This window comes from Streptomyces sedi, from assembly GCF_006335015.1.
GTDB classification, from domain to species: domain Bacteria; phylum Actinomycetota; class Actinomycetes; order Streptomycetales; family Streptomycetaceae; genus Streptomyces; species Streptomyces sedi.
Genome location: NZ_VDGT01000010.1, coordinates 54873 through 168138, shown reverse-complemented (window position 1 = coordinate 168138; position 113266 = coordinate 54873). Strand labels below are relative to the sequence as shown.

General features: G+C 72.8%; 105 protein-coding genes (1 of these 105 running past the window's edge). 67 read left to right on the top strand and 38 right to left on the bottom strand.

What is annotated here, in order from left to right:
• The 4 genes from FH715_RS15355 to FH715_RS15340 all read right to left on the bottom strand — a co-directional run.
• Window positions 1-227 carry the beginning of a hypothetical protein gene (locus FH715_RS15355; RefSeq protein ID WP_139645551.1) on the bottom strand. The gene continues 400 nt to the left of window position 1, outside the view, so the window shows 227 of its 627 coding nt (coding positions 1-227); the start codon lies at window positions 225-227; its stop codon lies beyond the left edge, outside the window.
• 94 nt (window positions 228-321) lie between these two features.
• Window positions 322-1509: an NAD(P)/FAD-dependent oxidoreductase gene (locus tag FH715_RS15350; RefSeq protein ID WP_139645549.1), complete on the bottom strand. Its 1188-nt coding sequence runs from the start codon at window positions 1507-1509 to the stop codon at window positions 322-324.
• Between the two features lie 177 nt (window positions 1510-1686).
• Entirely contained in the window at window positions 1687-2232 is a 546-nt protein-coding gene (locus FH715_RS15345) for a methylated-DNA--[protein]-cysteine S-methyltransferase (protein ID WP_246108758.1), read from the bottom strand.
• 104 nt (window positions 2233-2336) lie between these two features.
• A complete protein-coding gene (locus FH715_RS15340; RefSeq protein WP_139645545.1) occupies window positions 2337-3269 on the bottom strand; it encodes a glycerophosphodiester phosphodiesterase in 933 nt (310 codons plus the stop codon).
• 162 nt (window positions 3270-3431) lie between these two features.
• Between FH715_RS15340 and uvrB the strand changes: the two genes are divergently transcribed.
• On the top strand, window positions 3432-5558 hold the full coding sequence (gene uvrB, locus FH715_RS15335; protein WP_139645543.1) for an excinuclease ABC subunit UvrB: 2127 nt from the start codon (window positions 3432-3434) through the stop codon (window positions 5556-5558).
• A 64-nt stretch (window positions 5559-5622) separates the two neighbouring features.
• On the opposite strand, the gene FH715_RS15330 is transcribed toward uvrB, so the two are convergent.
• Window positions 5623-9060 (bottom strand): phosphodiester glycosidase family protein, encoded by a 3438-nt coding sequence (locus FH715_RS15330; RefSeq protein ID WP_246108757.1) that lies wholly within the window; start codon window positions 9058-9060, stop codon window positions 5623-5625.
• 119 nt (window positions 9061-9179) lie between these two features.
• Entirely contained in the window at window positions 9180-12131 is a 2952-nt protein-coding gene (gene uvrA / locus FH715_RS15325; protein WP_139645541.1) for an excinuclease ABC subunit UvrA, read from the bottom strand.
• A gap of 220 nt (window positions 12132-12351) precedes the next feature.
• Here uvrA and FH715_RS15320 point away from each other — a divergent pair, with 220 nt between their 5' ends.
• The 12 genes from FH715_RS15320 to pgi all read left to right on the top strand — a co-directional run bounded on the left by FH715_RS15320 (window position 12352) and on the right by pgi (window position 24893).
• Complete coding sequence (locus tag FH715_RS15320; RefSeq protein ID WP_139645539.1) at window positions 12352-13041, top strand: maleylpyruvate isomerase family mycothiol-dependent enzyme; 690 nt, start codon at window positions 12352-12354, stop codon at window positions 13039-13041.
• Between the two features lie 35 nt (window positions 13042-13076).
• On the top strand, window positions 13077-13733 hold the full coding sequence (locus tag FH715_RS15315) for an MBL fold metallo-hydrolase (RefSeq protein ID WP_139645536.1): 657 nt from the start codon (window positions 13077-13079) through the stop codon (window positions 13731-13733).
• A 72-nt stretch (window positions 13734-13805) separates the two neighbouring features.
• Window positions 13806-15788: an excinuclease ABC subunit UvrC gene (gene uvrC / locus FH715_RS15310; protein ID WP_139645535.1), complete on the top strand. Its 1983-nt coding sequence runs from the start codon at window positions 13806-13808 to the stop codon at window positions 15786-15788.
• Between the two features lie 70 nt (window positions 15789-15858).
• Window positions 15859-16779: an RNase adapter RapZ gene (gene rapZ, locus FH715_RS15305; RefSeq protein ID WP_246108756.1), complete on the top strand. Its 921-nt coding sequence runs from the start codon at window positions 15859-15861 to the stop codon at window positions 16777-16779.
• Window positions 16780-16782: 3 nt separating this feature from the next.
• On the top strand, window positions 16783-17853 hold the full coding sequence (locus tag FH715_RS15300) for a gluconeogenesis factor YvcK family protein (protein WP_139645533.1): 1071 nt from the start codon (window positions 16783-16785) through the stop codon (window positions 17851-17853).
• On the top strand, window positions 17844-18821 hold the full coding sequence (gene whiA / locus FH715_RS15295) for a DNA-binding protein WhiA (RefSeq protein ID WP_139645531.1): 978 nt from the start codon (window positions 17844-17846) through the stop codon (window positions 18819-18821). Before FH715_RS15300 ends, whiA begins: the two co-directional genes overlap by 10 nt.
• A 164-nt stretch (window positions 18822-18985) precedes the next feature.
• Window positions 18986-19990: a type I glyceraldehyde-3-phosphate dehydrogenase gene (gene gap, locus FH715_RS15290; protein ID WP_139645527.1), complete on the top strand. Its 1005-nt coding sequence runs from the start codon at window positions 18986-18988 to the stop codon at window positions 19988-19990.
• Window positions 19991-20155: 165 nt separating this feature from the next.
• Window positions 20156-21358, top strand: coding sequence for a phosphoglycerate kinase (locus FH715_RS15285; RefSeq protein WP_139645525.1), 1203 nt, complete (start codon window positions 20156-20158; stop codon window positions 21356-21358).
• A gap of 106 nt (window positions 21359-21464) precedes the next feature.
• The gene (gene tpiA, locus FH715_RS15280) at window positions 21465-22241 is read left to right on the top strand and encodes a triose-phosphate isomerase (RefSeq protein ID WP_139645523.1); all 777 of its coding nucleotides are present in this window, start codon (window positions 21465-21467) and stop codon (window positions 22239-22241) included.
• 193 nt (window positions 22242-22434) lie between these two features.
• Window positions 22435-22665, top strand: coding sequence for a preprotein translocase subunit SecG (gene secG, locus FH715_RS15275; protein WP_139645521.1), 231 nt, complete (start codon window positions 22435-22437; stop codon window positions 22663-22665).
• A gap of 83 nt (window positions 22666-22748) precedes the next feature.
• Window positions 22749-23084, top strand: coding sequence for an RNA polymerase-binding protein RbpA (locus FH715_RS15270; protein WP_097228922.1), 336 nt, complete (start codon window positions 22749-22751; stop codon window positions 23082-23084).
• Between the two features lie 156 nt (window positions 23085-23240).
• Window positions 23241-24893, top strand: a complete 1653-nt coding sequence (pgi, locus tag FH715_RS15265) for a glucose-6-phosphate isomerase (RefSeq protein ID WP_139645519.1) — start codon at window positions 23241-23243, stop codon at window positions 24891-24893.
• 28 nt (window positions 24894-24921) lie between these two features.
• Here pgi and pgl read toward each other — a convergent pair whose 3' ends face one another.
• Genes pgl through tkt form a run of 5 tightly spaced genes read right to left on the bottom strand, consistent with a single transcriptional unit; the run spans window position 24922 to window position 31400 of the window.
• Window positions 24922-25629 (bottom strand): 6-phosphogluconolactonase, encoded by a 708-nt coding sequence (gene pgl / locus FH715_RS15260; RefSeq protein WP_425472720.1) that lies wholly within the window; start codon window positions 25627-25629, stop codon window positions 24922-24924.
• 38 nt (window positions 25630-25667) lie between these two features.
• Complete coding sequence (gene opcA, locus FH715_RS15255; RefSeq protein ID WP_139645515.1) at window positions 25668-26627, bottom strand: glucose-6-phosphate dehydrogenase assembly protein OpcA; 960 nt, start codon at window positions 26625-26627, stop codon at window positions 25668-25670.
• A complete protein-coding gene (zwf, locus tag FH715_RS15250) occupies window positions 26624-28150 on the bottom strand; it encodes a glucose-6-phosphate dehydrogenase (RefSeq protein WP_139645667.1) in 1527 nt (508 codons plus the stop codon). Before zwf ends, opcA begins: the two co-directional genes overlap by 4 nt.
• Window positions 28151-28166: 16 nt before the next feature.
• Window positions 28167-29285, bottom strand: a complete 1119-nt coding sequence (gene tal / locus FH715_RS15245) for a transaldolase (RefSeq protein ID WP_139645513.1) — start codon at window positions 29283-29285, stop codon at window positions 28167-28169.
• A 36-nt stretch (window positions 29286-29321) separates the two neighbouring features.
• On the bottom strand, window positions 29322-31400 hold the full coding sequence (tkt, locus tag FH715_RS15240) for a transketolase (protein WP_139645511.1): 2079 nt from the start codon (window positions 31398-31400) through the stop codon (window positions 29322-29324).
• A gap of 400 nt (window positions 31401-31800) precedes the next feature.
• On the opposite strand from tkt, the gene FH715_RS15235 reads away from it, so the two are divergent.
• The 3 genes from FH715_RS15235 (at window position 31801) to FH715_RS15225 (ending at window position 33621) form a co-directional block, all read left to right on the top strand.
• Window positions 31801-32742, top strand: coding sequence for a heme o synthase (locus FH715_RS15235; RefSeq protein WP_139645509.1), 942 nt, complete (start codon window positions 31801-31803; stop codon window positions 32740-32742).
• Between the two features lie 62 nt (window positions 32743-32804).
• Window positions 32805-33224: a hypothetical protein gene (locus FH715_RS15230; RefSeq protein WP_246108754.1), complete on the top strand. Its 420-nt coding sequence runs from the start codon at window positions 32805-32807 to the stop codon at window positions 33222-33224.
• A gap of 46 nt (window positions 33225-33270) precedes the next feature.
• The gene (locus FH715_RS15225) at window positions 33271-33621 is read left to right on the top strand and encodes a glyoxalase superfamily protein (RefSeq protein ID WP_139645507.1); all 351 of its coding nucleotides are present in this window, start codon (window positions 33271-33273) and stop codon (window positions 33619-33621) included.
• Between the two features lie 39 nt (window positions 33622-33660).
• Here the strand turns inward: FH715_RS15225 and FH715_RS15220 are convergent, their stop codons facing one another.
• The 4 genes from FH715_RS15220 to FH715_RS15205 form a co-directional block, all read right to left on the bottom strand.
• The gene (locus tag FH715_RS15220) at window positions 33661-34647 is read right to left on the bottom strand and encodes a COX15/CtaA family protein (protein ID WP_246108753.1); all 987 of its coding nucleotides are present in this window, start codon (window positions 34645-34647) and stop codon (window positions 33661-33663) included.
• A gap of 95 nt (window positions 34648-34742) precedes the next feature.
• Complete coding sequence (locus FH715_RS15215) at window positions 34743-35516, bottom strand: ABC transporter permease (protein ID WP_139645505.1); 774 nt, start codon at window positions 35514-35516, stop codon at window positions 34743-34745.
• Window positions 35516-36448, bottom strand: coding sequence for an ABC transporter ATP-binding protein (locus FH715_RS15210; protein ID WP_139645503.1), 933 nt, complete (start codon window positions 36446-36448; stop codon window positions 35516-35518). Before FH715_RS15210 ends, FH715_RS15215 begins: the two co-directional genes overlap by 1 nt.
• Before the next feature lie 79 nt (window positions 36449-36527).
• Complete coding sequence (locus FH715_RS15205; protein WP_139645501.1) at window positions 36528-37829, bottom strand: Gfo/Idh/MocA family oxidoreductase; 1302 nt, start codon at window positions 37827-37829, stop codon at window positions 36528-36530.
• A 234-nt stretch (window positions 37830-38063) separates the two neighbouring features.
• On the opposite strand from FH715_RS15205, the gene FH715_RS15200 reads away from it, so the two are divergent.
• The 8 genes from FH715_RS15200 to FH715_RS15165 all read left to right on the top strand — a co-directional run bounded on the left by FH715_RS15200 (window position 38064) and on the right by FH715_RS15165 (window position 44870).
• Complete coding sequence (locus tag FH715_RS15200) at window positions 38064-38939, top strand: helix-turn-helix transcriptional regulator (protein WP_139645499.1); 876 nt, start codon at window positions 38064-38066, stop codon at window positions 38937-38939.
• Window positions 38936-40357 carry a Fe-S cluster assembly protein SufB gene (sufB, locus tag FH715_RS15195; RefSeq protein WP_139645497.1) on the top strand — a complete coding sequence of 474 codons (1422 nt, stop codon included), beginning with the start codon at window positions 38936-38938 and terminating at the stop codon, window positions 40355-40357. Before FH715_RS15200 ends, sufB begins: the two co-directional genes overlap by 4 nt.
• 93 nt (window positions 40358-40450) lie before the next feature.
• Window positions 40451-41632 (top strand): Fe-S cluster assembly protein SufD, encoded by a 1182-nt coding sequence (sufD, locus tag FH715_RS15190; RefSeq protein WP_139645495.1) that lies wholly within the window; start codon window positions 40451-40453, stop codon window positions 41630-41632.
• Window positions 41629-41967, top strand: coding sequence for a non-heme iron oxygenase ferredoxin subunit (locus FH715_RS15185; RefSeq protein WP_139645494.1), 339 nt, complete (start codon window positions 41629-41631; stop codon window positions 41965-41967). The genes sufD and FH715_RS15185 overlap by 4 nt, the downstream gene beginning before the upstream one ends.
• Before the next feature lie 9 nt (window positions 41968-41976).
• The gene (gene sufC, locus FH715_RS15180) at window positions 41977-42738 is read left to right on the top strand and encodes a Fe-S cluster assembly ATPase SufC (protein ID WP_139645492.1); all 762 of its coding nucleotides are present in this window, start codon (window positions 41977-41979) and stop codon (window positions 42736-42738) included.
• 14 nt (window positions 42739-42752) lie between these two features.
• Complete coding sequence (locus FH715_RS15175; protein WP_139645490.1) at window positions 42753-44009, top strand: cysteine desulfurase; 1257 nt, start codon at window positions 42753-42755, stop codon at window positions 44007-44009.
• Window positions 44010-44035: 26 nt separating this feature from the next.
• A complete protein-coding gene (sufU, locus tag FH715_RS15170) occupies window positions 44036-44503 on the top strand; it encodes a Fe-S cluster assembly sulfur transfer protein SufU (RefSeq protein ID WP_139645489.1) in 468 nt (155 codons plus the stop codon).
• A 31-nt stretch (window positions 44504-44534) separates the two neighbouring features.
• Window positions 44535-44870: a metal-sulfur cluster assembly factor gene (locus tag FH715_RS15165; RefSeq protein WP_139645486.1), complete on the top strand. Its 336-nt coding sequence runs from the start codon at window positions 44535-44537 to the stop codon at window positions 44868-44870.
• A gap of 92 nt (window positions 44871-44962) precedes the next feature.
• On the opposite strand, the gene FH715_RS15160 is transcribed toward FH715_RS15165, so the two are convergent.
• Window positions 44963-45199 (bottom strand): hypothetical protein, encoded by a 237-nt coding sequence (locus tag FH715_RS15160; protein WP_097228901.1) that lies wholly within the window; start codon window positions 45197-45199, stop codon window positions 44963-44965.
• Window positions 45200-45363: 164 nt separating this feature from the next.
• On the opposite strand from FH715_RS15160, the gene FH715_RS15155 reads away from it, so the two are divergent.
• The 4 genes from FH715_RS15155 to FH715_RS15140 all read left to right on the top strand — a co-directional run bounded on the left by FH715_RS15155 (window position 45364) and on the right by FH715_RS15140 (window position 48553).
• Window positions 45364-45684 carry a DMT family transporter gene (locus tag FH715_RS15155; RefSeq protein ID WP_139645484.1) on the top strand — a complete coding sequence of 107 codons (321 nt, stop codon included), beginning with the start codon at window positions 45364-45366 and terminating at the stop codon, window positions 45682-45684.
• Window positions 45684-46256, top strand: coding sequence for a TetR/AcrR family transcriptional regulator (locus tag FH715_RS15150; RefSeq protein ID WP_139645481.1), 573 nt, complete (start codon window positions 45684-45686; stop codon window positions 46254-46256). The genes FH715_RS15155 and FH715_RS15150 overlap by 1 nt, the downstream gene beginning before the upstream one ends.
• A 10-nt stretch (window positions 46257-46266) precedes the next feature.
• Entirely contained in the window at window positions 46267-47256 is a 990-nt protein-coding gene (gene dapD / locus FH715_RS15145; protein ID WP_139645479.1) for a 2,3,4,5-tetrahydropyridine-2,6-dicarboxylate N-succinyltransferase, read from the top strand.
• Between the two features lie 82 nt (window positions 47257-47338).
• A complete protein-coding gene (locus FH715_RS15140) occupies window positions 47339-48553 on the top strand; it encodes a DNA polymerase III subunit beta family protein (RefSeq protein ID WP_139645477.1) in 1215 nt (404 codons plus the stop codon).
• A gap of 87 nt (window positions 48554-48640) precedes the next feature.
• Here the strand turns inward: FH715_RS15140 and dapA are convergent, their stop codons facing one another.
• Window positions 48641-49537, bottom strand: a complete 897-nt coding sequence (gene dapA / locus FH715_RS15135) for a 4-hydroxy-tetrahydrodipicolinate synthase (protein WP_139645475.1) — start codon at window positions 49535-49537, stop codon at window positions 48641-48643.
• Window positions 49538-49650: 113 nt separating this feature from the next.
• Window positions 49651-51531 carry an endonuclease/exonuclease/phosphatase family protein gene (locus tag FH715_RS15130; RefSeq protein WP_170184734.1) on the bottom strand — a complete coding sequence of 627 codons (1881 nt, stop codon included), beginning with the start codon at window positions 51529-51531 and terminating at the stop codon, window positions 49651-49653.
• 383 nt (window positions 51532-51914) lie between these two features.
• On the opposite strand from FH715_RS15130, the gene FH715_RS15125 reads away from it, so the two are divergent.
• Window positions 51915-53480, top strand: a complete 1566-nt coding sequence (locus tag FH715_RS15125) for a hypothetical protein (RefSeq protein WP_139645473.1) — start codon at window positions 51915-51917, stop codon at window positions 53478-53480.
• Window positions 53481-53868: 388 nt separating this feature from the next.
• Here FH715_RS15125 and FH715_RS15120 read toward each other — a convergent pair whose 3' ends face one another.
• Complete coding sequence (locus FH715_RS15120) at window positions 53869-54468, bottom strand: TetR/AcrR family transcriptional regulator (protein WP_246108752.1); 600 nt, start codon at window positions 54466-54468, stop codon at window positions 53869-53871.
• Between the two features lie 82 nt (window positions 54469-54550).
• Here FH715_RS15120 and FH715_RS15115 point away from each other — a divergent pair, with 82 nt between their 5' ends.
• The 12 genes from FH715_RS15115 (at window position 54551) to FH715_RS15060 (ending at window position 65875) form a co-directional block, all read left to right on the top strand.
• Window positions 54551-54754, top strand: a complete 204-nt coding sequence (locus FH715_RS15115; RefSeq protein WP_139645470.1) for a hypothetical protein — start codon at window positions 54551-54553, stop codon at window positions 54752-54754.
• A 137-nt stretch (window positions 54755-54891) separates the two neighbouring features.
• Window positions 54892-55245 carry an ArsR/SmtB family transcription factor gene (locus FH715_RS15110; RefSeq protein WP_139645468.1) on the top strand — a complete coding sequence of 118 codons (354 nt, stop codon included), beginning with the start codon at window positions 54892-54894 and terminating at the stop codon, window positions 55243-55245.
• Window positions 55229-55867, top strand: coding sequence for an SRPBCC family protein (locus FH715_RS15105; protein ID WP_139645466.1), 639 nt, complete (start codon window positions 55229-55231; stop codon window positions 55865-55867). The genes FH715_RS15110 and FH715_RS15105 overlap by 17 nt, the downstream gene beginning before the upstream one ends.
• A gap of 437 nt (window positions 55868-56304) precedes the next feature.
• Window positions 56305-57027: a GntR family transcriptional regulator gene (locus FH715_RS15100; protein ID WP_139645465.1), complete on the top strand. Its 723-nt coding sequence runs from the start codon at window positions 56305-56307 to the stop codon at window positions 57025-57027.
• A complete protein-coding gene (locus tag FH715_RS15095) occupies window positions 57024-57941 on the top strand; it encodes a dihydrodipicolinate synthase family protein (RefSeq protein ID WP_139645463.1) in 918 nt (305 codons plus the stop codon). The genes FH715_RS15100 and FH715_RS15095 overlap by 4 nt, the downstream gene beginning before the upstream one ends.
• A 116-nt stretch (window positions 57942-58057) precedes the next feature.
• Window positions 58058-59776: an L-arabinonate dehydratase gene (araD, locus tag FH715_RS15090; RefSeq protein WP_139645657.1), complete on the top strand. Its 1719-nt coding sequence runs from the start codon at window positions 58058-58060 to the stop codon at window positions 59774-59776.
• Window positions 59777-59970: 194 nt separating this feature from the next.
• Window positions 59971-60897, top strand: coding sequence for a carbohydrate ABC transporter permease (locus FH715_RS15085; protein ID WP_139645461.1), 927 nt, complete (start codon window positions 59971-59973; stop codon window positions 60895-60897).
• A complete protein-coding gene (locus FH715_RS15080) occupies window positions 60894-61787 on the top strand; it encodes a carbohydrate ABC transporter permease (RefSeq protein ID WP_139645459.1) in 894 nt (297 codons plus the stop codon). Before FH715_RS15085 ends, FH715_RS15080 begins: the two co-directional genes overlap by 4 nt.
• Window positions 61784-62938 carry a Gfo/Idh/MocA family protein gene (locus FH715_RS15075; protein ID WP_139645456.1) on the top strand — a complete coding sequence of 385 codons (1155 nt, stop codon included), beginning with the start codon at window positions 61784-61786 and terminating at the stop codon, window positions 62936-62938. Before FH715_RS15080 ends, FH715_RS15075 begins: the two co-directional genes overlap by 4 nt.
• Window positions 62935-63120 (top strand): hypothetical protein, encoded by a 186-nt coding sequence (locus FH715_RS15070; RefSeq protein WP_139645454.1) that lies wholly within the window; start codon window positions 62935-62937, stop codon window positions 63118-63120. Before FH715_RS15075 ends, FH715_RS15070 begins: the two co-directional genes overlap by 4 nt.
• On the top strand, window positions 63117-64445 hold the full coding sequence (locus tag FH715_RS15065) for an ABC transporter substrate-binding protein (protein WP_139645452.1): 1329 nt from the start codon (window positions 63117-63119) through the stop codon (window positions 64443-64445). The genes FH715_RS15070 and FH715_RS15065 overlap by 4 nt, the downstream gene beginning before the upstream one ends.
• A gap of 101 nt (window positions 64446-64546) precedes the next feature.
• Window positions 64547-65875, top strand: coding sequence for a pectate lyase family protein (locus tag FH715_RS15060; RefSeq protein ID WP_139645450.1), 1329 nt, complete (start codon window positions 64547-64549; stop codon window positions 65873-65875).
• A gap of 9 nt (window positions 65876-65884) precedes the next feature.
• Here the strand turns inward: FH715_RS15060 and FH715_RS15055 are convergent, their stop codons facing one another.
• The gene (locus FH715_RS15055) at window positions 65885-66637 is read right to left on the bottom strand and encodes a class I SAM-dependent methyltransferase (RefSeq protein WP_139645448.1); all 753 of its coding nucleotides are present in this window, start codon (window positions 66635-66637) and stop codon (window positions 65885-65887) included.
• A 159-nt stretch (window positions 66638-66796) separates the two neighbouring features.
• Here FH715_RS15055 and FH715_RS15050 point away from each other — a divergent pair, with 159 nt between their 5' ends.
• Both FH715_RS15050 and FH715_RS15045 read left to right on the top strand, forming a co-directional pair.
• A complete protein-coding gene (locus FH715_RS15050; protein WP_139645445.1) occupies window positions 66797-67963 on the top strand; it encodes a sensor histidine kinase in 1167 nt (388 codons plus the stop codon).
• Window positions 67960-68610: a response regulator gene (locus FH715_RS15045; protein ID WP_139645444.1), complete on the top strand. Its 651-nt coding sequence runs from the start codon at window positions 67960-67962 to the stop codon at window positions 68608-68610. Before FH715_RS15050 ends, FH715_RS15045 begins: the two co-directional genes overlap by 4 nt.
• 391 nt (window positions 68611-69001) lie before the next feature.
• Here FH715_RS15045 and FH715_RS15040 read toward each other — a convergent pair whose 3' ends face one another.
• Complete coding sequence (locus FH715_RS15040) at window positions 69002-69889, bottom strand: NAD-dependent epimerase/dehydratase family protein (protein WP_139645442.1); 888 nt, start codon at window positions 69887-69889, stop codon at window positions 69002-69004.
• 181 nt (window positions 69890-70070) lie between these two features.
• Here FH715_RS15040 and FH715_RS15035 point away from each other — a divergent pair, with 181 nt between their 5' ends.
• From FH715_RS15035 to FH715_RS15020, 4 genes are all read left to right on the top strand, one after another.
• On the top strand, window positions 70071-71009 hold the full coding sequence (locus tag FH715_RS15035; RefSeq protein WP_139645440.1) for a 5-dehydro-4-deoxyglucarate dehydratase: 939 nt from the start codon (window positions 70071-70073) through the stop codon (window positions 71007-71009).
• Between the two features lies 1 nt (window position 71010).
• Window positions 71011-72222, top strand: a complete 1212-nt coding sequence (locus tag FH715_RS15030; RefSeq protein ID WP_139645438.1) for a hypothetical protein — start codon at window positions 71011-71013, stop codon at window positions 72220-72222.
• A 147-nt stretch (window positions 72223-72369) separates the two neighbouring features.
• On the top strand, window positions 72370-73818 hold the full coding sequence (locus tag FH715_RS15025) for an NCS2 family permease (protein WP_139645436.1): 1449 nt from the start codon (window positions 72370-72372) through the stop codon (window positions 73816-73818).
• A gap of 170 nt (window positions 73819-73988) precedes the next feature.
• Complete coding sequence (locus FH715_RS15020) at window positions 73989-74471, top strand: NUDIX hydrolase (RefSeq protein ID WP_211367652.1); 483 nt, start codon at window positions 73989-73991, stop codon at window positions 74469-74471.
• A 15-nt stretch (window positions 74472-74486) separates the two neighbouring features.
• Here FH715_RS15020 and FH715_RS15015 read toward each other — a convergent pair whose 3' ends face one another.
• Window positions 74487-75062 carry a TetR/AcrR family transcriptional regulator gene (locus tag FH715_RS15015; RefSeq protein WP_139645435.1) on the bottom strand — a complete coding sequence of 192 codons (576 nt, stop codon included), beginning with the start codon at window positions 75060-75062 and terminating at the stop codon, window positions 74487-74489.
• 118 nt (window positions 75063-75180) lie between these two features.
• Here FH715_RS15015 and FH715_RS15010 point away from each other — a divergent pair, with 118 nt between their 5' ends.
• Window positions 75181-76101, top strand: a complete 921-nt coding sequence (locus FH715_RS15010; RefSeq protein WP_139645433.1) for an NmrA family NAD(P)-binding protein — start codon at window positions 75181-75183, stop codon at window positions 76099-76101.
• A 21-nt stretch (window positions 76102-76122) separates the two neighbouring features.
• Here FH715_RS15010 and FH715_RS15005 read toward each other — a convergent pair whose 3' ends face one another.
• Complete coding sequence (locus FH715_RS15005) at window positions 76123-76893, bottom strand: IclR family transcriptional regulator (protein WP_139645431.1); 771 nt, start codon at window positions 76891-76893, stop codon at window positions 76123-76125.
• A gap of 137 nt (window positions 76894-77030) precedes the next feature.
• Between FH715_RS15005 and FH715_RS15000 the strand changes: the two genes are divergently transcribed.
• A complete protein-coding gene (locus FH715_RS15000) occupies window positions 77031-78563 on the top strand; it encodes an aldehyde dehydrogenase (NADP(+)) (RefSeq protein WP_139645429.1) in 1533 nt (510 codons plus the stop codon).
• Between the two features lie 222 nt (window positions 78564-78785).
• Complete coding sequence (locus FH715_RS14995; protein ID WP_139645427.1) at window positions 78786-80744, top strand: PhoX family protein; 1959 nt, start codon at window positions 78786-78788, stop codon at window positions 80742-80744.
• 127 nt (window positions 80745-80871) lie between these two features.
• Here FH715_RS14995 and FH715_RS14990 read toward each other — a convergent pair whose 3' ends face one another.
• Window positions 80872-81270, bottom strand: coding sequence for a MerR family transcriptional regulator (locus FH715_RS14990; RefSeq protein ID WP_139645425.1), 399 nt, complete (start codon window positions 81268-81270; stop codon window positions 80872-80874).
• 70 nt (window positions 81271-81340) lie between these two features.
• Here FH715_RS14990 and FH715_RS14985 point away from each other — a divergent pair, with 70 nt between their 5' ends.
• Window positions 81341-82282 carry an alpha/beta hydrolase family protein gene (locus FH715_RS14985; RefSeq protein WP_139645423.1) on the top strand — a complete coding sequence of 314 codons (942 nt, stop codon included), beginning with the start codon at window positions 81341-81343 and terminating at the stop codon, window positions 82280-82282.
• A gap of 79 nt (window positions 82283-82361) precedes the next feature.
• Here FH715_RS14985 and FH715_RS14980 read toward each other — a convergent pair whose 3' ends face one another.
• Window positions 82362-82859 carry a GNAT family N-acetyltransferase gene (locus FH715_RS14980; RefSeq protein ID WP_139645421.1) on the bottom strand — a complete coding sequence of 166 codons (498 nt, stop codon included), beginning with the start codon at window positions 82857-82859 and terminating at the stop codon, window positions 82362-82364.
• 243 nt (window positions 82860-83102) lie between these two features.
• Between FH715_RS14980 and FH715_RS29320 the strand changes: the two genes are divergently transcribed.
• Together FH715_RS29320 and FH715_RS14975 are read left to right on the top strand one after the other, a co-directional pair.
• On the top strand, window positions 83103-83234 hold the full coding sequence (locus FH715_RS29320) for a hypothetical protein (RefSeq protein ID WP_281290754.1): 132 nt from the start codon (window positions 83103-83105) through the stop codon (window positions 83232-83234).
• Entirely contained in the window at window positions 83231-84439 is a 1209-nt protein-coding gene (locus FH715_RS14975; RefSeq protein WP_139645418.1) for a methyltransferase domain-containing protein, read from the top strand. Before FH715_RS29320 ends, FH715_RS14975 begins: the two co-directional genes overlap by 4 nt.
• A gap of 25 nt (window positions 84440-84464) precedes the next feature.
• On the opposite strand, the gene FH715_RS14970 is transcribed toward FH715_RS14975, so the two are convergent.
• The 3 genes from FH715_RS14970 to FH715_RS14960 form a co-directional block, all read right to left on the bottom strand.
• Entirely contained in the window at window positions 84465-85709 is a 1245-nt protein-coding gene (locus FH715_RS14970; protein WP_139645416.1) for a hypothetical protein, read from the bottom strand.
• Between the two features lie 238 nt (window positions 85710-85947).
• Window positions 85948-86127: a DUF397 domain-containing protein gene (locus FH715_RS14965; protein ID WP_139645415.1), complete on the bottom strand. Its 180-nt coding sequence runs from the start codon at window positions 86125-86127 to the stop codon at window positions 85948-85950.
• Complete coding sequence (locus tag FH715_RS14960) at window positions 86120-86914, bottom strand: helix-turn-helix domain-containing protein (protein ID WP_139645412.1); 795 nt, start codon at window positions 86912-86914, stop codon at window positions 86120-86122. The genes FH715_RS14965 and FH715_RS14960 overlap by 8 nt, the downstream gene beginning before the upstream one ends.
• Window positions 86915-87079: 165 nt before the next feature.
• Here FH715_RS14960 and FH715_RS14955 point away from each other — a divergent pair, with 165 nt between their 5' ends.
• The 3 genes from FH715_RS14955 (at window position 87080) to FH715_RS14945 (ending at window position 89046) form a co-directional block, all read left to right on the top strand.
• Window positions 87080-87421 (top strand): hypothetical protein, encoded by a 342-nt coding sequence (locus tag FH715_RS14955; RefSeq protein WP_139645410.1) that lies wholly within the window; start codon window positions 87080-87082, stop codon window positions 87419-87421.
• 263 nt (window positions 87422-87684) lie between these two features.
• Window positions 87685-88092, top strand: coding sequence for a DUF4259 domain-containing protein (locus FH715_RS14950; RefSeq protein WP_139645407.1), 408 nt, complete (start codon window positions 87685-87687; stop codon window positions 88090-88092).
• 66 nt (window positions 88093-88158) lie between these two features.
• Window positions 88159-89046 (top strand): YwqG family protein, encoded by an 888-nt coding sequence (locus tag FH715_RS14945; RefSeq protein ID WP_139645404.1) that lies wholly within the window; start codon window positions 88159-88161, stop codon window positions 89044-89046.
• A 92-nt stretch (window positions 89047-89138) separates the two neighbouring features.
• Here the strand turns inward: FH715_RS14945 and FH715_RS14940 are convergent, their stop codons facing one another.
• The 3 genes from FH715_RS14940 to FH715_RS14930 all read right to left on the bottom strand — a co-directional run bounded on the left by FH715_RS14940 (window position 89139) and on the right by FH715_RS14930 (window position 92241).
• Window positions 89139-89996, bottom strand: a complete 858-nt coding sequence (locus tag FH715_RS14940; RefSeq protein ID WP_139645402.1) for an SDR family oxidoreductase — start codon at window positions 89994-89996, stop codon at window positions 89139-89141.
• Window positions 89993-91129 carry an MBL fold metallo-hydrolase gene (locus FH715_RS14935; RefSeq protein WP_139645400.1) on the bottom strand — a complete coding sequence of 379 codons (1137 nt, stop codon included), beginning with the start codon at window positions 91127-91129 and terminating at the stop codon, window positions 89993-89995. The genes FH715_RS14940 and FH715_RS14935 overlap by 4 nt, the downstream gene beginning before the upstream one ends.
• A gap of 65 nt (window positions 91130-91194) precedes the next feature.
• Complete coding sequence (locus FH715_RS14930) at window positions 91195-92241, bottom strand: AraC family transcriptional regulator (RefSeq protein ID WP_139645398.1); 1047 nt, start codon at window positions 92239-92241, stop codon at window positions 91195-91197.
• Window positions 92242-92416: 175 nt separating this feature from the next.
• Between FH715_RS14930 and FH715_RS14925 the strand changes: the two genes are divergently transcribed.
• Window positions 92417-94801, top strand: coding sequence for an NACHT domain-containing protein (locus FH715_RS14925; RefSeq protein WP_139645396.1), 2385 nt, complete (start codon window positions 92417-92419; stop codon window positions 94799-94801).
• Here the strand turns inward: FH715_RS14925 and FH715_RS14920 are convergent.
• From FH715_RS14920 to FH715_RS14900, 5 genes are all read right to left on the bottom strand, one after another.
• Window positions 94758-95267, bottom strand: a complete 510-nt coding sequence (locus tag FH715_RS14920; protein ID WP_139645394.1) for an AAA family ATPase — start codon at window positions 95265-95267, stop codon at window positions 94758-94760. The two genes, FH715_RS14925 and FH715_RS14920, sit on opposite strands and share 44 nt — an antisense overlap.
• Window positions 95268-95491: 224 nt before the next feature.
• On the bottom strand, window positions 95492-96523 hold the full coding sequence (locus tag FH715_RS14915) for a LacI family DNA-binding transcriptional regulator (RefSeq protein ID WP_139645391.1): 1032 nt from the start codon (window positions 96521-96523) through the stop codon (window positions 95492-95494).
• A complete protein-coding gene (locus tag FH715_RS14910) occupies window positions 96520-97407 on the bottom strand; it encodes a carbohydrate ABC transporter permease (protein ID WP_139645389.1) in 888 nt (295 codons plus the stop codon). Before FH715_RS14910 ends, FH715_RS14915 begins: the two co-directional genes overlap by 4 nt.
• Window positions 97404-98342: a carbohydrate ABC transporter permease gene (locus tag FH715_RS14905; protein WP_139645387.1), complete on the bottom strand. Its 939-nt coding sequence runs from the start codon at window positions 98340-98342 to the stop codon at window positions 97404-97406. The genes FH715_RS14910 and FH715_RS14905 overlap by 4 nt, the downstream gene beginning before the upstream one ends.
• Window positions 98339-99619: an extracellular solute-binding protein gene (locus FH715_RS14900; RefSeq protein ID WP_139645385.1), complete on the bottom strand. Its 1281-nt coding sequence runs from the start codon at window positions 99617-99619 to the stop codon at window positions 98339-98341. The genes FH715_RS14905 and FH715_RS14900 overlap by 4 nt, the downstream gene beginning before the upstream one ends.
• Window positions 99620-99772: 153 nt before the next feature.
• On the opposite strand from FH715_RS14900, the gene FH715_RS14895 reads away from it, so the two are divergent.
• Entirely contained in the window at window positions 99773-101827 is a 2055-nt protein-coding gene (locus FH715_RS14895) for a beta-galactosidase (protein WP_139645383.1), read from the top strand.
• Window positions 101828-101944: 117 nt separating this feature from the next.
• Complete coding sequence (locus FH715_RS14890) at window positions 101945-103060, top strand: glycoside hydrolase family 53 protein (RefSeq protein WP_139645381.1); 1116 nt, start codon at window positions 101945-101947, stop codon at window positions 103058-103060.
• Between the two features lie 40 nt (window positions 103061-103100).
• Here the strand turns inward: FH715_RS14890 and FH715_RS14885 are convergent, their stop codons facing one another.
• Window positions 103101-104111 carry a DUF6745 domain-containing protein gene (locus tag FH715_RS14885; protein WP_139645380.1) on the bottom strand — a complete coding sequence of 337 codons (1011 nt, stop codon included), beginning with the start codon at window positions 104109-104111 and terminating at the stop codon, window positions 103101-103103.
• A 66-nt stretch (window positions 104112-104177) separates the two neighbouring features.
• On the bottom strand, window positions 104178-104504 hold the full coding sequence (locus FH715_RS14880) for a hypothetical protein (protein WP_139645378.1): 327 nt from the start codon (window positions 104502-104504) through the stop codon (window positions 104178-104180).
• A 210-nt stretch (window positions 104505-104714) separates the two neighbouring features.
• Here FH715_RS14880 and FH715_RS14875 point away from each other — a divergent pair, with 210 nt between their 5' ends.
• The 8 genes from FH715_RS14875 (at window position 104715) to FH715_RS14840 (ending at window position 113232) form a co-directional block, all read left to right on the top strand.
• Complete coding sequence (locus tag FH715_RS14875) at window positions 104715-105710, top strand: STM4015 family protein (RefSeq protein WP_139645375.1); 996 nt, start codon at window positions 104715-104717, stop codon at window positions 105708-105710.
• 90 nt (window positions 105711-105800) lie between these two features.
• Window positions 105801-106769 (top strand): STM4015 family protein, encoded by a 969-nt coding sequence (locus FH715_RS14870; RefSeq protein ID WP_139645373.1) that lies wholly within the window; start codon window positions 105801-105803, stop codon window positions 106767-106769.
• 93 nt (window positions 106770-106862) lie between these two features.
• Window positions 106863-107816 carry an STM4015 family protein gene (locus tag FH715_RS14865; RefSeq protein ID WP_139645653.1) on the top strand — a complete coding sequence of 318 codons (954 nt, stop codon included), beginning with the start codon at window positions 106863-106865 and terminating at the stop codon, window positions 107814-107816.
• 33 nt (window positions 107817-107849) lie between these two features.
• Window positions 107850-108812, top strand: a complete 963-nt coding sequence (locus tag FH715_RS14860) for an STM4015 family protein (protein ID WP_139645372.1) — start codon at window positions 107850-107852, stop codon at window positions 108810-108812.
• A 93-nt stretch (window positions 108813-108905) separates the two neighbouring features.
• Window positions 108906-110081 carry an STM4014 family protein gene (locus FH715_RS14855; protein ID WP_139645370.1) on the top strand — a complete coding sequence of 392 codons (1176 nt, stop codon included), beginning with the start codon at window positions 108906-108908 and terminating at the stop codon, window positions 110079-110081.
• Between the two features lie 55 nt (window positions 110082-110136).
• A complete protein-coding gene (locus FH715_RS14850) occupies window positions 110137-110943 on the top strand; it encodes an STM4013/SEN3800 family hydrolase (protein ID WP_139645651.1) in 807 nt (268 codons plus the stop codon).
• Entirely contained in the window at window positions 110940-112301 is a 1362-nt protein-coding gene (locus FH715_RS14845) for an STM4012 family radical SAM protein (protein ID WP_139645368.1), read from the top strand. Before FH715_RS14850 ends, FH715_RS14845 begins: the two co-directional genes overlap by 4 nt.
• A 4-nt stretch (window positions 112302-112305) precedes the next feature.
• Window positions 112306-113232, top strand: coding sequence for an STM4011 family radical SAM protein (locus FH715_RS14840; RefSeq protein WP_139645366.1), 927 nt, complete (start codon window positions 112306-112308; stop codon window positions 113230-113232).
• The last annotated feature ends 34 nt before the right edge of the window (window positions 113233-113266 follow it).

The following is a 113266-nucleotide window of genomic DNA, read 5'->3' as shown; positions in this document are numbered from 1 at the left end:
TGCGCGTCGCGCTGCGCGCTGGCCCGCCGCCTGCGCAGCTCGCGCGCCGCGAGGAACTCCGGCAGCTCCTCCGTCCGCCTGACCCGGTCGCTCAGATACAGCTCCACCGGGCTGCGGCGATCCGGCTCGCCGAGGAACGAACGCACCAGCAGCGGTGTCCAGCCCCGCGCACGCAGCGCCTCCAGCGAGCAGTAGGTGATCGCCGGCCGGTCCTGGGACAGCGTCATCGTCGCCCTCCTCGCGTTCGGGACGCCAGTATCGGGTCATACCCGCACTGATCGCCTCCCGGGGGCGGCTCCGCAACCGCCACGCGCTCCCTCCCTAGCCGCGCGCCACCTCGCCCCGGCGGGCCGCCGCCAGGGCTTCCTCCCGGCCGCCGTCCTTCAGCCACAGGTCCCGGGCGCCCGGCTTGCGCGCCTCGCGCGTCAGCTGCCGCACGGTGCCGCGGCAGACCGCCTCCTTGAGCCTGGCTCCCAGGCGCCCGCCGATCCGCAGGTCGACGACGGCGTCGTTCCTGCGGGCGAACTGCACCACGCCGGTGCCGCGCCCCAGGCTCAGGCACTGCCCGACGAAGCCCACCGCGGCGGGCTGGGGCGGCTCGCCCGCGATCCGGCTGAGCACCGTCTCGGCGGCCTGCGGGCCCAGCTGGACCGCCGCCTGGCAGCTCATCCGGTACGGCAGCCCGGAGGGGGCCGCCGCGTCCCCGGCCGCGACGACACGTTCGCTGTCGACGCTGGTCAGCGTCTCGTCGGTGAGCAGGCGCCCCAGCGCGTCCGTGCTCAGCCCGCTGCGCGCCGCCAGGTCCGGCACGCCGAAACCGGTGGTCCACACGGTCACCTCGCTCGGCACCTCGCGCCCGTCACCGAGGCGCACGGCCTCCGGCGTCACGCCGGTGACCCGGGCGCCGGGGCCCCGGAGCACCTCGACCCCGAGGCCGGCCAGCCGCCGGGCTACCGCGCGTCGGCCGCGGGCGCTCAGACCGGGACCCAGCTCCCCGCCGCAGACCAGGGTGACCCGCCGTCCCTCCTCGGCCAGCTCCGCCGCGGTCTCGATGCCGGCGGAGCCGGCACCCACGACCGCCACGGCGGTCCGCGCCGGCGCGGCGGCGAGCACGGAGCGCAGCGCCTCGGCCTCCTCCAGGCTGCCGACCGGGTGAGCGAACTCGGCGGCCCCGGGCACCGTGGGCTCGGCGGTGCCGCTGCCCACCGCGTAGACCAGGTAGTCGTAACCGAGGGCACCGCCGCTGCCCAGCGCCACCGTCCGGGCGGTGCCGTCGATGAGGGACACGGAGTCGACGAGCAGCCGCACCCCCTCGGCCAGCACGTCCCGGTACGCGGTGAGCGCGTCATGGCTGCCGCCGGCGACCTGGTGCAGGCGGATGCGCTCCACGAACGCGGGCCGCGGGTTGACCAGCGTCACGGCCACGTCGTCGCGCCGGGTCAGCCGGTTGGCCGCCATCACGCCCGCGTAGCCGCCGCCGACGACGAGGACCTCGGTCTTCTCGGCCATGGTGTCTCTCCTCACTCAAGGGCTCCCGCTCAGGGCTCACCCTCAAGACACCGCGGGGGCCGGCGATGTGACACCACGCGTCCCGTTGTGGCGCGCGTCACCGCGCGGGTGCCGTCCTCGGAAGGACCCCGGCCGTCCTCGGCACACCCCTCGGCACACCGCCTCGGCAGACCGTCCTCAGAAGAGCGGGCTGGGAAGCACCCCCTCCAGCGCCAGCAGCTGGCGCTTGGTCTCCAGGCCGCCGCCGAAGCCGCCTATGCCCCCGTCGGAGGCCACCACCCGATGGCAGGGCACCACCACCGGCAGGGGATTGGCCCCCATCGCCGCACCCACCGCCTGCGCCGCGCCCGGCTCGCCGGCCCGCCGCGCCAGATCCCGGTAGGAGACGACGCTGCCCAGCGGGACGCCCACGGCCAGTTCCCGCAGCACCCGCTCGGTGAACCCCGAGGCCAGCGACCAGTCCAGAGCCAGGTCGAAGACCCGCAGCCGCCCGGCGAAGTAGGCCGCCAACTGCTCGGCAGCCTCCGTCAGCACCGGGTGGCCGCCGGGGGCGGGGGCCGGCCGCGCCCCGAGCCCCTTGGCCAAACCCGACAGGGCCGCCGGCACCCTGTCCCGCTCCGCGTGGAAGACCACCGACACCAGCCCCAGGTCCGTCGCGGCCAGCAGCAGCGGACCGATCGGTGTGCCCTCCACCGACCAGGCACACCCCTTCTCCTCACTCATGACGGGGAGCATAGAGGGCGGCACTGACAACCCCGGGGGAGTCCCGCGAGCGCCGTCCGTACCGCCCTCACCGCCGGCCGACGTGAGCCGGCACCCGCCGCTCCTCAGTCGCGCAGCGCGGACCGCACCACGTCCGGCACGTCGGAGATGATGCCGTCCACGCCGAGGCCCGCGACCCGGGTCGCCAGCTCGCCGTCGTTGACGGTCCAGGTGTAGACCTTCAGCGGGCGGCCGTGCGGGCCGCGCAGGGACTGCACGCTCTCCACGTACTCCGCGCTCAGGTCGGCGTGCCGGGGGTTGATCTGGTCGGCGAACTCCGCGTACTCGGCGATCTCGTCCACCGGCGGGGTGCCGAGGAAGCCGGTCTCCACCCGGGGCGCCAGCTCGTGCACCGTGCGCACCGAGTCCGCCTCGAAGCTCTGGAGCACCAGTCGCTGGCCCGGGTACCACTCACGCAGCCAGCCCTGCTCGTCGAGCTCCTCCAGGATGTCGGCCTCGATGCCCGGGTAGAGCGAGGGGGACTTCAGTTCGAGCAGCAGCCGCTGCCGGTTGCCGTCGAGCTCGTCGAGGAACTCCTCCAGCGTCGGCACCGGCTCGCCCGCGAACTCCTCGCCGAACCAGCTGCCCGCGTCCAGCCGCGAGATCTCCTCCGCGGTGAAGTCCTCCACCCGCCACGGAGCCCGGTCGGGGAAGACCTCCTCCACGTCGGTCGTCCGGTTGAGCGTCTCGTCGTGCATCAGCACCAGCTCGCCGTCGCTGGTGCGCTGCACGTCGGTCTCCACCCAGGTGGTGTGGGCCTGGGCCGCGGCCTCGGCGGCGGCCAGGGTGTTCTCCGGGGCGTAGCCCGAGGCGCCCCGGTGGGCCACCACCAGCGGGTCGTCGAAACCGAGGCCGGTGGTCGCCGCCGGACGCACACCGTCCGACGACGCGGCCCCGGCGCTCTGAGGGGAGAGACCGGGCAGCGAGGCGACCGGCAGGACGGTGAGGGCCACCGCGCCGAGGGCCCAACCGATCAAGCCGGAGGTGGTGTCGCTCATGGGGAACTCCTCGAAATCCGTGTGGGAACGCGGGGAGCCTGCCCGGCCTGGGGAAACCGCCGGGTACGCGGCTGGTGACTGTCAGTTGAACAGCGTGAGTCCTCGGGGGGCCGTTCGCCGGCATCGACACGGTTGTCAGTGGGGGGTCGTACGGTGGGGTCCATGCGGCCCGTATCGGATATCCCACGCACGTCGACCCCCATCGAGGTGGTCAGCCCTTACCAGCCCAGCGGCGACCAGCCGGCAGCCATCGCCGAGCTGGAGAAGCGCGTTTCGGGAGGTGAGAAGGACGTCGTCCTGCTCGGCGCCACCGGCACCGGGAAGTCGGCGACGACGGCGTGGATGATCGAGCGCCTGCAGCGGCCGACGCTGGTGATCGCGCCGAACAAGACGCTGGCGGCCCAGCTGGCCAACGAGTTCCGCGAGCTCCTGCCGAACAACGCGGTCGAGTACTTCGTCTCGTACTACGACTACTACCAGCCCGAGGCGTACGTCCCGCAGACGGACACCTACATCGAGAAGGACTCCTCGATCAACGAGGAGGTCGAGCGGCTGCGCCACAGCGCGACCAACTCGCTGCTCACCCGGCGCGACGTGGTCGTGGTCGCCTCGGTCTCCTGCATCTACGGCCTGGGCACGCCGCAGGAGTACGTGGACCGCATGGTGCCGCTGCGGGTCGGTGAGGAGATGGACAGGGACGCCCTGCTGCGCCGCTTTGTCGACATCCAGTACGCGCGCAACGACATGGCGTTCACCCGGGGCACCTTCCGGGTGCGCGGCGACACCATCGAGATCTTCCCGGTCTACGAGGAGCTGGCCGTCCGGATCGAGATGTTCGGCGACGAGATCGAGGCGCTCTCCACCCTCCACCCCCTCACCGGCGAGGTCATCTCGACCGAGGACCACCTCTACGTCTTCCCCGCCTCCCACTACGTCGCCGGGCCCGAGCGCATGGAGCGGGCGATCGACGGGATAGAGAGCGAGCTGACGGGCCGGCTGGAGACGCTGGAGCGGCAGGGCAAGCTGCTGGAGGCCCAGCGGCTGCGGATGCGCACCACCTACGACATCGAGATGATGCGGCAGATCGGCACCTGCTCCGGCATCGAGAACTACTCGCTCCACATCGACGGCCGCGAGACCGGCAGCCCGCCCTACACGCTGCTCGACTACTTCCCCGACGACTTCCTGCTGGTCATCGACGAGTCGCACAACACGGTGCCGCAGATCGGCGCGATGTACGAGGGCGACGCCTCGCGGAAGCGCACCCTGATCGACCACGGCTTCCGGCTCCCCTCGGCGCTGGACAACCGGCCGCTGCGCTGGGAGGAGTTCCTGGGGCGGATCGGGCAGACGGTCTACCTCTCGGCCACCCCCGGCTCCTACGAGCTGTCCCGCGGCGACGGAGTCGTGGAGCAGATCATCCGCCCGACCGGTCTCGTCGACCCGGAGGTCGTGGTCAAGCCCACCGAGGGGCAGATCGACGACCTGGTGCACGAGATCAGGCTCCGCGCGGAGCGCGACGAGCGCGTGCTGGTCACCACACTCACCAAGAAGATGGCCGAGGACCTCACCGACTACTTCCTGGAGCTCGGCATCCGCGTCCGCTATCTGCACAGCGACGTCGACACCCTGCGCCGGGTCGAGCTGCTGCGGGAGCTGCGCGCCGGCGAGTTCGACGTGCTGGTCGGGATCAACCTCCTCCGCGAGGGGCTGGACCTGCCCGAGGTGTCGCTGGTCGCCATCCTCGACGCCGACAAGGAGGGCTTCCTGCGCTCCGGCACCTCGCTGATCCAGACCATCGGCCGCGCCGCGAGGAACGTCTCGGGCCAGGTCCACATGTACGCGGACCGCATGACCCCGGCGATGGAGAAGGCCATCGACGAGACCAACCGCCGCCGGGCCAAGCAGCTGGCGTACAACGAGGAGCGCGGCATCGACCCGCAGCCCCTCCGGAAGAAGATCAACGACATCGTCGCCGCGATCGCCAGGGAGGACGTGGACACCCAGCAGCTGCTGGGCACGGGCTTCCGCCAGCCGGTGGAGTCCGCCAAGGGCAAGGCCCCGGTTCCCAGCGTCCCCTCCGGCGGGGGCAGGGCCGGCGGGAAGAAGGAGCCCGGGGAGCTGACCGACCGCCCGGCCGCGGAGCTGGCCGAGTCGATCGAGCAGCTCACCGAGCGGATGCGGGCAGCCGCCGCCGAGCTCCAGTTCGAGATCGCCGCCCGGCTGCGGGACGAGGTCTCCGAGATGAAGCGGGAGCTGCGGCAGATGAAGGAGGTCGGGCTGAGCTGACGCGCCGGCCGTACCCTCCCGGGCGCGGGGCCGGAGCCCCGTGCCCGGGAGGGAGGGACACAGTTCAGCGTCGGGGCACCTCGATCGTCGCGCGGCGCCGCTCCCCGTTCACCGCCACCTCCAGGACGACCTCGCCCGGGCGCAGCCCGGTCAGCTCGCCGGTCGCCGGGTCGAACGCGGCGACCGCCCGGCGCCCCGCCTCGTCGGCGGGGCCCACGTGCAGCCCGCGCGAGCCCGACCAGTCCGCGCTGACCAGCGGACCCACCGGCACCTCACGCCGTTCGCCCGCGCCGTCCTGCACCACGACGGCCCCCGCGACGGCCGTCTCGTCCACCGGCACCGCGTCGGGAGCGTCGAGCGACAGCCCGTCGACCCGCGCCATGGTGCGCACCGAGAGCCAGTCGGGACCGGGCCGCTCGGGCGCGCGCCGTGTCCGCTCCTGCTCGGAGCGGGACACCGGATCGACGCCGACCAGGGTCCAGCCGTTGAAGCCGCCCTCGTCGGGGACGGTCGCCGGCTCCTTGCCCGCGTTGCCGTTGATCACATACGGCACGCCGTCCACCCGATAGGTGTCGAAGATGCCGACATGCCCGCCGACATGGAGCACCCCCTTGCCGGTGCGCCGACGGAAGTCGGCCAGCCAACGCTCCACGAGCGCGGCCTCCCAACGGTCCGTGAGCTGACTCGCCGGCTGGGCCATGGTGTCCCTGGGCGGCACATGGCCGACGACCACCACCGAGTGGACGGACCTGTCGTCCGCCGCGGCGTCCAACTGCGCCCGCACCTCCCTGACCTGGGCGAAGCCGCCGCCGCGCAGCGTCAGCGCGGACGTGTCCAGGGTGAGGAAGCGTGTGCCCCGGTGATCGAACGTCAGCTGGGTCTCGCCGAACTCCGACCGGAAGTTGTCGATCGAGCCGCCCATCACCTCGTGGTTGCCCGGCACGTAGTACCAGGGAAGGTCCCCACCCAGCTCCTCCTCAAGCACCGCACGGGCGAACGCCAGGTCCTCGGGCGAACCCTCGTCCACCAGATCCCCGTTGACCAGCACGAAGTCCGGGTCGGCGGCCTTCGCCTCGCGCAGGACGCGCCGCGCGGAGGCGACCAGCTCGCTCTCCGGATCGCGCGCGACGAACTGGGCGTCCGAGACCACCGCGAACCGCCACTCCCGCCCGTCGGTCCCCGCGGCGGTGTCGATCAACGGCTTCGCGCCGCGCGGCTCCTCGGGCAGCTCCACCTCGGGAGGCGTCAGCGCCCGCAGTTCGTCGATCACCAGTTCGCTGGCGTAGCTCTGGTCCCCCCGGGTCTCCGCCAGGTAGAAGCGCTGCACCGAGACCGGGTAGGCCGTGCCCTCCGGCACCTCGAACGTCAGCTGCCTCCACTCCTCGAACTCGATGTGCTCGGCGCGCAGCACCAGGTCGGTCCCCCGTGCGTCTTTCAGCTGGAGCGAGGGCCACGCGCCCCGGCCGTCGCCCCGCACCCAGAGGGTGAACCGCGAGGGCTGGCCCGGCACCCGGATCTCCTCCGGCGGATACACATAGGCCGCACGGGTCGCGGTACTCAGCGAGAAGTCGTAGGCCAGCCGCAGCCCGGCGCCCTCCCGCCCCTCCGGCTCGGGCGTCACCGAGCCGTCGGCCCTGGCGTGGTCGAAGGTCCACCCGTCGCCGTCGGAGAAGTCCGCCACCGACGACTCGTGCAGCCCGACGGTCACCGCCATCCGCGCGGTGGCCTCACCGACCGTCACCGTCACGATCCCGGAGGCCGACTCCCGTTCGCCCGCGGTCACGGTGAACCCGCCGCGCGCCGGGTCCTGTTCGACCGTGAAGAGCGAGGAGTCGTAGTCGAGCCGCACGTCCGCCGGCTCGATCGGCGCCGAGTCGCCCGCCGCGTCCACGCCCAGCACCCCGAAGGTGGAGACGGCCCCGGGCTCGGCCAGCCCGAGCCGCCGGGTGGTGGTGGAGACCTCGGTCAACGGGCCGAGGACGGTCAGCTCCGTCGTGCCGCGCGCCCGCCGCTGTCTCGCGTCGACCTCGACCGTTCCCGGCCGGTTGGCGCGGAAGACGCCGTCGCGCACCGTGCCGACGCCCGGGGGCGAGGAGTGCCACTGCGGGTTCGCCTCCGCGGGCCCGTAGGTGTCGTCGTGGCCGACGGCCGTCAGCTCACGGGTCAGCCCGGGGAAGACACGGTCCGGATGTCCGCCGGCGACCGGGTCGGCGGTGGGAGCCGTGGCGGGGTCGGCCGTCGGGGCGACGCGCAGCCCGGACAGCTCGCCGTCACCCGCCGGGGCGGTGATCGCCAGGCCGTTGGGCACCGGGCGCTCCTCGCCGTCCGAGGGGCTGTTGACCAACTCCGGCGCGGCGCGGCCCGGCAGCCTGGCGAGCAGCGTGCTGGAGCCGCCGCCGTCCAGGTTGAGCGCGCTGTACGCCCCGAGGTCGGCCATCATCGAGGCCAGCTCGGTGAGCGTGGTGCCGCCCGAGTGCGCCTGCCGCCCCTCCACGCTCAGCACGAACATCCGCTGCCCGTCGCGGGAGAAGCCGACGGCGGTGCGGGGCGCGGTGTCGTTGTTGGGCAGCCCCTCCCAGTCCTGCGGCTCGCCGTCCACCACCAGCAGGCCGCGCCCGCCGACCGCCGTGCGCGGCAGCTCGGAGCCGTCGTCGGTGACCGGGGCGTACTCCACGCTCACCGGGTCGCCGACCTCAAGCCCTTCGAGGGCCAGGGCGCCGCGCTCCCGGCCGAGCAGCACCGTCGCGTCCTCGGGAACGGGGCCGTCGCCCGGCTTGTCGGAGACGGAGGTGACCTCGCCGTCGTCGATCACCACCTCGGTGGTCTCCCCGGCCTCGGCGACCAGCAGCGCGCGGTCGGCCTCGCCCCACGCCGAGGTGTAGACGCCGACGCCACCCGGTGGCAGGTCGGGGGTGTTGAAGCCGGCGAGGTCCACCGCGCCCGCGGGCAGGGTGGCGGTGCCGTCGAAGTAGAGGTCGAGAACGCGGCCGGCGCCGTCGGGGGCGATCCCCACGGCCTCCGTGCTGCCGCCGTCCGAGCCGTGGAGCAGCTCACCCTCGGAGAGCCCGGGGCCGAGGGGGGCCTCGGTCGCGCCGATGTCGAAGAAGTCGGCGTTGAGCGCGGCGACCGTCGTCCTGCCCTCGCCCGGGTCGTGGTCGGCGACCAGCTCGCTCACCGGCGCCGCGTCGGCGACATGCGCGGGCGCGAGGTAGTCGATGCGCAGGTCGGAGGTGAGGTCCAGGCTCAGCGCGTGGGCGCTGAGCCACTTGTCGGACTCCATGCGGTGGTAGCTGGTCAGCTCGGCGCCCGGCGCCAACGGCTGCTCGTCGCGCGAGAGTTCGAACCCGTCGCCCTCGACGATCCCCGAGGGGGCGGAGGCGACGGTTCCCGTGTGCGCCGCGTGCGCCGGGGTGACCAGCGTGCCGCCGGTCAGCGCGAACGCGATGCCCGCCGCGATCAGTGAGGGGGCGCGCCGTGCGCGTCGCCCCGTGGTTCCTGGCAAGTCAACTCCCTGTGAAACACGTGCCTGGTGGCGCGGGTGCGCGCCGGCGGCTCAGCGTTCCAAGGGAGTTGACCTGGTGCCAGGGGCTCGTCGGGAACTTGGGGAGAACAAAACGCCCGTCAGCGTTTGGCGGCGGCTCGCTTTCTCGCCGGCTTGGCGGGGGCGTCGCCCGCCGTCGCCTTCCGGGAGGGGGACTTCCGACGGGAGGTGGCCGGGGCGGCGTCACTGACCGCGTCCCCCAGGATCTCCCGCAGGAACTTGCCCGTGTGGCTCGCCGGCACGGCGGCGACCTGCTCCGGGGTGCCCTCGGCGATCAGCTGGCCACCGCCGCCACCGCCCTCGGGGCCCATGTCCAGCACCCAGTCGGCGGTCTTGATCACATCGAGGTTGTGCTCGATGACCACCACCGTGTTGCCCTTGTCCACCAGGTCGGAGAGGACCGTGATCAGCTTGCGGATGTCCTCGAAGTGCAGGCCGGTGGTGGGCTCGTCCAGCACGTAGACCGTGCTCCCGGTGGAGCGCTTCTGGAGCTCGGAGGCGAGCTTGACCCGCTGCGCCTCGCCGCCGGAGAGCGTCGGCGCCGGCTGGCCGAGGCGGACGTAGCCGAGGCCCACGTCGTTGAGCGTGCGCAGGTGGCGCGCGATCGCCGGTACGGCGGCGAAGAACTCCAGCGCCTCCTCGATCGGCATGTCCAGCACCTCGGCGATGGACTTGCCCTTGTAGTGCACCTCCAGGGTCTCCCGGTTGTACCGGGCGCCGTGGCAGACCTCGCAGGGCACGTAGACGTCGGGCAGGAAGTTCATCTCGATCTTGATGGTGCCGTCACCCGAGCAGTTCTCGCAGCGACCGCCCTTGACGTTGAACGAGAAGCGGCCCGGCTGGTACCCGCGGACCTTGGCCTCCATCGTCTCGGCGAAGAGCCGCCGCACGTGGTCGAAGACACCGGTGTACGTTGCCGGGTTGGAACGGGGGGTCCGGCCGATGGGGGACTGGTCGACATGGACCACCTTGTCGACCAGGTCGTCCCCGGTGACCCGGGTGTGCCGCCCGGGGACCGCCTTGGCGCCGTTCAGCTCGCGGGCCAGGTGGGTGTAGAGGATGTCGTTGACCAGGGTGGACTTCCCCGAGCCCGAGACGCCGGTGACGGCCGTCAGCAGCCCGACGGGGAAGCTGACGTCGATGCCGCGCAGGTTGTGCTCCCGGGCGCCGTGGACCGTGAGCATCCGCTCCTGGTCCAGCGGGCGGCGCTGGGCGGGCAGCGGGATGGTGCGGGCGCCGGCCAGGTACTGACCGGTGAGGGAGTCCTCGTTGGTCAGCAGTCCCGACAGGGGTCCGCTGTGGACCACCTCGCCGCCGTGCTCGCCGGCGCCGGGGCCGATGTCGACCACCCAGTCAGCGGTCTTGATCGTGTCCTCGTCGTGCTCGACGACGATCAGCGTGTTCCCCAGGTCGCGGAGGCGGACCAGGGTCTCGATCAGCCGGTGGTTGTCCCGTTGGTGCAGGCCGATCGACGGCTCGTCGAGCACGTAGAGCACGCCGACGAGGCCGGAGCCGATCTGGGTGGCCAGCCGGATGCGCTGGGCCTCGCCGCCGGAGAGCGAGCCGGCGGCGCGGTTGAGCGAGAGGTAGTCGAGGCCGACGTCGACGAGGAACCGCAGCCGCTCGTTGACCTCCTTGAGCACCCGCTCGGCGATGGCACGCTCGCGCGCGGTCAGCTCCATCCGCCCCAGGAACTCGGCGCACTCGCTGATCGACATCCCCGCCACCTCGGCGATGGAACGCCCCTGCACCGTGACCGCCAGCACCAGCGGCTTCAGCCGGGTGCCCTGGCAGGCCGGGCAGGGCACCTCGCGCATGTACCCCTCGAAGCGCTCGCGCCCGGAGTCCGTCTCGGCCTCCGCGTGCCGCCTGCGGATGAACGGCAGCACACCCTCGAAGGCCGTGGTGTAGGCGCGCTCCTGCCCGTGGCGGTTCTCGTAGCGGACCTCGATCTTGGTCCTGTGCCCGTTGAGCAGGGCCTTCTTGGCGCGCTGGGGCAGCCCTTCCCAGGGCACGTCCGTGCGGAAGCTCAGCGCGTCCCCGAGGGCGCCGATCAGCAGGTTGAAATAGCCCTTGGTGTGCCCGTGGGACCAGGGGTGGATCGCCCCCTCCTCCAGCGTCTTCTCCGGGTCGGGGATGATCAGCTCCGGGTCGACCTCCATCCGGGTCCCGATCCCGGTGCACTCCGGGCAGGCGCCGAACGGCGAGTTGAACGAGAAGGAGCGGGGCTCCAGCTCCTCGAACGAGAGGTCGTCGTACGGGCAGTAGAGGTGCTCCGAGTACATCCGCTCCCGCTGCGGGTCGTCCTCGGGCAGGTCGACGAAGTCGAGGATGACCATCCCGCCGGAGAGGCCGAGGGCCGTCTCCACCGAGTCCGTCAGCCGGCGCTTGGCGCTCTCCTTGACCGTCAGCCGGTCCACCACCACCTCGATGGTGTGCTTCTCCTGCTTCTTCAGCTTGGGCGGGTCGGCCAGCTGGATCGTGGCCCCGTCCACCCGGGCGCGGCTGTAGCCCTTGGTCTGGAGGTCGGCGAAGAGGTCGACGAACTCGCCCTTGCGCTCGCGCACCAGCGGCGACAGCACCTGGAACCTGCTGCCCTCGGCCAGCCCGAGGACCTTGTCCACGATGGCCTGCGGCGACTGCCGGGCGATGGGCCGGCCGCACTCCGGGCAGTGCGGCTTGCCGATCCTGGCGAAGAGGAGTCGGAGGTAGTCGTAGACCTCGGTGATGGTGCCCACGGTGGAGCGCGGGTTGCGCGAGGTGGACTTCTGGTCGATGGAGACCGCGGGGGACAGGCCCTCGATGAAGTCCACGTCCGGCTTGTCCATCTGGCCCAGGAACTGCCGGGCGTACGCGGACAGCGACTCGACGTAACGCCGCTGGCCCTCGGCGAAGATCGTGTCGAAGGCGAGGGAGGACTTGCCAGAACCCGACAGCCCGGTGAAGACGATGAGCGAGTCGCGGGGCAGGTCGAGCGAGACGTTCCTGAGGTTGTGCTCGCGAGCGCCACGAACGATGAGTCGGTCGGCCACGCCGGATGGCACCTTTCGTTGGTAGATCGGGAACGCTCGCGCTCTCCGCGAGCGACCCGTTCCAGAGTATGGGGCCCCTCTGACAATCGTCGCCGAACGCCCGAGGACCGCCTCGCAGCCTATAGCACGTGCGTTCGATTGCCGGCCGTTTCACGGCGGAATCACGCCGGATTCACCCGATGGAGTGGCGCGAGCGCGGGGGCGGACTAGGGTGCGTGCCATGATCCGAGCCGTTGCCGACCTGGCCTCCGTCGAGGATGCCACCGACCGCCTCCTGCGCACCGCCGCCGGCCTCGACGAGGCCGCGCTCGCCGCGCCCTCCCGGCTCCCCGGCTGGACGCGCGGCCATGTGCTGGCCCATCTCGCCCGCAACGCCGACGCCCTCGACGACGTGCTCCACGACCGCCCCATGTACGCCAGCGACCAGGCCAGGGACGAGGCGATCGCGCGCGGCGCGGGACGCCCGCCCGCCGAGCACCTGGCCGACCTGCGCGACAGCTCCGCCCGTCTCCTGGCGACCGCGCGCGCCCTCGACGAGGCCGGCTGGGAGCGCCGCGTCACCCTGCGCAACGGGGTCACCGACCGCGCCGCCGGCCTCCCGTTCCGCCGCTGGGTCGAGGTCGAGCTGCACCGGATCGACCTGGACGCCGGGCCGACCGTCGCCGACCTCCCCGGCACCTTCCTGGACCGTGCCGTCGACTACCTGGCCAACCGCTACGCCGGCCACCCCGACCTGCCGGCCGTCGAGCTGCGCGCGGAGGACGGGCGCGGCTGGCGCACCGGCGCGACCGAGGGCGAGCCGCGCCGGGTGGTGGGCACGCCGGCCGCGCTGGTCGGCTGGCTCAGCGGGCGCACCGCCGGCAGCGGCCTGACCTCGGCCGAGCCGCTGCCGAGGCCGCCGGCGCTCTAGGCGTGTTGTCGGTGCCGTCTGAGAGACTGCCGGGCATGGCGTACACCGGAGACGTGACGGTCGGCGGACCCCCCGACGTGCACGAGTTGACCCACCTGGTGATCACCAAGATCGCCGTCGGCCCCATGGAGAACAACGCCTATCTGCTGCGCTGCCGCGCGACCGGCGAGCAACTGCTGGTCGACGCGGCGGCGGACGCGCCCGCGCTGGTGGAGCTGATCGGCCCGGACGGGCTGGTCGGCGTCGTGACCACCCACCGCCACGGCGACCACTGGAGCGCCCTCGCCGAGGTGGTCGCCGCCACCGGCGCCCCCACGTACGCCGGCCGCCACGACGCCGAGGGCATCCCGGTGCCCACCGAGGTGCCGGTCGACGACGGTGACCGGATCGCCGTCGGCCGCTGCCACCTCACGGCCCGTCACCTCGTCGGCCACACCCCCGGTTCCGTCGCGCTGGTCTACGACGACCCCGAGGGGCATCCCCATCTCCTCACCGGGGACAGCCTGTTCCCCGGCGGCGTGGGCAACACGTTCGGCGATCCCGCCGCCTTCACCAGTCTGTTGGCCGACGTGGAGAGCAAGCTCTTCGCGCGACTCCCGGACGAGACCTGGGTCTACCCGGGGCACGGCGCGGACACCACCCTCGGCGCCGAGCGACCGCACCTGGCCGAGTGGCGCGAGCGCGGCTGGTAGCCGCCGGCCGGGCCACCACGCTCACCCTGCGTGGTGCGCTCACTGTCAGTGGGCGGCAGTAGGGTTGGCGCCATGGCCGATCCTTCCAGCTACCGCCCGAGGCCGGGTGAGATTCCCGACTCGCCCGGTGTCTACCGGTTCCGCGACGAGCACCGCAGGGTGATCTACGTGGGGAAGGCCAAGAGCCTCCGGCAGCGCCTCTCCTCGTACTTCCAGGACCTCTCGGGCCTGCACCCCCGCACGGCCACGATGGTGACCACCGCCGCCTCCGTCGAGTGGACGGTGGTCTCCACCGAGGTCGAGGCGCTTCAGCTGGAGTACTCCTGGATCAAGGAGTACGACCCCCGATTCAACGTCAAGTACCGCGACGACAAGAGCTATCCCTCACTCGCGGTCACGATGAACGAGGAGTTCCCCCGCGTCCAGGTGCTGCGCGGCGCCAAGCGCAGGGGCGTGCGGTACTTCGGCCCCTACGCCCACGCCTGGGCCATCCGCGAGACGGTCGACCTGCTGCTGCGCGTCTTCCCCGTCCGCACCTGCTCCGCCGGGGTCTTCAAGCGCGCGCGGGCCATCGGCCGCCCCTGCCTCCTGGGGTACATCGACAAGTGCGCCGCCCCCTGCACCGGCCGGATCAGCCCCGAGGACCACCGGGCGCTGGCCGACGAGTTCTGCGACTTCATGGCCGGCCGCACGGGCACCTACCTGCGTCGGCTGGAGCAGGAGATGGGGGAGGCCGCGGAGGCCCTGGAGTACGAGCGGGCCGGCCGGCTGCGGGACGACATCGAGGCGCTGCGCCGCGCCATGGAGAAGAGCGCGGTGGTGCTCGCCGACGCCACGGACGCCGACCTGATCGCCCTCGCCGAGGACGAGCTGGAGGCGGCGGTGCAGATCTTCCACGTGCGTGGCGGCCGGGTCAGGGGCCAGCGCGGCTGGGTGACCGACCGCGTCGCCGACGTGACGGCAGGCGAGCTGGTGGAGAGCGCCCTCCAGCAGTTGTACGGCGAGGAGAGCGGCGAGAGCGTGCCGCGCGAGGTGCTGGTGCCGGCGCTGCCCGAGCCGCCGGAGCCGGTCGCCGAGTGGCTCACCGAGCGCCGCGGCTCCCGGGTCAGCCTGCGCGTGCCGCGGCGCGGCGACAAGCGCGACCTGATGACGACCGTGGCGCGCAACGCGCGCCAGGCGCTCACCCTGCACAAGACCAAGCGCGCCTCCGACCTCACCACCCGCTCCCGCGCCCTGGAGGAGATCGCCGAGCACCTGGGGCTCGACTCGGCGCCGCTGCGGGTGGAGTGCTTCGACATCTCCCATCTCCAGGGCGACGACGTCGTGGCCTCCATGGTCGTCTTCGAGGACGGGCTGGCGCGCAAGAGCGAGTACCGGCGCTTCCAGATCAAGAGCTTCGCCGGGCAGGACGACGTCCGGGCGATGCACGAGGTGGTCTCCCGGCGCTTCCGCCGCTATCTGCGGGAGCGCGAGCGCACCGGGGAGTGGGCCGTGGCGGAGGGCGGCGAGGAGACCGCCGACGAGCCCCTCGGCCCGACCGGGGAGGACGGCAGGCCCAAGCGCTTCGCCTACCCGCCGCAGCTGGTCGTGGTGGACGGCGGCCAGCCGCAGGTGGCGGCGGCCCGGCGGGCGATGGACGAGCTCGGCATCGGCGACGTGGCCGTCTGCGGGCTGGCCAAGCGCCTGGAGGAGGTCTGGCTCCCCGGCGAGGACGATCCGGTGATCCTGCCCCGCACCAGCGAGGGGCTCTACCTGCTTCAACGGGTGAGGGACGAGGCGCACCGCTTCGCGATCCGCTACCAGCGCGGAAAGCGGTCACAATCGATAAGGAAGGGTCCCCTCGACGCCATTCCCGGCCTCGGGGAGACCCGCAAGAAGGCGCTGCTCAAGCACTTCGGCTCGGTCAAGCGGCTCCGCGCCGCCACGGTCGAGGAGATCAGCGAGGTGCCCGGCATAGGCCGCAGGACCGCCGAGACGGTCGCGGCGGCCCTCGCCGGCCAGGCCCAGGCCGCACCCGCGGTCAACACGGCCACCGGTGAGATCGTCGAGGACTGAGCGAGCGCGGAAGAGGCCGGCGACCACGATCCACACACGTCATCGAAGGACAGGCGGGGGATTGAGCGACATGAGCGAACAGAGCAGAGCAGAGGAACCCACCACCCCGCCCGTGGGCGAGGAGGCGGCGAGCACCCCCGAGCTGGTGATCATCTCCGGGATGTCGGGCGCGGGGCGCTCCACGGCGGCCAAGTGCCTGGAGGACCTGGGCTGGTTCGTGGTGGACAACCTGCCACCGGCCCTGATCCCGACCATGGTCGACCTCGGCGCCCGTTCCCAGGGGAACGTCGCGCGGATCGCCGTGGTCGTGGACGTGCGGGGCCGGGGCTTCTTCGACAGCCTGCGGGAGTCGTTGAACGACCTGGAGACCAAGGGCGTCACCCGGCGCATCGTCTTCCTTGAGGCCTCGGACAACGCGCTGGTGCAGCGCTTCGAGTCGGTCCGCAGGCCGCACCCGCTCCAGGGCGACGGCCGGATCGTCGACGGCATCGCCGCCGAGCGCGACCTGCTGCGGGAGCTGCGCGGCGACGCGGACCTGGTGATCGACACCTCCAACCTCAACGTCCACGAGCTGCGCGCCAAGATGGACGCCCAGTTCGCCGGGGGAGACGAGCCCGAGCTGCGGGCCACCGTCATGTCCTTCGGCTACAAGTACGGCCTGCCGGTGGACGCCGACCACGTCGTGGACTGCCGGTTCCTGCCCAACCCGCACTGGGTCCCCGAGCTGCGCCCCTACACGGGGACCAGCGAGGAGGTGTCCGGCTACGTCTTCAACCAGCCGGGTGCCAAGGAGTTCCTCGACAGGTACGCCGAGCTGCTCCAGCTGGTGGCCGCCGGCTACCGGCGTGAGGGCAAGCGTTATGTGACCATCGCCGTCGGCTGCACCGGCGGCAAGCACCGCAGCGTGGCGATGTCCGAGCGGCTGGCGCGCCGGCTGGCCGCGGAGGGAGTGGAGACCGTGATCGTCCACCGGGACATGGGACGCGAGTAGTCGATGCCACGGAAGGGAGCAAGGCGCGCGGCGGGGGGCCCGTCCGTCGGCCGGCGCGCGGGGCGCACGCTGCGCGGCGTCCGCCGGGGGGCGCAGCCCAAGGTCGTGGCGCTGGGCGGCGGCATGGGGCTCTCCGCCTCGCTCACCGCGCTGCGGCGGATCACCGGCGACCTCACCGCCGTGGTCACGGTCGCCGACGACGGCGGGTCGAGCGGCCGGCTCCGCGACGAGTTGGGCGTGCTGCCGCCCGGCGACCTGCGCAAGGCGCTGGCCGCGCTCTGCGGGGACGACGAGTGGGGCCGCACCTGGTCGGAGGTGATCCAGCACCGCTTCCAGAGCGAGGGCGAGCTGCACGACCACGCCGTGGGCAATCTGCTGATCGTCGCGCTCTGGGAGCAGTTGGGCGACCATGTCGGCGCGCTCGACCTGGTGGGCAAGCTGTTGGGGGCGCACGGCCGGGTGCTGCCGATGTCCGCGGTGCCGCTGGCCCTGGAGGCGTCGGTGCTCGGTCACGACCCGGCGCTTCCCGAGGAGTTGTCGCGGGTGCGCGGGCAGGCGTCCGTCGCGTTGACGCCGGGTGAGGTCCGCGAGGTGATGCTGGTGCCCAGCGATCCGCCGGCCGTGCCCGAGGCCGTGGCGGCCGTGCTGGACGCCGACTGGGTGGTTCTCGGCCCCGGTTCGTGGTTCTCCTCCGTCATCCCCCACCTGCTGGTGCCCGAGTTGCTTGACGCGCTGGTCAGCACCAAGGCGCGGAGGGTTCTCTCGCTCAATCTGGCGCCCCAACCGGGCGAAACTGATGGCTTCTCACCGCAACGTCATGTGGAGGTTTTGGTACAACACGCCCCTAAACTCACCTTTGACGTGGTGCTGGCCGATCGGGCCGCCGTCCCCGACGGAGAGAGCCTGAGTCAGGCCGCCGCCGAGCGACTGGGGGCCGAGGTGGTGTTGGCCCCCGTGGCCGCGAACGCTGGTTCCGGTCCCGGGGCCGGCTCGGCCCGGCACGATCCCGAGCTTCTGGCAGCCGCGTATGACCGTGTTTTTCGGATGCATGGAAGGATCGGCCCATGGCGATGACGGCTGCGGTGAAGGACGAGATCTCGCGTCTTCCCGTCACCCGCACCTGCTGCCGCAAGTCCGAGGTGTCGTCGATCCTGCGCTTCGCGGGTGGCCTCCACCTTGTCAGCGGGCGGATCGTGATCGAGGCGGAGCTGGACACCGGCATCGCCGCCCGGCGGCTCCGCCGGGACATTCTCGAAATCTTCGGACACTCGTCGGACCTGGTGGTGATGGCTCCCGGCGGCCTGCGCAGAGGCAGCCGCTACGTGGTCAGGGTGGTCGCCGGCGGCGACCAACTGGCCCGGCAGACCGGCCTCGTCGACGGCAGGGGCCGTCCGATCCGCGGCCTGCCGCCCCAGGTGGTCTCGGGGGCCACCTGCGACGCGGAGGCCGCCTGGCGCGGCGCCTTCCTGGCGCACGGTTCGCTCACCGAGCCGGGACGTTCCTCCTCCCTGGAGGTCACCTGCCCCGGCCCCGAGGCCGCCCTCGCGCTGGTCGGCGCGGCGCGCCGGCTCCAGATCGGCGCCAAGGCGCGCGAGGTGCGCAGCGTTGACCGGGTCGTCGTCCGGGACGGTGATGCGATCGCCGCCCTGTTGACGCGGCTCGGCGCGCACGAGTCGGTGCTCGCCTGGGAGGAGCGCCGGATGCGGCGGGAGGTCAAGGCCACGGCCAACCGCCTGGCCAACTTCGACGACGCCAACCTCCGCCGTTCCGCCCGCGCCGCGGTGGCCGCCGGCGCCCGCGTGCAGCGCGCGCTGGAGATCCTCGCCGACGAGGTGCCGGAGCATCTGGCCGCCGCGGGGCGGCTGCGCATGGAGCACAAGCAGGCGTCGCTTGAGGAGTTGGGCGCGCTCGCCGATCCGCCGCTCACCAAGGACGCCGTCGCCGGGCGCATCCGCCGGCTGCTGGCGATGGCCGACAAGCGGGCGCAGGACCTGGGTGTTCCGGGCACCGAGTCCACCCTCACCGAGGAGATGGTCGGCTGAACGCCACCGCGCACCCCGGTGTGGCGCCGGTGTCCAGGGCCTGAACACGCCTGGCCGATGTCACCGGTGACACCCGGGCGCGGTAGGGTCGGAAGCGGTCGGGGACATCCCATACAGCATCGTCGGTGTCAGCCTCACCGGCGTACCAACGAGGAGATCGGTTCGTGACGATCCGCGTAGGAATCAACGGCTTTGGCCGTATCGGTCGCAACTACTTCCGCGCGCTCCTTGATCAGGGAGCGGATGTCCAGATCGTCGGTGTCAACGACCTGACCGACAATGCCACCCTGGTGCATCTGCTGAAGTACGACAGCGTCCTCGGCCGCCTCAAGCAGCCGGTCAGCCACACCGACGACAGCATCACGGTCGGCGACCAGACCTTCAGGACCTATGCCGAGCGCGACCCGGCGAACCTGCCCTGGGCCGAGCTGGGCGCCGACATCGTGATCGAGTCGACCGGCATCTTCACCAAGCGCGAGGACGCCGCCAAGCACCTCGCCGCCGGCGCCAAGAAGGTCCTCATCTCCGCCCCGGCGAAGAACGAGGACGTCACCGTCGTCGTCGGTGTCAACGAGGACAAGTACGACCCGGCGGCGCACGAGGTCATCTCCAACGCCTCCTGCACCACCAACTGTGTGGCCCCCATGGCCAAGGTCCTCGACGAGAGCTTCGGCATCGTCAAGGGCCTGATGACCACGGTCCACGCCTACACCAACGACCAGCGCATCCTGGACTTCCCGCACAAGGACCTGCGCCGGGCCCGGGCCGCCGCGGTCAACGTCATCCCGACCACCACCGGTGCCGCCAAGGCCACCGCCCTGGTGCTGCCGCAGCTCAAGGGCAAGTTGGACGGCATCTCGCTGCGCGTGCCGGTGCCGACCGGTTCGGTGACCGACCTGGTCGTCGACCTCGACCGCGAGGTCACCAAGGAGGAGGTCAACGCGGCGTTCAAGAGCGCCGCCGAGGGCCAGCTCAAGGGCATCGTGGACTACACCGAGGACCAGATCGTCTCCTCGGACATCGTCAACTGGCCGGCCTCCTGCATCTTCGACGCCTCGCTGACGATGGTCCAGGGCAACCAGGTCAAGATCGTCGGCTGGTACGACAACGAGTGGGGCTACTCCAACCGTCTGGTCGACCTCACCGTCTACGTGGGCGAGCGGCTCTGACCCGCGGGTGAGCGCAGCGCCGACCGAAGGCCGTGACTCCAGGTCAGGGCCAGGGGGCCCGCCGAGCGCGCACCGCGCTCGGCGGGCCCTCGCGCATGCCCGGCGCGCGCTCCGCCGCGCGGAGACGGAGCGGGTCAACCGAGAGCCTCAAGGAGACCAGACCACATGAAGACCATCGACGACCTCGCGGTCGCCGGACGGCGCGTGTTCGTCCGCGCCGACCTCAACGTCCCGCTCTCCGGCGGGGCCATCACCGACGACGGCCGTATCCGCGCCGCCGTGCCGACGATCCGCCGGCTGCTCGACGCGGGCGCCCGGGTCGTCGTCGCCTCGCACCTCGGCCGCCCCAAGGGCGCGCCGGACCCGGCGTTCTCGCTGGCCCCCGTCGCCCGCCGACTGGGCGAACTCCTCGGCCAGGACGTCGCGTTCGCCACTGACACGGTCGGCGACAGCGCCCGCGGGACCGTCGCCGGGCTGGCCGACGGGCAGCTCGCGCTGCTGGAGAACCTCCGGTTCAACGCGGGCGAGACCGCCAAGGACGACGCCGAGCGCGGCGCCTTCGCCGACCAGCTGGCCGCCCTGGCCGACGCCTACGTCGGCGACGGCTTCGGCGCCGTGCACCGCAAGCACGCCTCCGTCTTCGACCTGCCGGCCCGGCTGCCGCACGCCGCGGGCGGGCTGATCGCCACGGAGGTCGGCGTGCTGAAGCAGCTGACCGACGAGGTCAGCCGCCCGTACGCGGTGGTGCTCGGCGGCGCCAAGGTCTCCGACAAGCTGGGCGTCATCGACCATCTGCTGGAGCGCGCCGACCGCATCCTGATCGGCGGCGGCATGGCGTACACCTTCCTCGCCGCCCAGGGCCACGAGGTCGGCGCCTCCCTGCTCCAGGCCGACCAGATCCCGGCCGTCCAGGAGTACCTGCGCCGCGCCGAGGAGAAGGGCGTGGAGTTCGTCCTGCCCGTCGACGTGGTCGCGGCCAAGGAGTTCCCCGACCTGAGCGCCAAGACCCCGGCCGGGCCGGTCGAGCTGGCCGCCGACGCCATCCCCGCCGGCCTCCAGGGCCTCGACATCGGCCCGCGCACCCAGGAGCTGTTCGCCGCCAAGGTGGCGGACGCGGCGACCGTCTTCTGGAACGGGCCGATGGGCGTCTTCGAGCACCCCGACTTCGCCGAGGGCACCAGGGCCGTGGCCCAGGCGCTGATCGACAGCCCCGCCTTCACGGTGGTCGGCGGCGGCGACTCGGCCGCGGCCGTCCGGCTCCTCGGCCTGGACGAGAACGGCTTCGGTCACATCTCCACCGGCGGCGGCGCCAGCCTGGAGTACCTGGAGGGCAAGACCCTCCCGGGCCTGGCCGCGCTGGAGGACTGATGTCCCCGCGGGGCGGCACCACCCCCGGCCGCGCGGGCGCGCCGGGTCCATCCACCACGGCGGCGGCCTCCGCTGCCTCCACGGCAGACAGGAAAGGGGCGGGCGCGTGAGTCAGCGCACTCCGCTGATGGCGGGCAACTGGAAGATGAACCTCAACCACCTTGAGGCCATCGCCCACGTGCAGAAGCTCGCCTTCGGCCTCTCGGACAAGGACTTCGACGAGGTCGAGGTGGCCGTGCTGCCGCCGTTCACCGACCTGCGCTCGGTGCAGACCCTGGTCGACGGCGACAAGCTGAAGATCAGGTACGGCGCGCAGGACATCTCGCCCTTCGACTCCGGTGCCTACACCGGCGAGGTCTCGGGCGCGATGCTGGCCAAGCTCAACTGCTCCTACGCGGTCGTCGGCCACTCCGAGCGCCGGCAGTACCACGGGGAGAACGAGGAGGTCTGCAACGCCAAGGTCAAGGCGGCCTACCGGCACGGCATCACCCCCATCCTCTGCGTGGGCGAGCCGCTGGAGGTCCGCAAGGCCGGCACCCAGGTGCCGCACACCCTGGCCCAGCTCGACGGGGCGCTGAAGGACCTGCCGGCCGAGGACGCCGCCAGCATCGTCGTCGCCTACGAGCCGGTGTGGGCCATCGGCACGGGCGAGGTGGCCACCCCGGACGACGCGCAGGAGGTCTGCGCCGCGATCCGGGCCCGCCTCGCCGAGCTGTACGACGGCCAGCTGGCCGACGGGATCCGCATCCAGTACGGCGGCTCGGTCAAGTCGGGCAACGTCGCCGCGATCATGTCCCAGCCGGACGTGGACGGGGCCCTGGTCGGCGGTGCGGCGCTGGACACGGACGAGTTCGTCAAGATCGTCCGCTTCCGCGACCAGTAGTCGCCACCAGCGGGTCCCGACGGGAGAACGCCGCCCGTCGGCCCGGTTCCGTAGCCCCTGGGGCGGTACGCCGCCGTAGCGGTACCCTGTCCGGGAGCCGTAGCCCGACGCCCTCGCGCGCCGGGCCGCTCGGCTCCCGGACACACGCCCGGGTCATGCCAGTCGTCCGTCGTTGCAGAGAGTTGGTCCAGTCGTGGAAACGGCGTTCCAGATCGCCCTGATCGTCGTCAGCGCCCTGTTGGCGCTTCTCGTGTTGATGCACAAGGGCAAGGGCGGCGGCCTCTCCGACATGTTCGGCGGAGGGATGCAGTCCTCCGTCGGCGGCTCCTCGGTCGCCGAGCGGAACCTCGACCGGATCACCGTCGTCGTCGCCCTCGTCTGGGCCGCGATCGTGGTCGTTCTCGGTCTGCTCATGAAGTCATAAGTCAGTAACTCCCGGCACTGGACGTGCGTTGAGCCTTGCATAGACTGAGGACTTCGCAGAATGGCAGGCAGGGAGTAACGACCGTGGCAGGTGGCAACGCGATCCGGGGCAGCCGGGTCGGGGCGGGGCCCATGGGTGAGGCCGAGCGCGGCGAGACCGCGCCTCGGCTGAGGGTCTCCTTCTGGTGCGCGAACGGGCACGAGACACAGCCCAGCTTCGCCAGCGACGCGCAGATCCCGGACAGCTGGGACTGTCCTCGTTGTGGTTTCCCGGCAGGCACCGAGCGCGACGCTCCGCCGGACCCACCCCGGACCGAGCCCTACAAGACGCATCTGGCCTACGTCCGCGAGCGGCGCAGCGACGCGGACGGCGAGGCCATCCTCGCGGAGGCGCTCGCCAAGCTGCGCGGCGAGATCTGAGCACACGAGTCCTCGGCACCCGGGCCCGGACCCCGACCGACCAGGTCGGGATCCGGGCCCGCGCCGTGTCAGGGGAAACGGTCCTCCGCCCGGCGCCCGATCCCTGATCGACTAGGGTCGGTCCCGACGTTGGCACAAGGGATAGCCGAGGCGAAGATGACTGAAGGTGGCCTGGCCAGGCTCGATCAACTGCCCGAGTGGGAGGCGTTGGCCGCACACCGGCGCGCGCTGGGCGAGGTGGGTCTCCGAGAGCTGTTCGACCGGGACCCGGAGCGGGCCGAGCGGTTCGGGCTCGCGGTCGGCGGGCTCTACCTGGACTACTCCAAGCAGCTGGTGACGGACGAGACGCTGCGCCTGCTGCGGGAGTTGGCGAGGGCCACGGACGTGGCGGGGCTGCGCGAGGCGATGTTCCGCGGCGAGCGGATCAACGTCACCGAGGACCGGGCGGTGCTGCACACCGCGCTGCGCGCGCCCGCGGACGCGGTGGTCGAGGTGGACGGCGAGAACGTCGTTCCGGCCGTCCACGCGGTGCTGGCGCGGCTGTCGGACTTCGCCGAGCGGGTGCGCTCCGGTGCGTGGCGGGGGCACACCGGGCAGCGGATCGAGACGGTGGTCAACATCGGCATCGGCGGCTCCGACCTGGGCCCCGCGATGGCCTACGAGGCGCTGCTGCCGTTCACCGCACGGGAGTTGGACTTCCGCTTCGTCTCCAACGTGGACGGCTCCGACCTCCACGAGGCGGTCCGCGACCTGGACCCGGCGACGACGCTGTTCATCGTCGCCTCCAAGACCTTCACCACCATCGAGACCATCACCAACGCCACCTCCGCCCGCCAGTGGCTGCTCGACGGGCTCGCCGGCGACCAGGCGGCGGTGGCCAAGCACTTCGTCGCGGTGTCGACCAACGCGGAGAAGGTCGCCGCGTTCGGCATCGACACGGCCAACATGTTCGAGTTCTGGGACTGGGTCGGCGGACGTTACTCCTACGACTCGGCCATCGGCCTTTCGCTGCTGATCGCCATCGGCCCCGAGCGGTTCCGGGAAATGCTGGACGGCTTCCGGCTGATGGACGAGCACTTCCGCACGGCGCCCGCCGAGGAGAACGCGCCCCTGCTGCTCGGTCTGCTGGGCGTCTGGTACGGCGCCTTCTTCGACGCCCAGGCGCACGCCGTGCTGCCGTACAGCCACTACCTCTCGCGGTTCACCGCCTATCTCCAGCAGTTGGACATGGAGTCCAACGGCAAGCGCGTGGACCGGGCCGGACGGCCCGTCAGCTGGCAGACGGGGCCCGTCGTCTGGGGCACGCCGGGCACCAACGGGCAGCACGCGTACTACCAACTGCTGCACCAGGGCACCAAGCTGATCCCCGCCGACCTGATCGGGTTCGCCCGCCCGGTCGCCGAGCTGGCGCCGGCCCTCGCCGACCAGCACGACCTGCTGATGGCCAACCTCTTCGCGCAGGGGCAGGCGCTGGCGTTCGGCAAGACCCCGGACGAGGTGCGCGCCGAGGGGGTGGCCGAGGAACTGGTGCCGCACCGGACCTTCCCCGGCGACCGGCCGACGACCACGATCCTCGCCGACGAGCTGTCGCCCTCGGTGCTGGGGCAGTTGGTCGCGCTCTACGAGCACAAGGTCTTCGTGCAGGGCGCCGTCTGGGACATCGACTCGTTCGACCAGTGGGGTGTCGAGCTGGGCAAGGTGCTCGCCAAGCGGGTCGAGCCGGCGCTCACCGAGGGGGCCGAGGTTCCGGGGCTCGACGCGTCGACCGCCGGGTTGGTCACCCGCTACCGCGCGCTGCGCGGCAGGTGAGCGACGCCCCCGGCGGTCCTGGGTCGCGTCAGCCGGCCGCAGCCGCCGGGGGCAGCTCGGCCGCCGCCGCCTGGTCGACCAGCAGCAGCGTGCGGTCGGTGCCCCGGACCCCGGAGGCCGGTGTCGCCTCAGGGGCGCTGGGGGCCAGGGTGGCCGCCGCCGCCTTCGCCTTGTCCGCACCGGCGGCCAGCAGCCAGACCTGCCGGGCCGCGTTGATCGCCGGCAGGGTCAGGCTCAGCCGGGTCGGCGGCGGCTTCGGCGCCTCGCGTACCGCCACCACCGTCGCGTCCGCCTCCCGCACCCCGGGCAGCCCCGGGAAGAGGGAGGCCACATGGCCGTCGGGCCCGACGCCCAGCAGTACCACGTCGAACGGGTCGGTGGCCCCGGCCAGTTCGGCGGCGTACGCCTCGGCCGCCGCCTCGGCGTCCTCGCCGTAGGGGCCGTCCGAGGCCGGCATCACATGGACCCGCCCCGGCTCCACCGGCACGGCGTCCAGCAGGGCCCGGGCGGCCTGCGTGTGGTTGCGCTCGGGGTCACCGGACGGCAGGAACCGCTCGTCCCCCCACCACAGGTCGATCCGCGACCAGTCGACGGCGTCCCTGGCCGGGGCGGCGGCCAGCGCGGCCAGCAGGCCGTTGCCGTTCCGCCCCCCGGTCAGCACCACGGACGCCGAGCCGCGCGTGGCCTGCGCGTCCTGGACGACGGTGATCAGCCGCGCCGCCGCGGCCTCGGCCATCAGCCGCTGGTCGCGGTGGACCAGCAGCCGCGGCGCGGTCACGACGCGGCCTCGCCCGAGGCGCCCGCCGTGACCAGCGTGATCTCGCGGCCCGCCCGGATCGCCTCCTCGTACGCCTCGTCGGGGTCGAGCCGGCGCAGCTCCTCCGCCAGCAGCTCCGAGGTGTCCCTGCGGTTGAGTGCCACATGCCGGTTGGGCTGCCCCGGGACGGCCAGGGTCGCCATGGAGCCGTCGGGGCGGTCCAGGCAGATCTCGCCGTCCTCGACGGTCAGCCGCACGGCCGTGATCCCCGGGCCCTGGGCCGCCGTCCTGGTCACCGGCACGTCCAGTCGACGGCCGAGCCAGTACGCCAGCAGGTCGGTGCTCGGGTTGTGCTCCTCGCCCTCGACCTCGGCGGCCGTGACCGTGGAGTGCGTCTGGTCCAGCGCCGCCGCCAGCACGCTGCGCCACGGGGTGATCCGGGTCCAGGCCAGATCCGTGTCGCCCGGCGAGTAGACGTCGGCCCGTGTGGCCAGGTCGGCCGACGGGTCCTCGGCCGCCGCCGCGTCCGTGATCCGACGCTGGGCCAACGCGCCCAGCGGGTCGTTCGACGGATGCGTCGGCGCCTCGTCGGGCCACCACACCACCACCGGCGCGTCCGGCAGCAGCAGCGGCAGCACGGCGCTGTGCGCGTGCCCGGCCAACTCTCCGTGCAGCCGCAGCAGCACCGTCTCCCCGATGCCGGTGTCCCCGCCGACCCGCACCTCGGCGTCGAGCCGGGCGGAGGCCGCCCGTTCACGCGCGGAGCGGGCCGGTCGCCTGATGACGACGAGGGTCCGCGACGGGTGCTCCTTGGACGCCTCGTTGGCGGCCTTGAGCGCGTCGTAGTGGTTGCCCTCGTCGGTCACGATGACCATCGTCAGCACCATGCCGACGGCCGGTGAGCCCGTGGTCCTGCGGGCGCGCACCAGCGTGGCGTTGATCTGGCTCGACGTGGTGTCCGTGAGATCGATGTTCATGGCCGCCGCCAGCTCCGTCCGTCGCGCGCCAGCATGTCGTCCGCCGCCTTGGGGCCCCAGGTGCCGGCGGTGTACGGCTCGGGCTTGCCGTGGCTCGCCCAGAACTCCTCCACCGGGTCGAGGATCTCCCAGGACCGCTCGACCTCCTGGTGCCGGGGGAAGAGGTTGGCGTCCCCCAGCAGCAGGTCGAGCAGCAGCCGTTCGTACGCCTCGGGGCTGGACTCCGTGAAGGACTCGCCGTAGGCGAAGTCCATCGTGACGTCCCTGATCTCCATCTGGGTGCCGGGCACCTTCGAGCCGAAGCGGACCGTGATCCCCTCGTCCGGCTGCACCCGGATCACCAGGGCGTTGCGCCCCAGCTCCTGGGTGTCCGTCGTGTTGAACGGGGAGTACGGCGCGCGCTGGAAGACGACCGCGATCTCCGTCACCCGCCGGCCGAGCCGCTTGCCCGTCCGCAGGTAGAAGGGGACGCCCGCCCAGCGGCGGTTGTCGATCTCCAGCTTTATCGCCGCGTAGGTGTCCGTGACGGAGGCCGGGTCGATGCCGTCCTCCTCCAGATAGCCGGCGACCTTCTCGCCGCCCTGCCACCCGGCCGCGTACTGCCCGCGCACCGTGTGCAGGCCCAGGTCCTCCGGGAGGTTCACGGCGTTCAACACCTTGAGCTTCTCGGTGACCAGGGTGTCCGCGTCGAACGAGGAGGGCTCCTCCATCGCCGTCAGCGCCAGCAGCTGGAGCAGGTGGTTCTGGATGACGTCCCTGGCGGAGCCGATGCCGTCGTAGTACCCGGCCCGGCCGCCGATGCCGATGTCCTCGGCCATGGTGATCTGGACATGGTCCACGAACGAGCGGTTCCACAGCGGCTCGAACATGGTGTTGGCGAAGCGCAGGGCCAGGATGTTCTGGACCGTCTCCTTGCCCAGGTAGTGGTCGATCCGAAAGACCTCGTGCGCCGGGAAGACGTCGTGCACCACCCGGTTCAGCTCCTGGGCGGAGGCCAGGTCGTGGCCGAAGGGCTTCTCGATGACCGCCCGCCGCCAGCTGTCGCCCGGGGCCTCGGAGAGCCGGTGCTTCTTCAGCTGCCGGACCACCGTGGGGAAGTACTTCGGCGGGACGGAGAGGTAGAACGCGAAGTTCCCCCCGGTGCCGCGCGCCTTGTCCAGCTCCCCGATGGTGTCGCGCAGCCGGGTGAACGCCTCGTCGTCGTCGAACGTGCCCTGGACGAAGCGCATCCCCTCGGCCAGCTGGCGCCAGACCTCCTCGCGGAACGGGGTCCTGGCGTGCTGCTTGACCGAGTCGTGCACGACCCGGGCGAAGTCCTCGTCCGCCCAGTCCCTGCGGGCGAAACCGACCAGGGAGAAACCGGGCGGCAGCAGCCCGCGGTTGGACAGGTCGTAGACGGCCGGCATCAGCTTCTTGCGGGAGAGGTCACCGGTGACCCCGAAGATGACCAGGCCCGACGGCCCCGCGATGCGGGGCAGTCGGCGGTCCTGGGCGTCGCGTAGCGGGTTTGCGTGGTTCCCGATTCCGCTCACCGGCGGCTCAACCCTCCTCGCCCACCAGGCGCTCCAGCTCCGCCTTGGTGGACTCCAGCAGACCGATCCATGCCTTCTCGAACTTCTCCACGCCCTCGTCCTCCAGCACCCGCACCACGTCGTCGTAGTCGACGCCGACGCCGGCCAGCGCGTCCAGGTCGGCGCGCGCCTGCTCGTAGGTGCCGGCGACCGTGTTCCCGGTGATCTCACCGTGGTCCTCGGTCGCCTTGAGGGTGTCCTCCGGCATGGTGTTGACGGTGCCGGGGGCGACCAGCTCGGTGACGTAGAGGGTGTCCGGGTAGTCCGGGTCCTTCACGCCGGTGGAGGCCCACAGCGGGCGCTGCACGTTGGCCCCGGCGCGCTCCAGCGCCTGCCAGCGGTCGGCGGCGACGACCTCCTCGAACGCCTGGTAGGCGAGCCGGGCGTTGGCCACGGCCGCCTTGCCGCGCAGCGCGGTGGCCTCGGGGGTGCCGACGGCGCTCAGGCGCTTGTCGATCTCGGTGTCCACCCGGGAGACGAAGAACGACGCCACCGAGTAGATCTGGTCCAGCTCCAGGCCCTTGGCCCTCGCCTGCTCCAGACCCTTCTGGTAGGCGTCCATCACCTCGCGGTAGCGCTCCAGCGAGAAGATCAGCGTGACGTTGACGCTGATGCCGCGCGCGATGGTCTCGGTGATCGCGGGCAGCCCGGCCCTGGTCGCCGGGATCTTGATGAACGTGTTGGGCCGGTCGACCAGCCAGGCCAGCTGCTTGGCCTCGGCCACGGTCGCGCGGGTGTCGTGCGCCAGGCGCGGGTCGACCTCGATGGAGACCCGGCCGTCCTGGCCGTCGGTCGCCTCGTGCACCGGCCGCAGCACGTCGGCGGCGTCCCGCACGTCGGCGGTGGTGATCATGCGCACGGCCTCCTCAACCGTGACGCGGCGGGTCGCGAGGTCGGCCAGCTGCTCCTCGTAGCCGTCCCCGTGCGAGATGGCCTTCTGGAAGATCGTCGGGTTGGTCGTCACCCCCACCACGTGCTGCTGGTCGAGCAGCTCGGCGAGGTCGCCGGACGAGATCCGCCTGCGGGACAGGTCGTCCAGCCAGATCGCGACGCCCTCCTCGGAGAGGCGCTTCAGTGCGTCGGTCATGGAATTTCGCGTCTCCTGCTGTCGTGTGTGTCGATGTCAGCGCTCGGCCGCGGACAGGGATTCCCGCGCCGCCTGGGCGACGGCCTCCGGGGTGATGCCGAACTCCCGGTAGAGGGTCCGGTAGTCGGCCGAAGCGCCGAAGTGCTCCAGCGAGACCACCCGACCCGCCTGACCGACGTAACGGTGCCAGGAGAGACCGACGCCGGCCTCGACCGCGACCCTGGCGTGCACCTCGGGCAACAGCACATGATCCCGGTACGCCTGGTCCTGCTCCTCGAACCACTCGGCGCAGGGCATCGACACCACCCGAGTGGGCACCCCCTCGGCCTGGAGGGCCTCCCTGGCGGCGAGCGCCAGGTGCACCTCGGAGCCGGTGCCGATCAGGAGGACGCGGGCCGCGCCGCCCTCCGCCTCGGTGTGGACGTAGCCGCCCCTGGCGGTGTCCTCGTTGGCCGCGTAGACCGGGACGTTCTGCCGGGTCAGCGCCAGCCCGTGGGGGGCGGGGGCCGAGGAGTGCCGGCGCAGGATCTCCCGCCAGGCGATGCTGGTCTCGTTGGCGTCGGCGGGGCGGACCACGTTCAGCCCGGGGATGGCGCGCAGCGCCGCGAGGTGCTCGACCGGCTGGTGGGTCGGGCCGTCCTCGCCCAGGCCGATCGAGTCGTGCGTCCAGACGTAGGTGACCGGCAGCCGCATCAGGGCGGCCAGCCGCACCGCGGGGCGCATGTAGTCGGAGAAGACCAGGAAGGTGCCGCCGTAGATCCGGGTGTTCCCGTGCAGCGCCACGCCGTTCATCGCCGAGCCCATCGCGTGCTCGCGGATGCCGAAGTGCACCGTGCGGCCGTACGGGTCGGCCTCGCCGAGCGGGTTGCCCGCGGGGAGGAAGGAGGAGGAGGCGTCGATCGTGGTGTTGTTCGAGCCGGCGAGGTCGGCGGAGCCGCCCCACAGCTCGGGCAGCACCGCGCCCAGGGCCTTGAGGACCTGACCCGAGGCCTTGCGGGTGGCGACCTCGCCGCCGGCGTCGAACGCGGGCAGCGCCTTCTCCCAGCCGTCCGGCAGCTCGCCGGCGCGCACCCGGTCGAAGAGGGCGGCCCGCTCCGGGTTGGCCTCCCGCCATCCGACGAGGCGCTTCTCCCAGTCGGCGCGGGCCGTCTGGCCGCGCTCCACGGCCTCCCTGGAGTGCGCCAGCACCTCGGGCGCGACGGCGAAGTCGGCCTCCGGGTCGAAGCCCAGCACCCGCTTGGTGGCGGCGACCTCCTCGGCGCCGAGCGCGGAGCCGTGCGCGGCCTCCGTGTTCTGCGCGTGCGGCGCCGGCCAGGCGATGATCGAACGGGCCGCGATGATCGACGGCCTGTCCGTGACCGCCCGCGCGCCCTGGAACGCCTCGTGCAGCGCGGCCGGGTCCAGGTCGCCGCTCTCCCGCGGCGCGACCCTCCGCACGTCCCAGCCGTAGGACTCGAAGCGGGCCAGCACGTCCTCGGAGAACGCGGTCTGGGTGTCGCCCTCGATGGAGATGTGGTTGTCGTCGTAGAGCAGCACCAGGTTCCCCAGGCGCTGGTGCCCGGCGAGCGAGGCGGCCTCGGCGGCGACGCCCTCCTGGAGGTCCCCGTCGCCGGCGATGACCCAGATGGTGTGGTCGAACGGGGAGGTGCCCGGCTCGGCCTCCGGGTCGAAGAGGCCCCGCTCGTAACGGGCGGCCATCGCCATGCCCACCGCGTTGGCCACGCCCTGCCCGAGCGGGCCCGTCGTGGTCTCGACGCCGGCCGTGTGGCCGTACTCGGGGTGGCCGGGGGTGCGGGAGCCCCAGGTGCGGAAGGACTTGAGGTCGTCCAGCTCCAGGCCGTAGCCCGCCAGGTAGAGCTGGATGTAGAGGGTCAGGCTTGAGTGGCCGACGGACAGCACGAAGCGGTCCCTGCCGGCCCAGTCGGGGGAGGTCGGGTCGTGCCGCATCAGCTTCTGGAAGAGCAGATGGGCGGCGGGGGCCAGGCTCATGGCCGTGCCGGGATGGCCGTTGCCGACCTTCTGCACGGAGTCCATGGCCAGGACGCGGGCGGTGTCAACGGCCCGTTGGTCCAGTTCGGTCCAGTCGAGGTCTGAGGTCGTCGGCTTGCTGCTCACCCTGCGTCAGGGCTCCTCTCCGGCGGTGCGTGGCGGGTGATTCCGCGGTCCCCGCCGGCGGCGGCTGCGGTTCACCCGGCCGGGTCGAGCCTACCTCTGGCCAACGCGCCGTTCCCTGGGCGCTGGCGGTTGGTTCGGCGCCGGCGCCTCCGCTCCGGCCGGCCGTGCGCCCGGCCCCTCCCGCGGGTCCCGCTCCGGGCCCGATCGGCGGTCGGTGCGCCAACACGGCACCCCCGGGGCGGGCCGGCGGACCAGGGCGACTAAAGTGACGGCGTATGTGCGGACCTCGTCCACCGGCGGAACGTCGGCCGGGGCCCGCCCAACACGCCCCAGGCTCCCTCCGCCCCCACGGGTGGACGGACGCTCTTCGATCGCTGATGTCACACATCCAGAGGTGCCCGTGACGGCCGTTGATTCCCGCCCTGTGGCAGGGTCCGATTCGGGCTCCGACCATTGGTCCACGGGAGACCGGGTCAAGGCGTTCATCGCGCTGACGAAGCCGCGCATCATCGAGCTGCTGCTGATCACCACGGTGCCGGTGATGTTCCTCGCGGCGCAGGACGTGCCCGACCTGTGGCTGGTCCTGGCCACCTGCGTCGGCGGCTATCTGTCGGCGGGTGGCGCCAACGCGCTGAACATGTGGTTCGACCGGGACATCGACGCGCTGATGGAGCGGACCCGCAACCGCCCGCTGGTGACCGGGGTCGTCTCGCCCGCCGAGTGCCTGACCTTCGGCCTCGTGCTGGCCGTGGTCTCCACGGCCTGGCTCGGCTGGACGGTCAACTGGTTCTCCGCGTGGCTCGCGTTGGGCGCGCTCCTCTTCTACGTGCTGGTCTACACGATGCTGCTGAAGCGGCGGACCAAGCAGAACATCGTCTGGGGCGGCATCGCCGGCTGTATGCCGGTGCTCATCGGATGGTCCTCGGTGACCGGCGAGCTCTCCTGGGCGGCCGTGATCCTCTTCCTCGTGATGTTCTTCTGGACGCCGCCGCACTACTGGCCGCTGTCCATGAAGGTCAAGGAGGACTACGCCCGGGTCGGCGTGCCGATGCTGCCGGTCGTCGCGGGCAACCGCGCGGTGGCGCGGCAGATCGTCCTCTACAGCTGGGTGATGGTCGGCGTCTCGCTGCTGCTGTGGCCGATGGGGTACACCGGCTGGTTCTACCCCGTGGTCGCGGTGGTGGCCGGCGGCTGGTGGCTCTGGGAGGCGCACGCGCTGCACGCCCGCGCCCGGGCCGGCGTCACGGGCGCGAAGCTCAAGGAGATGCGGCTCTTCCACTGGTCCATCACCTACGTCTCGCTGCTCTTCCTCGCGGTCGCCATCGACCCGTTCCTGCGCTGAGCCGGCGCCGGATCGAAGGTCCCCACGGCCCCCGTGTGCTACTGGCGCGTAGCATACGGGCCATGACTGACACTGCGGAGAACGCCGAGAACGCTTCGGTCCCCGACGAGGTCGTCACCGACCGCGCGACCGAACGCCGCACGGCGCGGGTGACCCGCCGGCTGCGCGGCTTCGTCGCGCGCCACGGGGCCGGCACCGAGGGCCAGATCAGTTACCTCGGGGAGCGCGGCTACCGGCTGGTGCTGGTCGGCGAGGACGGGACTCTCGGCGACCAGGTGGCGCCCGGCAGGGACATCCTCGCCAGGGCCGCCGAGCGGGCCGGCGTCACGCTGCGGGACTCCTTCGACGGCGAGTTGGCCGCCCGGGTGCGCACCGGACCCTACGAGTGGTCGCGGATGGCGGGCCTGGGCATCGGCGGGGCCGCCGAGGGCGGCGGGGCGAACGGGCCGACCACCGCCGGAAGTTCGGCGAAGGCCGCCTGACCTGCGGCTCCGGCCGACTGTCAGTGGCATGGTGCACCATGCCCGCATGAAGAAGAACGTCGCCGCCGAGCAGGCCGTCCCCGTCCTGAGGGTCAGGGAGCTGGCCGCCGTGCTCGGGTGGTATCTCCGCCTCGGCTTCGGACTGTGCTGGGAGCACCGCTTCGAGCCGGGCTTCCCGGCCTTCGCCGAGGTGGGCAGGGGACCGTTGCGGCTCTTCCTCTCCGAGCACGAGGGGGACGCGCCGGCCGGCGGGCTGGTCTACCTGCGGCTGGCCGATCTGGACGCGGTGGCCGAGGAGTTCGGGGTCACCCCGCGGGTCCAGCCCTGGGGACGGGAGCTGGAGCTGACCGACCCGTCGGGGAACCGGCTGCGCATATCCGGCCCGGCGGCCGAGTAGCCGGCCGGCCGCCGGAGGGTCCGCCGGGCCCCGTTCGGGTCAGGAGGCCGTGGCCAGCGGGGCGGGCTCGGGCGCGGTGGGCTCCTCGTCGGACGGCTCGGTCTCGGCCCGCTCGCGGGTGGCCAGCAGCAGCCGCAGCACGCTGATCCACACCAGGGTCGCGCCCAGCAGGTGGAAGGCCACGAGGAGTTCGGGCTCGTCGAGGGCGTACTGCACATAGCCGATCGCGCCCTGCGCCAGCAGCACCAGCACCAGGTCGCGTGCCCTGCCCAGCACCGCCGGCGGGGCGTCCATCATGCGCAGCCCGAGCCAGATCGCGAGGGCGCCGAGCACCACGACCCACGCCAGGGCCGAGTGCACCCGCGTGATGGTCTCCCAGTCGAACGGCATCCGCTCGATGTCGCTCTCGTCGCCCGCGTGCTTGCCGGAGCCGGTGACCGCGGTGCCGACGACGACCAGCGCGGCCGACAGCACCGTCAGCGCGGCGACGGCGCGCCGCACGGGGGGCCCCACCAGCGGCCGGGGCGGCCCGTCGCCCTCGCGGGCCCGCACCCAGCTGAGCGTGGTGACGGTGACCAGCGCGGTGGCGGCGAGGAAGTGGCCCGCGACGATGAAGGGGTTCAGCTCGGTCAGCACGGTGATGCCGCCGATCACGCCGTTCGACGCCACCACCCAGAACTGCGCCCACCCCAGCCTGGTCAGCGAGCGGCGCCGGGGCTTCGCCGACCTGGCGGCGACGATGAACCAGCCGACGGCGGCGCAGACCACATAGGTCATCATCCGGTTGCCGAACTCTATGGCGCCGTGGAAGCCCATCTCGGAGGTCGCCACCAGGCTGTCGTCGCTGCACTTGGGCCAGGTGTCGCAGCCGAGGCCGGAGCCGGTCAGCCGGACCGCGCCCCCGCTCACCACGATGACGACGCTCATCACCAGGGCGGCCAGCGCCGCGCGGCGGACGGTCTCCGGCCGGGGCGTCCAGCGGGCGGCGACAAAGGCGAGGGGGTTTCGCACGACTTCCTTGAGCACCCGCTCATCGTAGGCCCCCGCTTGTGCGTGGATTCACGAGCCCCACCCCCGGTGCCACGGGGGCCCGGCTGACGGGCCACTGCCGACGGAGCGGGTCACTCCCAGCGGAAGAAGCGCGCCGCCAGGCCGAGCCCGGCGGCCGACCAGCCGGCCAGCACCGCCACGTCCCGGAGCGCCGGCCAGCCGCCCTCCCGCAGCACCTCGCGCAGCCCCTCGGCGAGCGCCGGCACCGGCAGCAGCTCCAGCACGGTGCGCAGCGCCCCCGGATACTCCTCCAGCGGCACCACCACCCCGCCGAAGAGCACCAGCAGCACGAAGAGCAGGTTGGCGGCGGCCAGCGTCGCCTCCGCCCGCAGCGTCCCCGCCATCAGCAGCCCGAGCCCCGACAGCGCCGCGGTGCCCAGCAGCATCAGCCCGACCACGGCCAGCGGGTTCCCCCGGGGCGACCAGCCGAGCGCCAGCGCCACCGCGACCAGCAGCACCGTCTGGAGCACCAGCGTGACCAGCACCGCGCCCGTCTTCCCCAACAGCAGTGCCCACCGCGGCAGCGGTGAGACGCCCAGCCGCTTGAGCACGCCGTAACGCCGCTCGTACCCGGTGGCGATGGCCTGCCCGGTGAACGCCGTCGACAGCACCGCCAGGGCCAGCACCCCGGGGGTGAGGAAGTCGACCCGCTCGCCGGGGCCGGTGTCGATCAGGTCGACGGTGCTGAAGAGCACCAGCAGCAGCGTCGGGATGATCACCGTGAGCAGCAGCTGCTCCCCGTGCCGCAGCAGCATCCGCGTCTCCAGCGCGGTCTGCGCCAGGATCATCCGCGGGTAGGGCGCGGCGCCGGGGGCGGGGGAGTGGTGTCCGGTCGTGGTGGCCATCAGCGGAGCTCCCTGCCCGTCAGTTCCAGGAAGACGTCCTCCAGCGTGTGACGCCTGGTGGTGATCCGGTCGGCCAGCACCCCGTGCTGGGCGCACCAGGCGGTGACCGTGGCCAGCAGCCTCGGCCCCACGTCGCCGGTGATCCGGTAGCTGCCCGGCGTCGGCTCGCTGACCTCGCTGTCCGCCGGCAGCGCCGCGCGGAGCGAGGCGAGGTCCAGCCCCGGGCGGCCGGCGAAGCGCAGCACGTCCCCCGCGCCGCCCCGGCACAGCTCGGCGGGGGTGCCGTCGGCGATCACCCGGCCGCCGTCCAGGATGGCCACCCGGTCCGCCAACTCCTCGGCCTCGTCCATCAGATGGGTGCTGAGCACCACGGTGACCCCGTCCGCCCGCAGCTCGCGCACCAGCTCCCAGGCCGCCTGCCGGGCCTGCGGGTCGAGCCCGGCCGTCGGCTCGTCCAGGAAGACCAGCTCTGGCCGGCCGACCACGGCCATCGCCAGCGCCAGCCGCTGCCGCTGGCCGCCGGAGAGGCGGCGGTAGGGGGTTCGGCCGCAGGAGCCGAGGCCCAGGCGCTCGCCGAGCGCGTCCACGTCGAGAGGGTGTGCGTAGAGGCTCGCCATGTGCCGGAGCATCTCCCCGGCGCGCGCGCCGGGATACACGCCCCCCTCCTGCAACATCACACCGATTCGTGAGCGCAGCTTCTCGCCGTCCACGGCCGGGTCGAGTCCCAGTACCCGCAGCCGGCCGGCGTCCACCCGGCGGTAGCCCTCGCACGCCTCGATGGTGGTGGTCTTGCCGGCGCCGTTGGGCCCCAGCACCGCCGTGACCGAGTGGGCGGGAACGGTGAGATCGAGGCCGTCGACGGCGATCCGTTCCCCGTACCGCTTGACCAGGCCGACCGCCTCGACCGCCGGTTGATCCCCCGCGCTGCGCATGGGCCGAGTCTAGGTCGGCCGGCGCCCCGGGCCCGCGCCCGGGTGCGCATGGGCCGACCCCGCGCGGCCCGGGAGGCGCTCAGTCGGCCAGCCGGGTGCCGCCGTCCGTGAGCCGCACCGGGAGCCCGGTCCGGGCCGACTCGTTGCCCGCGACCCCGGTCAGCACGGAGCGGATGCCGGCCAGATAGCCCGCCTGCCGGCGCAGCGGGTCCTCGCTCGCGCCCCGGAAGACGTCGTCCAGCAGCAGCCGGTCGCCGCCGCCGTGCCCGCCGGTGCCCTGCTCGATCGGCACGTCCCGCGGCGGCTGCCAGTGCTGGTGCAGCGTCAGCCGCTCCGTGTGGCCGTCGTCGTCGCCGTGGTCGGCGGCGCTGGGGTCGATCGCTGCCTCGCGCGAGGCCCAGGCGCGTTCCACCACCTCCAGCTCCAGCCGCCCACCGGTGCCGTTGAAGACCACCCGGTAGCCCTCCCAGGGGGCGTAGGCGTGCAGCGCGTAGGTCAGCTGCGCGCCGTTGTCGTACCTGACCAGCAGCGACATGGTGTCCGAGATGTCGATGCCGGGGCCGAAGACATCGCGGTCGCGGAGGTAGCCGTCCTCGTGCTCGGCGTCCAGGTAGAGCGCCTTCAGCGCCGGGTCGGCCGCCATGTCCCGCAGGAACGGGTCGCTGCCAAGGCCCGGCGCGCCGTGCGAGCGCTCGGGGCGGGGGCCCAGCTCGGCGGCCGGCGGGTTGGCGTCGCCGTAGAAGCGCAGCTGCTGCTGGGCGAAGACCAGCTCGGGGCCCGCGTCGAGCCACCAGTTGACCAGGTCGAAGTGGTGGGTCGACTTGTGGACCAGCAGCCCGCCGGAGTTCCGGAACTCCCGGTGCCAGCGGCGGAAGTAGTCGGCGCCGTGCAGGGTGTCCAGCGCCCACTCGAAGTGCACGCCGGTGACCTGCCCGATCGCCCCCTCGGCGAGCGCCCGGCGGACGGCGGAGTTCCGGGGCGAGTAGCGGTAGTTGAACGTCACGACCAGCCGGCCGGGGCCCCGCTCCGCGGCCTCGGCGATGGCGGCGCAGCCGGCGGCGTCGGTGGTCATCGGCTTCTCGACGACCACGTCCTTGCCGGCCTCCAGGGCGGCCACCACGTAGCGGGCGTGGGTGGCGTCCACGGTGGTCACCACGACGGCGTCGACGGCCGCCAGCACCTGGTCGAAGGCGTCCGGGTGAAAGGTGGGAACGGGGTCGAGGCCGGCGGCCCGGATGCGGTCGTTGTGGTGGTTCATCCGGGTCTGGTTGGTGTCGCAGAGGGCGGCGATCTCTCCTGCGTCCCGCCAGTCGCCGAGCAGCGCGTCCGCGTAGAGGCGGGCGCGGCTGCCGAGGCCGACCAGGGCGTAGCGACGTGTCATCGGAGGTTCTCCCGAGGGTGCGCGGCGGTTCGTGCGGCGCCAGGGACGGTCGCAGAAAGCGCTTACCCCGGCGCCGGCTCCACCCTTTCCCCTCGCCCCTGGCGCGTCAAGGGGTGGTCGGACGCGGGTGGGCGGCCCCGGCGTGAGGTTAGGTTCGCCTTACGTGATGTACTGCATCCCGGCTGGTCAGAACGCGGCTTGCTCGCCTCGCCGGAATTACGCAACAATGGCGTTGTGAAAAACGGGAGCGACCGGCGCGCGACCCCGACGACCCCCGCGGTCGCCGGCGGTTCCGCTCTGCCGCACGCCTCCGACGAGCAGTCGACGACGCGCCGTCGGGTGGCCCGTTCCGTTCTCGACCACGGCCCCTCCACCGCCGCGCAGCTGGCCGAGCGGCTCGGTCTCACGCAGGCCGCCGTCCGCCGCCATCTGGACGCGCTGGTGGCCGACGCCTTGGTGGAACCCAGGGAGAAGCGGGTCTACGGCTCGCGCGGCCGAGGGCGGCCCGCCAAGGTCTTCGCCCTCACCGACCAGGGCCGCGACGCCTTCGACCAGGCGTACGACCAGCTCGCCGTCGAGGCCCTGCGCTGGATCGAGCGGGCCGCGGGCGGCGGGGAGCGCGGCGCCGCCGCCGTTCTCGACTTCGCCAGGGCGTGGGCCGCGGCCCAGGCCGAGCGGTACCGTTCGCTGGTGGAGCGGGTGCCCCCCGAGGAGCGGGCCAGGGCGCTGGCCGACGCGCTCTCCCGCGACGGGTACGCCGCCGCGGCGCGGGGTGTCGCCTCGCCGTCGGGCGAGCAGCTCTGCCAGCACCACTGCCCGGTCGCGCACGCGGCGGCCTCCTACCCCCAGCTCTGCGACGCGGAGACCGAGGTCTTCTCCGAGCTGCTGGGCAGCCACGTGCAGCGGCTGGCGACCATCGCGCACGGCGATGGCGTCTGCACCACCTTCGTTCCGCACACCTCGGCCGCCGCCCCGGCGGACGGCGGGGCCGGGGGCGGGTCGCCGGCCGGCGACCCCCAGCCCCGGGGGAGGCCGGACGCGTCCGGCGCCACCGCCACACCCCCCAAGACCACCGCACAAGCACCCATCGCCGGGAGGAACCCCGCATGACTTCGCCTACGGAGACCGCCCACCCCGAGCTGGAGGGGCTGGGTACCTACGAGTACGGCTGGTCCGACTCCGACGCGGCGGGAGCGACCGCCAGGCGCGGCCTGTCCGAGGATGTCGTCCGCGACATCTCGGGCAAGAAGTCCGAGCCCGAGTGGATGCTCAGGATGCGGCTGAAGGCGCTGAGGCTCTTCGGCAAGAAGCCCATGCCGACCTGGGGCTCGGACCTCAGCGGCATCGACTTCGACAACATCAAGTACTTCGTGCGCTCCACCGAGAAGCAGGCCCAGAGCTGGGAGGACCTGCCGGAGGACATCAAGAACACCTACGACAAGCTCGGCATCCCCGAGGCGGAGAAGCAGCGCCTGGTCGCCGGCGTCGCCGCGCAGTACGAGTCCGAGGTCGTCTACCACCAGATCCGCGAGGACCTGGAGGCGCAGGGCGTGCTCTTCCTGGACACGGACACCGCGCTGCGCGAGCACCCGGAGCTGTTCCAGGAGCACTTCGGCACCGTGATCCCGTCGGGCGACAACAAGTTCGCCGCGCTCAACACGGCGGTCTGGTCCGGCGGCTCGTTCATCTACGTCCCGCCGGGCGTGCACGTCGACATCCCGCTCCAGGCCTACTTCCGGATCAACACGGAGAACATGGGCCAGTTCGAGCGGACGCTGATCATCGTCGACGAGAACGCCTACGTGCACTACGTCGAGGGCTGCACCGCGCCGATCTACCAGTCGGACTCGCTGCACTCGGCGGTCGTGGAGATCATCGTCAAGAAGGGCGGTCGCTGCCGCTACACGACCATCCAGAACTGGTCGAACAACGTGTACAACCTGGTGACCAAGCGCGCCGTCGCGCACGAGGGCGCCACCATGGAGTGGGTCGACGGCAACATCGGCTCCAAGGTCACCATGAAGTACCCGGCGATCTACCTGATGGGCGAGCACGCCAAGGGCGAGACGCTCTCCGTCGCCTTCGCCGGCGAGGGCCAGCACCAGGACGCCGGCGCCAAGATGGTGCACATGGCGCCCAGGACCTCGTCCAACATCGTCTCCAAGTCGGTGGCCAGGGGCGGCGGGCGCACCTCCTACCGGGGGCTGATCGAGATCGCCGAGGGCGCCGAGGGCTCGAAGTCCAACGTGCTCTGCGACGCGCTGCTGGTGGACACGGTCTCGCGCTCGGACACCTACCCGTACACGGACGTCCGCGAGGACGACGTGACCATGGGCCACGAGGCGACGGTCTCCAAGGTCAGCGACGACCAGCTGTTCTACCTGATGAGCCGGGGCCTGTCGGAGGACGAGGCGATGGCGATGATCGTGCGCGGCTTCGTCGAGCCCATCGCCAAGGAGCTGCCGATGGAGTACGCCCTGGAGCTGAACCGGCTGATCGAGCTGCAGATGGAGGGCGCGGTCGGCTGACCGCCCGCCCCGACCGAGCCACCCGAGGCGGCCCGGTGCCGCGCACGCGCGGCCCCGGGCCCAGAACCCAAGAGAGCGAGCACGACGAGACCCATGGCTGAGGCCCAGAGTATGCCCGGCGCCGACAGTGCGGGGGAGGCGGTCGCGGCGGCCGTCGAGTCCTCCGTGGTCACCCGGACGAGCGCCCCGCCGTCGTTCGACGTCGCGGACTTCCCGGTGCCGCACGGCCGCGAGGAGGAGTGGCGGTTCACCCCGCTTCAGCGGCTGCGCGGACTGCACGACGGGACGGCCGCGGCCGACGGCTCGATCAAGGTCGACCTGTCGGCGCCCGACGGCGTGACCGTCGAGACCGTCGGCCTGGACGACCCCCGGGTCGGCCGCGCCGGCACCCCGGTCGACCGGGTCACCGCGCAGGCGTTCAGCTCCGTGGAGAAGGCCACGGTCGTCTCCGTCCCCCGGGACGCGGTGCTGGCCGAGCCGGTGCGGCTCGGGCTGCACGGCGAGGGCGGCGTGACGTACGGGCACACGGTCTTCGACATCGGCGCCTTCGCCGAGGCGGTCCTCGTGCTGGACCACACCGGCGACACCGCCCGTGCGGCCAACGTCGAGTTCCTGGTGGGCGACGGCGCCAAGCTCACGGTGGTCTCGGTCCAGGACTGGGACGACACCGCCGTCCATGTCACCCAGCACAACGTGCTGGTCGGCAGGGACGCCTCGGTGAAGTCGATCGTGGTGACCTTCGGCGGCGACGTCGTCCGCGTCCACCCCCGGGTCAGCTACGCGGGCCCCGGCGGCGAGGCCGAGCTGTACGGCCTGTACTTCACCGACGAGGGCCAGCACCACGAGCACCGGCTGCTGGTGGACCACAACGCCCCCAACTGCCGGAGCAACGTGGCCTACAAGGGCGCGCTCCAGGGCGAGACGGCCCGCGCGGTGTGGATCGGCGACGTGGTGATCAGGGTCCAGGCCACCGGCACCGAGACCTACGAGCTGAACCGGAACCTGGTCCTCACCGACGGCGCCCAGGTCCACTCGGTGCCGAACCTGGAGATCGAGACCGGCGAGATCCAGGGCGCCGGCCACGCGTCGGCGACCGGCCGGTTCGAGGACGAGCAGCTGTTCTACCTGATGGCCAGGGGCATCCCGGCCGACGAGGCCCGCCGCCTGGTCGTGCGCGGCTTCTTCGCCGAGCTGGTGCAGCAGATCGGCGTCGCCGACGTCGAGGAGCGGCTGCTGGCGAAGCTGGAGGCCGAGCTGGCGGAGTCCATCGGATGAGCGCCGTCGACTTCCAGCCGGCCTGTGCGCTGGGCGACCTGGCCGAGGACACCCCGCACCGCGTCGAGATCGCGGGCACCCCGGTCGCCGTCGTCCGCACCGAGGGGGAGGTGTTCGCGGTCAACGACATCTGCTCGCACGCGAACGTCTCGCTCTCCGAGGGCGAGGTGGACAACTGCCAGATCGAGTGCTGGCTGCACGGCTCCAGCTTCGACCTGCGCACCGGCAAGCCCTCGGGCCCGCCGGCCACCCGCCCCATCCCCACCTACCCCGTCAAGATCGAAGGAGAGGGCCCGGCGGCGACCGTGCTCGTCTCTCTCACCCAGGAGTCCTGAGGCATCCCCATGGCAACGCTTGAGATCCACGACCTGCACGTCTCCGTCGAGTCCGAGTCCGGCTCCACCGAGATCCTGCGCGGTGTCGACCTGACAGTGAAGCAGGGCGAGACGCACGCCATCATGGGCCCCAACGGCTCCGGCAAGTCCACCCTGGCCTACTCGCTGGCCGGACACCCCAAGTACACCGTCACCGGCGGCACGGTGACGCTCGACGGCGAGGACGTCCTGGAGATGTCCGTCGACGAGCGCGCCAGGGCCGGTGTCTTCCTCGCCATGCAGTACCCGGTGGAGGTTCCCGGCGTCTCCGTCTCCAACTTCCTGCGTACCTCGGCCACCGCGGTCCGGGGCGAGGCCCCGCGCCTGCGCACCTGGGTCAAGGAGGTCAAGGAGGCGATGGAGCGCCTGGAGATGGACCCGGCCTTCGCCGAGCGCAACGTCAACGAGGGCTTCTCCGGCGGTGAGAAGAAGCGCCATGAGATCCTTCAGCTGGAGCTGCTGCGGCCGAAGGTCGCCATCCTCGACGAGACCGACTCCGGCCTGGACATCGACGCGCTGCGGATCGTCTCCTCCGGCGTCAACCGCGTCCGGGAGAGCGGCGACGTCGGCACCCTGCTGATCACGCACTACACGCGCATCCTGCGCTACATCAAGCCCGACCACGTGCACGTCTTCGCCGGCGGTCGCATCGTGGAGTCCGGCGGTGCCGAGCTGGCCGACAAGCTGGAGGCCGAGGGCTACGAGCAGTACACCAAGGGGGTTGCCTCATGACAGAGGGGCGCCCGGTGGCCGGACTGGAAGGCCTGCTGGACACCGAAGCCATCCGCAAGGACTTCCCGATCCTGCACCGCACCGTCCACGAGGGCCGCCCGCTGGTCTACCTGGACAACGCGGCCAGCTCGCACAAGCCCCGCCAGGTCCTGGACGCGCTCACCGAGTACTACGAGCGCCACCACTCCAACGTCCACCGCGGTGTGCACGTGCTGGCCGAGGAGGCCACCGCGCTCTACGAGGGCGCCAGGGACAAGGTCGCGGCGTTCGTCAACGCGCCGAGCAGGGACGAGGTGGTGTTCACGAAGAACGCCTCGGAGTCGCTGAACCTGGTGGCCAACATGCTGGGCCTGGCGGACGAGCCCTACCGGGTGGACTCGGGCACCGAGATCGTCATCACGGAGATGGAGCACCACTCCAACATCGTGCCCTGGCAGCTGCTGGCGCAGCGCACCGGCGCGAAGCTGAAGTGGTTCGGGCTGACCGACGACGGCCGGCTGGACCTCTCCCGGATCGACGAGGTGATCACCGAACGCACCAAGGTGGTCTCGTTCGTGCTGGTCTCCAACGTGCTCGGCACGCACAACCCGGTCGAGGCGATCGTCCGCCGCGCGCAGGAGGTCGGCGCGCTGGTGCTGATCGACGCCTCGCAGGCGGCGCCGCACATGCCGCTGGACGTGCAGTCGCTCCAGGCCGACTTCGTGGTCTTCACCGGGCACAAGATGTGCGGTCCTACCGGGATCGGCGTGCTCTGGGGGCGCCAGGAGCTGCTGGAGGACCTGCCGCCGTTCCTCGGGGGCGGCGAGATGATCGAGACCGTGACGATGAGCTCGTCCACCTACGCGCCGGCGCCGCACAAGTTCGAGGCGGGCACCCCGCCGATCGCGCAGGCGGTCGGTCTCGGGGCGGCCGTGGACTATCTCTCCGGCATCGGCATGGAGCGGATCGCGGCGCACGAGCGGGCGATCACCCGTTACGCGTTGGAGCGGCTGTCCGGCGTGGAGGGGCTGCGGATCGTGGGGCCCACCACGTCCGAGGAGCGCGGCGCGACCATCTCGTTCACGCTGGGCGACATACACCCGCACGACGTGGGCCAGGTGCTGGACGAGCAGGGCATCGCGGTGCGCGTGGGGCACCACTGCGCGCGGCCGGTCTGTCTGCGGTACGGAATTCCGGCGACCACGCGGGCGTCGTTCTACCTGTACTCCACGCCGGCGGAGGTGGACGCCCTCGTCGACGGGCTGGAGTACGTGCGTGGTTTCTTCGGATGAGCCCCCGATGAGAGCGGTATGAGGACGTGCAGCTGCAATCGATGTACCAGGAAGTGATCCTGGACCACTACAAGAACCCGCACGGGCAGGGCCTGCGCGAGGGTGACGCGGAGGTCCACCACGTCAACCCGACGTGCGGGGACGAGATCACCCTGCGGGTCAGGTACGAAGGCGAGCGGATCGCCGACGTCTCCTACGAGGGGCAGGGCTGCTCGATCAGCCAGGCCAGCGCCTCGGTGCTCAACGAGCTGCTGGTGGGCAGGGAGCTGCCCGAGGCCCTGGAGATCCAGGGGTCCTTTCTGGAGCTGATGCAGTCGCGCGGCCAGCTGACGCCGGACGACGCGATGGAGGAGCTGCTGGAGGACGCGGTCGCGTTCGCCGGCGTCTCCAAGTACCCGGCGCGGGTCAAGTGCGCCCTGCTGAGCTGGATGGCCTGGAAGGACGCCACGGCGCAGGCGCTGGGCGAGTCCTCCGTGCGGGGTGAGCAGTCGTGACAGGTGACGCGAACGAGAGAGGTGCTGTCGCATGACCGAGACCGAGACCGTCGCCAGCCCGGCGAGCGAGGAAGAGGTCCGGGAGGCCATGATGGACGTCGTCGACCCCGAGCTGGGGATCGACGTGGTCAATCTGGGCCTGATCTACGGGGTGCACGTCGACGAGGGCAACGTGGCGACCGTCGACATGACGCTGACCTCGGCGGCCTGCCCGCTGACGGACGTCATCGAGGACCAGGCGCGTTCGGCGACCGAGGGCCTGGTGCACGAGCTGAAGATCAACTGGGTCTGGATGCCGCCGTGGGGCCCGGACAAGATCACCGACGACGGCCGCGACCAGCTGCGCGCGCTGGGGTTCAACGTCTGAGGGCGTTCGCCCGCCGCGCGTTCTCGCGAAAGCCCGCGCCCCCCGCCGGGGCGCGGGCTTTCGCGCGTGCGCGGTGCCGGGGCCGGAGGGCTTCAGGCGTGGTCGACCAGCTGGGCGTGGCCCTGGACGCGCGCGCAGTGGGCGCAGCAGTAGAAGTGGCCGTCCTCGGTCTCCAGGCCGTGGCCGAGGATGCGGCACTCGCAGTTCTCGCAGACCGGGGCCATCCGCTGGGCCGCGCACTCCAGGCTGTCGAAGACATGGACCCGGCCGGCGGCCCGCACCTCGAAGGCCATGCGGTAGTCGTTGCCGCAGACCTCACACTGAGCCATCTCGTTGCTCCCTCTCGCTTGTCCGACAAGCTTTCCGGATCACCCTCGCCGCCCTGGTCTCCGTGTCGCCCGCGGCTCCCCGAGCGGGCCGATCGGTCCACCCGTCCGGAGGGCGGCACCGACGTTGTGTACGTGCGTCCACAGCGTTGTGTACGTTTGTCCGCATGGCCTATCTGACCCTTTCCGGGGCGATCCTGCTGGAGATCGCGGCGACCACCCTGATGAAGCAGAGCGACGGCTACAGCAGGCTCTGGCCCACGGTCGGCTCGATCGCCGGCTATCTGCTGGCGTTCGCGCTGCTCGCTCAGGCGTTGAAGACCCTGGACGTCGGCACCGCCTACGCGATCTGGGCCGGCGCGGGCACCGCGTTGATCGCGGTGATCGGGATGGCGTTCCTCGGCGAGTCGACGACCCCGCTCAAGATCGCCGGGGTGCTGCTGGTGATCGCCGGCGTCGTGGTGCTCAACCTCGGCGGCGCGCACTGATGCCCCGCCGCTACGACCCCGAACGGCGCGAACGGATCGTGGCCGCCGCGGTCCGGGTGCTGGAGCGCCGCGGGATCAAGGGGCTGACCCACCGCGCGGTGGCCGCCGAGGCCGACGTTCCGCTGGGCTCGACCACCTACCACTTCGACGGCGGCGAGGCGCTGTTGCTCGCCGCGCTGGAGCGGGTCAACGCGGACTGGCTTGAGTGGTTCGCGCGGTGGGTCGCCGACGCCGAGACCGCACCTTCGGTCGCCGACCGTGTGGTGAGCCTGCTGGACGACTGGACCGGGCCGCGCAGGGCCTCGGCCGAGCTGCTCTACGGGCTCTACTTCGCCGGCCTGGAACGCCCCGCGCTGCGCCCGCTGGCCGCCCGCTGCCTGGACGAGATGGTGCGGCTCGCACGGCCGTTGACCGGGGACGAGGCCGGCGCGCGGGCGTTCGTCGGACTGGTCGACGGGCTGCTGATCCAACTGCTGCTCACCGGCGGTCCGCACCGCCCCGAGGAGACCAGGGAGGCGCTGGCGCGGCTCCTTCACGAGGCGGGTTCGCGACCACGGCCCGGCACCGGCTAGCGTCGGGGCCATGACCGACGAGACCCCTCGCACCGTGACCGGTGCCGCCGCCGCCGGCCTCGCCACCCTGGCAGCCGACGGCACCGTGCTGGACACCTGGTTCCCCACCCCCGAGCTGACCGAGGAGCCCGGCCCCGCCGGCACCGAACGCCTCACCCCCGAGCGGGCCGCCGAACTGCTCGGCCCCGACGCCCCCGCCGCGCTGGGCCCCGACCCGCGCCGGGGCGTCGAGGTGGTCGCGGTGCGCACGGTCATCGCCTCGACCGACGACAAGCCGCTGGACGCCCACGACGTCTACCTCAGGCTGCACCTGCTCAGCCACCGGCTCGTCCGGCCGCACGGGCTCAACCTGGAGGGCATCTTCGCCCTGCTGGCCAACGTCGCCTGGACCACCATCGGCCCGGTGCCGGCCGCCGAGGTCGGCCGCGCCCAGCTGGCGGCGCGGGCGGCGGGGCAGACGTTCGCCGTGACCAGCGTCGACAAGTTCCCCCGGATGACCGACTACGTCGTGCCCTCCGGCGTGCGCGTCGGCGACGCCGACCGCGTCCGCCTCGGCGCCCACCTCGCCGCCGGCACCACCGTGATGCACGAGGGCTTCTGCAACTTCAACGCCGGCACCCTCGGCTCCTCCATGGTCGAGGGCCGGATCAGCGCGGGCGTCGTGGTCGGCGACGGCTCCGACGTCGGCGGCGGCGCCTCGATCATGGGCACCCTGTCGGGCGGCGGCAAGCAGACCATCTCCCTCGGGAAGCGCTGCCTGTTGGGCGCCCAGTCCGGGCTGGGGATCTCGCTGGGCGACGACTGCGTCGTGGAGGCCGGCCTCTACCTGACCGCCGGCACCCGGGTCACGCTGCCCGACGGGACGGTGGCCAAGGCGCTGGAGCTGTCCGGCGCCGACAACCTGCTCTACCGGCGCCACTCCACCACCGGCACGGTGCAGGCGCTGCCCCGCAGCGGCAGCTGGGGCGGGCTCAACGCGGCGCTGCACACCCACAACTGACGGGCGGGCGGGCGGCGGCGCCCGCCGGCGGTCCGGCGCCCGGCTTGACCCTCGACCAACTTCAGGCCCCAGGGTGAACGCCGTGGAGAGCGAACGACCTGACCACCGGCCGTCCGAGGCGGACGGCGGGGAGCTGGGCATCGGCGCACTCGCCAGGGCCAGCGGGCTTCCGGTGAGCGCGCTGCGGTTCTACGACGGCGCGGGCGTGCTGGTGCCGGCCGTCGTCGACCCGCGCACCGGTTACCGGCGTTACGACCCGGGGCAGCTCGGCGAGGCACGGCTGGTCGCCGCGCTGCGCCGGGTCGGGATGCCGTTGGCGGACATCCGGCTGGCGCTGGCCGGCCGGGCCGGCGGTGACCCGACGCTGCCGGCCCGGCTGCTGGCCGCGCACGTGCGGCGGCTGGAGCACGGGGTGGCCGAGGCCAGGCGTGAACTCTCCCGACTGCGCACCGGCGCCCGGCCACCCGGCCGGCGCGAGGACCGTCCGAGGGAGAACGCCATGAACGACGAGCTGCGACACGACGACCGGCGGCACGACGAGCCGCGAAAGGACGAGCGGCGAGACGAGGCGACACTGACCCTGCCCGGCGACCAGCTCGCGGACGCGCTCGACGCGGTCCGGTTCGCCGTCGGCGCCGACCCCGAACTCCCCTCGCTCGCCGGGGTGTTGTTCGACGTCGACGACGCGGGCGAACGGCTCCGGCTGGTGGCCACCGACCGCTACCGGCTGGCGCTCGCCGGGGTCGCGCTGTCCGAGCCCGGCGCCGGCGCGCGCGCCCTGGTCGCCGCGCCGGTGGTGGACGCGATGCGGGCGCTGCTGACGGACGCGGCCCCCGCCAGGTTGACGCTGCGGGACGGCGAGGCGGCGCTCGCGGTGGGGGGACGCCGGGTCGCCGGCCCGACGGTCGACCACGAGTACCCGGACTACCGCCGGCTGGTCGACCTGCCGGCCGGCCGCCGCGTCACCGTGGACACGGCGGCACTGCGCGCCGAGGTCGCGGCCGGGCCGGTCCGCGAGGAGCGGAGCGCGCCGGACGGCGGCGCGTGCGAGGTGAGCGTGCTCACCGTCACGGACGCCTCGCCGGCGCGGCTCACTCCGTACCCGGAGACGGCGGGCGCGGGGCAACGGGTCGCCGTCAACCGTGAGTTCCTCACCGAGGCGCTGGCGGCGCTGGGCGCCGCCCACGCGGAGATCGAGATCGGCGGCCCGGCGGCCCCCCTCGCCCTCCGCCCCCGTGGCGGCGCGTCCGACCGGCTGTCGCTCCTGATGCCGGTCCGCCTCGACGACGTGGCCTGACCGGCGGGGGAACGGGCCACCGTTCACTTCGGTGGGCCGGGAGGTCGCCGTCCGCCGGCCGGCGGACGGCGACCGCGCCCAGGGTGGTCAGCCCTCGGCGACGGCCGCGCGGAGCGTCCTCGCCAGGAGCGCGGTGAGTTCCGGGTCCGCCGGCAGCAGCGGTGGGCGGACCGGGCCGCCGGGCAGCCCCGCCGCGTGGAACAGCGCCTTGACCGCCACCGTGCCAGGCCCGTGCCCGGTCAGCGCCTCGACCAGCGGCAGCAGCGCCCCGTGCCGGCGGGCAGCGGTCTCCGTCTCGCCGGCGGCGAACGCGTCGACCACCGCGCGCACCTGGCTGCCGACGACGTTGGCCGCCGTGCTGACCACGCCGCTGCCGCCGAGCGACAGCAGCGGCAGATGGAGTTCGTCGCTGCCCGCGTAGTAGGCCAGGTCCGTCTCGGCCAGCGCGCGCCCGACCTTCAGCAGGTCGAAGGAGCAGTCCTTGACCGCCACGATCCGCGGGTGCTCGGCGAGCCGGCGCAGCGAGTCCAGGGTCAACGCGGTGCCCTCGCCGGTCCGCGCCGGGATGTCGTAGAGCATCACCGGCAGCTCGGTGGCGTCGGCGACGGTCAGCAGATGCCGGACCACGGCCTCGCTCGTCGGCCGCGAGTAGTAGGGCGTCACCACCAACAGGCCGTCGGCGCCCGCCTGTTGGGCCGAACGTGCCAGTTCGACCGAGTGCCGGGTGTCGGCCGTCCCCACGCCGGCGATCACCCTGGCCTCGCCGCCGACCGCGTTCCCGACGGCCCGCACCAGCGTCGCCTTCTCGGCGTCGCTCGTCGTCGGCGACTCGCCCGTGGTGCCGTTGACCACCAGGGCGTCGCAGCGGCCCCGGCGGACCAGGTGGGCGGCCAGCTTCTCGGCCCCCGTCGGGTCGAGCGCTCCGTCCTCGGTGAACGGGGTGATCATGGCGGCCGCACAGCGGCCCAGTGGTCCCAGACGCATGACCGAGAGTCTGGTCCCACCGGGCCGCCCCGGTCCACTTCGTACCGCTGCGCGACACTCTTCAGCGTCGCTTCACCATGCGTCCCCGCTGTTCGCCGCCGCCCCGCGGGGGCTCAGGGACGGAAACGCAGCACCTGCGGGTCGTGGTCGCTGGCCTGGTCGGCGAACTCGGCGTTGATGTGCACCACATCCAGCTCGTAGCGGCGGATCGCGGGGGAGACCAGCGTCTGGTCCAGCACCTGCGACTGCCCGTCGAAGACATAGGTGTAGCGCTCCCGCGCCGGCAGCGAGTCCAGCGCGTTCTCCAGCAGCCCCTCGCCGGTCAGCGCCTCGGCCGTCGCGGAGAACTCGAAGTCGTTGAGGTCGCCGAGCACCACCACGTTCGCCGGCCGGCGCACCCCGTCGGCCTCGCGCGTCTCCCGGACGAAGTCCCGCACCGCGCGCGCCTGCGCCAGCCGCTGCTCCTCCGAACTGCGGTTCGGCGGCTGAAAACGGCCGTGCGTCGGCTGATCGCCGCCCTTGGACGCGAAGTGGTTGGCCACCACCAGCACCGTCCGGCCCCGGAAGCGGAACTCCCCGACCAGCGGCTTGCGGCTGTCGTTCCACGCCTCGTCCGTCGGCGCGACCCTGCCGGGGGAGTGGCTCAGCGTGGCCTCCCCGCGCCGCCCCACCACCTCGGTCGCGCGCTCGGCGTCCCCGCCGGGACGGTCGACGAACGAGACCCGCTCGGGGTTGAAGAGCAGCACGTTGCGGATGTTGCCGCCCGGCTGCCCGCCGTCCGCGCCGTCCACCGGGTCGATCCCGCGCCACTCGTAGCGCGGGCCGCCGGCGGCGACCACGGCCTCGGTGAACAGCCGCAACGTCTCCCCGGCCGTCACCGTTCCGTCGTCCGCCGGGCCGCTGTCGTCCTGGATCTCCTCGACGGCCAGCACGTCGGGCGAGGCGAGGTTCTCCACCACGGCCCCGGCGAGCCGTTCGAACTTCTCCGGCGGGTCCTCCGGGTTCAGGTTCTCGACGTTGTACGCGGCGACGGCCAGCTCCCCGGGCCGCTGCGGCCTGGTCCGCTCGCGTGCGAGGCCACCGTCGGCGACCTCGCCCAACTCCCGTGCCGCCAACGTGTATCCGCCGAACGAGTCGTAGTCGAGCGGGCCGGTGGTGGTGCCGGTCAGCCGGTCGCCCACATTGGCCTCGGGAAACGGGCGCTCAGCGAAAGGGATCAGTGACTCGACCTTCAGCCGGCCCGGATTGTGGGCCGCGTAGGAGGAGTAACGGGTCCCGCCGCGCGGCGTGGGGTTCTCCCCGGGGCGCAGCGTCACCCACAGCTCGCCGTACTCGGTGCTGGGGCCGACCACCGGCGCGTCGGCGACCGACACCACCATGCCCTCAAGCGATTCATAGCGGTCGAGCGCGAACTCGTCCTCCCGCAGCGGCAGCCCCTCGACGCTGCCGCCGTTCTCCGGATCACCGGTCGGCGCGTACCGCCGGGGCAGCGTGTCACCGGTCAACTCCACGGGCTCCGGCAGCTCATGGCCCGAGGAGACGACGGTCACGCCCGGGTCGGTCAGCTGGGTGAGCGACTGCCCCCCGCCGTCGACGCCACCCGGGTAGTACTCCTCGACGGTGCCCTCGACCTCCACCGCGTCGCCGACCGCCACCTCGGGGACCGCGTCGCCGGTGTAGACGAAGATCCCCTCGCTGGTCGCCGGGTCGCCGTCGCCCACCGGGTCCTGGACCCAGAACCCGCGCGAGCCGAACGCCCGCACCCCGGTCACCACACCCGTGACCCCCGTCACCCGCTCGCCGACCAGCGGCGAGATCCTGGTGTCGCCCTGGATCCGCGCGATCCGCACCGCACCCGGCTCGGCGGCGGCGGCACCCGGCCAGCACACCAGCGGCAGACACAGCCCACCCGCGAGGGCGGCGGCCAAGGCGAGCGAGCCGCGCGGCGGTTGGCGGAACGAACGGGTGCGGTCGACGGGGCGGTGGGCGTTCACGTGACACTCTCCAGGGCGGGCGCTGCGGGCCGGGGGAAACGACGGGACGGGAAACGGCGACGGGGTACGGAACGGGAACGGGGTACGGGAACGGGGTCACGCTACGCGGGTAACGCCTTGCGGGGCAGGGGTCTTGCCTGGCGCCAACCAACTGTTAACCAGCGGGTGGTCGGGACGACGCCGCGTCCCGACCGCCCCCGGCGGGCGCGCGTCTCCCCGCGTCCGCCGGGGCGAAGCGGCGACCTCCGGGGGGCGACGTTCAGATGAAGCGGAGCGGAACCCGCCGGATGCGCCACGGGCCGGGCCCGATCACGTCTAGGCTGGGCCCTGCCCGACCGCACCAACCGCCTGCGGGAAGCCGACCCGCCCGAGGAGTTCACCCCATGTCGCTCGACCCGAAGGACGACCGTCCCGTGATGCCGCCCGTACGGCTGCCGTCCGTGGACGAGTTGGCCCGCCAGGCGCTCGCCGCCCCGCTGCTCTCCCGCGCGCTGCGGCTCGCCGCCTGGGCGGAGGACGGCGTGCCGGTGGGCGCGGGCGGGGAGTTGCTCGAACCCCGGCTCGCCACGGCCGTCGACGAGCTGGCGCTCGGCGACGACCCCGAGGGCGAGGCCGTGACCGTCGAGGCGTGGAACTTCGCGGTCGACTGCGGCCTGGTCACCGTCGTCGAGACGGCGGGCGAGGGCGGGGACCAGGACGAACGCGAGGCGGGGGCCGGCGAGGACCACGCCGTCGGCCTGGCCTCGCGCGACAAGGAGTTGGCCGACCTCGCGGACGGCGACGCCGAGGAGATCCTCGGCGTCTGGGCCGACGGGCTTGAGGTGGTCCTCTCCGACGTGGCGACCCCCAGCTTCGAGGAGCTGCTGGGCGAGGACCTCGCCGGCCTCTTCGACGAGGACGGCCAACTCGACCCGGACGCCATCGACCTGGACGCACTGGACTGGGACGCGGAGGCCGAGACCGGGCTGCTGGACAGCGTCCTGGGCCACCTCTACCTGCTGGGCGTCACCGACGAGGACGGCCAGGGCGTGACCCCGCTGCCGCTGCCGATGCTGGCCGCCTCCGTGCTTCTGCCGGACGACACCCACGAGTTGACCGACGAGACCATGGAGGACGTCTCCTCCCTGGTGGTCCGGCTCGACCAGTGGTTCCGGGTGCTGGCCGACACCGGCCTGCTGCTGTACCGGCCGATCGACGACGAGGTGCTGCGCGACGACGAGGACGACGACGCGCCCGAGGGCGTTCAGGACATCGGCGACGCCGACCTGGACGACCTCACCCGCTACGGACAGGTGCGGCTGACCCCGCTCGGCTTCCACGCGGTGCGCTCCCGGATGCGGGAGGCCGGCATCGAGGCGCCGCTCGTCGGCGAGTTGGCCGGGGAGCCGGCGTCGGCGCTCCTCGACGCGCTGACCGAGCGGGCGCCGTCGGACGCGACGGAGGAGGCGCAGCGTTGGCTCGCCGAGCGTGAACCGGCGCCCGCGGCGCGGGAGTTGCTGACCGCGGCGCGCGGCGACGACCCGGCGGGGCCGACCCGCCGGCTCGGCTGCCAGCTGGCCCTCGCGCTGCTGGGCACCGAGGCCGAGCCGGCGCTCCGCGAGGTGCTGGACGACCCCCAGCTGGGCGGTCTGGCGCGGGTCTGGCTGGTGGAACGGAGCGCGGCGGACGTGCCGCCGCCGCCCGAGGAGATGGTCTTCTGGCTGACCATCGACACGCTGGCGGCGCAGCTGGGTACGGAGAGCGAGGAAGAGGAGAGCGCGCCGGAGCTGCGGGAGCTGGTGACCGGCCTGGTCGACCAGAACACGGCCTTCCTCGACCGCGCCTGGCGGACCGAACACCCGGCCACGGCCGACGTGTTGGAGGCGGTGGGCCGGATGCACCCGGACCGCCAGCTGGCCAAGCAGGCTCGCAAGGCGGCCTTCAAGGCGCGCTCCCGCGCGGCGGTCTGAGGTCGCGCTCGACTACTGACCTGGCCGGTCGGGGTGGGTTGTCGGGTGCGCCCCGGTGGTGGGTTGCTCGCGCAGTTCCCCGCGCCCCTGGTGGGGGTTGGCGTTCGCCGTGAGGTGCGGGTTTCTTTGCCGGCGGCATCGGGCCGTGAGGGGCGCGGGGAACTGCGCGGTGCATTCGTGGCGGGCCGCGGTCGACCACTGACCTGGCCGGTCGGGGCGGGTTGTCGGGTGCGCCCCGGTGGTGGGTTGCTCGCGCAGTTCCCCGCGCCCCTTCTCGGCCGGTGGGCGGCTTGGGGGGCGCGGGGAACTGCGCGGTGCATGTGTGGCGGGCCGCGGTCGACCACGGTGCCGCACCGGCCAGGTGGGTTGTCGGGTGTGGCCCGGCCGGCTAGGCCAGCGCCGCGTCGACCAGGGCCGTCGCCGCCTCGGTGACGGCCCTCGCCGTGCCGGGGACCTCCGCGATCGCGTTGCTGACGATGGCGCCCTCGTGGAGCGCCAGCAGCTGGACCGCGAGCGTCGAGGCCGCCCGTTCCCCCGCGCCCGCCTCGACGGTCCGGTCGTGGAAGAAGCGCCGCAGCCACTCCTTCTCCGCCCTGATCACCCGGTTCCCCGGGTGGTCGCGCTCGGGCAGTTCGGCGAAGGCGTTCACGAAGCTGCATCCGCGGTCCGACTCGGTCAACCACTCCGGAAGCACCGTGAACGGCACCAGCACCCGCGCGCGCGGGTCCCCCTTCTCGCTGCTGAGGCGGTCGACGACGAGTTCACGCCATCGGCGGTCCTTGGTCTCCAGGTAGATGCGCAGCAGGTTGTCCTTGGAGCCGAAACGGTTGTACAGCGTGCGCTTGGTGACCCCCGACTCGGCCGCGATGGTGTCCACCCCGACGGCGTGGATTCCGCGCCGGTAGAAGAGCTCGGACGCGACCTCCAGGATGCGCTGCGCGCCGGGCGTGAGCTCTTCCGCTTCCATCTCGGTCGAGTCGGTTGGCATGGCGTGTAATCCCCTTGCGTATACAGATCTGTATACCTACTCTGGTCGTTACCTTTACAGATCAGTATAGGAGGAGGTTCCGATGCGTCGCGTCGTATGGCAACTGCCCAGCTCGTTCAAGGCCTTCGCCGAGGGGGTGCACGCCGGCCACGCCATCCGGCACGGTGTCGCCAGGCCGGTCGTCGGTGTCCCGGCGTCCGTCGTGGAGCCGGTCGTGGAGCCGGTCGTCCTGTCGTCTCCCCGGGTCGAGCGGAGTGGCGAGATCGCCGTTCCGGTTGACGCCTGAGGCCCGTGCGCGGTGGCCCGCGGGGTCGCCCCCGAAGTCCGGGGGCGACCCCGTTTCTCGTGCCCGCTCGCGGGCGCCCGTTCGACCTCTCGCTTAAGTTCTTGCTTATATAAGCCTCGCTTATTACGGTGGCGGCCATGCACGCACTGGATGTGCTGGGTGACCCGGTGCGCCGCCGGATACTGGAGCTGCTCGCCGACGGCGAGCGCCCCGCCGGCGCCGTGACCGAGAGCGTCAGGACCGAGTTCGGAATCTCCCAGCCCGCCGTCTCCCAGCACCTGCGTGTGCTGCGCGAGACCGGCTTCGCCACCGTTCGCCCCGAGGGGGCCCGCAGGCTGTACGCGGTCGCACCCGAGCGGTTTCGGGAGGTCGACGCCTGGCTGGAGCGCTTCGGCCGGTTCTGGGAGCAGCGGCTCGACGCGCTCGGCACCGAGTTGGCCCGAGGCAGGCGGGAAGCGAGAGGGAAGACCGACGATGACCGACCTCATTGACGACATCAACGCCGTCCACCGCGAGCTGGGCCGACGCGACATCCCCGCGGGCGCCGGCCGCACGGTGGTGCTCAGCCGCCGCTACGACGCCACCCCGGAGGAGGTCTGGGACGCCTGTACCGACCCCGGGCGCCTGGCGCGCTGGATGGTCCCGGTCACCGGCGAGCTGCGCGAGGGCGGCGCCTACCAGCTGGAGGGGAACGCCGGTGGCGAGATCCTGGCCTGCCAGCGCCCCGCCCTGCTGCGGGTGACCTGGGTCTACGGCGAGAACGTCACGGAGAGGGACGTCTCCGAGGTGACCCTGCGGCTGTCGCCCGAGGAGCACGGCGCCACCCTGCTGACCCTGGAGCACGCGGCCGTGGACGATCCGGAGTTCTTCGAGAAGTACGGACCCGGCGCCACCGGCGTCGGCTGGGACCTGGCGCTCTTCGGCCTGACTCGCCATCTCACCGGCGCCCCGATGCCCGACCCCGACCGCTTCCACACCACGCCGGAGGGGCGCGGCTTCATCCTGGAGGTCAGCCGCCGCTGGGGCGCCGCCCACGCCGCCGCCGGCGCCTCGGACGAGAGCGCCCGGCGGTGCGCGGCCGAGACGGCCGCCTTCTTCGCGCCGGCGGAGTGAGCACTTCCGCGCCGGCGGAGTGAGTACGGAACGCGGGGCGACTTGAGCGCGCGGGGGCGCCCGTTGTCACACGCGCGCCCCCGTACGAGGGCAAGCGCCCGCTGCTGAGCGCGACCGGCGCGGACGAGGCCGAGGACCTCGGCGGCTGGCTGACCACCGCAGTCGTCCGCGGCCCGCCACGGATACACCGCGCGGTTCCGCGCGCGAGCAACCCACCACCGGGCCGCAGACGACACCCCCACCCGTCCCCGCCGGACAGTAACCGCTTTCGTCCGAACCGTTGACGCGGCCCGCGCCGGGTCCTACCGTCGTCGCCACCGCGTCTCGTACGCCATATGTCATATACGAGACGCGATACGCGACCCGCGATCACCCCGACCGTGATCCTGACCAGCGAACCCGAGAACCGAGGGCACCCCACGCATGAGAGCACCCGCATGAAGGCACCCCTGTCCGGCGCCGGCGCCGGCGCCGGCGCCGTCCCCGTGCCCATACCGTCCCGGACGCAGTTCGTCCTCGAACACCTCACGCACGCGATCCTCACCGGCGGGCTCGCGCCGGGGACCGCGCTGGTGGAGACGGAGCTGGCCGGGCGGTTCGGGGTCTCGAAGACCCCGGTGCGGGAGGCGCTGAAGACGCTGGCCGGGCGCGGGCTCGTGGTGATGAGCGAGTACCGGGGCGCCTCGGTCCGCACGGTCGACGCGGGCATGGCGCGCGCGATCTACGACGTGCGGCTGCTGCTGGAGCCGGAGGCGCTGCGCCGCACCGTCCGGGACGGCGCCGCGCTGGCCGCCGCGCACACCGCGCTGACCGCCGCCGACTCGGCGGCCGACAGCGCCGAACGTTCCCTGGCCAACCGGGACTTCCACCGGGCGCTGTACCTGCCCTGCGGCAACCCGCTGCTGGTGGTGATGCTGGACGACCTGCGCGACCAGGCGGCCCTGGTGTCCTCGTTCGTCTGGCAGACCGTGCCCAGCTGGGAGCGCGAGGCCGAGGAGCACCGGCTGATCCTGGCGGCGGCCGAGGCCGGGGAGGCCGAGCGGGCGGGGGAGTTGCTGGCGGGGCACATCAGGGGCTTTGTCGAGCGGGCCTTCCCCGAGGGGGAAGAGCCAGGCGAGGAGACCGGCGGGGCCGCCGGCGAGAGGGAGGTGTCGGCATGACCGACTTCGCGCGACAGCGAGCGGCGTTGGCGGATGTGGTCGCGATCCCGGTCACTCCGTTCACCGAGAGTGGGCAGGTCGACCAGGAGCGTTATCGCGCCCTCGTGCGCCGCCTACTGACGTCCGGCGTGCAAGCGCTTACCCCGAACGGGAACACCAGCGAGTTCTACGCGCTCAGCCCCGAGGAGCGGCGCGCCGAGGTGGAGTGGACGCTGGCCGAGGTCGAGGCGGCGGGCGCGGAGGCGCAGGTGCTGGTCGGCGTCGGCCTCGACCTGTCGACGGCGGTCGCCTCCGCGCTGGAGGCGCGGGCGGCGGGCGCCGGGATGGTGATGGTCCACCAGCCGGTGCACCCCTATGTCTCGCGGGACGGCTGGGTTGACTACCACCGCGCCATCGCGGAGGCCGTCCCCGACATCGGCGTGGTGCCCTATCTGCGCAACCCCGCGATCGACGGCGCCTCGCTGGCCCGCCTCGGCGACGCCTGCCCGAACGTGATCGGCGTCAAGTACGCGGTCCCCGACGTGGTCCGCTTCGCCTCGGTGGCCAGGGACGCGGGGCTGGACCGCTTCGTCTGGGTGGCGGGGCTCGCCGAGTTGTGGGCGCCGAGCTACTTCGTCTCCGGCGCCACCGGCTTCACCTCGGGGCTGGTCAACGTCGCCCCCGAGGTGTCCCTGGCGTTGCGCGACGCGCTGCGCGCCGGCGACCACGCGGCGGCGATGCGGGTGTGGGAGCTGATCCGCCCGTTCGAGGAGCTGCGCGCGGCCAACCAGTCGGCCAACAACGTGACCGTGGTCAAGGAGGCCCTGGCCGCCCTCGGCCTCTGCCGCCGCGAGCTGCGTCCGCCCAGCACGGTGCTGCCGCCGGAGGAACGGGAACGCGTCGCGACGATGGTGAAGGGGTGGAAGCTGCCGTGAGCGAGGACCGCACCGGACCCGGCTCCGAGGACCGCACCGGACCGGACTCCGATGACCGCACCGGACCACCCGCCGACGACCGCACCGCCACCCGCTCCGCGTCCGGCCCGCGCCGGTTGACCAGCGAGGAGCTGCGCAGCCACAAGTGGTGGGGTACCGAGGGGCTGCGGTCGTTCAGCCACCGGGCGCGCACCCGGCAGCTCGGCTATCTGCCCGAGGAGCACCTCGGCAAGCCGGTGATCGCGATCGTCAACACCTGGTCTGACATCAACCCCTGCCATCAGCACCTGCGGGAACGGGCCGAGGCGGTCAAGCGGGGGGTGTGGCAGGCCGGCGGGTTCCCGTTGGAGTTCCCGGTCGCGACGCTCTCCGAGACGTTCCAGAAGCCGACCCCGATGCTCTACCGCAACCTGCTGTCGATGGAGACCGAGGAGCTGCTGCGGTCCTACCCGGTGGACGGCGCCGTGCTGTTGGGCGGCTGCGACAAGACGACGCCCGCGCTGCTGATGGGCGCGGCCAGCGTCGACCTGCCGACGGTCTTCGTGCCGGCGGGGCCGATGCTGCGCGGCCACTGGCGCGGCGAGACGCTCGGCTCGGGCACCGACATGTGGAAGTACTGGGACGAGCGGCGGGCCGGCCGGATCGGTGACGCGGAGCTGGCCGAGCTGGAGGGGGGCCTGGCGCGTTCCCCCGGCACCTGCATGACCATGGGCACCGCCTCCACCATGGCCTCGGTCGCCGAGGTGCTGGGCGTGACCATGCCGGGCGCGGCGGCGATCCCCGCGGTGGACTCCTCGCACAGCAGGATGGCGGCGGCGGCCGGCCGGCGGATCGTCGAACTGGTCTGGAACGACGAGAGGTTGTCGCGCTTCCTGACCGTGGACGCCTACCGGGACGCGGTGGCCACGGTGTTGGCGCTCGGCGGCTCGACCAACGCGGTGATCCATCTGGTCGCCATGGCCGGCCGCTCCCGGGTGCCGCTCTCGCTGGCCGACTTCGACCGGATCGCCCGCGAGGTGCCGGTGCTCGCCGACCTCAGGCCGGGCGGCCGGTTCCTGATGGAGGACTTCTACTACGCCGGCGGGCTGCCCGCGCTGCTGGCCAGGCTGGGGGAGGACCACCTCCATCTGGACCGGCCGACCGTCGGGCACGCGACGCTCCGCGAGCAGCTGGCCGGCGCCGCCACCCACGACACGGAGGTGATCCGCACTCCCGACCAACCCCTCGCCGACCAGGGCGGGTTGGCCGTGTTGCACGGCAACCTGGCGCCCGACGGCGCGGTGATCAAGCACATCTCGGCCGAGCCGAGGTTCCTCAAGCACACCGGGCCCGCCGTGGTCTTCGACGACTACAAGACCATGCAGGCCACCATCAACGAGCCGGCCCTGGAGATCACCCCCGACAGCGTGCTGGTGCTGCGGGGCGCCGGGCCGCTGGGCGGCCCCGGGATGCCCGAGTACGGGATGCTGCCGATCCCGGACTACCTGCTCAAGCAGGGCGTCACCGACATGCTCCGGCTCTCCGACGCCCGGATGAGCGGCACCAGTTACGGCGCGTGCGTGCTGCACATCGCGCCCGAGTCGCACGTCGGAGGCCCGCTGGCGCTGGTCCACGACGGCGACCTGATCACCCTCGACGTCGCCGCGCGCACCCTGCGGCTTGAGGTCGACGACGCGGAGCTGGAACGCCGCCGCGCCGCCTGGACGCCGCCGGAACCCCGTTACGGCCGGGGGTTCGGCGCGCTCTACCAGGAGCACATCACCCAGGCCGACACCGGCTGCGACTTCGCCTTCCTCTCCCGGGAGGGAGAGGTCCCCGAGCCCCACGCGGGCTGAGGCGACCGGCGCCGCCCCCGAAGGGCGGGTCGGCGCCGGTCCCACCAGAACTGTCCGAGGTTTCCCGGAGCTTCCGGGGCCGCGTTTTGGGAGCGCTCCAGTTCAGGCGCTTTCGGGGCCCGCGGATCCTTCGTACCACTTGCGGGAGCGCTTCCATGAGACGCGGCCCGCCCGTCGAGAACGGAGAAGCGGTCATGGCCGAAGCCGCGACGGAACGGACCCGGCCGAGGCGCCGCCGCCGCGGACGTACCCCACGTTCGCTGCCCTATGTGCTGCTCGCGCCCGCCGGGCTGCTGATGCTGGGATTCATCGCGTATCCCATGTTCAGCGTCCTCTACTACAGCCTTCAGGACTACAACGTCACCAAGCCCTGGCGGAACGGTTTCGCCGGCCTGGAGAACTTCCGGGAGATCCTCACCGACGACCCCTTCTTCTGGGAGACGCTGGCGTTCAGCGCGAAATGGGTCTTCGTCGAGGTCTCGCTCCAGCTGGTCTTCGGCCTGGCGCTGGCGCTGATCATCAACCAGACCTTCGTCGGCAGGGCGGCGGCCCGCGCGCTGGTCTTCTCGCCGTGGGCCGTCTCCGGGGTGCTGACCAGCACCATCTGGATCCTGCTCTACAACCCGTCGACGGGCCTGAGCCGCTATCTCGCGGACGCCGGCATCGGCGAGTACGGGACCTCGGTGCTCGCCGACACCGGAACGGTCTTCTGGGGGGCGGTGATCGCCGAACTCTGGCGCGGCGTGCCGTTCTTCGCCATCCTGATCCTCGCCGACCTCCAGTCCGTCTCGAAGGACCTCTACGAGGCGGCCTCCGTCGACGGCGCCAGCAGGGTCCGGCAGTTCTTCCACATCACGCTGCCGCACCTGCGCGACGCCATCGTGCTCTCCACGCTGCTGCGTGCGGTCTGGGAGTTCAACAACGTCGACCTGCTCTACACGCTGACCAACGGCGGACCGGCCGGGCAGACCACCACGCTGCCGCTGTACGTGGCGCAGACCGGCATCCACGGCAACGAGTTCGGCTACGCGGCGGCGCTGACCACGGTGGCGTTCGTGATCCTCCTCTTCTGTTCCATCCTCTATCTGCGTCTGAGCAAGTTCGGAGGCGACGACAAGTGACCGCCGCACTCACCACGCCGCAGCCGGTGGTCACCCCGCCGCCGTCCGAGCCCGGCGGCTCGGGCAAACGCCGCCGTCCCCACGACGAGCCGCCGCGCTGGCAGATCTGCCTCCCGCTCGGCGTCTACCTGGTCTTCACGCTGGTCCCGTTCTACTGGATGCTGCTCTTCGCGCTGCGCGAGCCCGGCTCCGACTCGCTGGTGCCCTGGCCGATCACGGGCGAGCACTTCGCCAAGGTGTGGAACGAGCGCGGCTTCGACACCTACTTCGTCAACAGCATGTACGTGGGGATCGCCTCGATGCTGATGACGCTGCTGGTGGCGCTCTCCGGCGGGTACGCGCTGGCCAGGTTCAAGTTCCGGATGCGGATGCCGTTCATGCTGGCGCTGCTCTGCTCGCAGTTCATCCCCGGCGCGCTGATGCTGGTGCCGCTCTTCGAGATCTTCCGCGAGCTGACGCTGCTGAACTCGCTGTGGAGCGTCATCATCGCCGAGACCGTCTTCCAGCTGCCGCTGTCGATGATCCTGATCAGCGGGTTCATCCGGAACGTGCCGCCCAGCCTGGAGGAACAGGCGTGGGTCGACGGCTGCTCCCGGTTCCGCGCGTTCCTCGCCGTGGTGCTGCCGCTGCTGCGTCCGGGGCTGGTGGCGGTCGGCTCGTTCGCCTTCGTGCACAGCTGGAACCACTTCCTGTTCGCGCTGATGTTCCTCAACTCCCAGGACAAGCAGACGATCCCGGTCGGCCTCAACACGCTGCTCGGCTCGGACAGCGTCGACCTGGGGGCGCTGGCGGCGGGCGGCGTGGTGGCCGCGGTGCCGGTGGTCATCGTCTTCGCGTTCATCCAGCGCTGGTTGATCACCGGCTTCAGCGCGGGGGCGGTCAAGGGATGAGGGAAACGCCCGTACCCGTGGTGCTCGCCGGGGCCAGGGGCCACGGCCACTGGCACCTGGCCAACCTCCGCCGGCTGTCGGCGGCCGGCCTGGTCCGGCTGGTCGGCGTCTGCGAGCTGACGCCGCTCGCCGAGGATGAGCTGGTGGGGCTCGGCAGCCCCGCGCAGTCCGACGACCTGCCCGCGCTGCTGGAGCGGACCGGCGCCGAGGCCGCGATCGTCTGCACCCCGATCCACACCCACGCCGGCCTCGGCCTCGCGGCGGCCGACCGGGGCGTCCACCTGCTGCTGGAGAAGCCGCCCACCCCGTCGCTCGACGCCTTCCACCGGCTCACCGAGGGGGTGCGACGGGCCGGTGTGGCCTGCCAGATCGGCTTCCAGTCGCTCGGCTCGGGCGCCATCGACCACATCAGACGGCTGGTCGCCGACGGCGCGATCGGCCCGGTCACCGGGATCGGCGCGGCCGGCGCCTGGGTCCGCGACGAGGCGTACTGGCGGCGCGCGCCCTGGGGCGGGCTGCGGCGGCTGGACGGCAGGGACGTGGTCGACGGAGTGCTGACCAACCCGCTGGCGCACGCGGTGGCGACCGCGCTGCGCATCGCGGGTGCCGACCGGGCCGAGGACCTGGCCTCGATCGACCTTGAGCTGTACCGGGTCAACGCCATCGACGCCGACGACACCTCCTGCGCCCGGCTGCGGACCACCGGGGGAGTGGAGCTGGTCATCGCCGTCACGCTCTGCGCCGAACACCCGGGCGAGCCCTACGTGGTGGTCCACGGCGAGTCCGGCCGGATCACCTTCTGGTACAAGGAGGACCGGGTGCTGCTGGAGCGCCCGGGGCGCGACCCGGTGACCACCGAGCACGCGCGCACCGACCTGCTGGCCAACCTGGTCGCCCATCTCCGGGACGGCGTCGACCTGCTGGTGCCGCCCGAGCGCACCGGCGGCTTCATGCGGCTGGTCGAGGCCGTCCGCACCGCCCCCGACCCGCTGCCGTTGGCGCCCGCCCACTGGCGGACGGAGCGGGGCGAACGGGGGCGGCGCCGGATGCTGCCGGGCATCGACCGGCTGACCGCCGAGGGCGCGGAGCGGCTGGCGCTCTACTCGGAGCTGGGCGCGCCCTGGGCCGTCGCCCCGGGAGGTCACTCGTGAACGAGCGCCACTCCTCCCCCGTTCCGGCGACCGGTTCGGTGACCGTTCCGGCGCCCGCGCCCGGCACCGGCCGGGAGCACATCCCGACGACGCCCCAGGAGCCGCCGGGGCACGCGGAGTTCCGCGCGTTCCGCGTGCTCGCGCACCGCACAACACCCGTACCGACCAAGGAGCATCGATGAGAGCACAGCGGACCCGTGGCGCCATCGCCGCCGCCACCGGCCTTGTCCTGGCACTGACCGTCACCGCGTGCGGGGACGACGGCACCTCGTCCGGCGCCGAGGGCGACGGCACCGGCGAGATCGTGTTCTGGGACAACAACGGGGGCGCCCGCACCGACGTGTGGAACGAGATCATCGACGCCTTCCACGAGGAGCACCCGGACATCCGGGTGCAGTACGTGGGCGTCCCGATCGCCGACGTCCAGTCCAAGTACGACGCCGCGATCCAGGGCGGCGCCGACGGGCTGCCCGACGTCGGCGGCGTCTCCACCTCGTACCTGGCCAACCTGGTCGCCCAGGGCGCGTTGGACCCGGTCGACGACCGGCTCGCGGCCAGCGGCCTGGAGGACGAGATCATCCCCAACATGATGGAGAGCGTGCGCTCCACCGTCGGTGACGGGGAGGAGGCGTACTCCGTCCCGACCTCCGCCAACCAGGGCGTGATCTGGTACCGCACCGACCTCTTCGAGGAGTCCGGCCTGGAGCCGCCCACCACCTGGGAGAACTTCTTCGCCGCCGCCGAGGCCCTGACCGACCGGGGCAACAACGCCTTCGGCTTCACCCTGCGCGGCGGCGAGGGCTCGGTCGCGCAGGCGCTGGACATGATGTACGCGCAGTCCGGCATCGACAGCTTCTGGGACGGCGACGAGACCACGGTCAACGACCCCGCCAACGTCGAGGCGTTGGAGAACTACGCCGCGCTGTACGGCGAGGTCACCCCCGAGGCCGACCTCAACAGCGACTTCACCAACATGGTCGCCACGTTCACCGGCGGCACGGTCGGGATGCTCCAGCACAACCTCGGCTCCTACACCGACCACACCACCGCGTTCGGCGAGGGCGGGGTCGACGGGCTGCCGATGCCGACCAGCGGGGAGGACGGCCACCACACGTTCGTCTCCAACCCGGTCGACGGCCTCGGCCTCTTCAGCGGCAGCGACAACAAGGAAGCCGCCTGGACGTTCATCGAGTTCGCCCTCCAGCACGAGATGAACAGCCTGTGGAACGAGTCCGCCGGCCAGATCCCGTCCCACACCGCCGTGTTGGACGACCCGTGGATCGCCGAGGCGCCCCCGACGCGGGCCGCGGTCGAGGCGCTGAACGACGAGAACACCACCATCGTGCAGCTGCCCTACTACCTGCCGGACTGGAACGACATCACCAAGTCCGGTACCGAGCCCAACTTCCAGCGGCTGCTCCTGGGCGAGATGACCGCCCAGGAGTTCGCCGACGACCTCGCCGAGCAGCTCAACGAGGCCCAGGCCGAGTGGCTCGAACAGCGCTGACCTGACGCGGGGCCGGCCCCCTCCGGCCGGCCCCGCGCCCTCGTCCCACCCCGCAACCCGCCCTGTCCGCACCGTCCTTCGGAGTCGCCATGCACCACGTCATGTCCGCCGCGAGGCCCCGGACGCTCGCCGCGCTCGCCGTCACCGGCTGCGCCGCCCTGGCCCTGACCACCCTGCCCTCCGCCTCCGCCTCCACCCCCGCGGGCCACGGCCCCCGCCCGCAGGACGCCACCCTCCCCGACGGCGACGGCTGGGGCTCCGCCGAAGGCGGCGTCACCGGCGGCGCGGACGCCGCCGACGACCGCGTCTTCACCGTCACCGACCGCGCCGAACTGGCCGCCGCGCTCGCCGCCCCCGGCGACGAGCCGCGGGTGATCCGGGTCGCCGGCGCGATCGACGCCAACGTGGACGACGACGGCAACCCCCTGGACTGCGCCGACTACGCCAGGGACGGCTACACCCTGGACGCCTATCTGACGGCCTACGACCCCGGGACCTGGGGCCGCGACGAGGAGCCGAGCGGCCCGTTGGAGGACGCGCGCGTCGCCTCGGCGCGGGCGCAGAAGGAACGCGTCGTGCTCTCCGTCCCCTCCCACACCACGATCGTGGGCGCCGGCGCGGACGCCACGCTGCTCGGCGCGACGCTGGACGTGCGGGACGTGGAGAACGTGATCGTCCGCGACCTGACCTTCGAGGACACCTTCGACTGCTTCCCGCAGTGGGACCCGACGGACGGCGACACCGGGAACTGGAACTCGGAGTACGACTCCGTCGTCCTCTACGGCGCCCGCCACGTCTGGGTCGACCACAACACGTTCACCGACGGCCGCCGCCCGGACGCCGAGCAGCCGGAGTACTTCGGGATGCTCTTCCAGCAGCACGACGGCCAGCTGGACATCGTGCGCGGCACCGACCTGGTGACCGTCAGCTGGAACGTCTTCGCCGACCACGACAAGACGATCCTCCTCGGCAACAGCGACTCCGCCGACGCCGACGACGCGGGGAAGCTGCGCACCACGCTGCACCACAACCTGTTCGAGAACGTGAACGAGCGCGCGCCGCGCGTCCGGTTCGGCCAGGTCGACACCTACAACAACCACTACCGGCAGGAGGCCGGCGCCCGCTACGGCTACAGCTGGGGCATCGGCAAGGAGTCCGCGCTGGTCGCCGAGCACAACGCGTTCACCCTGCCCGAGGAGATCACCCCCGACCGGGTCATCCACCAGTGGACGGCGGACACCGCGTTGACCGAGGGCGGCAACGTGGTCAACGGCGAGCCCGTCGACCTGCTGGACGCGTTCCGCGCGGCCAACCCGGACAACACGCTGGGCGGCGACGCCGGTTGGACGCCGACGCTGCGCCCGGAGGTCGACGACCCCCGGGAGCTGCCGGTCCTCCTCGACGACCGGGCCGGCGCCGGCCGGCTCTGACCCGGCCGGTCACCCGGGCGCTCGGGCGGTGCTGACAGCCGCCGCCCGGGCGGCCGGCTCCGCCGGCGCGGGCGCGGTGAGCCGCCAGACGCGGGCCGGCGGCAGGTTGCCCCAGACCGTGCGGGACCGCGCCGCGCACCGCGCGTGGTAGGTGCTCAGCTCCTCCTCCACCCGCAGGTGCCGGACGGCCTCGACGCGGGAGGCCACCAGGGCGCGGGCCCGCCGGGTGCCCCGGTAGGCGAAGTAGGTCAGGGCCCCGCCCGGCCGCAGCAGCCGCAGATAGAGGTCCATGATCGCGGTGACCTGCACGGCGGGGAAGTTGGCGAACGGCAGCCCCGAGACGATCACGTCGTACCGCACGTCGACGAGCAGTTCCTCCACCCTCCCGATGTGCACCCGCACGTCACGCCCCTCGGGGCGCGGCAACCCGTGCAGCCGGTCCGCGAAGCGCGGGTTGGCCTCCACCACGTCCAGCCGGCTCCCGCACGGCAGCAGCGGCAGCAGCCTCCGCGTCACAGCCCCGGTGCCGGCCCCCACCTCCAGCACGTTCAGCGTCCGCCCCCGCCGCTCGCGCACCGGCAGCGTCAGCGCCGAGGCCAGCGCGCGACCGCTGGGTGCCACGGCGCCCGTGGTGCGCAGGTCGCGGGCCGCCTCGACGAGAAACGCCCACCGTCCGGCGGAGCGCTCGCGGCGCGGCGCGCCCGCCGGGCGGGCGGAGGACTGAGGGAGGTGCGGGGCATCGGAAAGGGGTGCGTCGTCCATGCTCAGGACGGTAGGAAGCGGCGCGCGCCGGGGAATCCGCCGTTCCGCGACGGCCACCCCCGACGAAAGTCGGTACCGGCCCGCCCCGATGGTCGAGGGCGGACGCCCCCGTGGCCGATCTACGATCGTCCCGTGAGTCGGGTTGGTCGGGTGAGTGCGGTGAGCAGGAGAGAGAACCCCGCCTGGGGCGTCTACGCGCGCTACGGGGTGGTGCTCTTCGTAGCCGGCACCTCCGTGCTGAACGCGGGGGTGGCGTCCGCCGGCCGCTATGTCACGCCGGCCACCGGTGCCGCGTTGCTCTGTGGCCTGGTCCTGCTGGCGCGCGGCATCCCCTGGTGGGTCGCCCCGGCGCTGACCACCGTCGCGGTCGCGCTCGGCGGCTGGCCGCTGCTGCCGCTGCTGCTCGTCGCGCTGCTGGACCTGGCGACGCGGCGCCGCACCGCCATCGCCGTGGGCTGCGCCCTCGCCGTGCTGGTCGCCAACTTCGCGGCGCCGGAGGAGATCTCCCTGTGGCGGCCCCAGCAGTACGGCGCGCCCGTCTTCCTGGTGCTGGCCATCATCGCCGGCATGTGGCTCGGCAACCGGCGACGGCTGGTGCGCGCGCTCCACGACCAGGTCGAACACCTGCGCATCGAACGCGAGTTGCGGGAGGAGACCGCCAGGGCCGCCGAACGTTCCCGGATCGCGCGGGAGATGCACGACGTGCTGGCCCACAGGCTGAGCCTGATCGCCCTGCACACCGGGGTGCTGGCCACCCGCTCCGAGACGCTGCCCGCACCCGTCGTCGAACGCCTCGGGCTGCTGCGCACCACCTCGACCGAGGCGCTGTCCGACCTGCGCGACGTGCTCGGCGCGCTCCACGACCCGGGCGCCGCCACCGCCGAGACCGCGCCGGCGCCCGTGCTGCGCGACGTGCGGGAGCTCGTCGAACAGGCGGGTGAGGCGGGGCAACGCGTCTCCCTCGACGTCGCGGGAACGCCCGAACGCGCACCGGCCGCACACCGCCTGGCCGTCTACCGGCTGGTCCAGGAGGGGCTGACCAACGCCCGCAAGCACGCCGGCGACGCGCCGGTCGCGGTGCGCCTCGACCACGGCCCGCCGGCCACCGTCGTGGAGATCACCAACGGCCCCGGCGCCGCCCCGGCCACGGCGGCGCCCTCCGGATTCGGCCTCGTCGGCCTGCGCGAACGGGTCGCCGCCCTCGGCGGGGGACTGGAGGCCGGGCCCGACGACACCGGCGGCTGGCGGCTGGCGGCCCGCGTTCCGCACCCCACCCACTCCGAGCCCGCCGTCCCGGGCCCCGAAGAGAACGGCTCCTCCGCATGATCCGCGTCCTGATCGTCGACGACGACGCCCTGGTCCGCCTCGGACTCGCCGACCTGCTCGACGCCGACGAGGACATCGAGGTGGTCGCCCAGGCGGCGGACGGGCTGCGCGCCGTCGAGTTGGCCACCGCGCACCGGATCGACGTGGCGCTGGTCGACGTGCGGATGCCCCGCATGGACGGCATCACGGCCACCGGCCGGCTGCGCGCGCTGCCGCACCCGCCGAGGGTGATCACGTTGACCACCTTCGACCTGGACGAGTACGTCTACGGGGCGCTGGCCGCCGGCGCGGACGGTTTTCTGCTCAAGGACACCGACCCGGCCGAGATCCAGCGCGCCGTCCACCTGGTGGCCTCCGGCTCCGCGATGCTCCACCCGACGGCGGCCCGCCGGCTGATCGACCGCTACCACCACACCGGCCGCCCCCGCGCGACGGCGGCGCGCGCCCGCGTCGAGCGGCTGACGCCACGGGAGCGGGAGGTGCTGGCGCTGGTCGGCCAGGGCGAGACCAACGCGGACATCGCCGGCCGCCTCGGGATGCGCGAAAGCACTGTGAAGGCCCACGTCAGCCGGGTGTTGACCACGCTGGAGGTCACGAACCGGGTCCAGGCGGCCCTGCTGGCCAGGGACGCCGGCCTCAGCGAATAGCCTCCGGCGGTTGCCGCGGTCGACCACCGACCTTGCCGGTCGGGGCGGGTTGTCGTCCTTGCCCTGGTGGTGGGTTGCTCGCGCAGTTCCCCGCGCCCCTGGTGTGGGTGGGCGTTCGCCGTAGGGTGCGGGTTTCTTCGACGACGGGGTGGGGCCCCGTCAGGGGCGCGGGGAACTGCGCGGTGCATCCGTGGCGGGCCGCAGTCGACTACGGAGCTTCGTGGCAGGGTGGGTTGTCGTCTTCGGCCCGGTGTGTGGTTGCTCGCGCAGTTCCCCGCGCCCCTGGTGTGGGTGGGCGTGGTCGGTCAGGTGCGGGTTCACCTGTGGCCGGTGGCGGCCTGTTTGGGGGCGCGGGGAACTGCGCGGTGCATCCGTGGCGGGCCGCGGTCGACTACGGTGTCGCACCGGCTACGTGGGTGGTCGCCTGCGGCTCCCGCCACAACGGTGGGTCGGTCATGAAGTGGCCGCCGAGCCGGGCCTGCTCCGGCCGGCTCGTGTCCAACTCCCCGTGCTGAGCGATCAGTTCCGCGGCGAACGGCTCCGAGTCGTCCCGCGGCTCGTACCCCAGCGCTCGCGCCGAGGTCAGGTCCCAGACCGTCCTGGTGTTGGCCGACGAGCCGTGGACCACGGTGTGGCCGACGTTCGGCGCGCTGAGTGCCGCGTCGAAGAGCCGGGCGCCGTCGGCCGGGCTCATCCAGACCGACAGCATCCGAACGGACGTGGGCTTCGGGAAGCAGGAGCCGATCCGAATGGAGACCGTTTCGATCCCGTGCAGCTCCCAGTACAGCTGGGCCAGGTCCTCGCCGAAGCACTTGGAGAGCCCGTAGAAGGTGTCGGGCCGGTGCGGGGCGTCCACCGGGATGGGGGGCTCACCGGGTGCGGGCCACTCCGTCGCGCCCACGGCGTGGTTGCTGGAGGCGAAGACGATCCGCCGCACGCCCTCCTCGCGGGCCGCCTCGTAGAGGCGGTACGTGCCCTCGATGTTGGCGCGCAGGATCTTCTCGAAGGTGGACTCCACCGAGATGCCGGCCAGATGGAGGATCGCGTCCGTGCCGCGCACCGCTTCGCGCAGCGCCTCGCGGTCGGCGAGGTCGGCGACGACCGCGTCCGGGTCGCCGTCGACGGGCAGCATGTCCAGGTTGCGCAGCCGGTAGCCGTGCGCCGGCAGCAGCTCGCGCATCAGCGTGCCGACGCCGCCGGCCGCCCCGGTGAGCAGGACGAGCGGGCGGGCGTCGTTCTCCTCCGACAGTGTCCGTTCAGCGGGCTGATCTGCCGGCATGGGTGCTCCATGAGTCGCGAGGCGGAAGAAGGGCGAGCCGCGAGGCGGGTTTCCGGGTCACGGTAAGCGCTGACCTGGACGTCGTCAACGGCGGGTTGACCGGGGAAACGCCGCTGAACTAGCGTGGGTTGTTCAGAAACATGGACGATGGTCATCATCATGCACGGTCAGGGGAGAGAGAATGACCGACGCGAGACTCGGTGAACGCCTGGACGGCCTGCTGTTCTTTCCGGTGACCGCCTATGGTCCCGACGGCTCGCTCCACCTCGACGCCTACCGCGCCCATGTGCGCGCCGGCATCGACGCCGGCGCCGGCGCGGTCTTCGCCTGCTGCGGCACCGGCGAGTTCCACGCGCTCACCCCCGACGAGTTCGAACGCTGTGTCGCCGCCGCCGTCGAGGAGGCCGCCGGCGCCGTGCCCGTGGTGGCGGGCGCCGGCTACGGCACCGCGCTGGCCGGCGAGTTCGCCCGCCGCGCCGAACGCGCGGGCGCCGACGGCCTGTTGGCCATGCCGCCCTATCTGGTCGTCGCCGACCAGCGCGGACTGCTGCGGCACTTCACCGAGCTGGCCGCCGCCACCTCGCTCGACGTCATCGTCTACCAGCGCGACAACGTCGTCCTGACGCCCGAGACCGTCGCGGCCCTCGCCGCCACCCCCGGTGTCGTCGGCCTCAAGGACGGCCTCGGCGACCTCGACCTCCTCCAGCGCACCATCTCCGCCGTGCGCACCGCCCACCCGGACCAGCCGTTCCGCTACTTCAACGGCCTGCCGACCGCCGAGCTGACCGGCCTCGCCTACCGCGGCCTGGGCGTCACCCTCTACTCCTCGGCCGTCTTCGCGTTCCTCCCCGAGGTGGCCCTCGCCTTCCACTCCGCCCTCCACACGGAGGGCCCGGAGGCCGAGGAGACGCTGCGCCGGCTCCTCGACGGCTTCTACCGCCCGCTGGTCGAGCTGCGCAACGAGGGCAGGGGCTACGCGGTCTCCCTGGTCAAGGCGGGGGTGCGGATGCGCGGCCTCGACGTCGGCGAGGTGCGCGCGCCGCTCAGCGAGCCGCTGCCCGAACACCTCGACCGGCTCGCCGCGTTGATCGACACCGGCCTCGGGCTGGTGCGGAGCTGACATGCGCGCCTCGACCTTCGTCTATCCCTGGGACGTGGTGGGCGACCCCGCCGCCGCCGAACGGATCGCCGCCCTCGGCGTGCACCAGGCCACCCTCGCCTCCGCCTACCACAGCACCCGCGCCCTCACCCCGCGCCACCCGGCACACCGGGTGGTCACCGCCCGGCACTCCGCCGTCTACTACCCGCCCGACGAGGCCCGCTGGGCCGGCCGCGCGCCGCGCCCGTACCGCCAGGGCTGGCTCGACGAGGACGACCCCTACGGCCTCGCCGCCGAGGCGCTGGCCGCCGCCGGCGTCGAGACCCACTCGTGGGTGATCCTCGCCCACAACTCCCGGCTGGGCGAGGACCATCCGGAGAGCACCGTCGTCAACGCCTTCGGCGACCGCTACCCCTGGGCGCCGTGCGTCGCCAGGCCCGAGGTGCGCGCCTACGCCGAGACGCTGGCGGCCGAGGCCGCCGTCCGCCCCGGCGCCGCCGGCGTCGAGCTGGAGTCCTGCGGCTGGTACGGCCTTGACCACCTGCACGCCCACGACAAGATCGGCGGCGCCGCGCTCGGCGGCGTCGGCGCCCTGCTGATGTCGCTCTGCTTCTGCGCGTTCTGCGCCGACGGCTACGCCGGCGCGGGCGCCGACCCCGAGCGGCTGCGCGCCGCCGTGCGCGCGGCGCTCGCGCCGGCGTGGGCCGGGGCAAGTGCGCCGGGCGCGGGGGACCGGGCGGGGGAGTGGGCCGGCGTGGTCGCCGCGCTCGGCGAGGAGTTGGCCGAGGCCGTGGCGGCCTGGCGGTTCGGCGTCGCCGACGCGTTCCAGCGCGCCACCGTCGCCGCCGTGCGCGCCCGCGCCGCCGAGGCGGGCCGCCCCGACTTCCGCGTGCTGCTCCACGCCGACCCCGCGCCGCACCGCTGCGGCGCCAACGTCGGCGTCCAGCCGGCCGCCGTCCTCGCCCACGCCGACGGCGTGGTGGTGCCCTGCGCCGGGGGACCGGCCGCGCGCACGGCGGCGCTGACCCCGTTCCGGGGCCCGGCCGCCGTCGGCCGCACCGTCGCCGCCAACCTGCCCGTCGTCGCAGGCATGGGCGGCTCGCCCGCCACCCTCGCCGCCGACGCCGCCCACGCCGCCGCGCTGGGCGCCACCGAACTCCGGCTCTACCACGCGGGGTTGGCCAACGACGCCGATCTGCGCGCGGTCACCGAGGCGCTGCACGCCCTGGACTGAGCCCCCGCGCGCTTCGTCGTCCGGGGGTCGGGCAGAGGACGCGATCGCGTAACGTTGCCGCCGTTCGTCACCCCCGGGAACCCCGCGCACCTCGCCGAACAGGGAGAATCCACGAGTTCCCGACCCCGCTCAGTCAAGGATTCCACGATGCCGGTCAATCGGCCGACCCAGGGCGACAGCACGCCGGGCGGCGCCGCCGCCAGCTCCCCGCTGGAGCGTTTCTTCCAACTCGGCGCCCGAGGCACGAACGTGGTCAGGGAGGTGCGCGGCGGCGTCGCGACCTTCTTCACCATGGCCTACATCCTGGTGCTCAACCCGCTCATCCTGAGCGGCGCCCAGGACGTCCACGGCGACACCCTCGCGCCCGTCCAGGTGCTCACCGTCACGGCGCTGGTCGCCGGTGTGATGACCATCCTGATGGGGATCACGGCCAACCTCCCGCTGGCGCTCGCCGCCGGCCTCGGCATCAACGCGATGGTCGCCTTCCAGATCGCGCCCCGGATGTCCTGGCCCGACGCGATGGGACTGGTCGTCCTGGAGGGCCTGCTGCTCTGCGTGATCTCGATGACCGGCTTCCGCGAGGCCGTCATGAACGCCATCCCCATGGCGCTCAAGCAGGCCATCGGCGTGGGCATCGGCCTCTTCATCGCCCTGATCGGCTTCGTCAACGCCGGCTTCACCATGGGGCACGAGGGCTCCCCGCCGCTCAGCCTCGGCGCCACCGGTGAACTCGCGGGCTGGCCGGTCCTCGTCTTCTGCCTCGGCCTGCTGCTGACGCTCGCGCTGCTCGCCCGCCGGGTCAAGGGCGCGATCCTCATCAGCATCGTCGTGATGACCGTCTTCGCCATGATCGTCAACGCCGTCGCCGACATCCCCGAGGCGGCGTGGGGGCTGACCGTTCCCGTCTGGCCGGACGGGCTCGTGGCGGCGCCCGACTTCGGACTCGTCGGCCAGTTCAGCCTCTTCGGCGCGTTCGCCGAGATCAGCGCCATCACCGTGGTGCTGATCATCTTCACGCTCTTTCTGACCGACTTCTTCGACACCATGGGCACGGCGGTCGGCGTCACCAGCGAGGCCGGCCTGCTGGACAGCGAGGGGCGCGTCCCGCGCCTGGGCCGGCTGCTCTTCGTCGACGGCCTCGCCGCCGCCGCGGGCGGCGCGGCATCCGCCTCCTCCAACACCTCCTACGTCGAGTCCGCCGCCGGCGTCGGCGAGGGCGCCCGCACCGGGCTGGCCAACGTCGTCACCGGCGCGCTCTTCGGCCTCGCGCTCTTCCTCTCCCCGCTCGCGACCGTCGTCCCCGCCCAGGCCGCCGCGCCGGCCCTGGTCGCGGTCGGCTTCCTGATGATGACCCAGGTCGCGAGGATCGACTGGGCCGACCACACGCTGGCCATCCCGGCGTTCGTCACCATCGCCGTGATGCCGTTCACGTTCTCCATCACCAACGGCATCGGCGCGGGTTTCGTCGCCTATGTCGTGCTGAAGGCCGTCACCGGCCGCGTCCGCGACGTCAACTGGCTGGTCTGGGTCACGGCGGCGCTCTTCGTCGTCTACTTCGCGATCGACCCCGTCCGCCAGGCACTGGGCGTCGACTGAGCCCCGCACTCGTGGGCGACGGCGGCCACCTCGCCCGGGCCCCCGTGCGGGGTGCACCGCCCCGCCCCTCCCGCGACCGGCGACGCCGCCGTGCCCGGTGGCGAAGCGCCCGACGGCGGCCCGTGCGGTCCGCCATACTGCCGTGGAGAGCGGCGGTCGCGGGAGGGAACGTGGGGGGTCGCAGGTCGGCTCGGGTGTTGCTGGTCGACGCGCGGGAACGGCTGTTGCTGTTCCTGCTGCCGGGGGAGAACGGCGCGCCCACGGTGTGGATGACGCCCGGTGGCGGCGTGCGGCGGCGGGAGTCGCTGGCCGCGGCGGCGGCGCGGGAGCTGTGGGAGGAGACGGGGCTGCGCGTGGCCCCCGAGGCGCTGGGCGCTTCGGTCGCCTGGACCGGCGGCCACGCGGACCTGGGGTGGCGCAGCGGCTACTTCGAGGACCACTTCTTCTTCCACCGGGTCACCGCGCACACCGTGGACCCCGCGCACCGGGAGCCGCACGAGGAGCTGGCCCTCGCCCGGCACCGCTGGTGGCCGGCCGCCGAACTCGCCACCACCGCCGAGCCGCTCACCCCCCGCGGCCTGTCCCCGCTGCTCACCGACCTGCTGGCCGGCCGCCGGCCCCCCGTTCCGACCCGCCTTCCCTGGCACCACTGAACGCCTTCCGCGGGGTCACCCCGCCGGGCTCAGCCCCGCGACCGCCAGCCGGAAGAGGCGTTCCGCCTGGGACTCGGGGGCCGCGTGGTGCTCGGTGGCGAGCGCGATACCGACGATCAGCGTGATCAGTTCGGTCATCGTGACGCTCCCGGCCACCGCGCCGGCCGCCTCGGCGCGGCGCAGCAGCGGCGCGCCCGCCCGCTCCAACGACGCCGAGCAGGCGTTCTCGTAGACCGACTCGGGCTCGGCGCCGTCGACGGCGATCGCGGCGGCGAACCCCCGGGCCGAGGCGCAGTAGGCGACCACGTCGCCCAGCCACTCCAGCAGCGCCGCCCGCGCGTCCTCCTCCCGTTCCAGCTCCTCGGCCCGCGCGCACAGGGCGTCGATCCGCGCCCGCGCGACCGACTCCAACAGCGCGCGCCGCGTGGGGAAGTGGCGGCGCACGGTCGCCGAGCCCACGCCCGCCACGCGGGCGATCTGCTCCAGCGAGGCGCCCGCGCCGTGCTCGGCGACCTCCGCCTCGGCCACGGCGAGGATGCGCGCGTGGTTGCGGCGGGCGTCCGCGCGTCGCTGGGTGGCGGGCGTCGACATGGGGCTTCACCTCGGGGGTTGCGTGAAGTGGCGGGGTCCGCCGTATTGTATCGTCCATGAAACGGCGGGCCCCGCCGTTTTGTGTCGCACAGGCACGCTCGCACCCCCGGAGGAACGCATGTCCACCGACTCCGCACCCGTTCTGGTCACCGGCGCCACCGGCAGGCAGGGCGGCGTGACCGCCCGCGCGCTGCTCGCCGCCGGGCGCCCCGTGCGCGCCCTGGTCCGCGACCCGGGCACCGCGCGCGCCCGGGAGGTCGAGGCGCTCGGCGCCCGGCTGGTCACCGGCGACCTCGGCGACCCCGCCTCGCTGGCGCCCGCGGTCGAGGGCGCCGGCGCCGTCTTCTCCGTGCAGATGCCGCCGATACTCGGCGGCGACTTCGACTACGCCGCCGAGATCGCCCAGGGCGTCAACCTGGTCGAGGCCGCGCGGGCCGCGGGCGTGCGGCAGTTCGTGCACACCTCGGTCAGCGGCGCCGGCCAGCACCGTGAGGCGCCCGGCTGGGCCGAGGGTCGCTGGGCGGCGATGATGCCCACGCTGGAGGCCAAGGCGGCGATCCAGGACCGGGTGCGGGAGGCCGGTTTCGCCCGCTGGACGCTGATCAAGCCGGGCTTCTTCATGGAGAACTTCGTTCCCTCCATGGCCTTTCTCTTCCCGCGCGGCGTCGAGGGCGGACTGGTCTCCGTCGTCCACCCCGACACCCGGCTCTCCCTGGTCGCCACCGTCGACATCGGCCGGGCCGCCGCCGCCGCGTTCGCCGCGCCGGAACGGTTCCACGAGGTCGAGCTGGAACTGGCGGGCGACCACCTGCCCATGACGGCCATCGCCGCGGTCCTCTCCGAGGCGCTCGGCCGGGAGCTGCCGGCGCCCGACATGACGGAGGAGGAGGCGTTCGCCGCCGGGATGCCCCACATGGGCGCCTCCCACGAGTGGCTGAACGTGGTCGGCCAGCCCGCGCGCCCGGCCTTCGCAAGGGAGTTGGGCCTGGAGGTCACCTCGTTCGCCGACTGGGCCCGGGAGCGGCTGCGCGCGGCCTGACCCCTCCCCGGGCCGGGGCGCTCACAGGTGCCGCGTCGCCAGGCTGAGCCGGTCGCGCGCGTCGAAGAGCGCCTCCCTGATCAACTGCTCGTGTGCCTCGGTCAGTCGGGCCACCGGCACCGAGCAGCTGATCGCGTCCCGCGCCGGCTGCCGGTAGGGGATGGCGATGCCGAAGCAGCGCAGGCCCAGCGTGTTCTCCTCGCGGTCGACCGCGTAACCGCGCTCCCTGACCACCGCCAGCTCCGCGATCAGCTCCTCGCGGTCGGTCAGGGTGTGCTCGGTCAGCCCCTCCAGCTTCGCGGGCAGCAGCTCCCGCACCTTCTCGTCCGGGTGGGTCGCCAGCAGTGCCTTGCCCAACGAGGTGGAGTGCGCGGGCAGTCGGCGGCCGACGCGGGTGAACGGGCGCAGATAGTGCTCGGACTGGCGGGTGGCGAGATAGACCACGTTGGTGCCGTCCAGCCGGGCGAGGTGGATGGTCTCGCCGGTGTCGTCGGCGATCCGGTCCAACGTCGGGCGCGCCGCGGCCACCACCTCGTCGCCGTCGATGTAGGAGGTGCCGACCAGCAGGGCGCGGACGCCGATGCCGTACCGGGTGCCGGTGGCGTCGGTCTCGACCCAGCCCAGATCCACCAGGGTGCGCAGCAGCATGTAGAGGCTGGACTTGGGGTACCCGACGGCCGACTGCACGTCGGCGAGCGAGTGCATTCCGGGTCGGCCGGCGAAGAACTCCAGAAGCTCCACCGTGCGGACCGCCGACTTGACCTGGGAACCACCCATCTCACCGGCTGGCATCGTCCTTGACCCCCTTGTTTCCCACCCGATAGAGTCCGAACCGAAATTCACATATCGGGACGATGTTCAGAATCTCGAACCGTACTATAGCGAACCTCGTCCCTCCGGGAGCAGACCGTTCAGGAGGATCGATTCCGGTGGCAGTACCAGTGTGGAGTGTGGACCCCCGAACCGGGAACCAGCGCGAGCAGGCGGCGGTCGAGGCCACCGCCGATGAGGTGGACGCGGCCGTCCGGGCCGCCCACGCGGTGCGGGACGCGCTCGCCGACCGGGAGGTCAGGATCGCGTTGCTCCGCGTGGCCGCCGACGAGTTGACCGCCGACGGCGAGCGACTCATCGCGACCGCCGACGCCGAGACCGCGCTCGGCGAGCCCCGACTCACCGGCGAACTCGGCCGCACCACGGGCCAGTTGCGTGCGTTCGCCGACGAGATCGAGGACGGCGGCTACCTCGACGTGATCATCGACCGCGCCGACGCCTCGCTCACCCCGCCGCGCCCCGACCTGCGGCGTTACAAGATCCCGCTCGGGGTGGTCGCGGTCTACGCCGCCTCCAACTTCCCGTTGGCCTTCTCCGTGCCCGGTGGCGACACCGCCAGCGCCCTGGCCGCGGGCAGCCCCGTTGTGGTCAAGGCGCACCCGGACCACCCGGCCACCTCCGAGCTGGCCGGTGCCGCGCTGCGCCGGGCGGCGGTGAAGGTCGGGCTGCCGGAGGACGTCGTCACCGTGGTGCACGGCTTCGACGCCGGCGTCGCGCTGGTCAAGCACCCGCTGGTCGCCGCCGCCGGCTTCACCGGCTCGGTGCGCGGCGGGCGCGCGCTCTTCGACGCGGCGGCGGCCCGGCCCCGGCCGATCCCGTTCCACGGCGAGTTGGGCAGCCTCAACCCGGTGGTCGTCACCGAGGTCGCGGCGGCCGAGGGGGCCGACGAGATCGGCGCCGGGCTCGCCGGCTCGATGACGATGGGAGTGGGCCAGTTCTGCACCAAGCCGGGACTGGTCCTGGTCCCGGCGGGCGAGGCCGGCGACCGGTTGGTGACCACTCTCGGTGAGAAGTTGACCGACGTCGCCCCCGGCGTGCTGCTCGACGGCCGGATGCGCGACGCGTTCCTGGCAGGCGTGGACGCCAGGAAGCGGCTCGAAGGCGTCGAGGCCCCGGTGGACGCGGGCGAGGGCGAGGGCCGCACGGTCGCCGCCGGCTTCCTGACCGTGGACGGCGGACGGCTGCTGGCCGAGGGCGACCACGACCTGCTGCTGGAGGAGTGCTTCGGCCCGCTCACGGTCGTCGTCCGCTACGCCGACACCGGCCAACTGACCGCGCTGCTCGGCAGGTTCCCCGGCAACCTCACCGCCACCGTGCACCTCGGCGCCGCCGACACGGAGAGCGGCACGGGCGCGCGGCTGCTGGCCGAGCTGACCCCGCTCGCCGGCAGGGTGCTGGTCGGCGGCTGGCCCACCGGCGTCGCGGTCACCCCGGCCCAGCACCACGGCGGCCCCTACCCGGCCTCCACCTCCGGCTCCACCTCGGTCGGGGCCACCGCCATCGAGCGGTGGCTGCGACCGGTCAGCTACCAGAACGCACCCGAGGCGCTGCTCCCCGCCGAGCTGCGCGACGACAACCCGCTGGGAGTCCCCCGCCGCGTGAACGGAACCCGCGAGGTGCGCGAGGGCTGAACACCCCGCCGCGCGCCGGGCGAGAACGGACACGCGCGCACGAGAGGGGAACGCGCGACCGCCACCGTGTCCACGGTTGAGTGAACCGTCAGGGTGAATCAGCCGTATAGGCGGAGGTGGTCGCGCGTTCACCTTGGCGGTCACTCTGCGCCACTGTTGACTCCTAGCCTCACCGGAACCGAACACGAAAGTTCCGCCACAACAGCCACGTGAGGACTCGCGATGTCAGCACAGCACCCGGTGTTTCCGCAGGTGGACCCGGACGACGTCAGTTCCAACCGCTCCGACAACCCGTCCTTCGGCGAGGTTGTCCAGGGCCGGATGTCCCGGCGCGGCGCGCTGTTGGGCGGCACGGCCGCCGCAGCCGCGTTCCTCGTGGGGCCGGGCGCGGTCAGCGGCTCGGCGGCCACCCCGGCCGCCGCCGGCGCGCACCCGGGCGGCGGACGCCCCGGCCACGGCCGTCGGCTGCTGGGCTTCGAGCCGGTCCCCACCTCGGACGCCGACGCGTTCGTCGTTCCCGAGGGGTACGAGGCGCAGGTCCTCATCCCCTGGGGGACCCCGATCCGCCCCGAGGGGCCCGCCTGGCGCGAGGACGGCGGCAACACCGCGGACGAGCAGGCCGAGCAGGTCGGCATGAACCACGACGGGATGCACTTCTTCCCCCTCGGCAACGGCCGGGAGGGCAGCAAGCGGGGGCTGCTGGTCCTCAACCACGAGTACATCGACCAGGAGCTGCTCTTCCCCGATGGCGCCGCCGACATGACCGAGGAGAAGGTGCGCAAGGCGCTCGCCGCGCACGGCGTCTCCGTGGTCGAGATCGAGCGCCGCCGCGACGGCTCCTGGGAGCGGGTCGACTCCCGCTACGCCCGGCGCGTCACCGGCGACACCCCCGTCGCGTTCTCCGGACCCGTCGGCGCCGACCACCCGGCGCTGCGCGCGGCCGGCAGCCCGCGCGGCACCCTCAACAACTGCTCGCACGGCGTGACCCCTTGGGGCACCTACCTCGCCTGCGAGGAGAACTGGAACAACTACTTCGGCACCACCGACTCCAGCTGGGCGCCGGACGCGACGCAGGAACGTTACGGGGTCTCCGCCGAGGGCGGCGGCTTCGACTGGCACCTGGCCGACTCCCGCTTCGACCTGGCGGCCAACCCGAACGAGATCAACCGCTTCGGCTGGATCGTCGAGATCGACCCCAAGCGCCCCGACGCCAAGCCCGTCAAGCGCACCGCGCTCGGCCGCGTCAAGCACGAGGGCTGCACGGTCACCGAGTCCCGGGGCCGCGTCGTCGCCTACACCGGCGACGACCAGGACGGCGACTACATCTACAAGTTCGTCGGCAAGGGCAACTGGCGGATGCAGCGCGCCAGGGGCCGCAGCCCGCTGGACCACGGCACGCTCTACGTCGCCAGCTTCAAGGACGACGGCAGCGGCGAGTGGCTGCCGCTGACCCACGGCGAAGGCGCGCTGACCAGCGACAACGGCTGGGCCGACCAGGCGGACGTGCTGTTGCGCACCCGCGAGGCGGCCGACGCGGTGGGCGCCACCAAGATGGACCGCCCCGAGTGGATCACCATCAACCCCCGCAACAACGACGTCTACTGCACCCTCACCAACGGCAGCGGCTGGGACTCGGCGGTCAACCCGCGCAAGCCCAACCCCTACGGCCACATCGTCCGTTGGACCGAGAAGCACCGCGACCACACGTCGACCACCTTCGAGTGGGACCTCTTCGTCCTCGCCGGCGACCCCGCCTACGACGAGCGGGTCGAGCTCGACGAGACCAACATCTTCGGCTCGCCCGACGGCGTCTGGTTCGACGACGACGGCCGGCTGTGGATCCAGACCGACGTCTCCAACGGCTCCCAGCACCTCGCCGAGAAGGGGTACGACAACATCGGCAACAACCAGATGCTGGCCGCCGACCCCGAGACCGGCGAGATCCGGCGCTTCCTCACCGGCCCCCGGGGCTGCGAGATCACCGGCGCCACCGCCACCCCGGACCAGCGGACGCTCTTCGTCAACGTCCAGCACCCCGGGGAGTCCACCGACCACTGGGGCGAGGCCACCGCCGACGACCCGAGGGCCGTCAGCAACTGGCCCGACTTCCGCCCGAACGGCCGCCCCCGCTCCGCCACGGTCGCCATCACCCGCGTCGACGGCGGCAAGATCGGCGCCTGACCCGGCACCGCGCGGAGCCGACGCTCGCGTCATCGCTCGCGTCATCGCTCGTGCCGACGCCGGGACTTCGGGGGGTCCCGGCGCCGGCGCGGGGTGGTCGACGGAGCGGTCGCGGCCGTCCCCGGCGCTACGGGCGGCGGTCCGGGGCCTCGGGGTCCTCCTGCCAGCAGGGGACGCCTGTGCGCATGTTGCCGGTGGCGGCGGTGATGACCGAGTCGAGCCGCTTCCCGGCCTCCACGAGCGCGGAGATGCGCCGTTCGACCTGGTCCCGCTCCGCCACCAGCCTCCTGAGCAGCTCCGGGGTGGCGCGGCCCTCGACGACACACGGCAACAACTCGGCGATGGTCCTGCTGGACAGCCCGGCGGCGTACAACTGCTGGATCAACCGGACCCGTTCGACCGCGCCCTCCGCGTAGCGGCGCTGACCGCTGGGGCTGCGCTCGGCGCTGAGCAGGCGCTGCTCCTCGTAGTAGCGCAGGGCCCGGACGCTGACGCCTGTCCTGGCGGCGAGCTCTCCGACGCGCATCTCTTCTCCCGTACGAGCAGCCGTCCCGCGGCTTGCCTCTGACGTCAACGTCAGGTTTTAGCGTACCGGCATGGTCACGCATCGAACGACCGGTCTCACCGGTCCCGCGCCCACCCCGATCGTGTCGGTCAGCCCGGTCGTGCTGCCCGCGCCGTGGCGCGGCGAGGAGCTGCACGTCCGCGCCTCCGCGCCGATCACCGGCACCCGGCTGCCGTTCGTGCTCTTCGCCCACGGGTTCGGCTCGCACCTGGACGGCTACGCACCGCTGGTCGACCACTGGGTATCCGGTGGCTTCGTGGTGATCCAGGCGACTCATCTCGACTCCAGCCGCTTCCAGCTGGCCGCCGACGATCCCCGCAGACCCCAGCTGTGGCGCCATCGAGTGCGGGACACCGGGCGACTCCTCGACGCACTCGACGTCCTGGAGGCGTCCGTGCCCGGACTGGCCGGCCGGACGGACCCCCGCCGGGTCGTCGCGGCCGGGCACTCCTTCGGCGGCCAGACCGCCGGCGTCCTCGGCGGCCTGCGCGTCACCGACCCGACGACCGGCGTCGCCGAGGACCTGTCCGACTCCCGGGTCATGGCCACCGTCCAACTGGCCACGGCCGGCAGCGGCGGCGCCGGACTCACCCCCTTCGCCCTCGCCCACGCCCCCTGGCTGCGCGAGCAGGACTTCTCCCGCGTCACGGCGCCGGGACTCGTCGTCGCCGGCGACGCGGACGAACTCCCGCTCTCCACCCGCGGCCCGTCCTGGACGACCGACCCCTACACCCTCGCCCCCGGCGACAGAAGCCTGCTGACGGTCTACGGCGGTCAGCACTTCCTCGGCGGCATCTCCGGCTACGGGGCGGCGGAGACCACCGACGAACACCCCGGCCGCGTCTCGCTCGTCCAACAGGTCACCCTCGCCTACCTGCGCCATGTCACCGGCATCGACCAGAGCGACTGGGAGACCGCGCGCACCGCTCTGGCCGGCGACTCCCATCCGCTGGGACGACTGGAATCGAAGTGACACCATCGAGCCCTCCTCCCCGCACGCGCCGATGCTCCGGCGGTCCTCTCTCCAAGACCCCAAGCTAGGAGGGCACGTGTTATGGGCCGGTAAAGAACGAGATCCACACGTCCGGCGGCAGCTCGGGCCGGTCGGGCACCGGCCGGCGCTCCTCGGTCCACGCCCCGCCCGCGATCCCCTCGGCGACGCGCCTCCAGAAGCGGACCGCGCCCGCGTTGGCGTCCTGGAACGCCACCTCCCACCGCCCCGGATGGCGCGCGACGACCTGCTCGACCGCCCGCGCCCCGACCCCCGCCCGGCGCGCCCCGCGCACCACGAAGAAGCTGTTCAGCACGCGCGTCGGCCCGTCGAGACCACGGACAAGGGCGAACCCCACCGGGCTGTCCCCGCTGGTCAGCAGATAGGGCGCCCAACCGGCCCCGGCGAAGGCCGCCTCCAGCCGCTCGCGCCGGAACGACCCGTCGGGGAACGGCAGTCGACCGCCGAACTCCGACATGTCGTGCTGGAACATCAGCCACAGCCGCTCGACGACGGGACGATCGTCAACGGTCGCGAGGCGTACGGAAACGTCTGACACGGCACTCCTTCGAACAGGAAACGAAACCGACGGAACGATCGCCGATCCGACATGGTGCACACACCCGCGAGCCGAACGGCGAGCTGCCCGGGGCGTCCCGGAACCGTGCTGGTCACGCGGCGATTGACTCGTTGGGGTGAACGCTCGCAGACACGCGCATGGGCGTCGTTCGGCTTGGCAGGATTGACTCGAAGTCAAGGCGTAGGCCCCGAAGGGGGACCGCTCGAACCGTGGAGGCGCACCATGGGGAAACACGAGAAGCCCGATGACGACGAGAACGAGACCGGCGACTCGCTGCCGGGGCGGGCGTGGGTACCGGAGGAGCCGCCGCCCGACGGAAGCGTTCCCGACGGGAGTGGAGATCACCGCAAGTGACGACCGAGCCTGACCAGGCCGCGGGGGAACGCGTCGACGCCCGCGCGGAGTTGACGCGTTCCCTGCGCGAGTACGGCGCTCTCGCCGCTGACTGGGCGCCGGCCTTCGACGCCGTCGACCGGGCCGCGTTCCTGCCCGAGTTGATCTGGCCCTTCGAGCACGACACCGGCGCCAGCCACCCCGTGGACCGGCGCACGGACCCCGACGGTTGGGAACGTGCCGCCTACGCCGACGTCCCCGTCACCACCCAGTGGGACGACGGCGCGCACGACGGGCCGGAGCCGGGCCGCACTTCGACCAGTTCGGCGAGTATGCCCGCCCTGGTCGCGCGGATGTTGACGGCCCTGGACGTCTTCCCCGGGGCGCGGGTGCTGGAGATCGGCACCGGCACCGGGTGGAACGCGGGTCTGCTCGCGGCCCGCCTCGGCGACGAGCGCGTGGTCACCGTCGAGGTGGACGAGGCCGTGGCCGCGCGTGCCCGGGCGAACCTGCGCGCCGCCGGCCTCCACCCCGAGGTGGTCTGCCGCGACGGCCGGGACGGCTGGCCCGACGGGGCGCCCTACGACCGGGTGATCGTCACGGCCGGCGTCCGTCAACTCCCCACCCGCTGGCTGCGGCAGACCCGTCCCGGCGGGGTGATCCTGGCTCCCTGGGGCACCCACTACGGCCACGAGGACGCGCTGGTGCGGCTGACCGTCGCGGAGGACGGCAGCGCCAGCGGGAGCTTTCTGCGCACAGCGGGCTTCATGAAGCTCCGCGCGCAGCGGCTCGACTGGGAGCTCTTCGCCCATCATGTGGGTGACTACCCGGGCGAGGCCGACACGGCCACCACCACCGTCCCCCTCAGCGACCTCGGCGTCGGCCGGCCGTACGCGGAGAAGCCGTTCCTCCTCGGTCTGCTGATGCCGGAGTGCACCCATCTGCTCAACACCCACGCGCACGACTCGACGGTCTGGTTCTTCGACCGCACCGAGGGCTCGCGCGCCTGGGCCTCGGTCGTCTACCGCGACGACGCCGAGCCAGGCGTCGCGACCGTTCACCAGTCGGGCGAGCGACGGCTGTGGGACGAGGTGACGCGCGCGCTGGCCTGGTGGCGGGAGCAGGGGGAGCCGCCGCTCGCCGCGTTCGGGTTGACGGTCACGGCGGACGGGACGCAACGCCCCTGGCTGGGGGACCCGACGCGCCCCGTCCCGTCCTTCCGTTAGCCTCCGGCGAGTGGGTCGGCGGCGCTCAGACCGCGCCGCCCGTCTCCGCGACCCGCTCGAACGGCGCCGGCGGCTGGCCCGTCCAGCGGTAGAGGTGCACCTCGCCCTCCTGCAACGACCCGTCCTCGCCCGGCACCGAACGGCCCTCGGCACCGTAGTAGTAGCCGTCGCCCAGGGACTCCAGGCCGTAGGAGGCGTCGAAGTCCCAACCCCACACGCCCGATGCCTCGTCGTGCTGCCCCTGGGGCAGCAGGCTCAGCAGCCGGCCGCGCTCGTACTCGGGCTGTCCCACGATCTCGCCGCGCCTCGGCCGCTCGCCGCCGTCGACCATGAAGAGCGAGTAGTTGGGGAACTCGGCCTTGGTGCCGGGGTAGACGGCCAGCATCCAGTTCCCCGTGTGCCGGTCGTACTCCAGGTTCTGCACGCCGTACGTCGTGTTCCCCGTGTACAGGAAGAACTTGTCGTCCACCCGGCCAGGCCCGCTGCGGTGCGGCTCGGCCTCGGACAGCGGGCGCTCGTAGCGCTCCCAGTTCCGCACGTCGTACTCCAGGACCACCTGGTGGTCGTTGTCCGTGCGCTCGGTGTTGGCGTACACGCCGTAGGCCACCATCAGCTTCTGCCGGCTGTCCTGCCGGGCGCCGAACGACGGGCCGAACGACACCCCGTCGATCCCGCTGCACCCGTAGCGGTGGTCCTCGGTGTCACCGGTGTCCCCGTCGAAGACGCCGTCGCCGTTCATGTCGGCGGTGAAGTCCTCGACGACCTCGTCGAGGTGCACGGTGGTCAGCACGCCGTCGGTCTCGGCGTCCATCCCGACCCGGTCCACCCGGGAGACGTCCACGATCGCGATGTAGAACGCCTCCTCGGCCTTGTACTCCAGGGAGCCGTAGACCCGTCCGTCGCGCGGGTTGAGGTCGATGTCGCCGAGGTGGCCGGTGATGCCCTCGACCGTGCCGACGACGTTCCCCTCCAGGTCCGTCTTGACGAGCATCTGGGTGAACGACCAGTAGACGAAGCCGTTCTCGTCGTCCACGACCACGCCCTGCACGTGACTCGTGGGCCAGGCGCCGCCGTTGACGTACTCGGGCCAACGCGGCGGGTGCGGGCCGTCCAACCCGTCCGTGGTCTCCTGCTCCAGCGTGGTGCGGGGGGTGGCGTTCGGGGCCGCGGACGCCGCCTGAGCGGTCGGGGCCGCCGCCACGGCCAGCCCCGCGGCGGCGAGAGCGGCGACAAAGATCAACCTGGCCTGAGACACGTGCTTCTCTCCCATGGAGTGACGACGACGGGCACGATCGGCGCGGTGAGCCACGAGAACGGTAGGAAGCGTGCGTTATCGGCGCCCCCGACCCGGACGACCAGCGGTTAACGGCGTCGTGAACGACCGTATCGTAACCGTTCCGTTGCCAAACTGGAACCATTGCGGGAGAGGCGGCAGTTGCCCTTGTGTGCAAGGCGAAGGGCCGTCGACTCCAGGTGGAGTCGACGGCCCTTCGTGGCGCGTGGGGCGGTCAGTGCTTGAGGTGCTCCAGGAAGGAGGTCCAGGCGTCCGCACCGATGGTGAGGGTGTCGCCGTCCTGCACCTTGCTGTCGCGGACGGGGATGAAGCCGGGGGTGTCGTCCCGGACTTCGAGGCACTCCCCGCCCTGGTTGTTCGAGTAGCTGGACTTGCGCCAGCTGGTGTCAGCCATGTGTTTCCCTCGCGATTTTCCGGATGAGCCCGATCGACTCTCTCGGACTCAGGGCCTCCGCCCGCAGCAGGTCGAACATTCCGCGGCAGGACTGTACACGTTCCTCGTCCTCACTCATTTGGCCGCCGAGCGCGGTGTCCGTGTAGACCACGGAGCGTCCGGTCGGCAGATCCAGCAGAGAGAACGGATCGTTACCAGGAGGGGCGCCGATCGAGAAGGGCACCACCTGAAGCTTCACCGAGGGCATCTCCGTCGCCCTGACCAGGAACTCCAGTTGGTCACGCATGGTTTCGCGATCACCGACGACCGGATGGAGAGCGCCCTCGTGCACGATGGCCCACAGGTGTGCGGGGTTGCTCTCCTCCAACGTGGCTCTTCTGTCCACCCGGTTCTTGACGCGCTGTTCGATCCACTCGTCACTCTTGTGCGGATGACCTGCCCGGAACAGCGCTCGCGCGTACTCGGGAGTCTGCAACAACCCCGGCAACGTGGACAGCCGGTAGATCAGGATCTCCTCCGCTTCGGCCTCCATCTTCGCGTACGGCGCGAACCAGCTGGGATGGCCGCGTTCGAGTAGTCGCTCCCTCAGGCGCGCGAAGAGGCCGTTCGTACCGAGGACCAGGTCGCACTTCCGCGCGTAGTCGGCCGAGGGGACGATGACGCCCAACTCGACTTTGGAGACATAGCTCTGAGAGTAACCCGTGGCCTGGCTGTAGCGGGTCTGCGTCAACTTGCGTTTGATGCGGGCTGCCTTGAGTTCCCCGCCGAGGTATTCGAGATCGTTCATCGGGCGTTCGTCATGCTGACTGTCGGGGCCGTTTGACCTGCGCTTCTTTGGTCTGGGCACGCTTTCTCCGCCGGAAGGTTCTATGAGAGTGCCACCTTCCTATGCCCACGGGGCCGCTCCTGTCTGGTGTTCTGTCGGAAAGCACCCCAAAGAGGAGGCGGACCCTTGCTGATCTATCTGCATGACGACGAACTGGACCTGGGCTACGACGTGACCGATCCGGCGCGTCTGCTGGCGGAGTTGAAGAGGACTGCCAGGCCGCACGGCATCAGCGTTCAGGAAGTCGGCCTGGACCCGCGTGTGTTGGACAACCTGACACCCGACATGGCGATCGTGGACCTCGGCGTCGCCCGGGGAACCACACTCCAAAAGCTGATCGCCGTCCTGGAGTGCTCCGACCCCGAGGCCCGTCCCTCCCGGCGCGCGCAACGCGCCGAGCGTGCCGAACGCCAGCGCGAGCGTGAACGCGCCCGCGTGCGGGAGCCCGAGCAACTCACCACGCCCTGAGCCGCGTTCCCGCGAGACCGCCCCGCCCGCGCGCCCACTCTCCCCGCGCGGGCGGGGTGCCGCGCGTCGGGGGACCCGGACGGGGATGCCGTAGCGGATGGTCGGGCGTAGCTCCGCCGCCTCCTCGTCGTGCAGGAGATACAACAGGTCGTCCAGGAAGGAGTCCAACTCGGGCACTGACAACGCCCTCGCGCATCGCGGCGATTGTCAGTGGCGGGTGTCAGGATGCGTCGCAGTGACTTCGGATGCCGGGAGGGGCAGAGATGGGAGCCTGGGACGTCGGTCCTTTCGACAACGACATGGCCGCCGACTTCGTCGTGGCGTTGGACCGCGCGCCGGCCGGCGCGCGTGCGGGGAAGGTACGCGCGGCGCTGGTCACGACGGTGGAGAACGGGGAGTACCTCGACTCCCACGAGGCGTGCGAGGCCGTCGCCGCCGCCGCGCTGATCGTCGAGCAGCTGCCGGGGGCCACCGCGCTGCCGGGGGAGGAGCGGCCCTACCGTCCGTCGGAGCCGCTGCCGGATCTGACGGGGCTGCGGGAGTTGGCGGTGCGGGCGCTGGACCGGGTGGTGGCGGGGGACTCCGAGCTGCGCGAGTTGTGGGACGAGTCGGACGGCGAGGAGTGGCTGGCGGACATAGCCGCCCTTCGCGCGGCGCTCGTCGCACGCTGACCCGCCCGCCGTCGACACGGGCGCCTCATCCCACCACGCACGCACGCCCGTTCAGGAGGAAGATCCATGAGCAGGACCCCACCCGTGGCCCCCGACCCGGACGCGGGCCCTGTCTTCGATCCGCCGCTCGGCCACGACGAGTGGCGGGAGTCGCGGGACCGCATGACCGCCCTGGGAGAACGCTGCCTGGGGCCCGAGCGCGCGCAGCGGTTGGTGCGCTCGGAGGTGCTGCTGACCCATCGGCCGTCGAAGGCGCCCTCGCCTCCCGCCCGATGGCGGGGCACCCGCCTCGGAGGCGGGCCGAGGCTGGCGCCCGGCACGCCCTGGCCGTCGGCCGAAGGCCGACCCCTCGACCTGCTGGCCGTCGTCGACTGCGCCGAGCTGGCGGAGGTCGGCAGCCGCGAGGCGCTGCCCGACGACGGCTGGCTCAACTTCTTCTACGACTCCGTCGCCGATCCCGCCGACCACGCCTTCCCCACCCCGGACGACCCGGTGCTCGACGCCGCGCCCGAGCGCGGCTGGCGCGTGCTGTACGCCGGAGCCGACGTGGGGGAGTTGGCGCCCCCGGAGGGGGCGGTCGTGCACCCGGAGCGGCCGGTGCGCCGGACGTACACCCTGCCGTGGACCGGCGTCGAGGAGTTCGCGCTCGGCGACGACACGGAGGGCCACATAGCCGATCTCTACGAGGAGTGGGAGGCGATCGACGCGCCGCTGATGCCGTCCGTCTACCCCCTTCAGGAGGGCACGCCGGTCCATCTTCTCGGCGGCTGGCCCCTCGGCCTCCAGGGGCCGGTCCTGGAGGCGCCGGAGTGGCGGCTGCTGTTGCAGTTGGACACGGACGAGGCGCTCGGCTGGAGCTGGGGCGACGCGGGGCGGCTCTACTTCGGCATCACCGAACGCGACCTCGCGGCAAGGGACTTCGGTCGGGTGTGGGTCACGGGACAGTCGCACTAGGGCGGGCACTCCGGGCCCTCGCACCGCTGGTGTGGCGCCTCCGAACGGCCCTCGCCCCACTCCTCCCCTCGCTCCTCGTCCCGCTTCTCGCCTCACTTCCCGGCGCGCGGCCCGCCCCCGGCCAGGATCTTCCGTTGGACGCGGCGGCCCCGCGCTGCCATCAGCGGGATGGCCGCCAGCCCCGCTGTCGGCGCCGCGTCGGCGAGGCGCGACAGGGCGCCGCGCCAGCGGGGGATCGAGGTGACCGGTCGGGGCCGGTCGAGCACCCGGCGGACGGCGTCGGCCACCTCCTCCGGCGTGAGGAGCCGGCCGGAGAAGGACAGCGCCGAGCGAGGGTCGCGCAGCTTGTCGTGGAGCATCGGCGTCCAGATGCCGTCGGGGCAGACACAGGAGATCCGGATGTCCCGCACGCCGGCGACCCTCAGGTCGGCCATCGTGCTGAGGCTGAAGCCGAGCGCCGCGTGTTTGGAGGCGGCGTAGACGGCCTCACCCGCCACGGCCGTCAGCCCGGCGAGGGAGACGACGTTGACCACGTGGCCGCCGCCGTTGCCGCGCATCGCGTCGATGGCGGCGACGGTGCCGTTGATGGTGCCGCAAGCGTTGACCTCGATCATCAGTCTGCGGGTCGCCTCGTCCTGCTCCCAGGCGGGGCCGGTGACCAGCACGCCCGCGTTGTTCACCCAGACGTCCAGGCGCCCGGCCAGGTCCAGGGCCGCGTCCCTGGCCGCCTCGACCTGGCCCTGGTCGCGCACGTCGACGGCCAGCGCGGTGGCCGCGCCGCCCAGCTCCTCGGCCGCCGCCCGCGCGGAGTCCCCGTCCCGGTCGGTGAGCAGCACCCGGTGGCCGCGCGCGACGAGGAGCCCCGCGATCCGGCGCCCCAGCCCACGGCCCGCGCCGGTGACGACCGCGCCCCCGGGTTCACGAGCGGCACGCCCGGTCGGGCGCCTCATCCCCGGGCCGCCCTGATCTCGCCGTACGCGATCCCGCCGTGGGCGAAGGTCGGTACCACCGGCCAGAAGCGCTTCCACGGGGCGAGTTCGGTCGACGGCAGGATCTGCAGCCAACGGGGGTCCCGTTTGCTGCGGTCGGCCAGCGTCTTCTCCTTGACCATCGAGTCGTACTGGTCGAGCGAGTCCTCCAGCGTGTTGGCGTTCGGACAGATCTCGCGGCCGAACTTCTCGTGGTACCTGCGCACACCCGGGATCCTCGACAGCTCCGGCTGCCAGTTGTCGAGCGAGATGCCGTTCTCCGAGGAGACCCACACCCCGTCCGGTGTGTTGACGACCAGCGAGTGGTTGCCGTCCGTGTGCCCGGGCGTCCACAGCAGGGCGATGCCGGGGCCGAGTTCGATGTCGCCGTCGAACGTGACGAACTTCTCCGGGTCGACCCCGCCCAGGCCGCCCTCGACATACCAGGCCCACTGCATCGGGTGCAGCGACCGCAGGGTCGCCAGTTCGCGGCTGTGCACCAGCATCCGCGCCCCGCCGAAGAGCGGCCGGCGCGGTGCCGCCTCGCCCTCGATGACCTGGGTGGAGCCGAGGATCATGCGCGGGTCCTGCACATGGAGGTGGTCGAAGGTGCAGAAGTCGATGTCGTCGGCGGTCAGTCCGACCTTGGCGAGGACATCGCCCGGCTCGTTGTAGTACTTCAGGACCGTCTTCTCGGCCAGTCGGCCGCCCGGCACCCGTCGGGTCAGCTTCCGCAGGTTCCGGTAGAACGGCGCCTCCGCCGAGCCGTCCGGTACCGTCGGCTCGAACACCAGGGTGCGCGGGGTGCCGTCCCAGTCGTCGTACTGGACGACGAGCATCCGGTTGATCATGGAGATCAGCGGCAGCGTCGGCACCGAGACCGCGCCGTGGAAGGCGTAGTCGACGGGGTAGGGGGCGGCGGCGATGTCCACCGACCGCACCGCCGTGACCTGGCCCTGGGCCGCGAAGCGCTCCTTGTACTCGGCCGCCGCCCTGCGCACGGCGGCCAGCCGCTCGCCGCGCGGCCACACCTCGTGCACGCCGTCGAACTCGGGGATCGGACGTGCCCCGATCGCCGCGAGGCCCAGGTCGCCTCGCTGTGCCTGGTCCACCATCAGTCGCACCTCCGGGGTCGGCGGGTTTCCCCCAGGGTGCCGACGCGGCCCGCGCGAGACTTGTCTCAGCGCGACAATCCGGAACGCCCCGGCCCGCCGTCGCCGAAGGGGGCCCGGCGCAGCGCGCGCGGGCTGGTCCCGTACCAGCGGTGCACGGCGTGGCTGAGCGTGGACTGTTCACTGAAGCCGACCAGCGCGGCGACCTGCCCCAACGGGAGTGCGGTCGTCGTGATGTAGCGGTGCGCCGCCTCCCGCCGCGCCTCGTCCAGCACCGCTTCGAACGTCGTCCCCTCGGCGGCGAGCCGCCGTTGCAACGTACGCGGATGCACGGCCAGCAGCCGCGCGACGCCCGACAGCGCCGGGGGCGCGGTGCCGAGCGTCCCGGCCAGCGCGCGCTTGACCTGCGTCGACACCGCGCGCCCCGGGTCCGCGTAGGTGTCGGCGAGATGGGCGGCGGCCAGCTCCCTGATCGTCTCGTCGGCGGTCGCGAACCGTTCGTCCAGCACCCGCCGTTCGACGCGCAGCGCGCCCTCGGGGCGCCCGAACCGCACGTCGACGCCGAAGAACGCGGTGTAGCGCTCGACGGGGGAGAGCGGCTGGTGCGGGATCTCGACGGAGCGCAGCCCGGACGGCGTGCCGACCAGCGCCAGCGCGACCCGTTGAAAGAGCCCGAGTCCCAGCTCCGTCGCCTGCGGCGAGTAGGGCGACTCGCGCGGGTCCTTCCGGTAGGTCAGCGCCACGACCCCGGGGCTGCCGTACGGGTCGGCCCCGACTCCGACGCTCAGCGCCGGGCTGTGCACGAACATGTAGCGCGAGGCGAGACGCAGCGCCTCCGCGACCGTCGACGAAGCCTCGATGGCCACCGCCAACGGCCCCAGGATGCTCAGATCCTGGGCCTCGGCCAGCCGCAGCCCCAGGTCGGGGCAGTCCAGTTCGGCGGCGGCTGAGTCCAGCACCAGGTCGTTGGCGGTGATCGGGATCAGCCCCTCGTCCGACTCCAGCGCCGAGGACGCGACCCCGAACCGGGCGAGCAGCGCCTCCGCGTCACCGCCCAGCCCGTCGACCAGCGCCACGAAGCCGCGCAGGCTGGCGGCGCGGATCATCGGAACCATGCCGGCAGACTACGGCGGCGCCCCACCGCGCGCGGAACCTCCCCACGCTGACCAGCGGGCACACCGTTATATCGCCGAACGTGGGAGGGGCCGTAGAGTGGCGGCGGGACTGCTGTGAGTGCGCACCATCTTGAGGCTTGTTGACGTACGACCCGGACGGCGGGGGGCACGGCACGTGGTGAGAGATCCGCTCGGCGAGGACGGCACGGGAGCCGGCCAGAGCCACAACGCTTTCTCGGGGACCGGCGAGTACGTGTTCCAGGGGCGGGAGTTCCATGGCGACATCACCATCAACCAACAGCCCCGCACCGAGCGGCCCTCGGCCCGGGCCGCCGACGACCGGATTCTGACAGCGGCCGCCGACGACCTGGCGTTCGCGGTGAAGCGGCAGTGGGAGAAGGAGGTGGCGCTGAGGCGGTTAAACGACCCGTATCCCCTTCCCGTCCGGTGGCGGGCGGCGTCGGCGGAGCTGCTGGAGCCGTGGACCTCCATCGTCCGACTGGCGACGACGGGTGTCGGCCGCGCCTCGGCGATGTCCCCCTCCGCGTGGGCAGCGGAGCCGCAGGCGCTCTCCGGCACGGACGGCGAGTTGGTGGACGTTCTGGCCAGGGTGCCGACCGGTCGTCTGGTGGTGCTGGGGGAACCGGGCTCGGGCAAGAGCGTCCTGCTGGTCCGGTTGGTGTTGGACCTGCTGGCCCGTCGCCACCAAGGGGCCCCGGTGCCCCTGCTGGTGCCGTTGGCGTCCTGGGCCCCGGACGCGGAGGACCTGGACGGGTGGCTGGAACAGCGGTTGGGGACCGACTACCCGGCGTTGGGCGAACGCGGGCGGACGGGCGCCACCCGGGGGCGGGAGCTGTTGGACGCCGGCCTGATCATGCTGGTGCTGGACGGTCTGGACGAGATCCCCGGCGACGTCCGCGGCCGGGCGATCGCCCGGATCAACGACACGATGGGCGGGCATCCCGACCTGGGGCTGGTGCTGGCCTCGCGCAGCGACCCGTTCCTCACGACGGTCCGGGCCGGCGAGGGAATCGAGGTGCGGGTGACCGGCGCGGCCGGCATCGAACTGCTGCCCCTCGACCTGGACACCGTCGTCTCCTATCTGCGGGATTCGGCGGCCGGGCCGACCGGGGTGGCGCGCTGGCGGGAGGTCTTCGCCGCGTTGTCGGGGGAGAGCGCACGCCACCCGCTGGCCAGGCTGCTGACCACCCCGCTGATGGCGTCCCTTGCCCGCACGGCCTACAACTCCCCGCCCGAGGAGGGAGCGGGCCCCGCTGACGGCCCGGTCGAACTGCTGGACAGCGCGCGATTCCCCACACCGGAGGCGATGCGGGCGCACCTGCTGGACGCCTTCCTGCCCGCATCCTACGGGCGGCACCCCGCCCCGACGCCACGCCGTGAATGGAACAGGCGGCAGGCGAGCCACTTCCTGGCGTTCCTCGCCGCGGACTTGGAGGGCCGCCAGCGGGGCAGTACGGACCTCAGATGGTGGGAGCTGGCGGGCGCGACGCCCAGGCTCCTCGCGGGAGTCGTCGTCGGGCTCGCCGCGGTGCCGGCGGCGTGGGTGATGCCGTTCGGCCCCTGGCTGGGACTCGGCATGGTCGTGGGAGTCGTCGTGGCCATGCTCGCCCGGAGATGGAGCCCACCCGCCGCCACCTTCAACCGCGGGCTCGGGGGCGGGCTGGTCGGCAGCCTCCTCGGCGCCCTCGTCGGTCTGGGGGCGCGGCACGTGATGGGGATAGACAGCCCGGCGGGATACCTCGTCAGCGGACTGGCGTTGGGCCTCATCCCCGGGTTCCTGGGGGGTTTCCGGGCCGGTCTGGCCGGCGGGTTCGCGGCCTCCATCGTCGGCGCGTTCGCGGGGGAGCCCGCCATGGGGAAGGCCGCTCCGCTGGTCAACAGCGTCGGGTTCTTCCTCGCCGCCCTGTGCGTCGTCGCGTTGGGCACGCGGGCGGTCCCGGCGAGGGGGCTTCGCTGGTCCCCCCTCGGCATCGTCAACGGTCTGGCGGCCGGGGTGGCCATCGGCCTGGCGGTGGTGCTCCAGTCGGACCCGCTGAGCGGGGCGGTGGCGGGACTCGTCGCCGCGGCCGCCGGTTCCTTCGGAGCCGGCCTCGAAGCGCGGCCCGCCGAGGCGACGGTCGCCGCCGACCCCCAGACGGTCCTGCGCCAGGATCGCGTCACGTTCTGGACGATCGCCATGGCGGGCGGCATCGGCATCGGGTCCGCCACCGTCTTCGTCGTCGGGGCGGACCTCGGGCTGTGGAAGGGCGTTCAGACCGGAGTGGCCAACGCGGTGGCGACCGGGTTGGCCTGGGCGTTCCTCCAGGCGACGTACGGGAGATTCACGCTCGCGCGGTGCTGGCTGGCCGCGCGGCGGCGGCTGCCGTGGCGGCTGATGCCCTTCCTCGCGGACGCCCATCGACGAGGGGTGCTGCGCCAGGGCGGTGCCACCTACCAGTTCCGCCACGCCGAACTCCAGCGCCGGCTCGCGCGGGGAACCGGTCCTCCCGACCGCCTCAGCGGCGTGCCAGCACGGCCTCGGCCGTCTCCTCGGGGGTGAGGCCGGTGGAGTCCAGGACGTTCTCCTCGAATGGGCCGAGGTCGGCGAAGCCGTCGTAGACGCGGCCCAGTACCGCCCGGTCGGTGAGCGGATGCGCGGAGCGGGACGTTCCCCGGGCGAGCGCCGTCTCCCGGTCGGGCCGCAGCACCACGTAGACCAGCTCGACGCCCGCGGCCCCCGCCTCCTCCTCGTAGGCGTCCAGCAGCCACGGCCCGACCACCCCGTCGACCACCGTGTGGTACCCGCCCGCGGCGTAACCGGCGGCGGCCCGGGCAATCACCCCCGTGACGGTCCGGTTCTGCTCGTGCGCCTCCGGCAGATACGGCACCAACGCGCCCTGTCTGATCGCCGCGTAGAAGTCGTCCGTGTGCAGATGCACGCTGGGGGAGGGCCCGCTCTCGGCCAGCAGACGGGCGACGGTCGTCTTGCCCGCGCCCGAGGGGCCGCTCACCAGGATGATGCGCATCCCCGCACCCTAACGCCGCGGAAGGCGGCGCTCGTTCCGCTCGCCGCCCCGGCACGCACGCTCGCGACCGTCGGCCGAAAGCCCGGCCGCGGACGGGCACATACGGCCTCCGGCCGCCTCGCGCACGCACGCCTCCGGGACGCCTCACCACCGGGCGCACCTCACCCGGGACGGCGACGGCCCGTCGCTCGCGCGGGCCGGGCCGGGCGTCGACCGGGCGCGGTTCAGCCGGTCTCCCGCACCACCAGCTCCGTCGGCAGGATCACCGCCGAGGTGTCCTCGCCCGCGATCCGGTCCAGCAGCACCCGCACCATCTCCTGGCTGATGCGGTCCCACGGCTGGCGCACCGTGGTCAGCGCGGGGGCCGAGGCCAGCGCGGCGGACGAGTCGTCGAAGCCGCCGACCGCCACGTCGTCCGGCACCGAACGCCCCGCGTCGCCCAGCGCCTCCAACGCGCCGCGCGCCATCAGGTCCGAGGCGACGAAGAGCGCGTCCACGTCCGGGTGGCGCGCCAACAGCCGCTCGGCGCAGGCCCGTCCGCCGGCCCTGCCGTAGTCGCCGGTCTCCACCAAAGTCTCCTGGAACGGCAGCCCGGCCTCCGCCAGCACCTCCCGGTACCCGGCCAGCCGGTCGACGCCGCCCGGGGTGTCCTGCGGCCCGGCGATGGTGGCGATCCGGCGCCGGCCGGCGGACAGCAGATGGCGCACCATCTCCCGCGCCCCCTCCCGGTCGTCGGCCGCGACATGGGCCAGCCGGCCCGCGCGCGGATCCATCGGCTTGCCGCAGGCCACCACCGGGGTGCCGGCCCGCGCCAACTGCGCGGCCACCGGGTCGCCGGTGCGGCTGGAGACCAGCAGCACCCCGTCGACGTGCCCGGCCGTGACATAGCGGACGATCCGCCGCTGCTCGTCCCGCGAGCCCGCGATCATCAGCAGCAGCGGAATGTCGTGCGCGGCCAGCGCCTGGGTGCAACCCCGCAGCAGCACGTTGAAGTTGGGGTCCTCGAAGAACCGCTCCTGCGGCTCGGTCAGCAGGAACGCCGCCGACCCCGAACGCCCCGTGATCAGCGAACGGGCGTGCCGGTTCACCACGTAACCCGTCCTGCGGATCGCGGCGTTGACCGCCTCGGCGGCGGCCGGGCTGACGTGGTGGCCGCCGTTGAGCACCCGCGACACCGTGCCGCGCGAGACGCCGGCCACCCGGGCGACGTCGTGGATCGTGGGCCGCTGGCGCCGCGCCGGGTTGTTCATGGTCAAGACTTTACGGCCCCCGACAGCAGGTCCAGACTCCAGAAGCGCTGGATCACCAGGAACAGCGCGATCAGCGGCAGCACCGCCAGCAGCGCGCCCGTGATCACCAGCGTGTAGAGGGCCGGGGTGTTCGACCCCTGGTTCAGCAGCGTGAACAGGCCCAGCGTCAACGGGAACTTCTCGTCGTCGCTCAGCATGATGTACGGCAGCAGGAAGTTGTTCCAGATCGCCACGAACTGGAAGAGGAAGATCGTGACCAGCCCCGGCCGCATCATGGGCACCGCGATCGACCGGAAGATCCGCCACTCGCCCGAACCGTCCATCCGCGCCGCCTCCACCACGTCGGCCGGCACCGAGGCCGCCGCGTAGATCCGTGCCAGATAGATCCCGTACGGGGAGAGCAGCACCGGCAGCAGCACCGCCAGCCGACTGTCGGTCAGATCGGCCTCCGCGAGCAGCAGATACTGCGGCACCGCCAGGATCACCGGCGGCATCAGCACGCCCGCCAGCAGCACGTTGAAGACCGACTCCCGACCCGGGAAGCGGTAGATCGCCAGCGCGTACCCGGCCAGCGCCGAGACCGCGCAGGACAGCAGCGCGCCGACGCCCGCGTAGAGCGCGGAGTTGGCCATCCACTTCCAGTAGATCCCGTCCCGGTAGCCGTGCAGGTCGGAGACGTTCTCCAGCAGCCCGCCGCCGGGCGCGAAGGTGAACGTGGAGAACAGCTCGTCGCCGCTCTTGGTCGCCGCGACCACGACCCACGCCACCGGCAGCAGGCAGTACAGCGCGCCCAGCAGGAGCGCGGCCGTCGGCAGCAGCGCGACACGGCGCGGGCGGCCGGGGGCGTTCGTCGCGCGCGGGGTGGGCGCTGCGCTCGTCGTGGCGCTCATCGGGCGTTCTCCTCGCGGCGGGTGCGGGCGGTGGCCAGCCGCAGGAAGCCGAACGACAGCACGAGCGTGACCAGCGCGATCACCACGGCCGTCGCGGCGGCCGAGTGGATGTCGCCGCCGGTGAACGCGTCCTGGTAGACCTTCATCAGCGGGGACCACGTCGTGGACAGGTTGTTGGTCAACGGCCGCAGTGTCGTCGGCTCGTTGAAGACCTGGAGGGTGGCGATGATCGAGAAGAAGAAGGTGAGCACCAGCGAGGGCAGCACCATCGGGATCTTGACCCGCAGCGCCGTCTGCAACGGCGTGCAGCCGTCCAGCCGCGCCGCCTCCCGCACCTCCACGGGGAGGGCGCGCAGCGCGGTGTAGATCACGATCATGTTGAAACCGGTGCCGCCCCAGATCGCGATGTTCGCCAGCGAGCCGTAGAGCGCCGGCCCCGTCAGGAAGTCCGGCGCCGGCAGCCCCAGCGTCTCCAGCGCGTCCGTGACGGGGCTGACCGACGGCAGATACAGGAAGCCCCACAGCAGCGCGGCGATCACCCCGGGAACGGCGTACGGCAGGAAGATCGTCAACCGGCCGAACCGCCGCCCCCGCACCTGCTCGTCGTCCAGCAGCAGCGCGAAGAACAGCGCCAGGCCCAGCATCACCGGCACCACGATCGCGCCGTAGCCGAGCACCCGCAGCGCGCCGTCCAGCAGCTCCGAGTCGGTCAGCGCCCCGCGGTAGTTGGCCAGCCCGGCCCACACCTCCTCGCGGCCGTCGGGGCCGAGGCCGAGGCCCTTGATCTGGACCTTCCGCACGCTGAGATAGAGCGCGTAGCCGATCGGCAGCGCGAAGAACAGCAGAAAGAGCACGGCGGTCGGCGCGAGGAACCCGTAGGGCGCCGAGCGGACCGAGGCGCCGCGCCGGCGGCGGGGGCGGTCGGGGGCGCTCACTGGACCACCTCGAAGCCGAGCCGGTCCATGTCGTCGAACGTGGTCCGCTGCATCACGGCCAGGGCCTCCTCGAATCCGGCCCGGCGGCCGGCCGCCGAGCCGAAGGCGTTGTTGAACGCGCTGTAGGCGACGGTGACGTTGGGGCCCCAGGCGGCGGGCGCCGCGCCCTCGGCCACCTCGGCGACCGTCTCGTAGAAGTCGGGCTGGTTGGCGAAGAACGGCGGCGGCTCCGCCAGCGCCCCTCCGGTGCGGGCGTCGGTGGCCGCCGGGTAGATGCCGCCCTGCTGGACGAGCGCGGTGAGCGCCTCGGGGTCGGTGTTCAGCCAGGTCGCGAACTCGGCGGCCTCGGGCAGATGGTCGGTGTCCGTGGTCACGGCGGTGCTGGAGCCGCCCCAGCTGCCGGTCGCGTTCTCGCCCGCCTCCCACTGCGGCAGCGGCGCCGCCGCCCAGCGGCCCTCGGTGTCGGGGGCGGCGGTGGCCAGCGTGCCGGGCGCCCAGACGCCGGCGATCCAGGCGATCTGCCGGCCCTCGTTGAGCGCCTGGTTCCAGGCGGGCGTGTACATCGGCTGGTTGTCGACCAGCTCCTCGGCCACCAGCTCCTCCCAGAAGGCGCTCACCCTCCGCCCCGCCTCGTCGTCGATCGCCACCCGCCAGCGGTCCGTCTCCGTGGTCCACCACTGGGCGCCGGCCTGCTGCGCCAGGCCCGCGAAGAGGCCGGCGTCGTTGGCGGAGAACGTGGTCAGGTCGCGGTCGGGCGCGACCTCGTTCAGCTCGCGCGCGGTGTCGGCGAACTCGTCCCAGGTCGTCGGCACGTCCAGGCCGAACTCCTCGAACAGGTCGGCCCGGTAGAAGAACAGCAGCGGCCCCGAGTCCTGGGGCAGCGCGTAGACCGCGTCGGTGCCGAGGGTGACCTGCTGCCAGACGGCGGGGGTGAAACGTTCCTCGACGTCGGCGACCTCCGCGCGGATGTCGGCGGTGACGTTGTTGCTGGCGAGGGTCGGCAGCGCCTGGTACTCGGCCTGGACCAGGTCGGGCGCGGTGCCGGCCTGGGCGGCGGTCACCGTCTTGGTGACCAGTTCGTCGCCGCTGGCCTGCTTCTTGACCGTGACCTGGATGTCGGGGTTGGCCTCGTTCCAGAGCGCGACGACCTCCTCCATCCCGGGCGCCCACGCCCAGTAGGTGAGGCGGACGGTCCCGTCGTCCGAGGAGCCGCAGCCCCCGAGCGTGGTGACCGCCAGCAGCGTCGCGGCGCCGATGGCGAACGCGCGGTGGCGCATGGGCCCTCCCGGACTGTGGCTCTGTGGCTGATTCTGTGAACGTGCACAGTGAAGAAATGTTTCACGCTCTTGTCAACCGTTAGTGATTGAGGTTTCTTGGAGAAGCGCAGTGCGACAGGCTGTGCACGTTCACATGGATCGGGAGAGGTACTCATGCCGCACGCCACCCCCAGGGGGCTGGGCCGACTCGCCTTCGGCGGCGACTACAACCCGGAGCAGTGGCCGGAGGAGGTGTGGCGCGAGGACGTCGCGCTGATGCGGGAGGCCGGCGTCAACCTGGTCAGCCTCGGCATCTTCAGCTGGGCCCGGATCGAGCCCCGCCGGGGCGAGTTCGACTTCGGCTGGCTGGACCGGGTGATCGCGCTGCTGGACGAGGGCGGCATCAGGATCGACCTGGCGACGCCCACGGTCGTGCCGCCCGCCTGGTTCTACCGCGAGCACCCCGAGGCGCTGCCGGTAAGCAGGGACGGCACCCGCTGGGCCTTCGGCTCGCGCGGCGCGATCTGCCACAGCTCGCCCGCCTACCGCGAGGCGATCACCCGCGTCACCACGGCGCTCGGCGAACGCTACGGCGACCACCCGGCGCTCGCCATGTGGCACGTACACAACGAGTACGGCGTGCCCGTGCTGGAGTGCTACTGCGACGTCTCGGCCGCGCACTTCAGGCGCTGGCTGGCCGACAGGTACGGCGACCTGGACGCGGTCAACACGGCCTGGGGCACGGCGTTCTGGGGCCAGATCTACGGCGAGTGGGACGAGATCCAGCCGCCGCGGCTCACCCCGACCGTGGCCAACCCGGCGCAGCGCCTCGACTTCGCGCGCTTCGCCAGCGACAGCGCCCTGGCGAACTTCCAGCACGAGCGCGACCTGCTCCACCAGCTGTCCCCCGGAGTCCCGGTGACCACCAACTTCATGGTCTCGCCGACCCAGTGCGACACGATCGACTACTGGGCCTGGGGCCGCGAGGTGGACCTGGTCACCAACGACCACTACCTGGTCGCCGAGGAGGACCGGAACCACATCAACCTCTCCATGGCCGCCGACCTCAGCCGCGCCGTCGGCGAGGGCCGGCCCTGGCTGCTGCTGGAGCACTCGACGAGCGGCGTCAACTGGCAGCGGCGCGGCATCGCCAAGCGCCCGGGGGAGATGGCCCGCAACAGCCTGGCGCACGTGGCGCGCGGCTCCGAGGGCGCCATGTTCTTCCAGTGGCGGGCCTCGCGCTCGGGCGCCGAGAAGTACCACTCGGCGATGCTGCCGCACGCCGGCACGGACAGCCGCGTCTGGCGCGAGGTCGTCCAGCTCGGCGCCGACATCGGCCGCCTCGCCGAGCTGAAGGACAGCCGCACGGTCGCCGACGTGGCGGTCGTCTGGGACTGGCAGTCCTGGTGGGCGCAGAAGCTGGAGTGGCGGCCCAGCGAGGAGCTGGACACGCGGGAACGCGCCGAGGCGTACTACGCGGTGCTGTTCGACCGGCATCTGACCGTCGACTTCGTGGCGCCGGACGCCGACGAGCTGGACCGCTACCCGCTGGTCGTGGTCCCGGCGCTCTACCTGGCGACCGAGGGCACCGGCGAGCGGCTGCGCGCCTACGTGGAGGGCGGCGGGACGCTGCTGGTCTCCTACTTCTCCGGGATCGTCGACACGCACGACGCCGTGCACCCCGGGCCGCACCCGGGCGCGCTGCGCGAGGTGCTGGGACTGACCGTCGAGGAGTTCCAGCCGCTGCACGCCGGGCGCGAGGTGCGGCTGACCGCGCCCGGCGGCGGGCCCGAACTCGCCGCCGACACCTGGGCGGAGACCGTGGTGCTCCGGGGCGCCGAGTCGGTGTGGGAGTACGCGGACGGGCCGGCCGCCGGCGGTGCCGCGGTGACCCGGCACGCGCTGGGTGAGGGCGCGGCCTGGTATGTCTCCGCGCGCCTCGGGCGCGCCGACATCGACGCCGTGCTGGCGCGGGCCGCGGCCGACGCCGGGCTGCCCGAGCGCGACGAGCTGCCGCACGACCTGGAGCTGGTGCGCCGGCGGGGCGAGCGCGGCGACTACCTGTTCGCGATCAACCACCGCGACGCGGAGGCGACGCTGCCGCTGTCCGGCGCCGCCGGCTCCCGTTCCGGCGCGGACTCCGGCGAGGAGCTGCTGACCGGAGAGCGGATCAGCGGCAAGCTCACCGTCCCGGCCGGCGGGGTGCGGGTGGTGCGCCTGGACGGCTGAACACGTCGGCGTGGGCCGGGGCTGGACCGCGATGACCGAACGACCGGTACGACGCGAAAGCACGCACACGCGCGACCCCGACGACGCGCGTGCCGTGCCCGACAGAGGGAGTTCCTCATGAGCACCAGCAGAAGAACCCTGCTCCGCGGAGCGGGCCTCGCCCTGGCCGCGCCGATGGCCTGGCCGCTGCTCTCCGGCGGCCCGGCCCACGCCGCCGACGGACCGATCCGAGGGATCGACGTCTCCTCGCTGCCCAAGGCGGAGGACCTGGGCGCGGTCTTCCGCCGCGCCGACGGCTCCACCGCCGACGCGCTGACCATCCTCGCCGAGAACGGCGCCAACCGGGTCCGGCTCAAGGTCTGGGTCGACTCTCCGGACGGCTACCACGACACCGCCCGGATCTGCGAACTCGCCCGGCGCGCATCGGCGTTGGGGATGGAGACGCTGGTCGACTTCCACTACTCCGACAGCTGGGCCGACCCGGGCCAGCAGCACAAGCCAGCCGCCTGGGAAGGTCTGGACGCCGCCGGCCTCGACCGGGCCGTCGCCGCGCACACCTCCGAGGTGCTGGGCGCGCTGGTCGCCCAGGGCACCCCGGCGGCCATGGTCCAGCTCGGCAACGAGATCAACGCCGGAATGCTCTGGCCCGACGGCTCCACCGACGACTTCGACCGGCTGGCGTCGCTGCTCACCGTCGCCGCCGAGGCCGCGGCCGAGGCGTCGCCGGGCACCCGCAGGGCGCTGCACCTCGCGGAGGGCGGTGACAACGCGCTCTTCCGCTGGTGGTTCGACCACATCACCGCCCGCGCGGTGCCGTTCGAGGTGATCGCGCTCTCCTTCTACGGCTACTGGCACGGCACGCTGCCGGAGCTGGACGCCAACCTGCGTGACCTGGTGGCCCGTTACGACCGGGACGTGGTCGTCGTCGAGACGGCCTACCCGTTCACCCTCGGCAGCGACGACGGCCACGCCGACATCATCGGCGAGGAGTCCCAGCTGGTCTCCGGCTACCCGGCCACCCCCGAGGGCCAACGGCGCTGGGTCCGGGACATCGCCTCCGTGGTCGCCGGCGTCCCCGGCGGCCGGGGCCTCGGCGTCTACTACTGGGAACCCGCCTGGACCGCGGTGCCCGGCAACGGCTGGGACCCCGCCGACCCCTCCTCCGGCAACGCCTGGGAGAACCAGGCCGTCTTCGACTACGACGGCACCGTGCTCCCCGCCGCCGGCTGGTAGCCGGCCCGGCGCCGCGCCGGGCGGTGGCGGCGCCTCGGCCTCAGGTCTGCCGAGAGGGTGCATAGCTCTCCGCGTCCAGCCCGAACGTCCAGGCCACCGCCTCCCGCGCCGTCCGGGTCCTGGGCGGCACCCGGAGCCAGTAGGTGCGACGGGTGCCGTCCGGCTCGGGCGTGGAGTTGACCACCTCGACGATCACGATGTTCTCGTCGTCCAACTGCTCGATCCGCCACAGCACGCCCGTCTCGTCCCGGTCGACGGGCGTGGCGCCGGTCTCCCGCAGATAGCGGTCGTAGCCGTAGTGCTCGAACATCACGCGGCGCAGCTCCGCGTTCTCCTCGTCCGTGATCCGCTGGGGCGTCAGCGACTCCAGCTCTTCGAGGAAGCCCGCCGGCACCGGCATCCCCCGGAAGGCGTGCAGCGCGAACCCGTCGGGGAAGACCATCGCGGGCCCGTCCATCCGATGCAGCCGCCCCAGCTCGTCGAGATGTATCTCCGTCGGCCGCTCGCTCAGCACGACCCGCCGCTCGTACGGCCACCACCAGCCGGCGGCGCCCGCGACCGCCGCCAGGCCGTCCAGCCCGCTGGCCCGGCCGGGCCGGAGCGCCGCCAGCCACGGCGCCTCGTGGGAGCCGAGCACCGCATCCAGCATCAGCACCCGCAGCGCCGGCTCCTCCTCCCGCGCGGGCGCCAACTCCGAGACCACCGCGGTCCGCACCCGCTCCACCAGCGGAGCCGTCAGCGTCCACAACTCCGCCCCCGTGGCCCGCCAGCGCTCGCCCCAGCCGAGCGGACCCAACTCCGCGTGCACCGCCGCGCGTTCCTCCGCGATCGGCTGGTCGCGCACCGTGCTCCGCACGCTCGGCCCACGCTCCGCGCCCCCGGCCGAGGAGAGCAGCCGCGCCGCCGCCAGCGGGGAGGCCACCCACTCCACCGACTGCGGCTCCGCCAACCCCGCCCGCCGGTAGGCCAGCCGGACCCCCTCCTCGGCCACCTCCCGCTCGCTCGGTCCCGTGGTCAACGCCGCCGCCCGCCAGTCCATCCGCTCGCTCATCCCGTCGCTCCGTCGTCTCGTCTCACACACGCTTCTCGAACGCCCCGGCCGCTGGCCGGACAGGCCCTAGTCGGCGACCAACCGCACCGCGCCCGGCGCGTACTCCCGCTGCCGCACCACGCTGTACCAGCCGCGCGGCAGCGAGATCGCGTCGTGCTCCTCGTGCACCAGGCGCGCGCCCTCCGGCACGTGCAACCACGCGGGCCGCGCCGGCTCCGCCTGCCGTATCAGCCTGCCGGGACCCACCACCGCGTGCGCGTGGCCCGTCGCCTCGCCGAGCGCGAGCACCAGCCGCCCGCGCCCGTCCCGCGCCTCCGACTCCGCCTCGCGTGCCGCCTCCGGCACCGCCTCCTCGGCCAACGGCACGATCAGCACGTCTCCCTGTCGATACATGGACACACCTCTTCCGTTCCCCGTCCGGGCCGCCTCTCCGGCGTCCCGATGACCTTGGTGACGAACAGTAGGCGGTGCCACTGACAACGCCTCCGCCCCACCGCCGCCGTCCGGGGCGAACTCCCTCACTGTCAGTAGGTGTTGATAGAACGCCCCTGTCAGTCCCCGCACGGGGCGGGGGCGGCCACACCTGAGGCGAGGGCGCGCGACATGGCCATCTACCAGCACATGGAAGAGTTCCACGGACTGTCGGTATCCGACTATCCGGATGTTCTGAACGGCGGACCGATGGCCCCGGCCTCGCTGCCGGCGGCCGACGCGGTGGCGTGGCGGCTCCGGGTGGACCCCTTCGGCGAGTCGGTGAGGCTGCCGGACGACCCCGAGGAGTGGGCGGAGTGGGAGGAGTGGCCCAAGCAGTTCGCCCGTTTCCTGGGCGCGGTGGACGCGGGCGCCGTGCGCGCGTTGCTCGTGGGCGTGTGGGGCGACCTCTACGAGAGCGACGCGGGTGAGCCGATGGCGGCGATCATCAAGGCGCGCGACCGGTTGGTCGCGCTGCGCGCGGTGTTCGTCGGGGACATCGTGGCGGACGAGGCGGAGATCTCCTGGATCCAGCAGGGGCGGGTGAGCGATCTGCTGGTCGCCTTCCCCGCGTTGGAGGAGCTGGGGGCGCGGGGCGGCTCGAAGCTGAGGTTCGAGCCGGTCGAGCACGGCGGATTGCGGAAGCTGGTCGTCGAGACCGGCGGGATGCCGCCCGAGGCGGTGCGGGGTGTGGCCGCGAGTGACTTCCCCGCGTTGGCCCATCTCGAACTGTGGCTGGGGACGCCGCACTACGGCGGGGACGCGTCGATGGAGGATCTGGCGCCGATCCTGTCGGGTGAGCGGCTGCCGGCGTTGAAGCATCTGGCGCTGCGCAACAGTGAGATCCAGGACGAGGTCTGCGCGGCCGTGGCGTCGGCTCCGGTGGTGGCGCGGCTGGAGGTGTTGGACCTGTCGATGGGGGTGTTGACGGACGAGGGGGCTTCCGCGCTGCTCAGCGGCCAACCGCTCACGCATCTGCGGCGGTTGGACGTTTCGCACAACTATCTGAGCGAGGAGATGCGCGCCCGGCTGCGGGAGGCGTTGGAGCCGGCCGGAGTCGCACTCGACCTGGAGGCGCGGGACGCCCGGCGCTATGCCGACTGGCGTTTCGTCGCGGTGGGGGAGTAGCCGGCGTCGGATTGTCAGCGGGGCTTGGTAGAACATGCGTATCGCCCGGCACCCGGGCGAGCCCACACAACAACGAGGAGCGGGCGCGGCATGACCATTCACGGACACCAGGAAGAGTTCCACGGGTTGCCGGTCTGCGAGTTTCCGAAGCTCTCGGGTGGGCCGGTGGACCGGTCAGCGCTGCCGGCGGCCGACGCCGCCGCCTGGCGGATCGACGTCGGGGCCTACGACCCGGAGGAGCCGTGGGAGGACATGTTCGCCCGCTTCCTCGACGCGGTCGACCCGAGCGGGGTGCGGGCGCTGGTGGTCGGCTCCTGGGGCGAATCCTACGAGAACTACGCGACGGGGGTGCTGGCGGCGATCGCGGGGGCGCGGGACCGGCTGACCTCGCTGCGCGCGGTGTTCGTGGGGGACATCGTGATGGAGGAGGCGGAGATCTCCTGGATCTACCAGGGTCGGGTGACCGATCTGCTCGTCGCCTTCCCCGAGTTGGAGGAGCTGTGGGTCAGGGGCGGCACCGCCCTGGAGTTCGAGGAGGTCAAGCACGCGGGGCTGCGGAAGCTGGTCGTCGAGACCGGCGGGATGCCGGCGTCCGCCGTACGGGGCGTGGCCGGCGGCGAGTTCCCCGCGCTGGCCTATCTCGAACTGTGGCTGGGGACGCCGGACTACGGCGGTGACGCGTCGGTGGACGACCTGGCGCCGATCCTGTCGGGCGAGCGGCTGCCGTCGTTGACCCACCTCGGGCTGTGCAACAGCGAGATCCAGGACGAGGTGTGCGCGGCCGTGGCCTCGGCGCCGGTGGTGGCGCGCCTGGAGGCGCTGGACCTGTCGATGGGCATCCTCACCGACGACGGCGCCGCCGCGCTCCTCAGCGGCCAACCCCTCACGCATCTGAGGGAGTTGGACCTCTCCCACAACTATCTGAGCGACGCCATGCGCACCCGCCTGACGGAGACCCTGGCCCCGGCGGACGTCGTTCTCCACCTGGACCCGGACGACGCGGAGGAGGAAGAGGAGGCGGACGGCACGATGTGGCGCTATGTGGCGGTGGGGGAGTAGCCGTCCGCGCATGTTGATGAGGCTTGGCGGAGCACGTGTATCGCCTGTCACCCGGGGATACCGCACAACGGAGGAACAGGGGCCTTGATCGTGGTGAACGTCGGGGAGCACGCGGAGGAGTTCCACGGGCTGCCGGTCTTCGAGTTTCCGGGGCTCGGGGAGGGGCCGGTCGAGAGGGCGTCGTTGCCTGCGGCTGACGCGGTGGCGTGGCGGATCGGCGTCGACGTCTGGGAGCCGGAAGAGCAGTGGGAGGAGGCGTTCGCCCGGTTTCTCGACACGGTGGATGCCGCGCGCGTCCGGGCGTTGGTGATCGGCACCTGGTGGGAGCCCTACGAGATGGGGCCGGACGAGGTTTTGGCGGCGCTCGTGGGGGCGCGTGATCGACTGCCCTCGCTGCGGGCGCTGTTCCTCGGGGACATCGTGCGTGACGAGTCAGAGGTCTCGTGGATCAAGCAGGGACGGGCGACCGACCTGTTGGAGGCGTTTCCCGCGGTGGAGGAGCTGCGGGTGCGCGGCGGCATAGGTCTGGAGTTCGCGCCCCTCAGACAGGAGCGGCTGCGGGAGTTGGTGGTCGAGACCGCCGGGTTGCCGGCGGAGGCGGTGCGGGGGGTGGCGGCCTGCGAGTTTCCGGGGTTGGCCCATCTCGAACTGTGGCTGGGGCCGTCGGAGTGGGGCGGGGACGCGTCGGTGGAGGATCTCGCGCCGATCCTGTCGGGCGAGCGGCTGCCGGCCCTCACCTACCTCGGGCTGTGCAACAGCGAGATCCAGGACGAGGTGTGCGCGGCGGTGGCGTCGGCTCCGGTGGTGACCGGGCTGGAGGTGTTGGACCTTTCGATGGGGGTGTTGACGGACGAGGGGGCAGCGGCGCTGTTGGACGGCCGCTCGCTGACGCATCTGCGGCGGTTGGATCTGTCGCACAACTATCTGAGCGAGGCCATGCGCGCCCGGTTGCGGGAGGCGCTGGAGCCGGCGGGTGTCGAGGTGAACGTGGAACCGGGCAGCGCCGAGCAGCCTGGGAACAGGCGTTTCGTAGCCGTGGGCGAGTAGCGCGGGCACGATCGAGTAGGGGCGGTGGGAAGCATGAGCGGCGAGAACGCGCGGCTGTCGCTGGCGGAGTTCCACGGGCTGCCGGTCGTCGACCACCCGAGGGCTTCGGAGGGTGCGGTCGAGCGGGCATCGCTGCCGGAGGCCGGCGCGGTGGCATGGCGGGTCGGTGTCGTGGCCAGTAGGGAGACGGTCTGGGAGGAACTGTGGGGGGAGGAGTTCGCGCGCTTTCTCGCCACGGTCGACGCCGCCCGGGTGCGGGCGTTGGTCGTGGGTACCTGGGACAGCTACTACGACACCCCGTCGACCGAGTTCCTCGAAGCGGTCGTCGTGGCGCGGGAGCGACTGCCCTCGCTGCGCGCCCTCTTCGTCGGGGACATCCCGGAGGCGCCGGGACCGACCTGGATCACTCACGGGCGGATCAGTGAACTGCTGGCCGCCTTCCCCGCGTTGGAGGAGCTGGCGTTCCGCAGCGGCGAGGAGCTGGAGTTCGCGCCGTTGCGGCACGAGCGGTTGAGGCGGTTGGCGGTGGAGAGCGCGGGGCTGCCGGCCGCCGTGGTCCGGGGGGTGGGGGAGTCGGAGTTCCCGGCGTTGACTCAGCTGGAGTTGTGGTTGGGGGAGGCGAGTTGCGGCGGGGACGCGTCGGTGGAGGATCTGGCGCCGATCCTGTCGGGTGAGCGGCTGCCGGCGTTGCGGCGTCTGGGGCTGTGCAACAGCCAGATTCCGGACGAGATATGTGCCGCCCTGGCGTCGGCTCCCGTGGTGGCGGGCCTTGAGGAGTTGGACCTGTCGATGGGGCTGTTGACGGACCAGGGTGCCGCCGCGCTGCTGGGCGGCCAGCCGTTGACGCATCTGAGGCGGCTCGACCTCACCCACAACTATCTGAGCGAGGCCATGCGCGCCCGGCTGCGGGAGGCGTTGGAGCCGGCCGGCGTCGAGGTGCGGACGGAGGCGGGAGACGCCGTGGACTGGGTGCGTTTCATCGCGGTGGGGGAGTAGCCGTCCGCGATTGTCAGTGGTCCTTGGTAGAACATCCGTATCGCCCGTCACTCGGGTGATACCGCGCCAGGCGGACGAGGAACGGGGGGCGGCATGAGCGTGTACGAACGCACGGCGGGGGTCCGCGGGTTGGCGGGCGCCGCGTCCGTGCCGGCCCCCCGGTGGGCGGTCGTGGGGAATCCGGAGAACCGCAGGGTCGGCCTCTTCGCCCGGGCCGTCGAGGCCGCGGGGGGCGGGCCGCCGAGGATCGTGCCGTGGGCGCGGGTGCTGCGCGAGGGCGGGCACGCGTTCGCCGACGACGAGGTGGTGCGGCTGGACTCGCCGGGCGAGGACGCCGAGGTCGACCGGCTGCTGCGGGACCTCGACGAGCCGACGCGGGTGGAGGCCACGGGCCTGTGGTACCGCAGGCTGATGGACGCCGTCGGCACGCTGCGCGGCGGGCTGCGGCTGGACGATCCCGGGGAATTGGCCGTCCTCTTCGACAAGCGCCTGTGCCACGAGCGACTGGCCGCCGCCGGGGTTCCCGTGCCGCCGTCGGCCACCTCGGGCGCCGGCCGCCCGCCGGCCGGCTGGGAGGAAGTGAAGGCCGCCGCGAGGGAGTTGGGAACGACCCGGTTCTTCGTCAAGCCGGCGCACGGCTCGTCGGCCTCCGGCGTGCTGGCCGTCGAGACCGCGCGGGACGGCAGGGTGCGGGCGACGGTGCCCGTGGAGGTCACCCCGGAGGGCGCCCTGCACAACACGCTGCGGGTGCGGCGCCTCGGCGACGAGCGGGCGATCGCCAGGATCGTCGACGCCCTCGCCCCCGACGGACTGCATGTCGAGCGCTGGATGCCCAAGGCGTCGCTCGGCGGGAGGGTCGCCGACCTGCGGGTGGTGGTGGTCGCCGGGCGGGCCACCCACGCCGTGGTGCGCACGAGCCGGCTGCCGATGACCAACCTGCATCTCGGCGGCGAGCGAGGCGACTTGGCGGCCGTCCGCGCGCTGGCGGGGGAGAGCTGGGCGGAGGCGCTGGAGATCTGCGAGCGCGCCGCCGCCCGTTTCCCCGGCACGCTCTGCGTCGGCGTCGACCTGCTGCCGTTGACCGGCTGGCGGGAGTTCGTGGTCGGCGAGGTCAACGCCTTCGGCGACCTGCTGCCCGGGCTGACCGGCCTGCCCGGCAGCGGCGCCGAGGGCCTGGACACCTACGGCGCCCAGGTCGCCGCCGTCCACCGCGCGCCGCCCAGCGCCTCGCACCGCCACCACCCGGGGAACGACCATGCGCCACGCTGAGCAGCCGAGGCCCGACGATGCCGCCGAGGGGCCCGAGGGCGGCCCGCGGCCCGACATGAACGAGGTGGTCGGCCGCGACGACCTGCTGCTGCTCACCTTGGACACGCTCCGCTACGACGTGGCCGCCGAGTTGGCCGCCGCCGGCGAGCTGCCGGGGCTGGCGGCGCATCTCCCAGGCGGCGCCTGGGAGGAGCGGCACGCCCCCGGCAGCTTCACCTACGCCTCCCACCAGGCGATGTTCGCCGGCTTCCTGCCGACGCCGGCCCGCCCGGGGCGCCATTCCCGGCTCTTCGCCGCCCGCTTCGCCGGCAGCGAGACCACCGCCGACGGCACCTTCGTCTTCGACGCGCCGGACCTGCCGACCGCGCTCGCCGCACGCGGGTACCACACGCTCTGCGTCGGCGGCGTCGGCTTCTTCAACCAACGGGGCGCGCTGGGCCGTGTGCTGCCCGGCATGTTCACCGAGAGCCACTGGGAGCCGGAGTTCTCCGTGACCTCCCCGACCTCCTTCGAGGCGCAGGTCGCCAGGGTCGAGGAGGTCGTCGGCCGACTGCCGCCCGAGCGGCGGCTGTTCGTCTTCCTCAACGTCTCGGCGCTGCACCAGCCCAACTGGTTCCATCTCCCCGGCGCCACGCGGGAGAGCGGCGACAGCCGCGCCAGCCACGCGGCGGCGCTGCGCTACGTCGACCGCCACGTGGGCCGGCTCTTCGCCGCGATGCGCGCGCGGCGCCGCTGCTTCGCCATCGTCACCTCCGACCACGGCACGGCCTACGGGGAGGACGGCTACACCGGCCACCGCATCGGCCACCCGACGGTGTGGACCGTCCCCTACCGCCACTTCTTCCTGGAGCCGCCGGCATGACCACCACAGCGGCGCCCGTGCGCCCCTACCAGCACTACGTCTACGCCTACCCGCACAAGACGGCCTACCGCCCGCTGCCCGAGCGGCCCGCGCTGGCCGCCGTGTGGGCGGGCGAGCCGCGCGACGCGCTCTCCTTCTACGCGCACGTCCCGTTCTGCGAGGTGCGGTGCGGCTTCTGCAACCTCTTCACCAGGGTCGGCGCCCCCGAGGGCCTGACCGGCCGGTATCTCGACGCGCTGGAGCGGCAGGCCGTCGCCGTACGGGAGGCCCTCGGCGAGGAGACGCCGGTGCGGTTCGCCAACGCGGCGTTCGGCGGCGGCACCCCGACCTTCCTGGAGGCCGCCGAGCTGACCCGGCTGTGCGACATCGCGGAGCGCGTGATGGGCGTCGACCTGCGGGCCGTCCCGTTCTCCGTCGAGGCGTCGCCGGCGACCGCGACCGCCGACCGGCTGGCGGTGCTGGCCGAGCGCGGGGCCACCCGGCTCAGCCTCGGCGTGCAGACGTTCGTCGAGGCCGAGGCGCGGGCGGCGGTGCGGCCCCAGCGGCGGGCCGACGTCGAGGCGGCGCTGGGCCGGATCAGGGACGCCGCGATACCGGTGCTCAACATCGATCTCATCTACGGCATCGACGGGCAGACGGCGGCCAGTTGGCGCCGGTCGCTGGACGCGGCGCTCGCCTGGCGGCCCGAGGAGATCTATCTCTACCCGCTCTATGTCCGCCCGTTGACCGGCCTCGGCCGGCAGAGCGGCGCCGCCGGCACCGGGGAGGCGCCCGACGCCGACCTCGTCTGGGACCGCGAGCGGCTGGCGCGCTACCGCGAGGGCAGGGACCACCTGCTGGCGTGCGGCTACGAGCAGCGCTCCATGCGGATGTTCCGCCGGTCCGACGCCCCCGAGCAGGGCCCGGACGACTACGCCTGCCAGACCGACGGCATGATCGGCCTGGGCTGCGGCGCCCGTTCCTACACCTCCTCGCTGCACTACGCGTTCGACTACGCCGTCGCCATGCCCGAGGTGCGCGGCATCATCGACGCCTACACCGCCACCCGCGACTTCTCCCGCGCCGTCCACGGCCGGGCCGTCGACGGCGACGAGGCGCGCCGCCGCCATCTGCTCCAGTCGTTGCTCCAGGCCGCGGGGCTGTCGGTCGTCGACTACCGGGAGCGGTTCGGCACCACGCCCGAGGAGGACTTCGCGCGCGAGCTGGCCGAGTTGGTCGAACGCGGCTGGCTCGCCGAGGAGGACGAGGGGCGGCTGCTGCGGCTGACCCCCGAGGGGCTGGCGCACTCCGACGCGGTCGGCCCGCCGTTCTTCTCGCCGGCCGTCCACGCCGCGATGGCCGACCACGAGCTGAGGTGACGCCGTGCACCTGACCGTTCTCTACCGGGGCCCGCTCGCCTCCTGCGACTACGACTGCTCCTACTGCCCGTTCGCCAAGCGCCGCGACACCCCCGCGCAACTGCGGGCGGACAGGGCCGCGTTGGAGCGGTTCACCGGCTGGGCCGTCTCCCGCCCCGAGGAGCGGCTCTCCGTGCTCTTCACCCCCTGGGGCGAGGGGCTGACGCGCTCCTGGTACCGGCGGGCGCTCGTCGAGCTGTCGCACGCCCCCGGCGTCGCGCGGGTCGCGATCCAGACCAATCTCAGCTGCCGCACCGGCTGGCTCGCCGACGCCGACCGGGAGACCCTCGCCCTCTGGTGCACCTACCACCCGGGGCAGACGCCGCACGAGCGGTTCCTGGGCCGGACCCGCGAACTGACCGAGCTGGGCGTCAGGTTCAGCGTCGGCGTCGTCGGGCTGCCCGAGCATCTGGCAGCCGCGCGCCGGCTGCGCTCCGAGCTGCCCGCGCACGTCTACCTGTGGGTCAACGCGGCCGAAGGCCACCGATACGACGACGCCGAGGCCGCCCTGTGGACCGAGATCGACCCGCTCTTCCCGTTCAGCCGCGACCCGCACCGCTCCGCCGGGCGCCCCTGCCGCACCGGTGAGACGGTGGTCTCGGTGGACGGCGAGGGCACCGTGCGCCGCTGCCACTTCGTCGCCGACGAGCTGGGCGGCCTCTACGACGGCTCCTACCGCGCCGCCCTCGCGCCGCGCCCCTGCCCGCTCGCCGTCTGCGACTGCCACATCGGCTATGTCCACCTGGAGACGCTGCCGCTCTACGACGCCTTCGCCGGCGGCGTCCTGGAGCGCGTGCCGACCGCCGCGGCCCTCGCCGCGCCGCCCCCGGTGCCGGGGCGGCGGACGCTGCCGCTGATACCCGCGCCGGCGCGGCCGGTGGACTCCCGTTGACCAGCGCCGGTTGGCGAGCACCGGTTGATGAGCG

Excerpts from the sequence above, each read along its gene's own strand:
- FH715_RS15350 (WP_139645549.1), bottom strand. The coding sequence starts at position 1,509 with ATGGCCGAGAAGACCGAGGTCCTCGTCGTCGGCGGCGGCTACGCGGGC.
- FH715_RS15345 (WP_246108758.1), bottom strand. The coding sequence starts at position 2,232 with ATGAGTGAGGAGAAGGGGTGTGCCTGGTCGGTGGAGGGCACACCGATC.
- FH715_RS15340 (WP_139645545.1), bottom strand. The coding sequence starts at position 3,269 with ATGAGCGACACCACCTCCGGCTTGATCGGTTGGGCCCTCGGCGCGGTG.
- uvrB (WP_139645543.1), top strand. The coding sequence starts at position 3,432 with ATGCGGCCCGTATCGGATATCCCACGCACGTCGACCCCCATCGAGGTG.
- FH715_RS15320 (WP_139645539.1), top strand. The coding sequence starts at position 12,352 with ATGATCCGAGCCGTTGCCGACCTGGCCTCCGTCGAGGATGCCACCGAC.
- FH715_RS15315 (WP_139645536.1), top strand. The coding sequence starts at position 13,077 with ATGGCGTACACCGGAGACGTGACGGTCGGCGGACCCCCCGACGTGCAC.
- uvrC (WP_139645535.1), top strand. The coding sequence starts at position 13,806 with ATGGCCGATCCTTCCAGCTACCGCCCGAGGCCGGGTGAGATTCCCGAC.
- rapZ (WP_246108756.1), top strand. The coding sequence starts at position 15,859 with ATGAGCGAACAGAGCAGAGCAGAGGAACCCACCACCCCGCCCGTGGGC.
- FH715_RS15300 (WP_139645533.1), top strand. The coding sequence starts at position 16,783 with ATGCCACGGAAGGGAGCAAGGCGCGCGGCGGGGGGCCCGTCCGTCGGC.
- whiA (WP_139645531.1), top strand. The coding sequence starts at position 17,844 with ATGGCGATGACGGCTGCGGTGAAGGACGAGATCTCGCGTCTTCCCGTC.
- FH715_RS15285 (WP_139645525.1), top strand. The coding sequence starts at position 20,156 with ATGAAGACCATCGACGACCTCGCGGTCGCCGGACGGCGCGTGTTCGTC.
- pgi (WP_139645519.1), top strand. The coding sequence starts at position 23,241 with ATGACTGAAGGTGGCCTGGCCAGGCTCGATCAACTGCCCGAGTGGGAG.
- pgl (WP_425472720.1), bottom strand. The coding sequence starts at position 25,629 with ATGGCCGAGGCCGCGGCGGCGCGGCTGATCACCGTCGTCCAGGACGCG.
- opcA (WP_139645515.1), bottom strand. The coding sequence starts at position 26,627 with ATGAACATCGATCTCACGGACACCACGTCGAGCCAGATCAACGCCACG.
- tal (WP_139645513.1), bottom strand. The coding sequence starts at position 29,285 with ATGACCGACGCACTGAAGCGCCTCTCCGAGGAGGGCGTCGCGATCTGG.
- FH715_RS15230 (WP_246108754.1), top strand. The coding sequence starts at position 32,805 with ATGACTGACACTGCGGAGAACGCCGAGAACGCTTCGGTCCCCGACGAG.
- FH715_RS15225 (WP_139645507.1), top strand. The coding sequence starts at position 33,271 with ATGAAGAAGAACGTCGCCGCCGAGCAGGCCGTCCCCGTCCTGAGGGTC.
- FH715_RS15215 (WP_139645505.1), bottom strand. The coding sequence starts at position 35,516 with ATGGCCACCACGACCGGACACCACTCCCCCGCCCCCGGCGCCGCGCCC.
- FH715_RS15210 (WP_139645503.1), bottom strand. The coding sequence starts at position 36,448 with ATGCGCAGCGCGGGGGATCAACCGGCGGTCGAGGCGGTCGGCCTGGTC.
- FH715_RS15205 (WP_139645501.1), bottom strand. The coding sequence starts at position 37,829 with ATGACACGTCGCTACGCCCTGGTCGGCCTCGGCAGCCGCGCCCGCCTC.
- sufB (WP_139645497.1), top strand. The coding sequence starts at position 38,936 with ATGACTTCGCCTACGGAGACCGCCCACCCCGAGCTGGAGGGGCTGGGT.
- sufD (WP_139645495.1), top strand. The coding sequence starts at position 40,451 with ATGGCTGAGGCCCAGAGTATGCCCGGCGCCGACAGTGCGGGGGAGGCG.
- FH715_RS15185 (WP_139645494.1), top strand. The coding sequence starts at position 41,629 with ATGAGCGCCGTCGACTTCCAGCCGGCCTGTGCGCTGGGCGACCTGGCC.
- sufC (WP_139645492.1), top strand. The coding sequence starts at position 41,977 with ATGGCAACGCTTGAGATCCACGACCTGCACGTCTCCGTCGAGTCCGAG.
- FH715_RS15165 (WP_139645486.1), top strand. The coding sequence starts at position 44,535 with ATGACCGAGACCGAGACCGTCGCCAGCCCGGCGAGCGAGGAAGAGGTC.
- FH715_RS15160 (WP_097228901.1), bottom strand. The coding sequence starts at position 45,199 with ATGGCTCAGTGTGAGGTCTGCGGCAACGACTACCGCATGGCCTTCGAG.
- FH715_RS15155 (WP_139645484.1), top strand. The coding sequence starts at position 45,364 with ATGGCCTATCTGACCCTTTCCGGGGCGATCCTGCTGGAGATCGCGGCG.
- FH715_RS15150 (WP_139645481.1), top strand. The coding sequence starts at position 45,684 with ATGCCCCGCCGCTACGACCCCGAACGGCGCGAACGGATCGTGGCCGCC.
- dapD (WP_139645479.1), top strand. The coding sequence starts at position 46,267 with ATGACCGACGAGACCCCTCGCACCGTGACCGGTGCCGCCGCCGCCGGC.
- dapA (WP_139645475.1), bottom strand. The coding sequence starts at position 49,537 with ATGCGTCTGGGACCACTGGGCCGCTGTGCGGCCGCCATGATCACCCCG.
- FH715_RS15125 (WP_139645473.1), top strand. The coding sequence starts at position 51,915 with ATGTCGCTCGACCCGAAGGACGACCGTCCCGTGATGCCGCCCGTACGG.
- FH715_RS15120 (WP_246108752.1), bottom strand. The coding sequence starts at position 54,468 with ATGCCAACCGACTCGACCGAGATGGAAGCGGAAGAGCTCACGCCCGGC.
- FH715_RS15115 (WP_139645470.1), top strand. The coding sequence starts at position 54,551 with ATGCGTCGCGTCGTATGGCAACTGCCCAGCTCGTTCAAGGCCTTCGCC.
- FH715_RS15110 (WP_139645468.1), top strand. The coding sequence starts at position 54,892 with ATGCACGCACTGGATGTGCTGGGTGACCCGGTGCGCCGCCGGATACTG.
- FH715_RS15105 (WP_139645466.1), top strand. The coding sequence starts at position 55,229 with ATGACCGACCTCATTGACGACATCAACGCCGTCCACCGCGAGCTGGGC.
- FH715_RS15100 (WP_139645465.1), top strand. The coding sequence starts at position 56,305 with ATGAAGGCACCCCTGTCCGGCGCCGGCGCCGGCGCCGGCGCCGTCCCC.
- FH715_RS15095 (WP_139645463.1), top strand. The coding sequence starts at position 57,024 with ATGACCGACTTCGCGCGACAGCGAGCGGCGTTGGCGGATGTGGTCGCG.
- FH715_RS15085 (WP_139645461.1), top strand. The coding sequence starts at position 59,971 with ATGGCCGAAGCCGCGACGGAACGGACCCGGCCGAGGCGCCGCCGCCGC.
- FH715_RS15075 (WP_139645456.1), top strand. The coding sequence starts at position 61,784 with ATGAGGGAAACGCCCGTACCCGTGGTGCTCGCCGGGGCCAGGGGCCAC.
- FH715_RS15065 (WP_139645452.1), top strand. The coding sequence starts at position 63,117 with ATGAGAGCACAGCGGACCCGTGGCGCCATCGCCGCCGCCACCGGCCTT.
- FH715_RS15060 (WP_139645450.1), top strand. The coding sequence starts at position 64,547 with ATGTCCGCCGCGAGGCCCCGGACGCTCGCCGCGCTCGCCGTCACCGGC.
- FH715_RS15055 (WP_139645448.1), bottom strand. The coding sequence starts at position 66,637 with ATGGACGACGCACCCCTTTCCGATGCCCCGCACCTCCCTCAGTCCTCC.
- FH715_RS15045 (WP_139645444.1), top strand. The coding sequence starts at position 67,960 with ATGATCCGCGTCCTGATCGTCGACGACGACGCCCTGGTCCGCCTCGGA.
- FH715_RS15040 (WP_139645442.1), bottom strand. The coding sequence starts at position 69,889 with ATGCCGGCAGATCAGCCCGCTGAACGGACACTGTCGGAGGAGAACGAC.
- FH715_RS15035 (WP_139645440.1), top strand. The coding sequence starts at position 70,071 with ATGACCGACGCGAGACTCGGTGAACGCCTGGACGGCCTGCTGTTCTTT.
- FH715_RS15030 (WP_139645438.1), top strand. The coding sequence starts at position 71,011 with ATGCGCGCCTCGACCTTCGTCTATCCCTGGGACGTGGTGGGCGACCCC.
- FH715_RS15025 (WP_139645436.1), top strand. The coding sequence starts at position 72,370 with ATGCCGGTCAATCGGCCGACCCAGGGCGACAGCACGCCGGGCGGCGCC.
- FH715_RS15015 (WP_139645435.1), bottom strand. The coding sequence starts at position 75,062 with ATGTCGACGCCCGCCACCCAGCGACGCGCGGACGCCCGCCGCAACCAC.
- FH715_RS15010 (WP_139645433.1), top strand. The coding sequence starts at position 75,181 with ATGTCCACCGACTCCGCACCCGTTCTGGTCACCGGCGCCACCGGCAGG.
- FH715_RS15005 (WP_139645431.1), bottom strand. The coding sequence starts at position 76,893 with ATGCCAGCCGGTGAGATGGGTGGTTCCCAGGTCAAGTCGGCGGTCCGC.
- FH715_RS14995 (WP_139645427.1), top strand. The coding sequence starts at position 78,786 with ATGTCAGCACAGCACCCGGTGTTTCCGCAGGTGGACCCGGACGACGTC.
- FH715_RS14990 (WP_139645425.1), bottom strand. The coding sequence starts at position 81,270 with ATGCGCGTCGGAGAGCTCGCCGCCAGGACAGGCGTCAGCGTCCGGGCC.
- FH715_RS14985 (WP_139645423.1), top strand. The coding sequence starts at position 81,341 with ATGGTCACGCATCGAACGACCGGTCTCACCGGTCCCGCGCCCACCCCG.
- FH715_RS29320 (WP_281290754.1), top strand. The coding sequence starts at position 83,103 with ATGGGGAAACACGAGAAGCCCGATGACGACGAGAACGAGACCGGCGAC.
- FH715_RS14970 (WP_139645416.1), bottom strand. The coding sequence starts at position 85,709 with ATGGGAGAGAAGCACGTGTCTCAGGCCAGGTTGATCTTTGTCGCCGCT.
- FH715_RS14965 (WP_139645415.1), bottom strand. The coding sequence starts at position 86,127 with ATGGCTGACACCAGCTGGCGCAAGTCCAGCTACTCGAACAACCAGGGC.
- FH715_RS14960 (WP_139645412.1), bottom strand. The coding sequence starts at position 86,914 with ATGAACGATCTCGAATACCTCGGCGGGGAACTCAAGGCAGCCCGCATC.
- FH715_RS14950 (WP_139645407.1), top strand. The coding sequence starts at position 87,685 with ATGGGAGCCTGGGACGTCGGTCCTTTCGACAACGACATGGCCGCCGAC.
- FH715_RS14945 (WP_139645404.1), top strand. The coding sequence starts at position 88,159 with ATGAGCAGGACCCCACCCGTGGCCCCCGACCCGGACGCGGGCCCTGTC.
- FH715_RS14940 (WP_139645402.1), bottom strand. The coding sequence starts at position 89,996 with ATGAGGCGCCCGACCGGGCGTGCCGCTCGTGAACCCGGGGGCGCGGTC.
- FH715_RS14935 (WP_139645400.1), bottom strand. The coding sequence starts at position 91,129 with ATGGTGGACCAGGCACAGCGAGGCGACCTGGGCCTCGCGGCGATCGGG.
- FH715_RS14930 (WP_139645398.1), bottom strand. The coding sequence starts at position 92,241 with ATGGTTCCGATGATCCGCGCCGCCAGCCTGCGCGGCTTCGTGGCGCTG.
- FH715_RS14920 (WP_139645394.1), bottom strand. The coding sequence starts at position 95,267 with ATGCGCATCATCCTGGTGAGCGGCCCCTCGGGCGCGGGCAAGACGACC.
- FH715_RS14910 (WP_139645389.1), bottom strand. The coding sequence starts at position 97,407 with ATGAGCGCCACGACGAGCGCAGCGCCCACCCCGCGCGCGACGAACGCC.
- FH715_RS14900 (WP_139645385.1), bottom strand. The coding sequence starts at position 99,619 with ATGCGCCACCGCGCGTTCGCCATCGGCGCCGCGACGCTGCTGGCGGTC.
- FH715_RS14895 (WP_139645383.1), top strand. The coding sequence starts at position 99,773 with ATGCCGCACGCCACCCCCAGGGGGCTGGGCCGACTCGCCTTCGGCGGC.
- FH715_RS14890 (WP_139645381.1), top strand. The coding sequence starts at position 101,945 with ATGAGCACCAGCAGAAGAACCCTGCTCCGCGGAGCGGGCCTCGCCCTG.
- FH715_RS14885 (WP_139645380.1), bottom strand. The coding sequence starts at position 104,111 with ATGAGCGAGCGGATGGACTGGCGGGCGGCGGCGTTGACCACGGGACCG.
- FH715_RS14880 (WP_139645378.1), bottom strand. The coding sequence starts at position 104,504 with ATGTATCGACAGGGAGACGTGCTGATCGTGCCGTTGGCCGAGGAGGCG.
- FH715_RS14875 (WP_139645375.1), top strand. The coding sequence starts at position 104,715 with ATGGCCATCTACCAGCACATGGAAGAGTTCCACGGACTGTCGGTATCC.
- FH715_RS14870 (WP_139645373.1), top strand. The coding sequence starts at position 105,801 with ATGACCATTCACGGACACCAGGAAGAGTTCCACGGGTTGCCGGTCTGC.
- FH715_RS14860 (WP_139645372.1), top strand. The coding sequence starts at position 107,850 with ATGAGCGGCGAGAACGCGCGGCTGTCGCTGGCGGAGTTCCACGGGCTG.
- FH715_RS14855 (WP_139645370.1), top strand. The coding sequence starts at position 108,906 with ATGAGCGTGTACGAACGCACGGCGGGGGTCCGCGGGTTGGCGGGCGCC.
- FH715_RS14850 (WP_139645651.1), top strand. The coding sequence starts at position 110,137 with ATGAACGAGGTGGTCGGCCGCGACGACCTGCTGCTGCTCACCTTGGAC.
- FH715_RS14845 (WP_139645368.1), top strand. The coding sequence starts at position 110,940 with ATGACCACCACAGCGGCGCCCGTGCGCCCCTACCAGCACTACGTCTAC.